Consider the following 115,343-nt stretch of genomic DNA (forward strand, 5'->3'; position numbering starts at 1 on the left):
GTGATCACGTTCGAGAAGGACAGGCCTTCTTCCCGGTGCTGGCGCACCAGCTCAGCGTAAACGCCTACCGGCGTTACGCCGGTTGCCAGGCCCAGTACGGCTGGTTTGCCTGCTGCCTGCCTGCTACGGATCAGGGCGGCTATCCTCCCTGCTACTGCCAGCGAGGCTGTCTTCTGATCGGCATACACCGTTACCGGAAGCTTCTCATATCGCGTCTCTTCTAGTAAATTTAATCGTGCCATAAAATGCTTATATATTGAATGTGTGATACTTGGGGAAAAGTCAGCCTATAAAAAATCCCCACCGGAGTGAGGATTAACAACCAATTAACTATAAAATTTAAATTCCTCAACGAGAATGAATAGAGGCTATGCTTAAATGATTTGAAATGCATCATCTACGCAAACTTAATTAACAACTTCTAATAAACCAAATAACTTATTAAAAAATTTTAAAAAGGTATCATTCGTTTGATGTCGGTGCTGTGCTCTTATTCCGTATACCTAAAAAGTAAATAGCTAACCCTAAAGCATAGGCTATAATACACCATAGTACCGCGAACGGATCGCTCTTGAAGGTTATAAAAATATTTATGGTAACAAACCAATAGGAGAGTACAAACAGTAACGGTATAAGCGGGAAAAGCTTAATTGTATAGATATTGCTGGTATCCATTTGCTTAGTTTTTCTGCGCAGCACAAAAATAGCTGCTGCTGCGATAGATGTTCCTATCGTTTCAAAAAACATTACATAGTTAAGTACCTCACCAAATTTGGCTATAAAGAACAGTATCAGCAGAATGGCAGCTAAGAAAAAGCTCATGCCGAACTCCTGCACCTGTGTTTTGGGGTTTACCTTCTTAAATATCGGCGGGAGCACACCATCCTCTGCCATGGCATAATAAGTACGCGGGTTAGACATGATATTTACGTTTACATATGCCACAACGGAAATAAACATCAGAATAGATGTTATTTTATAACCCATAGGTCCAAATATTACGCCTGCCAGGTAGGCCGCCAGTGTGTGCGTTTGTTGCAGTCCGCCAATACCCAATACCGCGTAATACACATAGTTGATTGCCAGGTAAAGGGTAATTACAACACCCATGCCGATGAAGATCGCTTTTGGTATGTTGCGTTTAGGGTTTACAATATCGCCGCCAAAATTAATGGTTTGAGAATATCCGGTATAGGTAAAGAATACGGCTACAAGGCTCAATCCAAAAGCGGTGATCAAACTTCCGCTATGCGGCACAGCCGCAATGTTTACTGCAGTTTTTGTATCACATTTAAACACAGCGGTACATAACACTACTATCATCCCGGCTTTAAAAATGGTAAGCAGGTTTTGTGCGCGCGCACTTTGCTTTATGCCCAGGAAATTAACAACATACAGTACTAGTACAGTAAGTATAGTAGTGAGCTTTGTGCCAAGGTCGTTTTGCAAACTGGCCGGAAGCACAATTGGGTTGATGTACTCGGCACCCAGGAGAGCAACTGCTGCTACAGATGCCGCATTGCTGATCACCAGCACCCAGTTGATCATGAAAGCAAATGCAGGATGATAGCAATAGGAGAAAACTTTGTAAAAACCGCCGGTTGTAGGGTACCGTGCTCCAATCTCTGCAAAAGTAAGCGCACCGCACAGACTTACTATCCCGCCGAATATCCATGCTCCAAAAAATACCCAGGCGCTGCCAGCAGTCGTGGCCACGTTACTCGGCGTGCCAAATATACCCATGCCTATTACCAGGCTAATCACGATCATGGTGAGGTCGAATCGGTTGAGCCTCGGCTGTACACCCATTGCTTTATTATTTATGTTTATAATTTATATTATAATTATATTGAATTAGTGCCCTATCTAAATTAAATTCGTTTGACTAATTTTGACCACCTGCTTATCTAAACTGTGTTGAAGCAAATTAAACAATTATTACTTACGGGATTGTTGTTGTTTTGTATTGCGCCTGCAATTGCACAGGGTAAAAAGCGTCATTTTAGCAAAAAACAAGTCTCTGCTACTAATGTACAGCCTGTTTACGTAAGCCCACGTCTTAAAGAATTTCAAAATATTATTTCCAGGGCTAATGTAGTATTCTCTTTTCCCAAGGGGTTTAAGGAGATTGAAGCGCCGGATGATGAAGATAATTCTTTCGATTACGCTTTAGAATTGCCTGGAAAGGAATTTCAGATTTGGTTTCAGGTAAAATCCCAGAAACAAAACTATACCGCTTATCAAAGGGTAAAAGGAAATACCGAAACCAGCCTTGCTAACCCCGATTCGTTGTACCTGGGAATGGGTTCCGCACAGGCGCTTGCCCTCGGCGGCACAAAAGGCAGCTATTTTGTGCGCACCATACCACCGCGTTACCTGGCAAAATACAATGCTGATGCAGGTAAATCGTACCTCATCAACTTACTCTATTCGCCTACAACCAATTATTATAAATATGCATTGCTGGTTACCTTGCAAAAAGATCATATAGGTACCATTATGGCTGTTTGCTTTTCTAATGAAAAAGGCCCGGAGTTTTTCAAGAACATCGACCGCGCCAGTACATGTATTAAGTTTAAGGGCGATTGACTTTAATGTTGATAAGTTAGGACATTTAAGTACGGATTTGAATGTCTGCAACGTATTTTTGCATTTTGGGTAGTTTATGCCCGTTCCTCATTGATAACTTATGGCAGAGAATATAAATTATAACGACGATAGTATCCGTTCGCTCGACTGGAAAGAGCACATTCGCCTGCGCCCCGGCATGTACATTGGTAAACTGGGCGATGGCTCAGCCTATGACGACGGCGTATATGTGTTGCTGAAGGAGATTGTTGATAACTCCATAGACGAGTTTGTGATGGGATCCGGTAAGACCATTGAGGTGAACATGAGCGACCACAAAGTTGCCGTGCGCGATTACGGCCGTGGCATACCATTGGGTAAGGTGATAGATTGCGTATCTAAAATAAATACAGGCGGTAAGTACGACAGCAAGGCCTTCCAAAAATCGGTTGGTTTGAATGGTGTAGGTACCAAAGCAGTGAATGCGCTTTCTTCAACTTTCACGGTACAGTCTTATAGAGACGGCCGTACCAAAATTGCCGAATTTGAAAAAGGTGAGCTGGTGCGCGACGAGGCCGAGAAGGAAACCTCTCAACGTAACGGTACTGCTATCAACTTTATTCCTGATGACTCTATTTTCCGCAATTACCGGTTCATACCTGAGTTTGTGGAGAACATGATCTGGAACTACGTGTTCCTGAATTCCGGCCTTACCATTAATTTCAATGGTAAAAAGTACCTGTCAGAACGTGGCCTATACGACCTCCTTTCCCGCAATGCGGATGCGGAGAACTTACGCTACCCTATCATCCACCTGAAAGGTGAAGATATAGAAATAGCTATGACGCACGGCCAGTCGTACGGCGAAGAGTACTACTCTTTTGTAAACGGTCAGCATACTACCCAGGGTGGTACCCACCAGGCAGCGTTCCGCGAGGCGGTAGTTAAAACCATTCGGGAGTTCTACAAAAAAGAGTTCGACGCGTCGGATATCCGAGCATCTATAGTTGCCGCGATCGCAATCAAGGTACAGGAGCCGGTTTTCGAGTCGCAGACCAAAACAAAGCTCGGTTCGCAGAACGTTGGTCCCGAAGGACCATCAGTACGTGGATTTATTAACGACTTCCTTAAAAAAGAACTTGATAACTACCTGCACAAAAATCCCGCAACCGCGGATGCCCTGCTGAAAAGGATATTACAATCTGAACGTGAGCGCAAGGACATTGCCGGCATTAAAAAACTTGCAAACGATCGTGCTAAAAAAGCATCGTTACATAACCGCAAGCTGCGCGATTGCAAGCTGCACTTTGACGACAATCACGAACGCAAACAGGATACTACGCTGTTCATCACAGAAGGTGACTCGGCCAGTGGGTCTATCACTAAGTCACGTGATGTGATGACTCAAGCCGTATTCAGTTTAAAAGGTAAGCCGCTAAATTGCTTTGGGCTAACCAAAAAGGTGGTTTACGAGAACGAAGAATTCAATCTGCTGCAGCATGCGCTGAACATTGAGGACGGTATAGATGGACTTAGGTACAACAATATTGTAATAGCTACCGATGCCGATGTGGATGGTATGCACATCAGGCTGTTGCTTATGACCTTCTTCCTGCAGTTCTTTCCTGACCTGGTGAAGGCGGGACACGTATCAATTTTGCAAACCCCATTGTTTAGGGTGCGTAATAAAAAAGAAACAATTTACTGTTACAGTGATGAAGAGCGCCGCAATGCCATAGCCAAACTAGGCAACAAGCCGGAGATAACCCGCTTTAAAGGTTTGGGCGAGATATCTCCCGAGGAGTTCGGATTGTTCATTGGTAAGGACATGCGCCTGGATCCGGTTTTCCTGAAGGATGCTAACATCAAGAACCTGCTGGAATACTTCATGGGCAAAAATACGCCTACCCGACAGCAGCATATCGTAAACAACCTGAGAGTAGAAAAGGACGACGAAACGGTAAACCCGCTAGTGGCCGAAGTGGTGGATAGCGTTAGCCTGGCTGTAGCTGTGTAATTACTTACACCTTAATAATTACATAGAGGCGCGGATATCCGCGCCTCTATTGTTTTCTATTATTATAAGTCCTATCTTGTATCCCCTTGTTTCAACAGGGGCTGCAAAAAATGACCGAACACGAAATAAAAATAGCCTTCAAAGAATACGATTCACTCGAAGAATTAAGTGCAACTGACCTAAACTTGTGTAACGAAGCAGTAAAAGCTTTGGCTACATCTCATTCCCCTTATTCTAAATTTAAAGTTGGAGCAGCACTACTTCTTAAAAGTGGTAAAGTATTGCACGCCAGCAATCAGGAAAACGTGGCTTATCCTTCGGGGCTTTGTGCTGAACGGGTGGCATTGTTTAACTGGGGAGCCAACCACGCCAATGACCCGGTGGTGAGCATGGCTGTGACTGCCCACACTGAAGAATTTGAATTGGTAAAGCCCGTAACCTCATGCGGCGCGTGCCTGCAGGTAATGGCCGAAGTAGAAAAAAAGCAGAACAGCCCTTTAAAAGTATTGTTGTATTGTATAGAAGGCCCGGTATGGGTTATAGACGGCGTACAAAGTATGATGCCGTTTATGTTTTTTGAAGAACGCCTAACACAAACCGTATGAGACTCCGCCTGCTGATTTTTTTTGTTTTAACCGCAACAGCGCTTACAAGCCGTGCTCAACAAGGCTTCCCGTTTGATAATGAGATAAGGGAGTTTAAACACCAGGATAGCTTAAAGTTTCCGACTAAGAATGGCATCCTGTTCATAGGAAGTTCGTCTATTCGGAAATGGGCAGATCTGGGGCAACGCTTTAGCGATAAACCTATTATACGTCGTGGCGTTGGCGGTTGTACGCTGGAGCAACTGGTAGACTATTACACACCTTATATCCTATTTCCTTATCAACCTAAAAAAGTATTTATTTACGCAGGGGAGAATGACATTGCAGCAGGTAAATCAGGCTCGTTTGTAGCTGCACAATTTGAAAAATTGTGGACTATGCTGGCAAGTAAGCTGCCCAAAGCGGATGTATACTTTATGGCAGTAAAGCCAAGCCCAAGTCGCGCTAAATATTTTGATGAAGTGAAAACGGCTAATGCCCGCATTAAAGCTTTCTTAAACGGCAAAGCAAACGGGCATTATATTGATGTAGCTACGGCGATATTAAATCCAACTACCATGCAGCCCGATTCATCCCTTTTCGAGAACGACCTGTTGCACCTGAATAAAACCGGGTATGACAAATGGCAGGCGGTGCTGCAGCCTTATGTGAAATAATAAAGCCCCCCGTAACCCGGGAGGCCTCACACTTAAACACTAAACTAAACTGCTAAACTTATTTATTAAAAACGCTGTGAACGTTGGTGATCTTCCAACCTGATGGAGTGTTAGCAATAGTTACATAGTTGCTGCGGGTGAAGTTCTCAAACTTCATATCTACTTTTACCACAGCTAAGTCAGCATTGCGTTCAACAACTTCGGTGTTGGTGGTGCAGGCTAATTCTACATTCTTACCTTGTTTCAGGAAGTCAATCATCTGTTTTTTATCAAAACTAAGCATGGTCTTGCCACGCAGCATGCTGAACTTTACCGATTGATCAAGCACATCGTTAAGGCCTTGTATTTTGCCGCGGGTAATTGCATCAACATAAGTATTGATGGCGTGTATGGCGGTTAAATTTTCATTTGACGGAACCGGTTTTGCATTTACTAAGGTGGTAGTTAACAGTAAAGCTAAGCCTAAAAAGATGGTGGTTAATTTTTTCATGATATTAGAAGTTTATGGTTATTAATTGTTTTTGTATAGCTATAAGATGTATGCCCAAGGCAAAGTGTTACACCCTGAAATGTTAAAAAGCCGCATTTAACAAACATTTAACATTTGGGTGCTAAAACCTATATTTGGCTATGGTCGAGTTTGATACCATCATACACCAGTTTGGCGAATTTGGCGACAAAACCGGCTGGACCTACATCGAAATAGCTGCAGACCTGGCCGAACAGATAAAGCCGGGTACCCGCCGCGCTTTCCGGGTAAAAGGTTTACTGGATAATTTTGAGATAACGGGTAAATCACTGCTGCCTTTTGGTGAGGGTAGCTTTATACTGCCGTTTAACCAGGAGATGCGCAAAGGTACCCGCAAAAAGTGCGGTGCCATGCTGCATGTTAAACTGGAGGAGGATAAAGACTTTAAGGTGGAAACACCGCCGGAACTGGAAGAATGTTTTGAATTTGAGCCCGATGCGGCTGAATACTTTTATAGCTTAACCAAATCTCATCAGAGCTATTTTATAAAATGGATAAATGATGCTAAAACACCCGAGACCAGGGCCAGACGTATCGAGCATACTATAAAAGCTACCTTGCGTAAGATGGATTACGGCATGATGCTGAGGGAAATGAAGAAGGAGCGGGAGCTGTAGAGCACTATTTAAAAGGATTGCCCCAGGCCGCAAAGTCGAAATCGATCTCCAAATTAAGGTCACTCAATAGCTTCAAGCAGTCTGAATTGATAAAGGCACTGCCTAATAACTGATTTCCCCTGTGGAAATCCATAATGACATGAATAGTTGAAGTTGCCTCGCCGTAAAGGCGTAACAAACCCGACTTCTCAGTATATAACACCGTCAACAGCTTTTTTAGCTTATCTTCAAATTCATCGGCCTCAGAAACAGGTTCAAACTCGATACCGTTGTTGGCGTGTTTTCTCCTGCCATCTGCAAAAAGATCGCCGTTGTTCCATGTTTTTGTAGGCGTAAACCCAAAGTTTGATCGTATATATCCGGCACTTAAATGATCGGAAACTATCCTTAAGAAAACTAAATTTCTGGATTCAGTTACAATGTTGTGTATCTCCTTTTCAAACTCATTGACGTAAACCGCAAAATAAAACGGTTGCTTTTGCACAGGTAAATAAGCGATAGTTATATTTTCTCTTTCGGCTTTTTCACGATCTATTTTTTCGACTTTAATTTTACCGTTCTCAGTAACCGGCTCATGAATCTCCAGAAGTTGTTCTGTAACCCCTAATGTAGGTGATGCAAATTCATGCGCTATCAAGTCGGCAATTTCACTGTCAGTCATTAATGAATTTAATAAAAAGCATGTTAGTACGCAAATCCTATTGTGCATAAAATCTACACATCTCTAAGGTCCCATATTTACGCTTTATCTTATCTTTACCCATCCAAATTTTTTGCCGACGAATGAGTGACGATTTGCACACTGAGCATACACCCGATAGTAACGAAGATAATACCCTTCACAACATTACCACCCTCGACGGGCTTTACGAAAACTGGTTTCTTGATTACGCGTCTTATGTGATCCTGGACCGTGCCGTACCTCACATTAATGATGGCCTTAAGCCTGTACAGCGCCGTATACTGCACTCTCTTAAAGAGATGGACGATGGGCGCTTTAATAAAGCCGCCAACGTTATTGGTAATACCATGAAGTATCACCCGCACGGTGATGCATCTATAGGTGATGCCATGGTACAAATTGGGCAGAAGAATTTGCTGATAGAATGCCAGGGTAACTGGGGCGACCCGGTTACAGGTGACTCTGCGGCCGCGCCACGTTACATAGAGGCTCGTTTGTCAAAATTTGCGCTGGATGTTGTTTTCAATCCGGATACTACTGACTGGCAGGCAAGTTATGACGGTCGTAACCGCGAGCCGATAACGCTTCCTGTTAAGTTCCCGCTGTTGTTAGCGCAGGGTGCTGAGGGTATTGCTGTTGGTTTGGCTACCAAGATATTGCCGCACAACTTTATAGAGTTACTGGATGCCTCTATAGCATGGCTGCAGGGTGTTCGGCCCAACCTGGTACCTGATTTTCCAACCGGGGGTATGGCAGATACATCTGCCTATAATGAAGGACAACGTGGTGGAAGGGTGCGTGTACGCGCCAAAATACTGGAGCGCGATAAGAAGACGTTGGTTATTACCGAAATACCTTTTACTACCACAACGGGCAGCTTGATAGATAGCGTAATAAGCGCTAATGATAAGGGAAAGATCAAGATCAAGAAGATTGAAGATAATACCGCCAGGGATGTAGAAGTGGTTATACATCTTGCACCGGGTATATCTCCCGACGTTACTATCGACGCGTTGTACGCCTTTACCGATTGTGAGGTATCCATATCGCCGAATACCTGCGTAATACAGGACGACAAGCCGCGCTTTATGAGTGTGAACGACATGCTTGCCGAAAGCACCAATAAAACGCGCGACCTGCTAAAACAGGAACTTGATATCAGGCTGAAGGAGTTGATGGAGAAGATATTCTTCAGCTCCCTGCTCAAGATATTCATTCAGGAGGGCATGTACAAGCACCCCGACTATGAGGGCTCATCTACTTTTGAGTTGGTGGTAGAAGTGCTGAACCGCTTGTTCGAGCCGTTCTTCCCATTGTTTTACCGTGAGATACTCCCTGAAGATTACAAGAGGCTTATTGATAAACCAATGAGCAGCATCACCCGTTTCGACTTTAAGAAAACGGATGAGCAGATCAAGAACCTGGAGACAGAAATAAAACAGGTTAAGCACCACCTGAAATACCTTACTGATTACACAATAGCCTGGTTTGAAAAACTCAAGGAAAAGTATGGTAAAGATCGTGGCCGTAAAACCGAGCTGCGCACGTTTGATAAGGTGGAAGCTACACAGGTAGCGTTAGCCAACATTAAACTGTACATGAACCGCGAAGACGGCTTTATCGGCAGCGGCCTCAAAAAAGATGAGTTTGTTTGTGATTGTTCTGACATCGACGAGATCATCGTGTTCCGTGCCGACGGCAAGTTCATGGTGACCAAGGTGCAGGATAAGGTGTTTGTAGGTAAAGAAATACTACATGCCGCCGTGTTCAAAAAGAATGATGAGCGCACCGTGTATAATATGATCTATAAGGACGGGCAAAGCGGCGTGAGCTACATTAAGCGTTTCTCCGTTACGGGCATCACACGGGACAAGGAATATGACCTTACCAAGGGTACAAAAGGGTCCAAAGTGCTTTACTTTACTGCTAACCCTAACGGCGAGGCAGAAATAGTGAACGTACAGCTCAAGCCACACGCTAAACTTAAAAAGCTGCAGTTTGATGAGGACTTTGCAGTTATTGCAATTAAAGGACGTGGATCCATGGGTAATATGGTAACCAAGTACCCGGTTAAAAAGATATTATTGAAAAGCAAAGGTGTATCTACCCTTGCAGGTCGTAAGATATGGTATGATGAGATACTTAAACGTCTTAACGCCGATGGCAGGGGTAAATACCTGGGTGAATTTGACGGCGACGACCGCATCCTTACCTTGTTGAGCAACGGCTTGTATGAACTTACCAGCTTCGATCTTAATAATCACTTTGATGATAAGATGATACTGATTGAGAAGTATGATCCTGCTAAAGTTTACGCGGTAGTGCATTACGAAGGCAAGGGTAAGAACTACATGGTAAAACGCTTCGTATTCGAAAACACGGTGGTAGGAAAGCAAACCAGCATCATCAGCGACGAAGCCGGCTCCAAACTTATCCTGCTGTCGGGTGCGGCACAGCCGGTAGTTAAGGTAGAGCAACTGAAAGGCAAAGCACTTACACCGGAAACAGTTGAGCTGAACCTGACCGACCTGATAGACGTGAAGGGGATGAAAGCCATGGGCAACCGTTTATCTGTTCACCCCGTAAAAAGTGTTGAATTGATAGCAGAGCACGACGACGAGGATGATGTACCAGACCCGGCTCCAGACTCTGTTGAAGATACCGAAATAGTAATTACGCCGGATGAAAAGCAGGTAGCAGACCCGGAGCCGCCTGCACAACAAACACCCACAGCTTCCGTTAAATCAAACGAACGGGAAAAACCTGCTGCAAAGCCAGCGGAGCAAACAAAACCTGTTCAGCCAAAGAAGATTGATTTTGAGATAACCAATCCCGACGAATTGGACATTGACGACAAAGGTCAACTGGGTTTATTTTAATTGTGAGAGTGATATGCTGAAGAAATTACTACTGTTTTGCGCGGCGTTTTTTAGTATCGAAATTGCAATTGGCCAAAACGTTAACCACACTTTTGCACTTGGCGACAGTACCTTTTTGTTAGATGGTAAGCCGCTGCAGATGATATCTGGCGAAATGCATTACACTCGTATTCCGCGTGAGTACTGGCGCGAACGTATGAAGATGGCAAAAGCAATGGGCCTGAACACCATCGGCACTTACGTTTTCTGGAACGCGCATGAGAATACGCAGGGTAAATACGACTTCACAGGCAACAACGATGTTGCCGAGTTTGTGCGGATAGCTAAAGAAGAAGGCCTCTGGGTAGTAATGCGGCCCAGCCCTTATGTATGTGCCGAGTGGGAGTTTGGCGGTTACCCGTGGTGGTTGCTAAAGGATAAAACGTTAAAGGTGCGCAGCAAAGACCCCCGGTTTATAACAGCATACCGCAATTACATGATAGAGGTGGGTAAACAACTTGCCCCACTACAGGTAAACCATGGCGGTAACATCCTGATGGTGCAGATAGAGAACGAATACGGATCTTACAGCAACGATAAAGAATACCTGGCACAGAACGAAAAGATATTTCGCGATGCCGGCTTTGATGGCTTGCTGTTCACCTGCGATGGTGCCTCACAAATGCCTGCCGGTTACCTGCCAGGCTTTTTGCCTGCCGTTAACGGCGAAGACGATCCTAAGAAGGTGAAGGAGCTTGTTAACAAGTACCATAATGGGAAAGGTCCGTACTACATTGCGGAGTGGTACCCGGGTTGGTTTGACAGTTGGGGAAAGCCACACAGCGGTAGCAATGCAGAAAAAGACGCTAAAAAGTTGGATGAAGTGCTATCCGCAGGGATATCTATCAACATGTACATGTTCCATGGCGGTACCACACGCGATTTCATGAATGGAGCAAACATGAACAGCCGTGAGCCTTACTACCCGCAAACATCAAGTTACGACTATGATGCACCGCTGGACGAAGCGGGTAATCTTACAGATAAGTTCATGAAGTTTAGGCAGATTATTGCCAAACATTTGCCGCCGGGAGAAACACTGCCCGAAATCCCTGAAAAGAAGAAGCGCACCTTCGCGCTGGAAGTTATAAAGTTTACGGGCAAGGCAAACCTGTTTAGCAACCTGCCAAAACCTATAGAGGCCGAGCACCCAATGAGCTTTGAGGATATTGATCAGGGTTACGGCTTTGTATTGTACCGCACTACTCTGGCGAATGCCGTAAGCGGTCTGCTCAAAATAAAAGAGATGCGTGATTACGCTACCGTTTACCTCAACGGCAAACGCATCAGCGTGCTGGACAGGCGCCTCAAACAAGATTCGCTTCAACTGAATAGCCCCACTGCGAATAGTGTATTGGACATTCTGGTAGAGAACAACGGCCGCATTAATTATGGTCCTTTCCTGATAGACAACCGCCAGGGCATAATCGATAAGGTTACACTTAACGGGCAAGAACTGCTCGGCTGGAAAATGTACCAGTTTCCTTTTACCACCCTGGTAGGGACGCGCTATTTACCCCTACAGGCGGCTGACGCCACAGAAATGCCTGCATTGTACCGCGGTACGTTTTCATTAAGAGGTATTGGTGACACTTATTTAGATATGCACGGTTTTGGCAAAGGCTTTGTATTTGTCAACGGGCACAATCTAGGTAAGTACTGGGAAATAGGCCCGCAGCAAACCTTGTATGTGCCTGCAGTATGGCTCAAAAAAGGGATTAACGAAGTGGTGGTGTTTGATGAATTGAAAAGCGGCCACACCGAACTTTCCACCTTTGACCATCCGGTATTAGATGAAATGATCAAGCAATAAAAATGCTGCTATTTGCCGTATTTTTTTATTTTTGAGTAATTATCACATCGCAATGTTTCCCGGGCACGATTATCTTTACTATATACCTATAGGCTTGCAGGCTTTTTGCGTTTTTCATTCACTAAAGAATGGTACGCAGCAGAAGTGGATATGGATCATCGTTTTTCTCCCGGTAATTGGCAGCCTGGTATATATCTACCAGGAAATACTCAATAACCGCCGTATCTCTGCGCCTAAAATAGATGTTGGAGCTGTACTTAATCCCGGTGGTAAACTCAAAAAGCTGGAAGACCAGGTCAGGTTTACAGATACCTTCGCCAATCGCATGCAGTTGGCAGATGCCTATCTAAATTCGGGCTTTACCGACAAAGCCATCGAAATTTACAAGACAAGCTTAACAGGTGCTTTTGCCGAAAACGAGCACGCTTTAATGCAGCTTATGGTTGCTTATAGCAAGCAGGAGAGTTACGCCGAAGTATTACCCTTAGCTAAAAAGGTCTACAAGCTGCCGCAGTTTATCCGCTCGCGGGCGCACATCGCTTACGCCGAAGCTTTAGAGCATACCGGTAACATAAGGCAGGCAGAAGAGGAGTATAAAGCTATGAAAGGCAGGTACTCTTATTTTGAGCAGCGGTACCAATACGGGCTGTTCTTAGTACGGCAGGAACGATATGAAGATGCCGAAAGGATTTTCGAGGCTATGCTTGAAGAACAGCCACATCTAAGCCAGATGGAGCACAAGAGCAGCAGATTGTGGTTCGTGAAAGCTAAAGAGGAACTAAAACGGGTACAATCCGCAATATGAATAAACAAAAATGCCCCGCTTTCGGCGGGGCGTTTTTATAAAGGTTAGCCTGTAATTACAAGATCAGGATCAATACCAGGATGATGATAATGATAGCACCTACTGAAAGGTATACGCCACCGCCACCCATTGCCTGAGCTTCGTGTTTCAAGCTTTTCAGCTCAGCTTTTAATTCTTTTTTGTCTTGTTTGGTCAAAGCAGATTTGTCCATTGCTTTGATCTCGTTAACACGCATTTTAATTTCTTCTACACGTGCCTGACGTTGCTCAGTCGTCATTTTTGCAGCAGCTTCCTTAAATGCTTTTTTGTCGTCATTGAAAGTTGAAGCATTTACATTAAAAGATGCTACCATCAGCATCACTGTCATCGCGATTAGATAAATTTTCTTTTTCATAGTTTTAAATGTTGAGTGTTTTATCTGATAATCGCAAAACCATGCAGAATGTTTTAGTGGAATTAAATTAAATTAAATGTAAACTCTAGATACTTATAAAGTACGACGCTTCGAAAACATGTCCTACTGCAACTTTCTGAATAGCTTCTTTTTGGCTGATATCTTTCGCCTCGCCAACTGAGTCGGCACACCCCAGCCAAGGCTCAATACAAAGGAAATCTGCTCCGGGTTTTGCCCATAAACCCACGTAATTAAAGTGAGGGAATTCTACAGAAAGGGTTCGGTCGTGTTTCTCGCTCTTTATGGTCAGCAGGCGCGATTGCATGTCTTTAAACACCAACGCATCTGCCTGGAACATATCACGTGTAAGCGGCAGCTTTTTGTTGGTTATCTCTACAGGGCGGGTTTCTCCATTGAACAAACCCTCGGCAGATAGCAGATGCGTGCTAAGTGTCTCCTGCGTTTCAAACTCTACATAGTAGTCCTCATAGCTTTCGCCAGGCCCAAACGGAACGTTAAACGCCGGGTGGCCGCCAACAGAAAAGTAAATTGTTTTTTTATCCCGATTGATTAGCTTGTAAGTTACCCTTAGTGAATTTTCAATCAGCGTATAAAGCACCTGGAAGTCAAACTTGTACGGGTACACCTGCAGCGTTTTCTCGCAATTGGGCAGTGAAAAGGCCGCTGAGACACCGTCGCTCTCCAACAATATAAAGTCCGACTGGCGGGCAAAGCCGTGTCTTTTCATGCTGTACTTTTCACCATCTACCAGCAACTCGTCATTTATCAGTTGCCCTACAATCGGGAACAGGTTTGGCGCATGGTAAGCCCAAACACTTGCGTCAGCCTGCCACATGTGCTCTACACCTGTTTCCTTGTTTTTCAGCGAGCTTAGTTGCGCGCCTTTTGTGTCAATAGCTACAGATAAAAATTCATTTTCGATAACCGTCATGATCAGAGATGTTTAAGTGAAGGACAACAGCTTAGTCGTCGTCCTGTTTCTTTTTCTTCTCTAAAATAACAAAAGCACTGCGTTTTGGAGCAGGCATTACCGAATTCTCTCCTTTAATTGATTTCCATACAACCTCGTTCAACTCCAGGTCCGGCGCTGCATCTTCTTCTGCCAGGTTAAACGACTCTGATTTGCGGCTGCTTTCATTGTCCGCTACGTTGCGCTGATCGATATCAACCTGCGCGTCTTTAGCTTTGTATGGTGTAAGATCTGGTTTGGCGGTAAAGCATTCGTATAAAGGTACCGCAGCCGCATCGTACTGGCTCATTGGCGGCAAACCGAGTATCAACTCCATGGTACGGAGTACTCCGGACGTAGAATACATGTTGTGAATTACGGCATTGCGTTTTACGTATGGACTGGCAACAAATACCGGCGAACGATGAGCGTCGATGTGGTCTGGACCGTTTTGGGCATCATCCTCAAGCACAAACACAACTGATTCTTTCCAAATAGGGCTTTCAGATAAATGTTCGATAAACCGGCCCACTGCTAAATCGTTGTCAGCAACGGCTGCGGTGGGCGAGTAAGCGCCTTTGCGCTGGCCGCTGGTGTGGTCGTTACCCAGGCGTACGGTATTAAAGCGCGGTACCGCGTTGGCACGCAACAGCGAATCAAAATCGTGCTCCCATATTTCTTCGCGCTTGATATCTTTAATCGTAAGGTCAAAATCGGGTGATTGCAGGCAGAAGTGGCCCTCCAACGATTTTAGGTTTGCTTTTGGCTTTTCGCCGCCCTCAGCAAACTCGCCGTAAGTTCGGTAGCTTACGCCGGCACGTTTGCAGTAATCCCAAATGAAACCATCGCGTGGGTAAGCGGCCTTGCGGGTACCTTCAAAATCGTAAGTGCCGCCGCGGCCGCCATAGCTGGTAGGCCAGGTCTTTTCTACAAAGTCGGTCGCGTAAGCTGCCATGCTCCAGTTATGGCCATCGGCACTTACTTCGGCATCTACGTAAAAGTTATCCATCAGTACAAACTGATTGGCTAAGGCGTGCAGGTTTGGCGTGGTGCGTTTACCAAAAATACATAACGACGTATCGCCATTACCCTCCGGCATGTCGCCGAGTACCTGGTCATACGTGCGGTTTTCCTTAATGATGTAAAAGACGTACTTAATAGGCGATTTGTCGCCTACTTTACGCGGAATTGGATTACCCGCTTCGCCCGGTGCCATTGCCGCCTTTTTAGCTGTGAATGCCGCGTTGGCGTAAACTTGCTTTGTATAAGCTTTTAGTTTGATCTCGTTTGGCGCATCTATAAACGATAAGGTGCCTTTAAAAAGGCCGCCAATGTATTGCTCTCTGCTGTTAATAGCACCACGCTGGTAGCCGCTGTTGTCAACCTTTAATAATGGCTGCGGGCCTTTAGGATTAGCCATTGATGTGAAGCCTTTACCATTACTTACTAGTATTTTGCTGCCCAGCATCTTTACGTTGGTTGGGTACCAGCCCGTTGGGATAAAGCCACGACTTTGGCTGCTGCCGGGGTTAGATACATCAAATACGGCAAGGCAGTTGTTATCTGCATTAGCAATGTAAAGCATCTTTTCGTTTGCTGACAGTGCAAAGCCATTAGTGGTAGAGCCGGTTAGCTTTGTAGGGTAAAGAGCCGTTGAAACCGTTTCCAGCACCTTACGTGTAGCAGTGTTAATAATGCTTACCGAATTATCATTCGCGTTGGCAACAAATAACAGGGTTCCCTTTTTGTTTAACAGTAACTCGTTGGGGTGGCTGCCCGTACTAAGGGTAGTTAGCTTTTTTGTGGCAATGTTGTAAAATGCTATTTTATCACCGCCCCAAAGTGAAATATAGAGGGTCTTCTCGTCCGGCGAAAGGATACAGCTGTAAGCCTCGGCACCTATTTTTACTTTATCAATAATGCTTTTTGCAGCCGGATCAATAACATATAAACAACTGTCTTCTTTTGTAACGGTGTATAATTGTGTATTTGCCTTGTTCACCGCAATACCTGTTGGGCATATTTTATTTTTCGGCCAGGCTGCACCTAGTTTGATGGTATCCGGTGTACCAAGCTTATTGTCGGCCAGCTTAAATTTTAGGATAGTGTTGTCATTACCTCCGGAGGCGTAAAGGTTCTTTTCATCACGGCTGAAGGCAATGCCGTACCACGATTTACCCAGCACCTTGCTATCGTATTCTTTTTGTCCTTTCGGATCTATCAGCTGCAGCGATTGCGTGCTTTGGCCATTGTTTGTAACTGCCAGGTATTTGCCGGATGATGACAGCTGCATGTTAAGCGGCAGGTCGCCAAGTGGAAGGGATGTACCTGCCGGACTCAGTTTCCAGCCGTTTGGCAGCAGCACCTGGCCGGTCTTTTCTATCTTTCCGGGAGTTTGGGCAGTGGCGTTTATAATGGCCAAAGCACCAAGGCAAATTAGTAAGGTTCTTTTCATCGGGAGCGTGTATATCTCCCAAAATTAAGTATAGAATTCAATAAAGAACCCGGCTTAACAGAAACTTAATACAGGCTTATTGCTTGTCGACTTTCAGTTTACTTCTCATCACCGAATCTTTCTGAATACCGCTTGCGCCGTTCTTATTGTTGAACAGGGCGTTCTCCCAATCGCCATAGGCGGGGTTAGGTATAATAATATACCTGCTGCCAAACTCCTTTCTTAACCTGTTGGTAACATCCTGCCGGCTTTGTTCGGCGGGTTTGTTGTCATATAGCAAATCAAAATCGGGCAGGTTATCACCGCAAAGGAGAACGATATTATAGGTGGACAGCACCGTTTGACGGCGGCTTTCTTTACTGGAGGAGTTTTGCCTTAGCAGTAAATGGGCATCGTCGGCGTTTGGAAAACCGTAAGCCTGCAGGTTTTTAAGTGTGGACGCACGTTCGTTTTCGCTTCTATTGGTTATGTAGAACACGGTAATACCTTTAGACGCCGCATACTTAAAGAAGGATGGCGCACCGGATACCGTATCGGCAACGGCTTTGTCGGTCCATGCCTTCCAGGTATCCTGCGAGTACTCCTGGTTGTTAGCTGCACGCACTGCATCATAAGGGCTGTTATCCAGCACGGTTTCGTCTACGTCTGTAACAATCGCTAGTGGTTTAGCGCCATCGTTACGCACTGCTTCATTTACACGCTGGCGTGCTATGTTGTATGCCTGAAAGCAAAGCGCCCGGTACTCGGCCGAGCGCTGCTGCCATAAGGATGACCACACCTTACCGGCATTGGCCATAGAAATGTTCTCTGTCTTTTTTGGGGCAGAACAGGCGCTTATTAAAATAATGCCTGCTAATAGGGGAGCTGCTATTCTTCTCATATCTGCTTCTATAACGACAAATATGAAGATTTATAGCAGTTCAGGCTTTATTTTTTCTATAAATTCTTTGGCAAACTTGGTAAGCTTCGGCTGGATAACAAAAGAGCAGTAAGGCTTCAGCGGGTTGTCGTTATAGTAATTCTGATGATAGTCCTCGGCTATATAGAACTCGCTGGCAGATGTTACCTCCGTTACAATCGGCTTGTCAAATACTTTCTCGTCGGTAAGCCTTTTTATCATGGCTTCTGCCTCGTTTTTTTGCTCGTCGTTGTAATAGAAAATAGCCGAACGGTATTGTGTTCCAACATCATTTCCCTGGCGGTTGAGCGTGGTTGGGTTGTGTGTTTTAAAGAAAACCAGCAGCAATTCGTCAAAGGAAATGACGTCTGCATCATACTCCAGGTCTATCACTTCTGCATGGCCCGATTCGCCTGTGCAAACCTCCATGTAAGTTGGATTGGCGGTTTTGCCACCCATATAGCCCGACGCTACTTTTGTAACGCCTTTAAGAGATTGAAATATTGCTTCGGTGCACCAAAAGCACCCGTTCCCGAATGTGATTCTTTGAATGTTCATACTACAAGATAACGACTTTTGGCGGTATTTGGTTGTATGTACGTTGATCCGGCCAGTATTATGTCACTGCGATTACCAAATACTTAACTTATACCCACCTGCTTAAAAACTGAGCAAAAGCATCTTTATATAAATCGCCAACAGTGATGTTGATCTTGCCGATATGCAGCGAATTTCGGGTTATTGAGTTGATTTTGTCTAATGAAACAATGTAAGACCGGTGTACCCGCATAAAGCGCTTTGCGGGCAATTTTTCTTCCAGCGCCTTAAGGCTGCTGAGCGTTAATATGGGCTTTTCGGTATTTTGCAGGTAAACCTTCACGTAATCTTTAAGGCTCTCAAGGTAAAGGATATCACTTAAGGCAATACGCACCAATTGGTACTCTACCTTGATGAACAGGTAATCGTCCTCTACCTGTTCTGTTACCGGGGCTAATGCCGGAACCGTCTCTATCGCTGATGGTGTTACAGGAGCGCTTTCATTAGCTTTTTGCAGCAGTTCGGCATACCCAAGCGCCTTGTTTGCCGCATGCAGGAACTCTTCATAATTAAATGGCTTCAGCAGGTAGTCCAACGCGTCAACCCGGTAACCTTCCAGTGCGAACTGGTTATAAGCGGTAGTGAAGATGATGCGGGGTTTGTTAGTCCCCCTGCTGTCCAGCACACGGGCGAGCTCGATGCCGTTAAGATTAGGCATTTGTATGTCCAGAAATATAAGGTCCACTTTGTGCTGCTGTAACGCGCCCAACGCCTCTATGGCGCTGCCGTAGCGCCCAAGCAGGTTAAGAAACGGTGTTTGTTCTATAAAGGCGCAAACCAGCCCAAGGGCAAGCGGCTCATCGTCAACAGCTATGCAGTTTAGTGTCATGCCAGCAAAAGGGTTAAGGTTACGGTGTAAGTATTGGCGTCTTTATCTTCATTCACGTCCAGTGTGTATTTGCCTGGATATAAAAGCTCCAGTCGCCTGATGGTATTGTTCAGCCCAATTCCCTTGTTCTCTTCCAAATCGGCGCCCTGTTTTTTAAAGATACTGTTTTTAACGAATAAAATTACCTGGCTGGCTTGTTGTGAGATGTGTACAGTTATTGTACTCGGCAAGGTGTCGCTTACGCCATGCTTAAAGGCGTTCTCTACAAATGGAAGGAACAGCATTGGCGCTATAGGTTGCTCGCTTACCTGTACCGGGGCTTGATAGTTTACTGTTACTTTATCGGTAAGGCGTAGCTGCATAAGACTGATGTAGTCCTTTACAAAAGCCACTTCCTGGCTCAGCAGGGCGGTACTATTCTGTGTATCGTACAGCACGTAGCGCATCATACGCGATAGCTGGTGTATGGCAGTTCGTGAAGTTTCTACGTTCACCAGGGTAAGCGCATAAATGTTATTGAGCGTATTGAAGAAGAAGTGCGGATTGATCTGTGCTTTAAGAAACGACAGCTCCGAGCTAATCTTTTCCGCCTCCATCTCTTTCTGCCGCTCGTCGTTCTTTTTCCAGTCCTGGGTGGTACGCACACTGGTGCTGATGCCCAGTACAAGTGAGGTAAGCGTAATGGTAAATGTATCAAAGTAGCCTCTTCCGCCACCGCGCCCGCCCCTTGGCGGCCCGTTCCTGTGGAACGCCTGTTCTAAAAGGTGTCTAATCTGCAATGTCCTGTCTAAAAATCCTGCCAGAAAAACAACCGCTACAATAATGGCAATAATGAGTAGGAAGTAAATGCCGGTACGTTTTTTTAGCAAGAACTGCGGTACCAGAACATGGGCGTTAATGTAGTATGCGGTTATCAGCAGTAAGAACACAAAAATCTGCTTTATCCAGAACTGATACGGGACAGAGATGTCTCTAAGGAACGGTTGATAAAATAGCAAAATGTTACCCAGCACTACCCAGATAAGTATTTGGATGAACACATTTATAACATTGCGTTTGGAGCGTTGAAGCATTTGATTTTAATTATCTTCTGAATTTACAATTATACTTACGATAGTAGTATACACTCGTTAAAAATCTGCGGATTACGGGTTATTACCGACAGAGAGACCATCCTGGCCGACGAAGATGTAATTGTGCGCTCTGTTATGTTAAACATCTTTTCAGCGGCTAAAAACGCCTGCCCGTCTGCGTGTGTTACCTGCCTGTCTATTGTGTTTTTTTATCATGTTTGCATAGGGTTGTTTTGCACATCATTCAAATAGATATGAAGCTTACACAACTACTTTTTATAGCCGCGATGCTCAGCAAGTTAAGCACTTTCGCCCAAACCGGGAGGAATGTTAAAGGTGTAGTAAAAGACTCTACCGGCGTTACCTTGCCGGGCACCACTGTAAAAATAATCACTGCGACAGATAGCAGCGCCACCATTACAGATGTAAACGGCTCTTTCGTTTTCCATAGCGTAATGGCCAATCAGTTTAGTATGGTATTTCAATCAATAGGTTATCAGGGACTGAAGCGCCGTTACATACTGGATAACGCCAAAACACCGTTCACACTTCCGGCAGTAATCCTGAAGTCAGATGTGCGGATGCTGAATACCGTTACCATTACAGACGTTAACCCGGTTAAGTTAAAGGAAGATACCGTAGAGTTTAACGCAGCAGCATACCCGGTACGTGCCGGCGCGCCGGTTGAGGATGTAATTAAAAAGTTGCCAGGCGTGGATGTAGATAAAGATGGCAACGTTACCGCGCAAGGTAAAACTGTAAGCAAAGTACGCGTGAATGGTAAAGACTTTTTTGGGGGTGATGTGAAAACTGCTACACAAAACCTACCGGCAGACGCGGTGCAGAACATACAGGTAATTGATGATTACGGCGATCAGGCCAATATCACCGGTGTGAAAACCGGGGAACCTGAAAAAGTGCTGAACATTACCATTAAGGCGAGCCGCAATCATGGCTATTTTGGCCAGGCTACTGTGGGTGATGGCCGCGACATGATCCCGGGCATCCCGAATAGTAAAGAGGGGAACCGCTATGTAGCATCTGGCAATGTATTCAGCTTTAGCGATAATCGCCAACTTGCGGCCTTGGCCAATTTTAACAATACCAATACTAACCTGTTCAGTTTTGGCGGTGGTGGCGGCCCTGGCGGAGGTGGTCAGCGCGGTGGTGGTGGCCCTCCGGGTGGTGCCGGTAACAACCGTACCGGTATTACCACAACACGCAGCGCGGGGTTCAACTACCGCGATTCGTGGGGTAAAAAGATTACTGCATATGGCAGCTACAGCTTCGCCGATAATACAGTGAATACAACCAGTACTACCATACAGCAGAATATCTCGCTAAACAACCCTACAACCAATAACCAGAACAGCGTGCAGCAGACCGAAAATCTGAACCATCGCTTTAACTTTAACATAGAATGGAAGCCGGACACCATCAACTACATTAAATTTACGCCGTCGGTATCTTATGCGGGCATCACCACTAATCAAACCGCGTCGAACACGCTGTTTAATGCTTCACAAAGCATATCCGGGTACGATTTTACCACATACCTGCATTCTACCTCGCCTAACTACGGCGGCAACCTGCTTTATAACCACAGGTTTGCTAAAAAGGGCCGTAACTTTAGTGTGAACATCGGTGCCGGGTCTTACCATATCGACCAGTTTCAAAACCCAGTTTACAGTAACGTAACGGGTGCCGTTAACGCGCCGCTTTACCAGTTCATTAATACCGCCAGCCGTACAGATAGTGTGGGTGCAAACTTCTCTTACCTTGAGCCAATCGCTAAAAAATCTTATATCGAACTTACATATGGCTATAAGCATCAGTACACTACAGCAGATAAGAATACAGATACGTTGAACACCGGCGGCGATCGCGACAATTACGCCTTGCTTACCAACAGTTACAATTATACATTTACAACTAATCGTATCGGCCTAAACTATCGTTTTATCGATAAGAAGTATAATTATACTTTGGGCGTAGTGGCACAGCCAACGGTACTGGAAGGCATGTCAGCCAATGCAGGCGCTAATCGTATCACCTCGTTTAACTTTGCGCCAAATGCACGGTTTATTTACAACTTCAGCAGGAACAAATCTATAAGCCTTAACTATACCGGCACCAGCCAGCAGCCAACCTACACACAACTACAGCCGGTGATAGATTTCTCCAGCGCGTCATACCCGGTACAAGGCAATCCGGATCTTAAGCCCGAGTTCAACAACGTGTTATCGCTCCGATATAATAATTTTGATTTCCAGAGCGGTAACGTCTTTTTCAGCAACCTGTCGTTTACGCAAAGTAACGACAGGATAGTGGCCACCACCATTACCTATCCGCGGGTTTATGCGCCTGACAGTAAGCTAGCTGGTACAATATTGACCACCTACCAAAATGCAGACAGCTATTATGCTGCCAACGGCTTTTATGTGTTTGCCAAACCATGGGAAAAACGCAAGTACACTTTGTTCTTCATCGGCAATGCCAGTTACGCCAATAACGTATCATACATAGGCAGTGTGGACGAGAACTCTTACGCCCTTACTACCGAAAAGAATCTGGCAAAAAACCTGGTATTGTCACAAGGTACAAGGTTCAGGGTAAGCATTACTGATGTGATAGATGCAGAAGCCGGTGCTACTTATGCAATTAACCGTACAAACAACTCGGTGTCGCAAGCCAATATCAATAATAAATTCAGCAGCCTTAACTTACAGCTAACCGGTAAGAACTATTTCTTTAAGGACTGGACTTTTAGCTACGACTTTAGCAAGCAGCTGTATTACGGATACACTGGCGCAACCAATCCCAATATCTTAAATACTTACGTAGAGCGCAGATTTTTAAAGGGAAATGTTGGTACGCTTAGGTTTGCGGTGAACGACGTGTTTAACGAGAACACCGGTTATACTACTACATCAAGCGGAAGTTACATTACGCAAACCAACTCCAATAAGCTTGGCCGCTATTTCATGCTGACGTTTACCTTGCGGCTGCAGAAGTTTGCAGGTTCAAGGCCGTCAGGTCTGGGTGGCATGGGTGGTCCGGGCCCTGGCGGTCCCGGTCCCGGCGGCCCTCCGCCAGGCGGTATGTAGTGCTTTACTTTGCAAGATTTATCTTGGTTATATATTTGATTTGGGCACCGGCAACGGTGCCTTTTTTTAATTTAAGATTGTAGTAATTAATATTCTTATTAGCTATATTTGATTACCACACAAACCTTTACAATCATGAAAACAGCGGTGTCCCTCGCACGCATCCTTTTAGGCCTAACCTTTTTGGTTTTTGGCCTCGATTACTTTTTTCATTTTCTGCACCTGATAGTAACCTTTCCCGGGCTGGAAAGGAGGGCAGACAATTACCTTGCAGCCCTTAACAGAGCCGAATATTTTTTCCCATGCCTTAAAATTATTGAGATACTTTGCGGGTTGGGGCTTTTAATTAACCGGTATACGGCAATTCTTTTGATTATGCTGTTCCCCATTACATTTAACATATTTCTTTTTGATGCTTTTCTTGGTCCGCAGCTGCTGTTGCTCGGAGCGGCGCTCATCCTGCTTAATATATTTTTAATACTGGCCTATCGCAGAAATTACCGCGGCTTATTTGCTTTTAAACCAGCGCTGTAATTGTATATTTGACAGGTAAACCTGTTTGTAATGAAATCTTTCTTAAATACCCGCATAGCAGGGGGGCTAACCCTTGCGCTAAGTTTGATATTGGTACAGTCATTCGCACAATCTGCAAGAACTATTGCTGATTTTGATAAAGGCTGGAAATTCCATTTAGGAGATGTGAAAAATGCCGATAAAGCATCAGCAAACGATAAAAACTGGCGCAACCTTAACCTGCCGCACGACTGGAGCATTGAAGGCACGTTTAGTAAAGATAACCCCGCCAGCCCCGAAGGCGGCGCGCTGCCGGGTGGCATAGGCTGGTACCGCAAAACGTTTACAGTGCCGCTTTCCTCTCAAAGTAAAAAAGTTTATATAGACTTTGATGGTGTTTACCACCATAGCGATGTATGGATAAACGGCCACCATCTTGGCTTTCGGCCAAACGGTTACATATCCTTCAGGTATGATCTTACGCCTTACCTTAACTTTGGTGGGGTGAATGTAGTGGCTGTGAAAGTGGATAACTCGCAGCAGCCTAACTCGCGCTGGTACTCCGGCAGTGGTATTTACCGCAACGTTTGGCTGGTAACTACCAATGCTTCCGCTGCAATTGACCACTGGGGAACCTACATGACCACGCCCGAAGTAACCGATGCGGCTGCCTCGGTAAAAATAGCTGTATCGGTAAAACACAACCTTGCAAAGTTTAAACCTTACACAGTAAGCACTACCATTTACGACGCAGCTAATAAGCCCGTCGCCTTTAGCGGCACAGTGCCATCCAACAAACAACTTATCGACTCGGTAAGTACTTTTAACAATACAATTACTGTTAAAAACCCGCACCTGTGGTCGGTATCGTCGCCTTACCTGTATAAGGTGGTAAGCAAGGTAATAATTGATAAGGTAGTAGTGGACGAGTATACCCAAAAACTCGGCATCCGTTACTTTAACTTTGATGCAGATAAGGGCTTTTCGTTAAATGGCAAGCCAATGAAGATACTGGGCGTGTGCGATCACCACGATCTTGGTTCGCTGGGTTCTGCTATTAACACCCGTGCACTGGAACGCCAGTTAGAGATATTAAAAGGGATGGGTGTTAACGGTATCCGCACATCGCACAACCCGCCTGCACCCGAACTGCTGGACCTTTGCGACCGCATGGGCTTTATTGTGATGGATGAAGCTTTTGATATGTGGAAAGCTCAAAAAAGTAAATACGACTATCACCTGTATTGGGACGAATGGCACAAACGCGACCTGGAAGACCAGGTAAAGCGCGACCGTAATCACCCCTCGGTTTTTATCTGGAGCATTGGTAATGAGATTGTGGAGCAGTACAGCAAAACAGATACTGCCGGCCGTACCATAACGCGCGAACTGGCAGGTATTGTGCGCAACCTGGATACCACCCGGCCCATTACCACCGCCAATAACGACCCAACTACAACCAACCAACTGATATCATCGGGTGCGCTTGACCTTATTGGTTACAATTACCACCACCAGGATTACGCTGGTTTCCATGAACGTTTCCCGGGTAAAAAATTTATTGCGACGGAAACCACGTCGGCACTGGAAACAAGGGGATATTACGATATGCCGTCGGACAGTGTACGCCGCTGGCCGATAGCCTGGGATAAGCCATTTACTACGGGTAATCCTGATAATACGGTTTCGGCTTATGACAACGTTTCTGCACCGTGGGGATCTACCCATGAGGAAACCTGGAAGGTAATGAAGAAATACCCTATGCTATCGGGGATGTTCATCTGGACTGGTTTTGATTACCTGGGCGAACCAACGCCTTACAGCTGGCCATCTCGCAGTTCTTATTTTGGGGTAATAGACCTTGCCGGCTTCCCTAAAGACGTTTACTACCTATATAAAAGCGAGTGGACTGACAAGCCTGTACTGCACATCTTCCCGCACTGGAACTGGCAACCGGGCAAAACGGTAGACGTTTGGGCGTATTACAATAATGCCGACGAGGTGGAATTATACCTCAACGGAAAATCAGTGGGGGTGAAGAAAAAGACTGGTGACGAACTGCACGTGATGTGGCGCCTGAAGTTTGAGCCCGGCACGCTAAAAGCGGTATCGCGCAGGAACGGGAAGGTGGTACTTACCAAGGAAATACATACTGCGGGTGCGCCGGCCAAAATAGAGCTGACCGCCGACCGCAAAGCCATAAAAGCTGATGGAAGGGACCTGTCATTTGTTTCTGTGCGTATACTGGATAAAGCAGGTAACCTGGTACCCGATGCGGACAATCTGGTGAAATTTAAAATAGCTGGACAGGGATCAATAGCCTCTGTAGATAACGGAGACCCGGTAAGCCACGACCCATTTAAAGCGGACTGGCGCAAGGCATTCCATGGGCTGGCACTTGCGATAATACAAGGGAAAGAAACTGCTGGAACAATTACGCTAACTGCAACAGCGGACGGTTTAGCACCGGCAACTGTAGTAATAAAGAGTAAGTAGACCTTTGTCAATTAGAGCTTGTCGTAAACCTGTACGCATTGCTAATTATAAACTTGTCAGTCTGAGCCTGTCGAAGACCTGTACGCTATGCTAATGGTTCGACAGGCTCACCATGACATTGATAAACTCGTCAGTCTGAGCCTGTCGAAAACCTGAATGCTTTACTAATGGTTCAACAGGCCACCATGAAATTATAAACTTGTCAGTCTAAGCTTGTCGAAGACCTGTACGCTTTGCTAATGGTTCGACAGGCTCACCACGACATTAACAAACTTGTCAGTCTGAGCTTGTCGAAGACCTGTACGCCTTACAAATGGTTCGATAAGCTCATTATAGGTCGAACCCTATAACCCCGCTATTCCAAACCTCGTTGCCAACTCATTAAGATCCTTTACAACGGCATCAACCAGCGGTATACCATTGATCCTGCGGTATGTTTCTGCTTCCAGTTCCGGCTCACCGGGGATGATCACTTTTTGTGATTCGTCAACTGTGCTTGCAGATTTAAACCGTTCTATCCAGGTATCCATATCCTTTTTGAACGCCTCCACCGGACGGAAGCCATCCACCCGCATTGCACCAAGAAAGTGACCGATACCCTGGCCAGGCGGATTAACAGGGGGCTCCAGGAAAGCCACAAATGGTGGCACCCACGGCCCAAACCCAGCACCGGAAAGTACACCGGACAATATATCAACTGTTGCGCTTAGGCCAAAGCCCTTGTGGCTGCCATGCTCGCGGTCGCTGCCAAGGGGCAGGAGCGAGCCGCCTGATTTAAGTGCATGCGGGTCAGTTGTGTACTTGCCGTCAGCATCCTGCACCCATCCTTCCGGAACAGGTTTACCGCTGCGCTGAGCAATCTCCAGCTTGCCGTTGGCCGCTGCAGAGGTTGCCATATCAACAATCACCGGCGGGTATTTGCCGGCAGGGAAGGCGTAACACATAGGATTGGTGCCCAGCAAACGTTCGTTAGAGAAGGTGGGCGCTACCAGCGGACTGGCGTTGGTCATGGCAAAGCCGATCATGTCCTGCTCAACGGCCATCAACGCGTGGTAGCCCGCTATGCCGAAATGATTGGAGTTACGTACCGACACCCATCCCGATCCATATTGAGCGGCCTTGTCTATCGCCACCTGCATGGCAAACGGCGCCACCACGAGGCCCAGACCTGCATCACCGTCTATTGTTGCGGTGGTAGCGGTCTCATGAACTATTTTGACATTGGGCGAGGTGTTGATGCGTTTCTTCTCCCAAAGCCTAACGTAACCGCTGAGGCGGGCAACGCCGTGCGAGTCTATCCCCCGCAAGTCCGATTTTAGCAGCACGTCCGCCGCCAGGGTAGCATGCTCATGGCTGCAGCCCATGGCCAGGAAAATATTCTGAGTAAAGTCGCGCAGCTGAGATTCGGTAACCGTCATGCCGGCAAAGATAGCAGATAAGCGCTTATGGTGTAAAAATTGCCGATTGTAGGCTGATCTTACCGTGCGCCTGCAGACCGATTACCAGTCATTTAAAAAAATGTGGTTTTTGAAGGTTTTGGAATATGATTCTAGCTCGTTCAGCAGCACTATTCGGTAAGCACCGTAAACTTAAAATCGAGCGGCTCAAAGTTGCGGATGAGTTCTTCGATAAACAGGTGACCCCATTTTACAAAGCTTAAACCAAAGTTTTCGGTTCGTTCTTGTAAGCTATTTTTTGGAAAAAGGTCTTCCTTGATATGTTCAATTTGCTCTAAACGCGTGTGGTAATTGCGCTTTTCTGCTTTAATCAGCTTTTTCTGGAAGTTGTCCATAGCATGCTTTAAGCGCGCTTGTACAGCTGCGGCAGAAGGCGGTAGGGTAGGATCAACCTTATGCGCATGCAGCTTGATCTTTTCGAAAACACGCTCCAGTTCGCGCATTTCCTCACTTAGGGACAGGTCGTGACTGCTATGCTTTTTAACCCAATTGTTCTTGATCTCGTCGGTACTTTTGAACAGGTCTGCCGGTGAAAGCTCCATACTTTTTATCTTAGCAGCGGCTTCCTTTGGTATTACCAATCCGGAGTTGCGAAGGATGAGTATCGGGAAATCAATTTTGTAGTAGTCGAAGTTAGCTTTTAGTTCCAGCCAATAAACCACTTCTGCACCGCCGCCTATGTAAGCAATATTGGGCAGAATACACTCCTGATACAACGGGCGCATTACCACGTTAGGGCTAAAGCGTTCGGGTTTTGTAGCAATCTCCTGTTTAAGTTCAGCCTCACTAAAACTGATATCTGTATTCATCACTTTATAGCGGCCGTCTTCAAAAACAATGCGCTCGCGGAGCTGATCGCCCAAGTAAAAGAAGTTAATTTCCCGCGGATTAACCTGGATATGTACGCCTAGACTGTGTAGCTTTTCGTTTGCAGCGCTGATGTTTTTAAAGCTATTTTGTTCGATGATATCACGCTCAATGATGGGGGCGAAGGACGCTTTGAGCCTGTGATCGTCAGCGTCGATGATCACCAAACCATATCTGCCAAAAATGGCGTTCACGAGGTAGCGGGTAGCATCGGCAAGCTTATCAAACTGGGTATAGGCGGTCTCTACAATTTCGCCGAGTTCGGTGGAGTGCCCGTCTATCCCTAACACGCCTTTGTACTGATTAATGGCCTGCCGCATAGTGTCCGGATTGATACGGCCGGTAGCGCCAGAAGCCTCGTACCACCAATGAACCTTTTTCCCACCTATGTTGGTGTAGTTGATCTCTGCGAAATCGTGGTCTTCTGATGCCATCCAGTAAACAGGTACAAAATCCTTGTCAGGATATGCCTCTTTTAATTCGCGGCAAAGTTTAATAGCTGTAACTATCTTGTATATGAAATAGAGCGGTCCGGTAAATATGTTCAGTTGGTGACCTGTAGTTACGGTAAACGCATTGGTTGACCGGAGCAGATTTATCTTATTGCGAACCAGTTCTGCGCTGTCCAATAGCGGCAGGCTACTCTTTGCTAATCCGAAGTATTGTTCTGAAAGTACCTCGGCGAGTAGTTGGCGGTCTGCGGTAACTTGCTTCTGTTCAAAAAGCTTTGCAAAACCTTGTAATGTAGGGCGCTGGTTGTAAAAAGACCGTAGTTCGGGTACATCATCAAGATAGTCGATGACAGTTTGGGAAAAATACCCCGTTTCTTTATAGTCGATACAGGCAGCGTCCATGCAATTAAAATTGAAGAAATAGGGTCCTGAATTTGATTTACAAATTCTTCTCCCACGTCTGAATGCCGAAATTAGATTTTAAAAAGCTAATTTGAACACACTATCGCTAAAATTACCTTATTTTACAATTTGTCCATAAAGGTCAAAGTCTTCAGCAGAGTCGATGTTTACGTTCACAAAACTGCCTATGGCGGCGTAATTTACGCTAGCGTCAATCAACACTTCATTATCAACTTCAGGAGAGTCGTATTCTGTACGGCCCACAAAAAAGTCGCCGTCCTTTTTATCTATCAAAACTTTATATGTTTTGCCTATTTTTTGCTGGTTCTTGTCAAACGATATGCCCTGCTGTATTTCCATAATAGCATCGGCACGTTCCTGCTTTACTTCTTCGGGAACGTCGTCAATTAAAGAATGGGCGTGTGTTTTTTCCTCATGTGAGTAAGTAAAACAACCAAGTCGGTCAAATTTGGTATCTTCTACCCATTGCGCCATTTCTTCAAAGTCCAGCTGTGTTTCGCCGGGATAACCGGTTATAAGCGTGGTGCGCATGGCAATTTCGGGTACTTTATCGCGTATCTGGTTCACCACGTCAATTGTTTTTTGCTTGCTTATACCCCGACGCATCGACTTAAGCATGTTATCTGTAATATGCTGAAGCGGCATGTCCAAATACTTGCAAATGTTACTGCGCTCGTTCATTGCATCCAATATCTCCATTGGAAAGCCCGAAGGATAAGCATATTGCAGGCGGATCCACTCTACGCCATTAACGTCACTCAAGCGGCGTAGAAGCTCATCGAGATTACGTTTGCCGTACAGGTCAAGGCCGTAGTAAGTAAGGTCCTGTGCAATCAGTATCAGCTCTCTAGTGCCATTCTTTACCAGGGCCTCTGCATTCTTTACCAGTTGCTCCATTGGCGTACTTACGTGCTTGCCCCGCATCAACGGTATTGCGCAAAACGAGCACGGACGATTACAACCTTCAGCTATTTTAAAGTATGCAAAATGGGATGGCGTGGTAAGTAAGCGTTCGCCTATGAGTTCGTGGCGGTAGTCGGCACCTATGCTCTGTAATACACCCTGTAGATCGTTGGTACCAAAGTAAGCGTCTACGTTGGTTATTTCTGCCTCAAGTTCGGGTTTATACCGTTCTGATAGGCAGCCGGTAACTATAACTTTACCAACCTTACCCTGTTCTTTAAGTTCGCTGTATTGCAGGATAGTGTCTATAGATTCCTGTTTGGCGTTATCAATAAAGCCACAGGTATTTATAACTACAATATCGTTCTTGCCAACTTTATCAGCTTCGTGCACTACATTGTAAGCATTGCCTTTGAGCTGCCCCATCAGCACTTCGCTGTCGTAAATATTTTTTGAACAGCCAAGGGTAACTACGTTTACACGCGGTTTTAACAATTTCTTTGGCTGATAAATTTCTTTAGTCTTCATTCTTTATGAAATAGCAAGTACGGCTATTAACCTTTAAACAAGGTGTCTACAAAGGCTTGCCGGTCAAATAATTGCAGGTGATTCATGCCTTCGCCAACGCCGATGTACTTTACCGGAATTTTAAACTGATCTGATATGCCTATTACAACGCCACCTTTGGCAGTGCCGTCCAGTTTGGTAAGTGCCAGTGCATTAACATTGGTAGCTTCTGTAAACTGCTTACACTGTTCTATAGCATTTTGACCTGTTGAGGCATCCAGCACCAGCAATATCTCATGTGGTGCGCCCGGAACCACCTTCTGCATTACATTTTTTATTTTGGTAAGCTCATTCATGAGCCCAACTTTATTATGTAAACGGCCTGCAGTGTCAATAATTGCCACGTCGTCACCATTAGCCACTGCCGAACGAAGCGTATCATAGGCTACCGATGCTGGATCGCTGCCCATGGCTTGTGCCACAACCTTTACACCCACGCGCTCGCCCCAAAGTTTTATCTGATCTACTGCTGCTGCACGAAAGGTATCTGCAGCGCCAAGCACAACCTGGTTTCCTGCTTGTTTAAGTTTATGGGCAAGTTTACCTATGGTTGTTGTTTTACCTACGCCATTAACACCTACAACCATTATTACGTAGGGCTTGTGGTCGCCGTACTCAAACGTGCGAAAATCGTTGCTATTATTTTCTGCAAGAAGTTTTTGGATCTCATCTTTAAGCAGGCTATTCAGTTCTGAAGTGCCCACATATTTATCGCGGGCAACACGTGCTTGTATGCGCTCAATAATTTTCAGCGTAGTGCTAACACCCACGTCTGACGTAACCAATACTTCTTCCAGGTCGTCAAGTACATCATCATCAACCGTAGAGCGACCGGCAACTACCTTGGTCAGCTTGGAAAAAAAGTTATCCTTTGTTTTTTCCAAACCGGTATCAAGTGCCTGCTGTTCCTGCTGGCTGCTTTCCTTTTTCTTAAAAAAATCAAATAGTCCCATAGGTGATCAGAATTAAACAACCTTCAGAGTTGATTGGGTGAAAGCCTGAATTAGGATTACTCCTGCAGATGAGAAAACCTTTAAATTCAAACTGTGCCTGTAACAAAAAAAGCCCTCTCGTGTGATACAAGACGGCTTTGATATTTTGTAAGCTTATTACCAGATATTATTTACCAGCAATTGCATCCTTAACGTTATCGTTAGGAACGATTTGCTCTTTGAATGAGTAAGCACCTGTAACCGGTGACTTAACCATTGTAATAACTTTTGAATATTCTTTGCCTTTACCTGCTACTTTCAGTGTTGCAACTACTTTCTTTGCCATGTCTCTTTAATTATTGATTTAGCGAATTAGTGATTTAGTAGATGGCAAAAGAGCCACTCCTAAACCGAAGAATTACTTAATTTCTTTATGAACAGTTACTTTACGTAATACCGGGTTAAACTTTTTAAGTTCAAGCCTTTCGGTTGTGTTCTTTTTGTTTTTGGTAGTAATATAGCGAGACATGCCAGGCATACCGCTGGTTTTGTGCTCGGTGCATTCTAATATTACCTGTACCCTGTTACCTTTCTTAGCCATCGTATTTTATTTTATTGGTTGTTTAGCTTACGGCGAGAGTTTAAACCATCACCTCGTGCCAAAAGCAACTATTAAATGGAACCTTTTTTTACAAATTTATTGATGCAGGCAGTAATGCCGTTTTTGCTGATAGTTTTTATCGCAGAAGTAGATACTTTTAAAGTAATCCATTTGTCTTCTTCAGGGATATAAAATTTTTTCAGCTTCAGGTTAGGATAAAACTTGCGTTTGGTTTTAACGTTTGAATTAGAAACGTTGTGACCGTTCATGTAGCCTTTTCCTGTTAGATCGCAAATTCTTGACATGACAAATATTTTTTAATTCTCTTTCCTCTTCCAAAAAGAGTTTGCAAATATCAGGTTTTTAAAAGATATAAGCAACAGTGTTTTAAGAAATTTTTACGATTTTTTTGCTGAACGCAGGAGCTAACTATAAAATAACAATCCAGCAGCAAAATTTGATATCAAAGTAGATCATGATCATCACCGATAAACTTTTTAAAATAATTTAAGAAGCAAGTTGATATTATTACATCCTTAACATAGAAATTATTAATTTACGCCACCATTATACCAGTTATGCAAGTAAAAACCTTTGAAGAATACCAGCAGGCATATACCAAAAGTGTAGAACAGCCGGAGCAGTTTTGGGAAGAGATTGCCAACCACTTCCAATGGAAAAAGAAGTGGGATAAAGTTTTAGAATGGAACTTTAAAGAACCCAACGTTAAATGGTTCCAGGGTGCTACGCTTAATATCTCCGAGAATTGCCTTGACCGTCACCTTGAGAAAAATGGTGACACGCCTGCTATAATATGGGAACCTAATGACCCTACAGAAGATCATCGTGTACTTACCTATAAACAGCTGCACGACAAAGTTTGCCAGTTTGCAAATGTTCTGAAGAACAACGGTGCAAAAAAAGGAGACCGTATTTGCATCTACATGCCTATGGTTCCCGAACTGGCTATTGCTGTACTGGCCTGCGCCAGGATAGGCGCTGTTCATTCCGTAGTTTTTGGTGGTTTCTCGGCACAAAGCATTGCGGACAGGATAAAGGATGCCGAATGCAGCATTGTAATTACGGCCGATGGCAGTCATCGGGGGACTAAAGAAGTCCCACTGAAATCCGTTATTGATGATGCGCTCGTGCAATGCCCAAGTATTAAACGCGTAATTGTACTTACCCGCAGCCGCACGCCTGTATCCATGATTAAAGGCCGCGATGTATGGTGGGAAGACGAGATCAAAAAGGTGGAAACACAGGGCAATGTAGAGTGCCCTGCTGAAGAAATGGATGCAGAGGATATGTTATTCATCCTATATACATCCGGTTCAACAGGGAAGCCCAAGGGTGTTGTGCACACCTGCGGCGGCTATATGGTTTATACCGGTTACACGTTTAGTAACGCGTTTCAATATCAGCCAGGTGAGATCTACTTCTGTACGGCAGATATTGGCTGGATAACAGGACATTCATATATAGCTTATGGTCCGCTTAGCCAGGGTGCTACAGTAGTGATGTTTGAAGGTATACCTACCTGGCCAAATGCAGGTCGTTTTTGGGACATAGTAGAGAAGTTTAAAGTAAATATACTATACACTGCCCCAACTGCCATTCGCTCGCTTATGAGTTTTGGTAACGATGTGCTGAAAGGGAAAGATCTGAGTTCGCTGACTAAGCTTGGTTCGGTAGGGGAACCTATCAACGAGGAAGCCTGGCACTGGTTTGATGAAAAGATTGGACACGGCAATTGCCCGATAGTAGATACCTGGTGGCAAACGGAGACTGGTGGCTTTATGATATCGCCCATAGCTGGAGTTACTAAAACTAAACCGGGTTATGCATCGCTGCCGTTACCGGGTGTTCAGCCAATATTGGTAGACGAAAACGGTAAGGAAATAGAAGGTAACGGCGTAAACGGCAACCTCTGCATTAAGTTCCCTTGGCCAGGGATGCTGCGCACTACCTATGGTGATCATGAACGCTGCCGGACTACTTATTTTGCAGCTTACGAAAATTTGTATTTTACAGGTGATGGTTGCCTGCGCGACGAAGATGGCTATTACCGCATAACTGGTCGTGTAGACGATGTGCTGAATGTATCAGGTCACCGCATTGGTACCGCTGAGGTAGAAAATGCTATTAACATGCACAGCAGTGTTGTAGAGAGTGCAGTTGTTGGCTACCCGCATGATATAAAAGGGCAAGGGGTATACGCCTTTGTGGTTAGCCCCGGAAAGCACGGAAATGAAGAGCTTACCCGTAAGGATATCATTATGACGGTATCGCGCATCATAGGCCCTATAGCAAAGCCCGACAAGATTCAATTTGTAACCGGCTTGCCAAAAACACGCTCCGGAAAAATCATGCGGCGCATACTGCGTAAGATTGCCGAAGGTGATACCGGCAATTTAGGCGATACATCTACATTGCTTGATCCTGCAGTTGTTGAGGAGATAAAGAACGGGGCATTATAAGCAGAAATAGCACTAGGTTATTTAATGAGCATAACCAATTCTGAAAACTAAAGTTATGTACATCTGTTCTCTTATTACAACAAAACAAGGAGACAAACATCATGGATAAGTTAGAATTAAAAGGCGGCTGGAACGAGCTAAAAGGAAAAATAAAACAAGCTTACGGCGATTTAACCGACGACGATCTGGCGCACGAAGAAGGTAAGGACGATGAAACCCTTGGCCGTATTCAGCAAAAGACCGGTAAAACTCGCGAAGAACTGGTAAACTGGATTAATAGCTTGTAAACTGAGCTACTTAACAAAAGGGAGCGCTGCATTAACAGCGCTCCCTTTTTATTTATATGTAACGGCAAAGCTTTTTTGTAGTCATATATCAATAACCTGCTACTTTTGATATTATGTCCGCAACCGAACCCGCAATTGTACCCGAGCATTCAACTAGAAAAATAGTTTACATCGACCGCCTAAAAGTAGTACTTACTGCTTTGGTAATTTTGCATCATACATTCATTACGTATGGCGCTCCAGGAGGCTGGTACTTTACTGAAAAAACAACCCTCGCGGGTGCGCTAATTCCCATGACGCTGTTCGTAGCCGTTAATCAAGCTTTTTTCATGGGCTTTTTCTTTTTTCTTTCCGCGTTGTTTGTGCCATCATCTTACGATAAAAAGGGACCTGCTAAGTTTATTATTGAACGCTTCGTCAGACTCGGGATACCGCTGGCCTTCTATTCTTTTGTACTCTCACCTTTCCTTAGCTTTATGCCGTATAACTATGCTGGTGCATACCCAAGAATAACATACCTGCAATACCTCGGCGGGTTTGATGGCTGGATAAACTTTGGAGTAATGTGGTTTGTAGCAGCGTTGCTTATATTTACAATAACATATTGGCTGTACAGGTTTATTGGTAAAGGTCAACATCATATTTACCCGTTTCCTTCTGCAGGCAAAATACTGTTGACAGCTGTTGGGGTAGGTGTTGTAAGTTATTTCGTCCGCACCGTATATCCCGTAGGGCGTACGCTCGAACCCCTGGGTTTTCAGTTGGGGCATTTTGCACAATATATAGCTATGTTTTGTATTGGTTTGGTTGCATCTCGCAGTAGATGGATTAATAACGCTGATTATTGTACGGGTAAGATGATGGCTACTATAGCGGCTTGCCTGGTGTTTATTGGCTTTCCGTTGTTCTTTGTAGGGGTGAAGGTGCTCAACTTTCCTGTGGAGTATTTCAACGTAGGCGGTCACTGGCAATCGCTATGGTATGCTGTATGGGAACAATTAACAGGTTTTACCATAGTAACTGCGCTGCTATGCATCGGCAAACAACTTTGGAACAGGCCTTCAAAAGTATTAAACACCTTATCTCGCAGTACCTTTGCGGTCTATATATTTCATCCATTAATATTAATTGCTTTATCCGTTTTCCTGCACGGCTGGCACCTGGAGCCTGCTTTAAAATTGCTGATAGTTGCTCCGCTAGCGGTAATAGGCAGCTTTGCTCTTGGTTTACGGTTGGTGAGGGTGCCCGGAGTAAACAAAATTATTTAGTTCAGCAGGGTAAATTAATATTAATTTTGCCCTATGACAAAGCTATCCAAACCCACCATATTAGTTGTAAATGACGATGGCATTACTGCGCCTGGTATTAAAGCGCTGATGCAAGTAATGAAAGAAATTGGACGGGTGGTAGTAGTAGCGCCTGATAGCCCTCAATCAGGAATGGGCCATGCAATTACCATTGGAAAACCGTTACGGTTGGATGAGGTTGATCTTTATGAAGGCATAGAGATGTACCGTTGCAGCGGCACCCCTGTCGACTGTGTAAAGCTGGCGGTCACTAAGGTGTTTAAAGGGAAAAAGCCCGACCTATGTGTGTCTGGTATAAACCATGGGCTCAATAATTCTATTAACGTATTGTACTCGGGTACAATGTCCGCAGCGGTAGAAGGCGCTATCGAGAGCATTCCATCTATTGGCTACTCGCTTGACGACTATAATATGGATGCTAATTTTCAGCATTGCCTTAAATACGTCAAAGAAATAGCCCTGCAGGTATTGCAAAACGGAATGCCAACAGGCACGTTATTAAACGTAAATTTTCCTAATACTGCAAATATCAGAGGCATCAAAATATGTCGCCAGGCAAATGCCAAATGGGCGGAAGAATTTGATCAGCGGGTAGACCCATACAAACGCCCTTATTATTGGCTTACAGGCGTTTTTCAGAATAATGATAATGGTGAAGATACTGATGTGTGGGCACTGGAACATAACTACGCGTCTGTTGTACCGGTGCAGTTTGACATGACGGCACACCATGCCATCCCTGTTCTTCATAGCTGGAAGTTTAATGTTTAATGTCAACAGTATACCAGCAGGTTTGCTGCTCGGCTGTATATTGCCGGGTATTACCTGGGGAGTGTTTGGTTTTATTTTGCACAATGACGCGATTATCCTGAATAAACCGGGTGTGCCTTACCTGGTGGCTATAGCTCTTAACCTGGTTGTATTAAGGTACTTTTTTAAGAAGGAACAGGAAAAGACAGCCGGAGGTATTATGATGGCTACTTTTGCGTTCATGCTGATAGTGTTTGTATTTATAATACGTATAGGCTGATGAAGTACTATCTGGTAGCGGGCGAGGCATCAGGCGACCTGCATGGTGCCAACCTGATTAAAGCTTTAAAGGAGAAAGATCCAGACGCCGGTTTCCGGTACTTTGGGGGCAATCTGATGCAAGCCCAAGGTGGCACCCTCGTTAAGCATTATGAAGACATGGCTTTTATGGGCTTTGCTGAAGTAGTGATGAATCTGCGCACTATTTTAAAAAATCTGAAGATGTGCAAGGCCGATCTCATCAGCTATAAGCCGGATGTATTGGTGTTGATAGACTTCCCCGGGTTTAACCTCAAAATAGCTGAATTTGCCAAAGAAAAAGGATTATTAGTTTGCTACTACATTTCTCCGAAGGTTTGGGCATGGAATCAAAAAAGAGTACTTAAGATCAAGAAAGTAGTTGATCATTTGTTCTGCATATTGCCGTTTGAGGTTGATTTTTATAAAAAGTGGGGGATGGACATAGATTATGTTGGAAACCCTTTGCTAGATGCTGTTGATGCTTTTACACCTGACCCAGATTTTCTTAAGATTAATGAACTTAATACTGATAGAAAAATTGTAGCCCTATTGCCAGGAAGCCGAAAACAGGAAATAAGCCGACTGTTACCAGAGATGGTTAAAGTTGCTGCAGTGTTTAGTGAATACCAATTTGTAATAGCTGGGGCTCCAACATTCACTAGTAATTATTATCAGCAATATGCTAACAACGCCGATATTCCTGTTGTTTTTAACAGCATCTACAACCTGCTGAACAATGCTGAGGCTGCTATAGTAGCTTCGGGCACGGCTACCCTGGAAACTGCGTTGTTTAATGTACCCCAAGTGGTGGTATATAAAGGAAACGCACTCACCATTGGCATTGCCCGTATGTTGATCAAGATTAGGTTTATTTCACTTGTAAACTTAATTATGGATGAACAAGTTGTTAAAGAACTAATACAGGGGGGGTGTAACGCCGTTACGATAGGTGCTGAGTTAGAAAAGCTTTTAGAGGATAATAACTATCGTAACAAAATGCTTTCTAATTACGACAAACTTGATAGCAGAATGGGGGAACCCGGAGCTTCCCGGCATACTTCTGAACTTATTGTTCAATACGCGTTAAAACAGTAAGGCCCTGCATATTATGCCGGGCCTTACTTGTCTCAAAGGGATGTTTAGTAGATATAATATATGTTTATCAGGCAGCCGACAACTGTTGTTGTATGGCCTCCTGTTTGTTGCTTGAAGTGAATTGGTTGCGTTCCCTGAAAGCTTTTAAATCTTCCATTAACAGGTTCTTTAATTCGTTATCGTAACGGGCAACTAATTTGCTGGTGGCTGGTTTGTTATAGCGTTTCATAGGTAAATAGTTAGTGTTGTGAGTTTTACAGTGATGTTTTTTACTATGCAGCGTTTAAATGCTGACCATTTATGTTTAGCATTTTTTGCTTTATCGCTTTAACAGCTTTCAGATCGCTCATTAACAGCGTCATTAATTCTTTGTCGAAACGGTTTACCAATTTAGTTGCTGGAGTTTGTTTAGTAGTTTTCATGATCAATATTTTAAATGTTTAGTTTTTAGTGTCTTCGTTATTGTTTGTTTCTTCCTGATTTTCTTCCAGGTTGTCATGCCTGCGTTTTGCCTCTTTAAATTGCCTTTCCAGTTGTTCCTGGTCCCGGCTGTCAGAGGTCTTTTCAGGAGCCGTTGGGTTGTCCCATTGTTTCTCTTCTCCCGCTGTTTCAGTTGTCTCGTCGATAACCATATTAGTGCGTTTGATAAGTACCTTTCCAATTACATGCCAAAAAATTAAAAATGATCTGGAAATCCGCTGTATTAGTAATCTATCGTCAAGAAATTAATTCGTAAACAATTGATAATTAGATACTTGTTGTTGTAAAAATTTTTCAAAAAATATTTCGCAAGCTACTCAGAAAGCTTAGCAAAGGGCTAGTAGAAGGCTACCTGTTTGATAATGGTGTACGGTGTTCGTTTTCACACAGTGCGTTGCATGGTTTTGCGCGTCATCAAATGAATAATTGTAGCAAGTGAGGATAGCACAATTCCTATGGTGCAAATGCCTGCCCAATGATACGAGCCCCAAATGCGTGTAGCCAAAAACGTTCCCAGAGCGCCGCCCACAAAATAAGACACCATGTAAACCGTATTGATGCGATTACGAGCAGAAGGGTTTAAAGAGAAGATTATAGCTTGGTTAGATATGTGCGTGGCTTGTACTCCTGCGTCCATAACTATAACACCTATTATTAAGCCAATCATGTTGTAAGCAGAAAACCAGAAGATCACAAATGAGATGATTACTAACAATAATGTTGCTGTAGATATCTTGTAAGGGTCTGCCTTGTCGCTAAGCCTTCCCATGGCGCCTGCTGCTATAGCCCCTGCTGCACCTGCAAGACCAAAGGCGCCAGCTACATCACTACCCTGGTCAAAATTTTCTTTCAGCATGAACACAAGGGTGGTCCAGAATGCGCTAAAACAGGCGAAGCATAGAGCGCCACGCAAAGATGCCAGCCGGAGTTTGGGTTCATTTTTTACCAAATTGGCAAGTGAGCGCATCAACGTGCCGTAGTTACCCTTATAATCCGGTTCTACCTCTGGTAGCAAAAAATAGATCAGCACCCACATCAGGAGCATAATACCTGCAGCAATGTAAAACATGGCACGCCAGCCCAAATGTGCACCTACAAAACCGCTTACTGTTCGGGATAGAAGTATGCCAATCAATAGACCACTCATTATGAAACCAATCTTTTTACCTCGTTCTTCGGGTTTGGCAAGGTGCGCTGCCATTGGTACCAATAGTTGAGGGATTATAGAGGTACATCCAATAAGAAAGGCGGAGCCTATTAATACATGTATGCTGCTTGCTGTAGCTGTAAGCAGCAGTGCAGCTACAACAAAAGCAAAGTCTATTATCATTAAACGCTTGCGCTTTACCATATCTGCGAGGGGGACTACAAAGAACATCCCAAGTGCATAACCAACCTGAGTAAGCATTGATACTTGTCCTACTTCTCCGCTACTTACCTTAAAGGTTCGTGCCATATCATCAAGTAGTGGCTGATTGTAATAGAGATTGGCAACAACAAAGCCGGTTGTTAGCGTCATTATCCATAAAGTAGTGGCTGTTAACTCTGGTTTGTGTGTTGTAACGTTCATTGGAGATGTTTATTCACAAAAGTGGATAAGATTTTTTTGGTAAAAGTAACTGTCACGTCAACAAATATTAAAATATTGGTAAGCTTTTTGCGTTATCGTTACTATTAAAGTAATGCTCAAAGTTTATTTATATCAAGCTGACAAAAAAATTACAAAAAAGTTCTTGCACGTTTAAAAACTTAGTGTTACTTTTACACCATTGATTGCAAGCAGCAATCGATACATAAAAAAGTCTTCTCATAATTTAGGTTTATAATTGGTTAGTAAAGGCCCCCTGCCCATCAGGGGGCTTTACTGTTTCTATACCTTTTGTGTGCATCAATCTAAACGAGTCTTTTAAGTATCGATCCATTAAGTGTATTTAATGTGAATGAGCCATTGATTCTCCGGTCTGTCAACAGGTCTAAATACTGTCCGTCTGGTAAGTTGAAAGTGTACTCATGATCTTCGGTATTGAAATAAACCAATATCTCATCTTGATTGTCATATCGACGGTATATAAGTATGCCGCCCGCCGCCGTTAAAAACTCTATAGCACCATTATTAAGTACGGGATTGTTCTTGCGAATAGCAATTAATTTTTTATACCATTCAAAGTGTTCGGCATTAAAGCCTACATCGTCGTACAGTTTGTCGCCTGGTTGTATGTTAGTGCGGGTTTCTGGCTCAAACTGATGATCTGGCCACCACAGCGGCTTGCGTTCATCCGGGTCGTCCGCCCCCCACATACCCATTTCTTCGCCATTCCATATATGTGGCGCTCCAATGCTGGTAAACAGGTGTATCAGGTATAATCTTAATCGTTTATAAGTTTCTTCATCGGGTCTGCCAGTGCGATAGTTAGGTTCTTCCCGGGGATTTGCATGAAACTTGTATTTGTTAGTGTTATAATAATCAGTAAGTAGCCTGGGCGTGTCATGGGTGGAGGAAACGTTCATCATCGCATATCGCTTATCTTCGGCCACCCTATTCCACTCATACTCCAAAGACTCTTTAAATTGCTGTGCATCCAACGGAAAATCGGTATGCGCGAAAAAATACCTTGCCGGCCTGTATGCCTGATAGAACATTACCGCATCAAAAACATCACCCTGGGTATACGGTGTAGGATCCATCAGCTTATCAGGCCACTCGTCCCACCAAACTTCTCCCACTAGGTAAGCATCTTTTTTTATGCTTCTAACTTCACGACGGAAATCGCGCCAAAACCCCAATCCAATCTGATCTGCCACATCCAAACGAAATCCATCTATTCCCTCGTCAGTGTTTCCGTTAGGCGCCAACCAGCGCCGGGTTACCGCGAAGATGTGCTGTTTTGCGCCTTCATTAATATTTCCTTCGTAAGGCTGGCCATTAATGCGGTGGGTTGTTACGTCCACCTTCCTTATTTCGGGGAGGCTGGCTACGCCCACCCAACCGGTATAAGCAAATTCATTGTGAGGTGTGTTTGGGTCATCAAATGATCTTATCTCATACCAATCTTTATAGCGAGATTGTGATTGGTTCTTCAACACATCCTGCCATGCCCAAAACATAACTCCTGTATGATTCCAGCTGTAATCCATTATAATGCGCATGTTGCGCGCACGTACTTCTTTAATTAGTTCAAGAAAAAGCCTGTCTGCCGCGGTCCACTGCCAGGTAGCCGGATCAGCCGGATCTTCTGATGCTATAATACCCAAATCACCTTCGGGATCAGGTCCAAAATTCACATCAATGTGGTGATAATTACGTGCATCATACTTGTGTGACGATGGCGCATCGTTTAGCGGGTTTATATACAATGCTGTAACGCCTAAATCTTGCAGGTAATCTAACTTATCGAGTATACCCTGCAGGTCTCCACCATATCTTCTATAGTAGGTATTGTCGATAAACTCGCGGCCTTCTTCCCATGGGTCCTGGCCGTACCAGTCTCTTCCCCATGAGCTCACCTGCCATCCTTCAGGAGCAATTTGTCCTACAGGTGGTATATTGATGTTCTCTGGCTTCGGGTTGTTGCTTTCCATGCCCTTACGAAAGCGTTCGGGAAAAATCTGGTACCAAATCGCGCTTTTACTCCACTTGGGAGCCTGATCAAAGGGCGTTTCCTCTTGCTGTGGTGATGTAAATTCGGCAGATAAAGAAGTGAACATAGCAGGAGAGGGTTATTATGGAAAGCCAGTTAATAATTGACGTGTGCTAATATAACTACTTAACAGGTGTACCGCCATTAGCCGCAATTACTTTAACGGACAACAACCTTTCTGTTACTTTGGTTTAGGTTTAAGCTCCTGTAACGCTCATTGTCTTAAAAGCTTTTATTTTTTATCTTCGTTCGCCCTCTGTTAACTATTGCGCGGCTATGCTATTCAACTCCTTACACTTTGTTGTATTTTTTCTTGTTGTTACCCCGCTCTATTATATACTGCCGCATAAGTTTAGATGGTTGATATTGCTGGTAGCAAGTTGCTACTTCTATATGGTATTTATACCGGTGTACATCCTTATACTTCTGTTCACCATTATTGTAGATTATTTTGCAGGTATACTGATAGAACAATCCAGCGGTAAGCAACGGAGGCTGTACCTGATCATGTCGTTAGTGGCTAATATTGGCGTACTGGCTTTTTTTAAGTACTACAACTTTATTAATGACAATATATCTCTGTTGTTAAACCAAGTAGGTGTTAACAACCATATACCTTACCTTAGTATACTATTGCCTGTTGGCTTATCCTTTCACACCTTCCAGGCCATGAGCTACACTATTGAGGTGTATCGCGGGAACCAGGCTGCCGAACGCCGTTTTGGTATTTATGCCCTGTATGTAATGTTTTATCCCCAATTGGTAGCAGGCCCTATAGAAAGGCCCCAAAATTTACTGCACCAGTTTTACGAAAAGCATCCTATTACCTACGAGAATGTATCTATTGGCTTACGGCTTATGCTACTTGGCTTTTTTAAAAAGCTTGTTGTAGCAGACAGGTTATCCATTTTTGTATCGGCAGTGTACCAAAGTCCGGGTTCTTACAGTACATCCATGCTCATTACGGCGGTAGTGTTTTTTGCATTTCAGATCTACGCGGATTTCTCCGGGTATTCAGATATTGCCCTGGGTACTGCCCGTATAATGGGTTTCAAACTCATGACCAACTTTAACACGCCTTTCTTCGCCACCAGTGTAACCGAGTACTGGCGCAGGTGGCATATATCTCTTAATACCTGGTTTAACGATTACTTATTTACTCCAATTATAGTCGCGAAACGAGACTGGGGCAAGTTTGCTGTAGTGTTTGGTATAATGGTTACTTTTAGCATTAGCGGCCTTTGGCATGGGGCAGGGTGGACCTATATAATATGGGGCGTGCTACATGGACTGGCTATGAGCTATGAGTTTCTGACAAAGAAGTTTAGAAAGAAGATGTCAAAAAAGGCACCCTCTCTGCTGTACAATGGTGTGAGTATGTTGCTGATGTTTGTTTTTCTATGCTTTACCTGGATATTCTTCCGCGCAAACAATGTACAAGATGCTTTCACTGTAATTAGCCGCATCGCCCACCCAACTGGTAAGTTCTTTTTATTTGATAATAATATGAACGTTATCGTGTACTCCCTCATTGCGATAATCATACTCCTTGTGCACGATGCCGCAACTTACCTAAATCATGGCAACAGCTATTTTCTGTATCATACATCGCCAATAGTACGCATGGCTTCTTATTGTTTCTTGTTGCTCAGTATATTGCTAATTGGTGTATTTGATGGCGGACAGTTTATATACTTTAAGTTTTAACTATGGCTGATAAGAAACGTATAGCTAAGAAACTTTTGATATTGTTGGTGCTGATGTTTGTGCTTGACAGGGGTGTAGGCGCGCTGCTGGAGCATTTTTATTTTACTCAAAAAAGTGGATTTGACGCAAGGGCAAATTACATCATCAATAAAACCACTGCTGATGTGCTTGTGTTCGGATCATCGAAAGCTGCAGAACATTACGACCCTAGCATACTTAGCGACAGCCTTAACATGTCTGTTTATAACTGCGGACGAGATCTTAGTTATATATATTACCATTACGGGTTATTGCAGGCAGTACTTAAGCGGTACACACCCAAGCTGATTATTTTAGATACCCGCCCGAACGAATTCCAGATATTCAAGTACCGCGAAAACCTCGACAGGCTCAATGTGTTACTGCCGTATTATGACTCGCATCCGGAAGTGAGGGAAGTTTGTTTGCTCCGAGATAAGTTTGAACGTTATAAAATGTTATCTAAGATTTATCCTTATAATTCGCTTATCCTGTACGAAATGGTGCAGTTTTTACCCAAGTACCAAAAGGATAATAGTAAGGACGGATTTATTGGTAAAACCGGAGAATGGCACGGCAACAAACCCGCTTACAACGTAAACGATGAGGTAGACACGACAGCTGCTATATACTACAAAAAATTTATTGAAAGTTGTAGAGCCAAAGGCATAAAAGTGGTAATTACCATGTCGCCTATTTACCAAACGATAGACTTGAAAGCCAACAGGAATATTGCTTTGATTTACCAAATAGCCAGGAAAAACAATGTTCCTGTGTTTAATTATCTCACAAGCTTTACTAACCCTAAGTATTTTTACGATGACTTGCACCTGAACCGTAGCGGTGCCGAACTTCTAAGCTCAAAAATTGCTCAGGATGTAAAAAGCGTGTATCGTTTAAAATAGCTATACACTACCTTTTATCATAATTTAATCCAAATACCTAAAGCACTCAGCTAAACAGATTTCTGAAAATAATTTTCTATTTCTAGCAAATTAAATGTTAATTAGACAATTATTGTAAACCAATTATGAATAACGATCAATTTGTGATCGGTGTTGACTACGGAACGGACTCTGTCCGCTCGGTGATAGTTGATACCGCGAATGGCCGTGAAATAGCGTCATCAGTGTTCTATTATCGCCGCTGGCGCGAAGGCTTGTACTGCAAACCTTCCGAAAATCAGTTTAGGCAGCATCCGCTAGATTATATAGAGGGGCTGGAAGCCACTATAAAGGATTGTATAAAGAAGGCTGGCGGGCAACAGGCTGCAAGTGCTGTTAAAGGCATCTCAGTTGATACCACCGGGTCTACCCCTATAGCAATAGACGCAACTGGAACTCCGCTTGCGTTGCTACCCGATTTCGAAGTAAATCCTAACGCGATGTTTGTGCTTTGGAAAGATCATACGGGTATAAAGGAGGCCGAACAAATAAATGATCACGCTTCAAAATTTGACACAAATTATCTTCAGTATGTTGGGGGTATTTATTCTTCGGAATGGTTTTGGGCAAAGCTGCTGCATGTGTTAAGGGTAGATGCTGACGTCCGTCAGGCAATGCATTCCTGGGTGGAGCACTGCGACTGGATACCGTTTTTACTTACGGGCGGGAGTGATGCCGCCGACATCAAACGCGGGCGCTGTTCCGCAGGTCACAAAGCTTTATGGGCTGAAGAGTTTGGCGGACTGCCCCCAGATGATTTTTTTACCTCATTAGACCCGTTGCTGACTGGCATCACTGATAGATTATTTACCGAAACATACACTGCTGACAAGGCTGCAGGTACACTCAGCGGAGAGTGGGCTGCAAGGCTGGGTTTATCTACGGGTGTAGTGGTGGGCACGGGCGCATTTGACGCCCACATGGGCGCAGTAGGCGGACAAATAGAGCCGTACTACTTAAGTAAGGTAATGGGTACGTCTACCTGTGACATATTGGTAGCACCCATGAACGACATGAATGGAATACTGGTAAACGGCATCTGTGGGCAGGTAAATGGTTCTGTGATCCCCGGAATGGCAGGGTTAGAAGCAGGGCAGTCTGCCTTTGGCGACACGTATGCATGGTTTAAAAATCTGCTTTCGTGGCCCATAAACAACCTGCTTTCAGCTTCGAAAATAATCGACGCTGCAACTGCTGAAGCCTTGAAAGAAGAGCTTGCAGAACAAATTATACCTGAGCTGAGCCGGCAGGCTGCATTGTTGCCATTTGACGAAGAAAGCGAGCTGGCGATAGACTGGTTTAACGGTCGCCGTACACCCGATGCCAACCAGGCCCTTAAGGGAGCCATTGGTGGACTCAATTTAGGGAGTGATGCCCCGCGGGTATTTCGCGCGTTGGCAGAAGCGACATGTTTCGGCGCTAAAAGCATCGTGGAACGATTTATAAGTGAAGGTATATCGGTTAAAGGAATCATCGGGATTGGCGGAGTTGCAAAGAAATCTCCATTTATTATGCAAATGATGGCTGATGTGTTGGGCATGCCCATACGCATCCATCAGTTTACGCATACCTGCGCATTAGGTGCGGCAATGTTCGCAGCGGTAGTAGCTGGCATATATCCTAACGTTGAGGCTGCCATGCAGGCAATGGGCGGCGGTTTTGATGTAAGCTATGAGCCGAATGAACAAATGAACGCCGTATACCAAAAGCGTTACAAGATGTACCAGTCACTAGGCGGACATATAGATAGACAAACAGCATCTGTAAACGAAGCTAAACTGCAAACCTTGTAGTATGGATCAGTATCAACACATTAGACAAAAAGCTTACAAAGCTAATATGCAGCTGCCAAAGCTTGGGCTTGTGCTGTTTACCTTCGGCAACGTAAGTGCGGCGGACAGAGAATTAGGCGTGTTCGCAATTAAGCCGAGCGGCGTACCTTATGATGAGCTATCGCCTGACAAAATGGTAATTGTCGACTTCGACGGAAAAACCATCACCGGCGACCACCGCCCATCATCAGATACTCAAACGCATGCAGTGCTATATAAAAACTGGGTAAACATTGGCGGCATTGTGCATACCCATTCCACCTTTGCTACGGCATGGGCGCAATCTCAGCGGTGCATACCTATTTTTGGAACCACACATGCAGACCATCTTACTGTAGATGTTCCCTGCGCTCCGCCAATGCATGATGATATGGTGAGGGGAGATTACGAATATCAAACAGGTTTCCAGATCATAGACCATTTCGCCAAATTGGGGTTAAGTTACGAAGAAGTGGAAATGGTGTTGGTAGGCAACCATGCGCCTTTTACCTGGGGCAAAACGGCCGAAAAGGCGGTATACAACAGCGCAGTTTTGGAAAGTGTTGCTCATATGGCGTATTTAACCGAACAGATAAACAACAACGCTCCACGCCTAAAGGACTCTCTAATTAAAAAACATTACGAACGTAAACATGGTCCTGATTCTTATTATGGTCAGGCCTGAACAAATCATACAAATTCTATCAACATCATGATCGATCTAAAAACCTTTGAAGTTTGGTTTATTACCGGCAGCCAAAATTTATATGGCGAAGAAACACTAAAAAAAGTTGCCGAACACGCTCAGCACATTGCAGAAGGATTAAACAGCTCGGGGACAATACCTGTCCGGGTGATCTATAAGCCGGTGGTAAAATCTACTGAAGAAATATATACTACAATACAAGAGGCAAATGCCGCACCGGGTTGCATCGGCATCATTACCTGGATGCATACGTTTTCACCCGCCAAGATGTGGATTCGAGGTTTGAATATCCTTCAGAAGCCAATGCTTCACCTGCATACCCAGTTTAATCGGGACATACCATGGAGTTCTATTGACATGGATTTCATGAACCTTAATCAGAGCGCCCACGGCGACCGTGAGTTTGGCTTTATGGTTTCGCGTTTGCGTAAGAGCCGTAAAGTTGTTGTAGGACATTGGCAGGATACCGGGGTGTTAAGCCAGATTGATACTTGGGCGCGTGCTGCTGCTGCATGGCATGATTGGCAGGGCGCAAAGTTTGTGCGTTTTGGCGATAACATGCGTTTTGTAGCAGTTACAGACGGAGACAAGGTGGAAGCAGAGACCAAATTCGGGTTTGCTGTAAATAGCTACGGCATTGGCGATCTGGTTGCTGTCATAAACAGCGTAACTGAGGATGAGGTTACCACTTTGACTGACCACTACGAAGATATTTATACGATGGACGCATCTTTAAAGAAAGGTGCAGACCACTACCAGTCGGTTTATGAAGCCGCAAAAATTGAACTTGGCTTGCGCAAGTTTTTAGAAGCAGGTGGATATAAAGGCTTTACCGATACTTTTGAGGATTTACATGGGATGGTGCAGTTGCCGGGTATTGCTGCCCAGCGCCTGATGGCTGACGGATACGGCTTTGCTGGTGAGGGTGACTGGAAAACTACCGCCTTAGTACGCGCCTTTAAAGTTATGGGTAGCGGATTACCGGGTGGTAACGCATTCATGGAAGACTACACTTATCACTTCGATCCTGAGAACGAGTTAGTACTTGGCGCCCATATGCTAGAGATAGATGCTTCTTTAGCAGCAGGTAAACCGGCGCTGGAAGTGCATCCACTGGGTATTGGCGGTAAAGCTGATCCGGCACGGTTGGTATTTAACGTGGCGGGCGGAGAGGCGCTGAATGCGTCGTTAATTGACATGGGAAACCGTTTCCGTTTGCTCATAAACGAAGTGGTAGCAGTAGAGCCTGAACACGAGCTTCCAAATTTACCGGTTGCACGTGTGCTGTGGAAGCCGTTGCCTGATATGAAAACAGGTTGCGCTGCGTGGATATATGCCGGAGGTGCTCATCATACAGCTTACAGCCAGAATCTTACCGCAGAACATTTGCAGGACTTTGCTGATATGGCAGGAATCGAATTTTTGCGTATAGGTAAGAATACGACGATAGAGCAATTCAGGAATGAGTTACGCTGGAATGAAATAGCCTACAAATAATCCTTTATCACATGTGCCATAGATGGGTTATGGTACATGCTTAACTATTGATACTTAACCAATCAATTATGAACAAATTTACTCAGATAGATTACATCATATTCGTTATCTATTTTATTGTGGTATCTGGTTATGGATACTGGGTTTACAGCCGCAAGAAGGTACAAGGTGTGTCCGACAGCAAAGATTTTTTCCTTGCTGAAGGCTCTCTAACCTGGTGGGCCATCGGCGCCTCACTTATAGCTTCTAATATCTCTGCCGAGCAGTTTATTGGTACCAGCGGGCAGGGATTTGCTGTGGGGCTTGCGGTAGCAGCATACGAGTGGGTGGCAGCCATCGCACTAATTATTGTGGCAGTGTGGTTTGTGCCGGTGTATCTTAAGAATAAGATATTTACGATGCCACAGTTCCTTCACACGCGGTATAATGAAACAGTGAGTTTTGTTATGGCCATCTTTTGGCTGTTCCTGTATGTATTTGTAAATCTCACATCGATATTATACCTGGGGGCTTTAGCCATAAATAGTCTTGCAGGCGGCGGGTATCTGCACGAGATAATTATTGCTCTTGCAATTTTCGCGCTGATAATAACATTGGGTGGCATGAAGGTAATAGGCTTTACCGATGTAATACAAGTGTTGGTATTAGTAGTGGGCGGGTTGGCCACAACCTACATAGCGCTAACACTGGTGAGCGAGAAATTTGGATTGGGTAAAGACGCAATGGCTGGTTTAAAAGCTATGCTGGGAGACGCTCCTGAACATTTCAAGATGATACTTCCCAAACCCAAGCCGGGCGCTTCTCAGGCCGAAATAAATAAATACCTGGCTTTGCCGGGCATAGCCATGTATTTTGCCGGGCAATGGATAGTGAACCTTAACTACTGGGGTTGTAACCAGTACATTACCCAGCGAGCACTCGGCGCAGATCTTAAAACTGCTCGTACAGGTATACTTTTTGCCGGCCTAATGAAGCTGGCTATGCCGATAATTGTAGTGTTGCCAGGTATAGCGGCTTACGTTTTATACAAGAATGGTGGCTTACAGCACGAGATGGCATCGGGCGGTAAATTCAATTCTGATAATGCTTATTCCGCTGTCCTGGGTTTCCTGCCTACCGGTTTAAAAGGGCTTTCAGTTGCGGCGCTAACAGCTGCAATTGTAGCATCTCTTGCTGGTAAAGCCAATAGTATCTCAACCATATTTACGCTTGACATCTACAAAAAACACATCAAAAAAGATGCAAGCGAAAAGAAGATGGTTAATGTGGGACGGCTCACCATTTTGGCCGCTATGGTGTTCTCTATTATTCTAACCTGGAAAGACATTCTTGGCATAGGTGGCGAAGGCGGGTTTACTTTCATTCAAAAATATACAGGGTTTATCAGCCCGGGTATATTCGCAATTTTTATCCTGGGTTTCTTTTGGAAACGTACTACCGGTCAGGCGGCTATAGCAGGTATCCTTACAGGCTTTGGAATGTCGGTGTTGTTTAACAATTACGCACCGAGGATTTTTGGTAACGAAACCTTGTTGTACACCGCATTCCCAAATGGCAAAGGCGGGTACGAAATACCGTTTCTTATCTGTATGGGGCTGTCTTTCATGTTCACCATTATTGTTATGGTAGCGGTAAGCTTAGCGGGACCGAAAGTAAACCCTAAAGCTATTAAAATAGATGCAGGAATGTTTAAGGTCGACCGTTCTACACTGGCGCTAATCATTATAACACTCCTGCTGCTAACAGCATTGTATGTTAGATTTTGGTAATAGTGTAAAGCAGCGGGAACAAAGGTATTTAGAAGAATAAAACAAGGTGGCACGTTGTCAAAATAATTATCAATTCAGTATAATGTTATTGGAAGATATAATATATTTGCCACCCGAACGGGGGATTAGCTCAGCTGGCTAGAGCGCTTGCATGGCATGCAAGAGGTCATCGGTTCGACTCCGATATTCTCCACCAAATTGAAGGTCTTACGAAATTTCGTAAGGCCTTTTTCATTTACTGAGTTTACATCTAACAAGCTAACTAGTTAGAAACCATTACCGGTATTTTACTGTTCTAAGAGTATGATTTTTAACAAATCAACAGAAATGCCAGGCAAGTATTCACCCGATGATAGCTTTAAGCAAGGCTATATCGCTCCTGATGTGCTTCTGAAGTGTGGCAATTTCCGCAGCGCGTTTTTAATGTTCAGCCTTATATTTTGGTGTTTTACTTTAATTATCCTTTGCCAGATGGCGTCTCACAGCGTAAACCCACATCTGGCTGCTAAAGCGCGTAGTATAAACGACTTTTTTGGGAACACTAAGGCTTTCATGATAGGGCCTATTACCTTTGTTGCAGCGATAATGTACTTTATCTATGGCCGAAAGACCTTAATGTGGCACAATGGTGTTATAATTGACAACAAGCCAGTCAACATTGTACATTACCAGGTCAAAAAAATCAGCAACCGGGTAAACCTCATCTACCTTCAATCAAAAGGGCGACTTTGGATCATATACCCGGTAACTTCTCAGGAAAACAGAAGGTTTGCGAATCCCGAGATTTTGAAAAGGGAACTAGCTGTGAATGAAACGCAATTGAAGTTATTAGAAGATAAACTGACAAACTCCGCTGCTACCGAAAAGCAATTTTGGTTCTTTACAAAAGGAGTGGTGGCTTCTTTCCTGATTTTTGTGACGATAGTCATAATTGCATTTTCAGATATCTGATTTTTCTATTAGGCTGTCAAATTCGCTTAGCAAGGTATTTAAATGTCTGTACCTGTCTTCTTCCAAATTTCTATGGGCATATACCGATACTGACGAGGACTTTGGGAACTTTCCGCGACTGGCAACAATCTCCTGAATTCTCGGGATAAACACAAACTGAAGCCAGGTAGTAAACGGCATGGTGTTGCTGCCAAATGCACCCATGTTTACGAAAACTTCTTCTCCGGGGCGTTCCTTCCGCCACTCACCAAGTTTTTTTAGTTCAACTTCTATACTGATAATCTTTTGTTCCCCTTGTTGGTAAATATCCATGTTGTTATTGATCAAGTTATCAAGCTCTTTATCCTCTGCCTGTTGTCCAAACTTTAAACCTTGTTCTTATGAAAACGCACATGAGTGAGTAGATGAATAAAGGAACCATCAACCAAAACCAGCGATTATAGGTTTGGCCTCTGATGGAGCTATTGGCAGATAGCACCTTTTTGCCATCTATTTCCAGTCCGTACATCTTTATGCTGGAAGCTTCCTGTGGCCAGGCTATGTTGTTTTGTGTGCGGTATTCAGTTGGTTTTTGCAGGTTTTGTTGGTCAACTGCCATAATCCTGAACGACGCTATATCACCTGTCTTGAAGTCATCACCATCAACCTGCCAGTTCTCAAATACACTTGCATCTTCCAGCAAGAAGTTACGTTTATAGCCTGCAATCTGAAAATGATAGTAACTGCTTTTGCCGCTGTATTTACCACTGCCGCTGCCACCTTTAGCTCCAGTTTTAATATCGGTGATTTTACCGCGTATAGTCTTTTTAGATAGCTGGCCTTGCAGTTGATGATTGCTCCAAATGAACAGAACAACTATAGCAACAATAGCCCCAATGCTCTGGATGTACATCCGCTTGTAGGATATGGGATAGAAAAAGAAAAAAAACTTTGTCCTTACATGTATCAGCCATTGATTTTCACTGTTAATAAGTGTTACTAATAAAGCTCAGTCTTGTACAGTAATTATTGCGCAAGTGTTTCGGTTGAAAGCGAAACACCCGAAACAATGTTTTTTTGTAAATAGTTAATGATCAACAGATTAATAGTTTAAGCCGAAACATTGTGAAACAGTACAAACACTCCAGGTGAAACAAACTAAAGCTCTTTAGATTAATCAATTAAGCTAAAACTGACAAAATCTTGTCATCGGCTTGATATACCGGCTAGTGCCACCAGGGTGAAACACTAGTTAACTTACTATCAACTTGGATATGTCAGGTATATAAAATACCCATATCTGTTAAAATGTTTGGCGCTGCAAAACCTGCTACAATACCACCAATAATGCAAAATACAGATAAGGTAAACAAGGGGATAGCAGCAATAATGTAATAAACAGGCCGGCTTTCTCTTACCTGTATTGAATACGTGCTGTAATCAACAGGTGCATCAGGGAATAAACGAGAAAATAGCTGTTCAAAAAAAGAAGTGCCGTTTCGCTTTTCCAGCGTTAGCCGGTAATCGCCTGGTTCTGCATAAAAACGAAGGGTTTCCAGGCGTGCCGTATCCAGGCCGTTAACATGAGGGCTAAAAAACGAATTGGTTAAGCTAACGCTTTCTCCGCCCGGTTCTTTGGTTAGCTTTATATTAAACTTGTCTATAGGTGTGCGTTTAAACAACTTGCCCTTTTGCCAAACGGCGTATACCCCAGGTTTATCAATATCAAAATTGTATGATTTTTGACTCATCGGGAACTCAGCAACCACCTCGCCGCTAAAAAGCCCTTTTAGCATACCTATGGTTTTTATAAGGATGAACAAGCCGAGGGGAACAAGGCAAAAGAATGCAATTCTAAAGAAGGTTAAGCTCATGTTTTTATGTGTAAGGCAAACCATTATACTTGCCGGATTATTGATAAAGTTTGATCATGGCAAACATCCGTCATCAATAACAATTAAAATCCGTTTTGTTACCTTTAGCCGCCCCTCTAAATCTCTTTTATTAAATGAAGATACTACTTGTTGAAGACGAGCCCGGATTAGTGTCGGTAATTGTTCGCGGGTTAACCGATGCAGGAATGGAGGTTAGCGTAGCCGGGGATGGTGCTACCGGTTTGGAAATGACGGTGGGCCACCAATTTGACCTATTGATTCTGGATGTAATGTTGCCTGGAATAAACGGTATACAACTTTGTAAAGAGATCCGTAAACAGGATGATAACATAGCTATACTGATGCTGACAGCTCTCTCAAGTACAGAGAACGTGGTAACCGGGCTTAACGCCGGTGCCGACGACTACCTTGCCAAACCCTTTAAATTTGCAGAACTGGAGGCACGGATACGTACCCTGGTGCGCCGCAGCAAAAAGGGCGATTCGCCAAAAACTGTGCTTTCTTTAGCCGGGTTGGAGGTTGATACAACATCAAAAACAGCAAAGCGGGACGGCAAAGCCATTAGCCTCACCGCTACGGAGTATCGGTTACTTGAGTATTTTATGCGCCATCAAAATATGGTACTCTCCAGGATACAGATACTGGAAAATGTATGGGATATTGATTTTAACATGGGTACCAACGTGGTGGACGTATACGTGAACTATCTGCGCAAAAAGGTTGATAGTGCCCATCAGGTAAAGCTTTTGCATACCGTATTTGGCATGGGCTACATAATGAAGGAAGAAAGCAATGAAGCTTCAAACTAAAATAACGTTGCTTTTTTTTGGCATTTCTACCATAGGCTTATTGCTGCTTAATGCCTCTATATTCTACTTTGTATCAAAATTTAACTTCGAAGACTTTTTTAAACGATTGGAGGCAAGAGTAAACCTCACTGCCGAGATTAGCATTGATCCCGATAAGTCATCTCTTGCTTACCAGCAGGTAAGGCAACGCTACCTCGAGAAGCTCTTTAACGAGAAGGAGTACGTTGTACGGCTGGATACATCCACGGCAGATAACCACATACCGGCTCTGAAACTTCCCAAATCTTTTTACCGGGAAGTTATAGCATCTAAAGGCAGAAAAGTAAGATATACGCAAAAGAACCGCTTTTACGCCGGTGGTTACTTCAACAGCAAAGGTAGGGGTTATATAGTAGTGGTGACCGCAACAGACCCTTATGGCTTTAAAGAGCTGGAAGAGTTAAAACGGGTGCTCATTGCTATGTTTTTTGTGGCTATTGTACTGGCTTATGTAGCAGGTAAGGTATTTTCTTATTTAACTGTACAGCCTTTAAGGGGTATGATAAAACGGGTTAAAAGCATTACTGCCAATAACCTGCACATGCGACTGGACGAGATAAAAAGCCGGGACGAAATAGCCGAACTGATACTCACCTTTAACAATATGCTTACGCGGCTGGAAACAGCTTTTGAAACGCAGAATAATTTCGTGAGCAACGCCTCGCACGAATTGCGTACACCTTTAACTATCATAACCAGCGAAACCGAACTGCTGCTGACTAATACCCGGCTGGATAATGAACTTAAGCCCGCCGTAAAAGCGATTTTGCTGGAAGCCGAGAAACTTGGGCAAATACTGGCTAGTTTATTAGGACTGGCACAAACCGGTTTTGACGGCAAAAAGCAAGACTGGCAAAAAATACGGATTGATGAACTAATAATTACTGTAGCAGATGCTGCCAAAAAGGTAATTGCGGAAAGTATTATAGACCTGGATTTCTCGTCTCTGCCTGAGGATGAACTTTCGCTGCAAACCGAAGGAAATGTAAACCTGCTGCAACTTGCGCTAAGCAATATTGTGCTAAATGCCTGCAAATACTCCAATAACCGGCCGGTACAAATACAAGTTACATCTACAGGCGGGCGCATCATTGTAAAGGTGATAGACAGGGGTATTGGCATTCCGCAGGAAGAGCAGCAACATATTTTCGAGCCGTTCTTCAGGGCATCAAACACAGGTAATTTTCAGGGGCATGGTATAGGCCTGCCATTAACGTTAAACATCATCAGGTTACATAAAGGATCCATAGGTATACGATCCGAAGAAGACAAGGGTACCGAGATACAAATTTTGCTTCCGGTTGTAAAATAAGCGGCCCGCTTCTTATCATTTTCTAATAACTCGAGTCAATCTCTTAATACCTCTTAAACCGGATGGTTTTAAGGGCTGTAATCCAGTGAATTAGTTATTAGAGCTTTTTCTTAATTCTAATAAGACTTTAATAAGTATCTTATAACTTCTTAATGGGTGCGGGGTAAAATTGTGATGTAAAACAATTTAATCTGTCATCTATGAAAACTATATTAATTCCAACAGACTATCAGCCCGATGCCCTTAAGTGCATCCAGGGCATTACCAACCAGGTGCGGGGAGAGAGTATCAACCTTGTGTTTGTACACATGTTTAAATTATCTGATTCTGAAAACGACCTGCTGATGCTGAGCCGCCGCAGCCGCGAGTATGAAAGAGTAAGCGACGAATTCTATAAGCAGTTAAGAGACATACGAGCGCAAAATCCCCAGATCCACAATGTTAAGCTCGAGTTTTTGTACGGCAGCACGCTAGGCATGTTCAGGAACTTTTTGGACGCTAACGAGGTAGACATGATACTGGAAAGCGAAAGCTGTTCTTTTGGTGCCATCCACAAAAGCAGCATCAACCCGGATGTACTTATTCAAAAAAGCGGATTGCCTGTGCTTAAACTCAATAAAAAGCAGGCGCATGTTCAAGAGCAACTGGCTGCCGAACATGTTTACCAAAACGAAGAAGTTTTAACAGAAGCATAAACCTTAAACATCATCTGCCATGTTATTAAAAGAAAACATCCCTGTCAGCTACATGCTGGGCAAGGTAAAAAAGGAAGTGCTGCTTGTAACCGTTTACTCGGTTTTGATAGCAGTTATGTACAACAACTTTCATGTTACCCGTATATCAATACCTATTGCAGTACCAACCATATTGGGTACCATTATATCGCTGTTGCTTGCCTTTAAATCTAACCAGGCTTACGACCGCTGGTGGGAAGCACGTACCCTTTGGGGAGCGATTGTAAATGATTCCCGCTCATTCACCCGCCAGTTACTGACCTTTGTTGACACTCCATATGCCGAAGAAGAGCAACGCCGGTTTGTAGAAAAGCTAAGTAAACGGCAGATAGCCTGGTGCCACAGCCTCAGCTGCCACCTGCGTAAGCAAGACCCGCGCGCCGGATTAGAAAAGTACCTAAGCGAGGAAGATATGAAGCACATCAGCCGCTATGATAATGTACCTGTAGCCCTATTGGAGTTGCATGGTGCAGACATCCGCAGTGCGTATAAACTGGGCTGGATAAATGAATTCCAACAGGTTGAGCTGGATAAAACGTTAACACGTTTCTCAAACCATATGGGAGGATGCGAGCGTATTAAGAACACGGTGTTCCCGGCAACTTACAGCACGTACATCCACTTTTCGGTTTTGCTGTTCATCCTGCTATTGCCGTTTGGCTTGATAGAATTCTTTGGTGTGGTAGAAGTACCATTGGTAATTGCAATTGCAACATCCTTTTTCCTGATAGAAAGCATGGCTATACACCTGCAGGATCCGTTCGAGAACAAACCTACCGATACGCCTACCACTACCATTTCCCGCACGATAGAGCGCGACGTCATGCAAATGCTTAAAGAAAACTATAAAGCAGAAAGCAAGCCTTCAGTAAGTGCCAGCGAACAGTCTAAGGTATTTTACATATTGTAAACTCGTTCTTATTTACAGCAAAGGGGCTCAACTTTATGGTTGAGCCCCTTCGTGTTTCAGATCGAAGCTGTATCAGAGTTTATCAAGTTTAAAGTAGCCTAAATGAATCACATCTTCTGGCAATCCTTCGGCGGGAGTAATCTGAATGTGGTATTTAGCTTTTTGCTGTTCGCTTAGTATGTCTTCAATGCGGTAAATGTCGTCTACATCTATGCCATATTTTTCATCGATGTGCGAGTTTGCTCCTTTAATCGTGGCTATGGATTGTTTTTTGAAGAACGCAGTCTTTTTAGCATCCTGTACTGCCCGGGCGCGATCGTCCTGTACGCTTAAAACGGTATAGTGCTGTTCTTCTAACTTGCCGGCTGTATATCCCCCAAGGTTAATGAAGAACAGCCGGTTATTGCCAGTTGGGGCAGCGTGCTCCTTCAGCAAAACTTTAACGGCGTAACCGTCCACAGTATTTACCTCGCGCCAGCCATCTATATGTAAACTGTAGCCGGCTTCGGGCCAAAAGGCCTTTATTTCCGGCACAAGTTCTTTAAGGTTAGATGCTATAGCAAAAAAGTAATCGTGCTGTTCTACATTTCGCCTTGGCGTTTTCGATCCCAGCAAGATCATGAATAACTTTAAATTGTCACTTGAACTTTCCATAACTAGGCGTGCAATATAGCTTTTGCGATGCGTTCAGATGCTGCCTCAGAAAAATCTAATCCGGAATAATCGGGATTAAAACCTCCAATATAAGGCACGGCCATAATGTAAATACGATTGTTTAACGCTCCGTAGGCGTCCACCGCCTGGAAGGCATCATTTATGGCTACTCCGGGTACTGTTAAAACGTAATTCCCGTTTCTGTCTTTCTCTACTTTTTTGTTGTGCTCCATTTCGGCAGCGCCTAATTGTGCATCCCGAAACAGAAGTTTTGCAGGAGTAACAGTGAGGTTTTCTCTTAGGCCTGGATAAGGCAGATCATTGTAAGACAAGTGTGGCTGGCCAATGCTGTCAACAAACACGGGATAAGGCTCGGCAACCTTTTTACCATCTTCGTTGGTATAGTGGTAAACGATGCCGCCGGTATTAACAGGCTCTACTTCGCTGTCATCGCCAACACTTACAAGGGTAAGCACACCCGCTTTCCAAAGCGCCAGTAACTCCTCAACAGAACTTTGCGGCACAAATGCTATTACAATAGAGATGAGCGGCATAAGGGTCTTCTGCACCCGCAGCATATCCTCTGCAGAGAAGTACTTAGCCGGATAATTCATGGCGAAGCTTAGTACCGCAAGCATTTCTTTCCAGTAAACTGATTCTTCCGCTTCTATGGACTTTTCAGCTTCCTTGTACTCAGCTTGTAACAACTCAAAAGGATCGGCCTGCTCGCGCATTACCATCATAAAGTTAACGAATTCTTCCATCTGCACATCTTTAATGCGCTTGTAAAAGGCGGGCCGTTTAGTCTTAAAGCCGTCTTTAAAGTTGCGGTCAAAAACAAGGTCGAGCGGGAGGAAACCGTCATTTTTTTCGCGTGCTTCAGCAATTTCCTCATTGCTTAGCACAGTGTCTTTACCCAGGTGCGAATCTTCTAAATGAAAGCGTACCGCAGGCAGCATGCCATTACGCGAGTGCAGCACCAGCCGGAAGCCTTTGCTGGCTTCATCTACTTTATAAGTTAAAACGCCATCTGGATCTTTCTGGTAGCTGCCGTTGTGCCTGCTGAGTGTACGTATGGCATCAATAGCAGTAAGCGACGCGCCCCTGACAGCAACGGGAGTATTTACCTTAAAACCTAGCTTTGATGGGGGGTAAGGGGAGTCGTAGTAGCCGGGAATCTTGCCTTCATGTACTTTTGGCCACCGGTGCCCGGTACACAGCACAATATGGTCGAACTCATACTTATCGCCGGCTTCGGTTATTACCAGGGTAGTCTCCTGTTTTGGCTGGTCGATAACGTCAACTACCGTTGTATTGTAGTAAACCTGTATAGCTATGCTCTTCTCTTTGGCTGCTGCCAGTACAAGTTTAAATTGCGCAGCAAGGTATTGCCCAAACAATAAACGGGGCAGCACCTTGTACTCGTTAAAGTGTTCCCGGCGTATGTTGAACTTATTTAGTGTGTCTTCGGGAACAGTTTTGATCCACTCGGAAATGGTAGTGACAAGCTCCGGTATCTCGTTGTCCGACACGTTGGTTACGTGCTCATCGTTTGCGCCAAGGTGGCTGTAAGGCATCCCTGCACCCAGTTGATTGTTCTTTTCAAAAATGGTTATCTGCAGATCGGTATTTCCGGCATCTACCAGCCGCTTAACCATAAATAAGGCACTTGGGCCTCCGCCAATTATGCCAATGTGTTTAGTACTATTCAAAATGTATTCGTATTAGCAATTACTGCTAGATGAATACTAAAACAAGGCGATTTGTTTGATGCGCGGCTATTCCTTTAAAGAATGTAAAACAAAAAAGCCCCAGATATCCGGGGCTTTAAAATAGGTAGATGATGTTTAATAGTAGAAAACGTTTTTTTGGATTTTGGCTGTTAGCTTTTTAGCGTCTGTAGCGCCGTTCACTCCCTGCAACCAAACAGTGTAGATGGAACCATTATTTAATGGTACGTTAGTTAAGGAAGCTAACACGGTTGTAGTGCCTGTTTGGCGAACCTCGATAGTATAATTGGCTTTTTGATCAACCGGAACAAATGGTGATACGTTTTTGTAACCTTTGTTGGTAACTAAAGTGGCACCGTCTTTTATAACCAGATCTGCTGCCGGTGCATTCTGGCTCAGGTTAACAAAGCGTATGGCAGCTTTGCCATCTGCCGGTCTGCTAATGCTATCGTTAACTAAAATGGTTTCCTGGTGGCCTGCTTCGTTAGCCAAAAACAGGGAATAATATTTATCCTGTTGTAGTTTAATGGTATCTGCCAGGTACAGGGTTTGTGTACCTGCGGTGTAGAATGACGCTTTTCTGTTGCCGGAATAAGCTTGCAGGTAATCTAATCCGCTGCCATAAATGATAGGGTAAACGCTGGCGCGGTTCTGATCAAGGTAGAAGTCGAGATTAGGCGAACCTGGTGACGCGTTGATTACAGATAGTAGGGCAAACGGTGGCTGCACCGTGTTGTCGTTGTTTTTTAAACATGAGCTGAGTGATACGGCCAGCAAACAGATCATCCCGAATATGCCCGCCCGCCTAACTAATTTTTGCTGAATTTGTGTCATTGTTAACATTGGTTTTAGTAAAGTATAATAACAGCATTACGCTACCAATCTTTAAAACGCTACCAGAGCAGACGTTTTTTTCTAAAATCACAAATTCAAAAAACAGAAAATATCTATTCAGCTAGATGTTGAGGGCGTTACGGATGTGATGTAAATGTTCAACCGTGAGTGGTTTAACAATAAAGTCGCTTACGGCAGATATTTTGCGTGCCCGGGCGTAATCCTCTTCGTCAATAGACGAGCTTACTATATAAACAGTTATTTTCTTACCGAACTTTGGTATAAGCTTAACAAATCCGTCCAGGAATTGCCAGCCGTCAAGCACGGGCATGTTTATATCAAGCAAAATAACGTCAGGTAGTTCTTCTACCCGGCTGGCGTTGTCAGTAAAAAAATCAAGGGCTGCTTTGCCGTTGTGAAAAAAGATAGTCTTGTTTGCAATTTCTGCCCGGTTTATAATCCGTTTAACGGTGAAAGTATAAATCTCATCATCATCAATTACACACGCTATATCAATCTTATTATCCATTAAAAAGTTATTTTAAATACCGACCCATTACCCGGGGAACTTGTAACATCAATTTGCCCCCCTTGTGATTCTACCTGTGTTTTTACCAGGAACAATCCTACACCATGTGCATCCTTACGCTCGTGGAATGTTTTATATAAACCAAATATTTTACTGCCGTGCAGTTCCAAATCTATGCCTATTCCGTTGTCGCTACACTCCAGCACAGTGCGCAAATCTTCGTTAACATACGATCTTAGTATTATAGTTGGATTACGTTCCTCACTTCTATATTTTATAGAATTTGATATCAGATTTAAAATAATGCTCTCGAGGTAAATGCGCGGGAAGTATACCTCTGCAACCTGGAAATCTGTTGTCACTGTGCCATGGTTCAACTCCAGATCCGACCGGAATACCTCCAGTACTTTATTGGTTACCGCTTTAAGGTCAACCTGTTCCGAAGCTATTACACTCTCCTTAATTCTTATTGCCTGGGAAAGATCGTCAAGCGTAGCGTTAAGCGAACGAGAAACACTGGTGATTTTACTGAAAAGTTCGGCGTTGTCACTATCTAGCGTTCCTGGGTCAACCAGCGAGGTAATCAGCGTCATGTTGCTGGCGTGATTGCGTATGTTGTGCGACAGGATGTGTGTAAAGGTTTTTAATTGCTTGTTATTTTGGGTGGTAAGTTCCAATGCTCGGTTAAGCGCTATTTCGTTTTGAAGCAGCTTTTCTTCTACAACACGGCGTTTTTCTATTTCTGCTTCGAGCTCTGCAACAGTGCGCAGGCTCAAGATTACCGGTAACACCCTATATAGTGCATAAACAGTGGTAATAGATACCACTGCGGTAATAAACCTTAGCAAAGCGCTAAGCCGGTATGCGGGCCACCAAAATATAGATGCATCAATAAGGTGTGTTAGGCCGCAAAGAAGTATAAAAGCAATAAACAGGAAAAAAATGCGGTGAAAGGGGATGTCCTTCTTTTTTCGGATCATCATCATCAACAGCACCGGGATGGCAAAATAAGCGGCCCAGATGCCTATGTCAGACAAGATATATAACCAGCCATGAAAATCTGACCAAGTGCCGCAATGCCATCTCGGTGGCCAGTCGGCGGTATTAAATAGCTTTACAAAAAATTCTGAAACCTGATCCCAAAGGGACAAAGAAGCGGTTTTTTTTGCTGGGCTGCAGGCAACTCCGCAGAGCCGTGTGGAGCGTAATAGGGTGTCGGCCGGGTTCAATTAAAGCTTGTATTTGCAGGTAAATATAAAATATATACTGAACAGGCAATTAACTTTCGAATTAATTTAATTGAACCATTGTGTCATTTAATTTTTAAGGTTATGAAGATCATCTTGTACTTAACCAGTAATTAAAAAACTACTGTTAATCAGTACTGTACAGCATTCCTTAAAACAGAACCGCCTTCCATATTTTAAGTACAGAAGGCGGCTTCAAAAGTGCAAAAGCAGGATTATATTCCTTCGCTGTAGTTGGCTTTCTCTTTAACGGTTTGCGATGCCTGGTCAACAGCATTCTCGGCATACTTCTTAGCCTTGTCAAACCATTCCGGAGCGTCTTCTGTAATATCGTCCAGTATTGAACGGCCGTTAGGCCCTTTCTTGGTAATATAGTTTATTCCGTAACCAATGGCTGCGCCAACTGCTATAAATCTTAATAAGCCCATGATATTGTTAATTTAAGTAAATGTTATTGAACTGATATTTACAACTTTGATGCCAAGAACTCAGGATTGTTACATTCCTATGGAAGTGGGTTGAATTGGCTTGCCGTTATACAATATCTTCAAAAACCACAGAGATTTACGCTCAGCAATCAATTGGCGTTGTTGTTATATTCTGCCAGCGCTTTTTTGCCGGTTCGTTCTTGCCAGCTGGTAAGCAGCAGCTGTTTCACTTCCTCCGCATCTGCTTTTGGTAGTGAGATGAGCATGTAGTCGTAGTTACGGTAATGGTCGGTTATAAAGTACACATCCGGATTTCTTGCTATCCAGTAATCGCGATTGCTGGTGGCAACCACCAGCGTTTCTCCGTTTTCTTTCAAGCGAACAAACATTTTCTTACCTGCGTAAAAACCCGGTGTACCATAGCATAACTTCTCACTAACTCCGGGTAAGGGAAGAAGCGAGTTACGCAGAAATTGCAGGTAAATAAAAGCATTGTCCATTGATGCAATTTAATAGACAGCTGGCAATTGAAACAATATTCATATTTTAGGAGCACGGTCTGTATCTCACCAGGCTGTCTATTAAATGAAAAAAGTACTGCTGCTTGCCTGCATCTTTTTAATTATATCTGCTGCCTGCAAAGCACAAATAAAATCACCAAAGTTCCGTGTGCTTGCTCTGTATGAGAATGGCGGACACCATCTGGCATTTACTAACGCAGCACGGCCCTGGCTAAATAAGCTGGCTGCCATAAAAGGCTTTCAGATTGATTATATACAGAACACCGACACCATTGACAGTGCCTTACTATCCAAATACAACCTTTTTATTCAATTAGATTATCCGCCTTACGGCTGGAAGGAGAAAGCTGCATCAGCTTTTGAACAGTATATTACCCAAGGTAGGGGTGGATGGATAGGTTTCCATCACGCCACCCTGCTGGGCGAGTTTGATGGCTTTCCTTTGTGGCAGTGGTTTTCTGCTTTCATGGGCGGTATTCAGTATAAAAATTACATTCCTGATTTTGCTTCGGCGACCGTAAATGTAGAGGACCGCCAACATCCGGTAATGAAGGGGGTACCTAAATCATTCGTAGTGGAAAAAGAAGAGTGGTATAGTTATGATAAGAGCCCGCGCCCCAATGTACATGTGCTGGCCAGTGTTGATGAGAAAACTTATGCACCTAATTCTGATGTAAAGATGGGCGACCATCCGGTGGTTTGGACCAATCCTAACATAAAAGCGCGCAACGTGTATATATTTATGGGCCATTCGCCCATATTGTTTAATGATGCTGCATACCGCACCATAGTTACAAATGCTATACTCTGGGCTGCTAAAAAATAGCAATGCGGTACTGTTGTGCTGATAGATCTTGAATATGAATAAATTCTATACTATAATTCTCCTGTTTATTGCATCGTGGGCAAAGTCAACGCCTGTAATCTATGTAAATCAGATAGGCTTTGACAGTAACAGCCCCAAAATGGCGGTGGTGCAGTTTGATAGCAAACTCACCAAACCATTTGCCTTTACCCTGGTGAACGTTGCTACCGGCAAGGTTGCCTTTACTGGTATGCTTAACGAACCGCAGACCATTACCGATTGGGCACCAGGTAAGCTGTTTATGCAGGCGGATTTTACACCCTTTAGCAGTGCCGGCAAATACAAGTTGCGCATTGTTTATGACAAGGTAACATACACATCATATCCCTTCGTAATAGGTGAGAACGCCGTAGCAAGGCAAACGCTGTCCTCTATAATTCATTACTATAATAAACAACGGGCTAATACCCCCGGAGAACTGGCAGCCGATGCTAAGATGCAATTGTTTGGCAGTAACCAACGGGTAGATATGCGGGGCGGATGGTGCGATGCATCAGGTGATGTAAGCAAATACTTTTCTCACCTGGCATACGCCAACTACTTTTCTCCACAGCAGATACCGCTGGTAACGTGGAGCATGGTAAGTGCCTCAGAAGCTATCCCGCGGTTGCTAAGCAAATGGAAGCTAAAGGACTCGCTGGATAATGAAGCGCTATATGGCGCCGACTACATGGTGCGTGCCCTCAGCAAGGATGGATACTTTTACATGATCGTGTTCAGCTATTTTAATAAGGATCCTAACGCCCGCAGGGTTGTGGGGCTGCTAGCCAACAGCGTTACTACCAACCAGTACCAGTGTGCCTTTCGTGAGGGTGGTGGCATGGCTATAGCGGCGCTTGCCCGCATATCACAATGGAAAAAGAGGGGCGAGTTTACATCAGACCAATACCTTGATGCTGCCAAAAGAGGTTTTGCCCACCTGCTGCAAAATAATGCCAAATACGATGACGACGGTAAGGAGAACATTATAGACGATTACTGCGCGCTGATGGCAGCTACCGAACTATGGATAGCCACTAACGAAGATCAGTACCGCGATGAAGCACGTAAGCGGGCAGCAAATTTAAATAAACGTATGACGCCCGACGGCTACTTTCTCTCCAATGATAAAGGGAGGCCGTTCTTCCACGCGTCAGATGCCGGGCTCCCGGTAGTTGCCCTTACGCGCTACCTGGCTAAAGAAAAGGATATAACTTACCGCGAGCCCGCGCTGCGGACAATAAAACAAGCGCTAGATTATAACCTGGCAGTAACCGGCAGGGTAAGCAATCCCTTTGGTTACGCGCGGCAAAGCTTCCTGATTAAAGGAAAAGTAAAAGACGGTTTTTTTATCCCGCATGAAAATGAGACAGGATGGTGGTGGCAGGGCGAAAATGCAAGGCTTGGGTCGTTAGCTGCTGCTGCAATTTTGGGCGGCAGGGTGGCTTACCCTTCACCGGGCAACTGGGGAACTAAGGCAACACTCGCGGCATACGCTTCACAGCAACTATCATGGATAATGGGCTGCAACCCTTACGATATGTGTTTCGTATACGGTTTTGGGAAAAATAATGTGCCGTATATGCAATCTAATTACGGGCATGGCAGCGAGCGAGGGGGCATATCAAACGGTATAACCGGTAAAAACGGTAGTGCAGATGGCTCAGGTATCGATTTTAAGAAAGAAGCAGCTGGTGATGAATGGCGCTGGACCGAGCAATGGATACCACATGCGGCCTGGTTTTTGCAAGCAGTAGCCGTAATGGCACAACCCGCAGATTTAAGTACAACTACCGGGAGTAACTAGGAAAAAGTTTTTTATATTTGAGTAGGCACAGGTGTCGTTACTAATACAATCATAAAAGATACATAAATTAATAAAATATGATCACATCACTGGTGACCGGCGGAGCCGGCTTTATTGGCTCACACGTAGCTAAGCATTGTTTAAACTTAGGCCACAAAGTAATTGTGCTTGATGACCTTAGCGGCGGTTTTGAAGACCACGTGCCCGAAGGTGTAGAGTTTATTAAAGGGTCTATCAACGATTATGAGCTGTTGCAGTCCTTGTTTGACAAGCACCAGTTTGATTATGTATATCACCTTGCTGCCTATGCAGCCGAAGGCCTGTCGCATTTCATCCGTCGGTTTAACTACAATAACAACTTAATAGGATCAGTAAATTTAATTAACCTGTCGGTTTTGCATAAAGTAAAATGCTTTGTGTTTACCTCATCTATTGCGGTTTACGGTGCAGGCCAACTGCCGATGTTGGAAAGCATGGTGCCACAACCTGAGGATCCTTACGGAGTTGCTAAATACGCCGTGGAAATGGACCTTAAAGCCGCTCATCACATGTTCGGCTTAAATTATGTTATCTTCCGTCCGCACAACGTTTATGGCGAGAACCAGAACATTGGCGACAAGTACCGTAACGTGATTGGTATTTTCATGAACCAGATTATGCAGGAAAAACCAATGACCATTTTTGGTGATGGCGAGCAAACACGTGCTTTCAGTTATATTGATGACGTTGCGCCGCATATTGCTAATTGCATAAACGTACCAGCCTCATACAACGAAGTATTTAACGTAGGTGCCGATAGGCCGTATACTGTTAACGAGCTGGTACAGGTAGTTGCCGATGAACTTGGTGTTGAGCCAAAAGTTACTCACCTGGAAGCACGTAAAGAGGTAATGCACGCGCATAGCGACCACTCGAAAGCGGCAGGAGTTTTCGGCAAAAGCCAAAACGTAAGCCTTAAAGAGGGCATCAGTAAAATGGCTGCATGGGCCAAAGTGGTAGGTTCACGTGCCAGTGCTGAGTTCGAGAATATAGAGATTGAAGAAAACCTGCCGCAGGGCTGGACCAAAAAAGAGGTAAAAGCTTAAAAACTTGTCGCTTTTTTCGGTAAACATTTCTATTTTTGCCACAACAAAAAACAGCATACAATGGCATCATCAATAAAAGAAGCAAATTCAGAAAGCCACTACATATTCATCGTGTTAACCGTTGCTCTTGGGCTAGTCGGTTGTTTCTTAAGATTTGCAGAGTTCCCTCATGCAACGCTTATCTCTAACATCATTTTGTTAATAGCGTCGATACTTTGCCTGAGAGCTGTTTTCAGGGTATTGGCATAAGGTAAATTTTACCCCATAGATATTAAAAGCGCTTCCGTTTGGAGGCGCTTTTTTGTTTTTCAGTTGTAACTATTCTTGCACGTTATCCTTAGGCCGGTACTTGGCTTCGTTCAGTATCTTTTGGGCATCATTGTCGGCCATTAGCTGCTGCAGGGTAACGTTCGGATGTTTGTCCATGTAGGTGCGTACAATTTGCCAGCCTGTCCAAACAGCCAACTTAGGTGCCGACTCATTGTTCTCGCCTATCCCCGGGGTAAACGGGGCCTCATTCAGGTACTTCTGTATGCTTTGGTAATCGCTGTTATAAAGCAGGTTTTCCTCCAGAAAGAAGCTCCACATATCGCCCTTAAAGCTTTCGCACCACTTAAGCTGCTTGCCGGTATAACCAATTTTGGTAGAATCGGGTACATCAGGCAGCACCTGGTCCATAAAATACATGATCTTGCCATTATAAATCATTTTAGCCAGTAGTGTTGTATTCTTGTCATCCTCCACAAACATATCTTCACGGGCTAAACCTTCAACCACGCGGGGGGTAATATTATCCGGTGTGAACCTGCGGCTTACGTAATGCGGAAATGCCGTTATAAGTGCAGGATAAAAACGCGAGTTAGCCCCCAGGAACATATCCAATCCAATACCAAAGTAACCCTCGCCAAGTGTAGTTTGCGCCTCAAAGCCGGAGAAGTAGGCGTACACTTTAGGCAGGTTCTTCTTCGGATAGTAATACTTTATGCGCCGGAAGGCGTCGGTAAGTTCCGCTTCCTGTTTATCCAGGTTAGGGTAAACCGAATCTACATCATGCTTCAGGTCCATGTATGATCTATCGGCAAAGATGGCGTGCAGTTTGGTAAAGTAAGCCGTATCACGTGAGGTACCTGCCCGAAGTACCCGTTCTATAAAGTCGGTGTAAAACACCCCGTATTTCTTGTATAACTGTCCCGCCTGTTCATCCATAGGTTTGGTGCGCAACGAATCGAAATCATGATCATACCGTTCTATTTTTACGTCAACCGGTATGTTGCTAACGTCAATTTTTTTATTTTTGTTACAGGCGGAAAATATAAGTACGATAAAACTTAAATAAGCAAGTGTCGTTTTATTTGAAAGCAAGTTCATCCCCGAGGTTTTAGCAAAAATAATTTTTTATTTGCATTACCCCGCAAGCAATCTACCCTGTACATTATGAAGATAGCACTAGCGCAGCTTAACTACCATATAGGCAACTTTGAAGCCAACACTAAAAAGATAATAGACAGCATACACCAGGCCCGAGATAACGGCGCCGATCTGGTGGTGTTCTCCGAGCTTTGTGTATGCGGCTATCCCGCGCGCGACTTTCTGGAATTTAATGAATTTATTGATTTATGTGAGCAGGCTGCTCAAACCATTGCGAAAGAATGCACCGGTATTTCCTGCATTATTGGCGTACCTACACCAAACAACAACCCTGAGGGAAAGGATCTTAACAATTCGGCGTACTTTATTGAGAACGGGATGGTGACCGCGCAGGTAAATAAGGCGCTGCTGCCTAATTATGATGTTTTTGACGAGTACCGTTATTTTGAACCTTCAACCCAGTTTAAGTGTATTAATTTTAAAGGTAAGCGTATCGCACTCACCATTTGCGAAGACTTGTGGAATACCATAGAGAACCCGTTGTATGTTACCCGCCCTATGGATACCCTAATAAAGGAGAACCCGGACGTGATGATAAACATAGCGGCGTCGCCATTCGCCTACAACCACGACGAAGAACGTATTGCCATACTGAAGGATAACGCCAGCCGGTACAGGTTGCCGCTGTTTTACGTGAACCACGTTGGTGCGCAGACAGAACTGATCTTCGACGGCGGGTCGCTTGTGTTTGACAAGGGTGGGAACATAGTTGATGAAATGCCTTATTTTAAAGAGTCGTTATGCTATTACACGCTTGACGATAGCGGCAACATCAGCTACGAACATGAATCTACCATACGGGGTGAACGGCAAACCGATATCGAGCAGATACACCAGGGATTAATATTGGGTATACGCGATTATTTCTCAAAGTCCGGGTTTAAACAGGCGATATTGGGATTGTCTGGCGGTATAGACTCAGCTGTTGTATGCGCGCTTGCTGCTGAGGCATTAGGGCCAGAGAATGTAATGGCGGTGTTGCTACCCTCGCATTTCTCCAGCGACCACTCCATTAAGGATGCTGAAGACCTGGTGAAGAACCTTGGCTGCAAAAGCGAAACCATTATGATAGGCAATGTTACTGACAGTTTTGAAAAGGCGCTGGCGCAACAGTTCAAGAACCTGCCGTTTAACATTGCGGAAGAAAATATACAGGCACGCAGCAGGGCCGTACTGCTAATGGCTATGTGCAATAAATTTGGTTATATATTGCTGAATACATCTAACAAAAGCGAGGCTGCCGTAGGTTACGGAACGCTGTATGGTGATATGTGCGGCGGTATTTCTGTAATTGGCGATGTGTATAAAAGTCAAGTTTTTGACCTTGCCCGCGAAATCAATCGCGACAGGGAGATCATACCGGAGAATACCATTGTTAAACCGCCGTCTGCCGAGCTGAGGCCCGGGCAGAAGGATACGGATTCATTACCTGAATACGATACGCTGGACGCCATACTGGTGCAATACCTGGAGCACCGCAAGTCATCTGCAGGTATTATCAATCAGGGCTTTGATGAGGCTGTGGTACGTAAAGTGATCCGCCTGGTAAACCTCGCGGAGCACAAACGCTACCAAACACCGCCTATCCTGAGGGTGTCGCCAAAAGCATTTGGAATGGGCCGCAGGATGCCTATTGTAGGGAAGTACCTTACCTAGTTGTTACCTGTGTTGTATAAAGTGATAATTAAATAAAAATATTTTTTCTATCATTAAACCTTCAGCTACATTGTTGTCTAAGACTTAAAATAAGAGGTGTGATCATGAGAAAATATATTCACTTAATGCTGGCAGTGGCCTTCGTATCGCTATTATCAGCATGCAGCAGCTATAACTATTACACAGCTGCAGCTAACAAAACCAATCTTACCCAATACCGTACCTTTGCCTGGGCTCCTTTACAAAAGAACCCAAACAAGCAATGGCGCCCGCTTGATGAGATTGGCAATGGCAAATTACAGCAGGCAACTAAAGAGGCGTTGACACAAAAAGGCTTGGCGTACAATAACCAGTCGCCAGACCTGTTGGTAGCTTATGCTACAGTTACCGGACGCGGCACCAAAACTGAGTTTTATTCGCCTTACGCTTATGGCGGATGGGGATATCCTTATGGTTTCGGCTATGGTTTTTACCGCCCATGGGCATATGGCTACGGCTTTGGTTATGGCCCTTACTACGGCCCAACCTTTGCGCAACGTGTGCATTACAAAGAAGGTACGGTTATTATCGACCTGATTGACCCTAAAACCAATACGGTTGTATGGAGAGGTTATGGAGTGGGCGAATTGCACAATCCAAAACAAACCATGAACGATTTGCCTAAGGTGGTTAACGGCATCATTAAACAGCTTGACCTGAATGCGCCGGCAAGAAAGTCGTAAGGTAAAGATTAAGAATTTAAAAGGCCTTTTGCATTAAATGCAAAGGGCCTTTTGTTTTTTGTTAAGGTGGTAAATGCCGTAAATTAATCCAGCTGCCACCAGCGCAATTACCCAGGTATCAAGCGGTACCTGGCAGGCATCATCAGGACTGGTGCCGCAATCGCCATCGCCGGGATCAACAGGCTGTGCAAATGCTGCCAGCGAGAGGGCATTAGCAATAATAAAGGTTGTTATAAAGGCCAGGCCTTTGTTAAGATAGTTACGCAAATCCATTTTCACTACTTCTAACTTCTCTATTTGCAATTATTGTTTTATAAACTTAAGCGTGGTAAGTACTTTGTTGTTTGCATCCCTAAGTTCAACAAAGTAAACCCCTATTTTTAGTTGGCTTACGTCCTGTTTAACGGATTCAAAGGCATTTAGTTGTGTAAACGAGCCTGAAATTTTTATCTCGCTGTTGCTGTTGTATACCCTGAAACTCACCTTGCCCGTATAGCTTTTATCACTCAGGATAGAAAAACCTGTTACAACTGGGTTCGGGTAAAGCTTAAATCCGTTTTTAACATCTACAGGCCCAACGGCGCTGCTTAAGTTAAGCATTACTTTGTTGGAGTATGATTTATTTCCAAAAACATCCGTTTGCACCAGCCTGTAATAATTATTGCCCTGCTGTATGGTGGAGTCCACAAGCTGGTAACTACCCTTGCCTGTAGTATCAACACCTGCCTGGGCAAGGCCTATATCAGTAAAGTTTGTTGTATCCGGCGCGCGTTGTACCTGGTAAGTTGTGCCAAGGCGGTACCTGTTGGTTTGCCAGGTTAGCAAGCCTTTTTTATCAGCATTTAACTTTCCTTTAAACTCAAAAAAGGTAACGGGTGCCGGCAGTTGTTCTATTATCAGTTTAAAACGTTTACCACCAAATGTTTCGGGTTTTGCCCGGTACACGTTAAATGAATAGTCTATATTGGTAATTTCTACCTTATTGTTAAGCAAGCTATCGTAAAGGGTGACCTTGTAATTGCTCATTACCGGGCTTAGATAGGTTTTCTTGAAAGTATAGATGCTGTCTTCGGCGACATTTATAAAAATAGGGATAACGATTTTAGATCCGTAAAAGGGGCGTTTATCAATAGCTAAATAGTTATTGTCTGGTGTAATAGTAGTAACATTCATGTAGTCGCCACTGAGATGAGGTGCGTCGTTAACATCTAAAGAATCTTTGGCTTGCGGTTGTAATACAATACCTACTTCATCTTTTATAAGCGAATTTTTAATAAACTGCAAACGGATTATTGGCAATTCCGCTGCGATTTTTGGGCTGCCTGTGCTTAGCAAACGCACAGCGTTTGTGTTATTGCCCACACTTTTCATTGCCTCTGTTAGTGTAACTGTTTTAGATGCACCGGTTGTATTTGCGTTTCTGATGAAAAAACCCTGACCAGGAACCACATACTGTTTAGCCCCGTGAGTAGATGCGTTGACGCTATTCTTGTCAAACACAGCATAAGCAGCAGAAACGGGATCCCAGGTCCATATAAAAGGTGAGATGTTTGAAGCGCTGATTAATGCTCCTGCATCCAGAGTTGCGGCATACGGGTTAGCTATGAAATAGAAAAACACCCCCCCGGTGGGCAAGGTTGCTGCCGGTACATTGCCCTGATTAGGTATCCCTGAGTATGTATAAACAACATTTTCGGGTACTGCATATGCCCCATTACCATTAGACTTATTTGTTTTTGAGCCAAAAGGATCTGCAGAGGTAACCGTACCCGCAGTGCCCCTGTTCCCACGAAAATACATGTAAAAACCTGTTCCCGAAACTACGGCTGGTGATGTGTTTAAGCTACTTACAGCGGTGTAGTTATTAGTGGTGCTGTTATAAGTTTTAAGCGTGTTCCCGTTGTTGGTAGACTTATCAAAACCGTTCACAGATCCGTTGGCTCCCGTGATAATAAAGCTGTTATTTGGAAGTGAAGTGTTTTTAAGGCTAGATAATGAAAAAGACCCGTTAGACGCGTTGTAAGTAGTGGTATTATTGTACACAGGCGATGCCATGGAGCGGTAATTCCTATAAGCTAACGACCCACCTGTAAAATAAACCTGATAATCGATAGCACCCTGTATTGAGCCTGTTATTTGGTCTATCTGAGCATAGGCAACGCCACTATTAGCCAAAAATTGAAGGTGTGTAGTTGCCGATGGAATTGAGACGGTACTAGAGTTAGTTACCTTCATTATGCCTGTTGGCGAAACGCTGTAGTAACCTCCGGCAGCAAAGGTAGTTGTACCGCCGCCGGTAAAATTTAAATTCATAAAAGTTACCGAGGGCGGTGCCGAGGTATTAGAATTGGTAATGGTACGTGCTGACCCGGATGTAAACGATACAGTGCTGGATAAAGCAGCAAAAGTAGAGGCAGCGCCATTGTTGAAATTACCACCAATGTTCAAAGTTCCGCCTGTAAGCTGCACTGTGGTGCTTTGATTAACTGTTACGTCTCCGGCGACGTTAAGTGTATTTCCAATAGAAAGTGTTGTTGAAGCTGTTGCAGAGCCAAATGTCAAACTTCCTATGGTAGTGTTAGATGATACGGACGGTTGTTGAGTGCCGCTGTATGCTATTACTCCAATACGAACAATATCCGTGTTTACAGACGGCCCGCTGTTGCTTATATCTGTATTGAGGTTTTTTTTCCATATATTGGTTCCGGTAGTCCAGTTGCTTCCCGCTACTCCTCTCCAGTCCCATACATCACCTGCTGTAGTGGTAGTAGAAGAGCTTGATGTTGACCATTGATAAGGGAAGTAGCCGCTTCCATAAAATTGGTGGAAAGTGTCTGCATCGCTATTGCTTACAGAGTAAGTAGACGATGTTGGATACCCTCCATAAAAAGGGTTGCGACCTTGTGCCACCAGGTAGTAGTTTATCACGTTAGTACGCGATCCGTCGGTGCCGCCAGATGAGTAGTAATATTCATTATAATTGTCCAGCGATAGTTGGGAAGTGCCGGTATTGTAAACACTAACATCAGAAATTTTAGATCCGCCAGCTACTGACAATACACTATTGGTTGTTTTGTAAATGGCACCACTTTCAAACAAAGCTTGTGCATTACCCGTAGAGCTAATTGCAAACCTTCCCATAAATATATCGCCACGGATATTAACATTTACGCCATAGGGAATTGCATTAACAATACCCGGATATACAGCAGTAGTAATGCCATTTGCTGAAGATGTAATTGGCGTATAATCTACTCGTTGCTTATAAAAATTAAAGTTGTCAAATTGGAAGTGGTCTGCAACAGATGTGGTTGTTTCCAGGTAGCTAAAGTTATAGGTTGTCATATTAGCATTGCCCTGGGTTGTGCCAACATTTACATAGCCGGATGTTCCATTTGTTAAACTTGTACCTGTTGTAACACCAGTGGTTCTATCCAGTACAAAAACGTGGTATATGCCATTTTGGGCAGCACGTACAATCCTGATCTGGTATGTATCCGTATTGGCGGGAATCGTAAGACCGGTGTTGTAAGTAGCATACTGATTACTGGCGGCATCGTACTTAACTCTGAAAACTAAGCTGGTGCCACTAACGGTGATGTACATTCCGTAGGTGGTTTGGTTATTATAGGCATTAGCAAAAAGCCAATACCTCCACGAATCCTGCCCCGCAACCATACCACTTCCATTATCATTGGGGGCAGCGCCTGTATTTTTGTAATCAAATTCCCACTCCCACGATGCGGTACCTAAGCTAACATTAGCTGCTGTACCAGCAGAGCCAAAAAAGTTCCATTTTAAATAGCCAATAGTACTGGCTGATGCCAGGGTAGAATAACTTTTAGTATTGTTCAGAGATGAGTTAGCTTTCAAATAGAGGCTGGCTGTAGCAGAAGATGTTGAACCTGCACCGGGCATAAAAGTAGCTACATTGCCAACAGTAGCACCCTCCAGATTATTATAATAATATTGGCGTGGCGTATTTGTTCCATCATAGTACTCTTGTCCATAGCTGTTAGAGCAATTTAAAGACAATACTATAATCAATAATATGGTTAAGGTGAGTAAAAGTCTTTCCAAAATAGTTTACTTACTTTCAGGCTCGCGAAAATAACCAAAAATTTAATAATTAAATTCCTAATATGTTACTATATAGCACATTGGAATGCGAAATTAATATTATAGATCATTTACATAGTTCTTTTTCGTAAAGGATTAAAAAGGTTTATGCATAGGTAAAATATCATTTAAAAATTAACTGAAAGCAATAGGTATAACGCTAATTATTGTTGATCAATGGAGTTTACCGTCTTCTGATGGCAGGTATTTATTAGCGTAAGCACATGTGTTAAAATCTTGTACAGTTTCCACAGCTTGCTTTTTCTTCGAAATTACCCAGTAATGATCATAAACGGCGGGGTAAATCCGGCAATTATTGTAAGTTTCTCTGCGCTATAATTTATATATTAGAGCCTTACATTTATAACTTCAACTTATCGCACGTAGTGTCAGATAAGGGTTAATCAATACTATGGGGAAACTTTACACTGCCTTTTTATCTGCTTTTTTAACCTTATGCTGTATTGCCCCAGCAATAGCGCAAAAGCAAATGGTTGATGCCGCCAAAAAGCAGGAACTGGACCGTATTGCCGTTCAGGCAAACCAGGCTTACACCACCGGCAGGCAAAAGGCTTTGTCACTTGCTGCAAGCAAAGGCTGGCCGCTTATTGCCTACACTAAAGGTGGCAACGTGAGGGTGCTGCAGGGTATAAATAAACTTGGTTTCCCGGTTTACCTGGTAACGCACAATAACACCATAGCTGCGGCAACTACAGGCACCAATTTGGTGCAGCCGGGCGGTGCTCTCGGCCTCAATCTTTCCGGGTCAAGCGCGGCTGTGAATAATAAGCTGGCAATATGGGATGGTGGATCTGTTTATACCGCGCACCAGGAATTTGCCGGTAAAACCATCAGTATAAAAGATGGCGCTGCTGTGCTGGACCACTCTACACACGTGGCCGGCACCATGATAGCCAAAGGCGTTTACGGGCCGGCAAAAGGTATGGCTTTTAACACGCCTGTACTTAACTCCTGGGATTTTAACAACGATGTGTCTGAAATGGGTACCGCCGCTAAGGATCTGCTTTTATCTAACCACTCTTACGGTGATGTAGCCGGCTGGGATTACAACTCCAGCCAAAACCGCTGGGAATGGTATGGGCTGCCGGGCGATACCGTAGATTATAACTTCGGGTTTTATGATGCCCGTGTAAAATCGTTTGATGAGGTAGCTTACAATGCACCTTACTACCTTATAGTAGAATCAGCAGGGAACAGCCGAGCTAGCAATGGCCCTGCTGTTGGCGATACTTATTATGGTTTTGCTACCCGCACCAATCCTGCATTAATAAACAAAGGGCCCCGGCCTGCAGGCATCAGCAACAACAACGGGTTTGATGCCATAAGTACTACCGGGAACGCTAAGAATATACTGACAGTAGGGTCGATAGCGCCGCTTCCAAATGGGCCGGTTAACCGTATAGACCTGGTCACCTCTTATTTCAGCAGCTGGGGCCCAACCGATGACGGCCGTATAAAACCCGACCTGGTAGGGGACGGGGAAAACGTAGTATCTACCGGTATTACATCGCCAACAACTTACCTTACGCTTTCGGGCACGTCCATGTCAGCGCCAAACGTAACCGGGTCTTTATACTTGCTTCAGGAGTATTATGCACAGAAGAACAGCAATGCGTTTATGCGTGCTGCTACACTAAAAGGGTTAGCCTGCCATACAGCTTTTGACGGTGGCAGCATAGGCCCCGATTACAAATATGGTTGGGGACTGCTTAACATGCGGGCCGCTGCCCAGGCCATTACTGATAACGGGACTAAAAGCCTGATCAGCGAGCGCACCCTTACACAGGGGCAAACACAAACTTTGTCGGTAACGGCTTCCGGTATCGGTCCGCTGGCAGTAACAATATCCTGGACTGATCCGGCAGGCACACCAACAACCGACGGTATTATAAACAGCCGTACACCAAAGCTTGTAAATGACCTCGACATCCGCATTAGCGATGGTAATACAACTTATAACGCCTGGGTACTCAATCCGGATAATCCCGGCGCTGCTGCTACCACCGGCGACAACATCAGAGACAACGTAGAACAGGTATATATTGCCAATGCTACGCCGGGCAAAACGTACACTGTTACTGTTAGCCATAAAGGAACGTTGTTATCAGGCAGTCAGGCATATTCATTAATTGCAACAGGCATTGGTGGCGCGGCGTACTGCGCATCTGCGCCATCGTCCAATGCAGATTCGCGCATTAATAACTTTACGCTTTCTAATGTAAATAACACACCAGCGCCCGGCTGTACCAGCTATTCGCTGCTAACAACACCACCTATATTGCTGGAGCAGGGGAAAACCTATCCATTCAGCATTACGTTGGGTACTTGCGGTAACAACTTTGCCAAGGCTGCAAAAATATTTGCAGACTGGAACGGTGACGGCACCTTTGATGCGGGCGAACTGATAGCCACAACGCCGGTAATTACAGCAACCGGCACGTATACAGGTAATATCACAGTGCCATTATCGGTAATACCAGGCAATTCGGGCCTGTTGCGTGTAGTGCTTACCGAAACATCTGACCCAACGACCATTGCAGCATGTGGCAGTTATGCTAAAGGCGAGACGCAGGACTATCTTGTACAGTTTGTAAAGCCAACTACCGATGCGGGCGTAACGGTAATTGTTAATGCTGCCGACGGCAGTTCCTGTGCCGGCTCAACCTCGCCTGTAATAAGGCTCAAGAATTATGGCAGCGCCAACATCAGTAATGTACCTGTTACAGTAACGGTTGCATCGCCTAATAACACCACTGTAGTTTTTAATGAGGTATACACCGGTACTATTACCCCGCTTGATGAAGTTGAGTTTGTGCTGGCTGGTAAGTTTAACACTTTGGCAGGTGCAAATTATAATATCACCGCAGAAACCCATCTTAACGGCGACCCGATATCAGGTAACGATAAAGCAACAGGAACCATAGCTATCAGCCTTCCGCCGGCACTGGGTGCACTTAGCGCATATCTTTGTTCTAATACAGGCAACTATTTGCTAAACGGAACAGGTGACGGGCAAATATTATGGTATAAATCTCCTGCTGATGCGCTGCCGGTAGCGTTTGGGCCTATTGCTACCGTTCCAGGCACATCTGGTAACGGTACTTTTTATGCCGGATTAAATGATTTTAGCGGAACAGTTGGACCAGCTACAAAAAATGTATTTAGCGCAGGCGGATACAATCAATTCAGCCCAAGTGTATCGGTTTATACCAATGTGCCTGTTGTGCTGCAAACAGCACGTATGTATTTTGGCAACTCCGGCAAGCTTACTATTACGGCAACCAATAGCAACGGGCAAGCTGTTTCCAGCGTTGTGGTGAATGCTGCCGCAACGCGCGGCACGCCCGGGCCTGGTGCACAAACCAACGACCCGGCAGATCAGGGTGTTGTGGTGCCACTTAATTTAACATTACCAACTGCAGGCACCTACACTATATCGCTGGCTTATGATGCTAACGTTACCGTTTATCGCAACAACGGTGGCGTTACAGGTTACCCGTTTAAAATAGGAGGCATTTTTAGTATTTTGGGTAACGATGCGTTATCGCCTACAAATACTAATGACAGCACCTATTACAAAGGCTTCTATTACTACTTTTACGATCTTAAAGTAAAAAGCCTCGGCTGTCCATCTGCTGCGCGATTACCAACGGTTGTAAATAAACCGGTGATCACACAAAATGGGTTTGACCTGGTATCCAACTTTACTGATGGCAATCAATGGTTTTTAGATGGTAAGGCAATTGAAGGAGCTACCGGCAAAACGTTCACCCCGGTGCAAAGCGGCAGCTATTACGTAGAGGTTGCTTTTAATGGTGGATGCACCAGCCGGTCTGACGAGTACCGCTACGCGCTTGTGGCTAAAAACCCAGACATAAGTACTGATATTGGCCTAACGTTATTTCCGGTACCTGCCATAAACAACCTCAATGTTGTTTTTGTGGCAAAGGCGGCGGGAACTGCTAAGGTGGAGATCATCACAACTTCCGGACAAACCGTTTACACACAATCGCAAAGTATATCTGCAGGCAACTTTAGTACATCAATAAACACCAGCCGGCAACTACCCGGTACTTACGTACTTAAGGTAACATTAGGCAACAAGGTGTATTCCAAAAAAGTGATCATCGTTAGGTAGCAGCCATCTGTGTCTGCTATATAGAATAGCAAAAGCACAAACAGGTAATGCGGGTACTTAATTAATATAAAACAAAAAAGGCGGCAGGTACATCCTGCCGCCTTTTTATTAATCAATTAGCTTATTAAAACGTGTACTTTAAGCCTAAGCCCGGTGCCAGGTCAAAGAAAGGCCCTGTTGCCAGTTCAACCCGCGGGTTAAGGTCCAGGCTTACTGCAATAGGTGCTTCAGGTATTTTATACTCAAGGCCCAGTACGCCATCAGCACCTAAAAGTATGTGATGGTCGGTGTACACCTGGTCGTTTCCAAATGTTTTATAAGTGCCCTTCCCTATCGAGCCAACGTGTGCTCCAAACCCATAATAAAACTTTAGCATGGCAACGTTAAAAGCCGGCTGGTGCAGCTCGTACAAACCGGTAACAACCACACCATGGTTACGGATACCAATAATCCCTTCAAGCGCGGTGCTTTGGTCCAGGAAATATTTTATTGACGGGCCGCTCTCATATCCACCAAATTTAAGGCCGACAGCAGTCTTATAATCCTGCGCATCTACGCGGCTGGAAATGAACATTAACGAGGCAAGTAAAAACGTAAGTAGGGTAAGCTTTTTCATAGTATCAGTTTGCTATACAACGGCATAATTAACAATTTATGCTTGTTTGGCCCGACCCAATGTTACAATTAAGCTGCATTGTGCTGGTTTTCAGCGGTAAAAAACCGTTTTTAATACGTGCTGTTTTAAGTGTAAATAACCTAAATTGGGTCGTTTATAATATTCCCCCGTAAATGTTGAACAAACCTGTTGTTTATAAAAAGTTATTAGGTACGGCAATTTTAGCAGCCGTTTTTACCAGTTGCGTTACCGGCCAGCTTGGGCAAAATGTAAGCGGGCAATACCGCCAGGGCATGGTGGTTTGTGCCTATCCTGATGCGGCCCAAGCCGGGTTGGATGCATTGAAAAAAGGTGGTAACGCGGTAGATGCAGCGGTAGCTGTACATTTTGCGCTGGCAGTTACCCACCCGCAGGCAGGTAATATTGGCGGCGGCGGGTTTATGGTATACCGTTCTGCCTCAGGAGAAACAAACACGCTCGATTTCAGGGAAAAAGCACCGGCAAGTGCCCGGGTGAATATGTATTTGGATAGCGCCGGAAATATAAAGCCCGACATGAGCCTGTATACCCATTACGCCTCCGGTGTGCCCGGCTCGGTAGACGGGATGTACACTGCCCATAAAAAATATGGCAAGTTAAAGTGGGCAGACCTGGTACAGCCGGCGGTTACACTGGCCGAGAACGGTTTTAAAATGACTAAAAGGCTGGCAAACGATATCAATCGTAATCAGCAGGAATTTATAAAGTTGAACCCCGGTAAAGGCTATTTAATTAACGCACAGGGGTGGAAAGAAGGCGACGTACTGGTACAGGCTGACCTTGGCAAAACGCTGGAACTTATAAGAGATAAGGGACGGGATGGCTTTTACACCGGGCAAACCGCCGATCTTATAACTGCCGAGGTAAGTGATGGTAAACCAATAATGACCAGGGAAGACCTCCAAAATTATCATTCGGTTTGGCGCAAGGCACTGGTTGGCAATTACAAGAGCTACAAGGTAATTACTATGCCGCCACCAAGCAGCGGTGGCGTTGCCCTTTTGCAGCTATTAAAATCGGTAGAGAAGTATCCTTTACATAGCTGGGGTTTTAATAAAGACTCTATCGTACAGGTAATGGTAGAAGCAGAGCGAAGGGTATATGCCGACCGGTCTAAATATCTGGGCGATCCGGACTTTTTTAAGGTGCCGGTAGACAGCCTGCTGAACGCAGCCTACATTACGAAGCGCATGGCAAACTTTAGCTGGGATGCCGCTACACCAAGTACCAGCATACAACCAGGTACTTTTGTTGGTTACGAGAGCGACCAAACTACGCATTACTCTATTGTCGATCGGGAAGGCAATGCTGTATCCATCACCACTACGCTGAATGATACATTTGGCTCCCACATCTTTGTGAAAGGCGCGGGTTTCTTGCTGAATAATGAGATGGATGATTTTAGCTCAAAGCCCGGCGTGCCCAACATGTACGGCCTGGTAGGAGGTAAGGCCAACAGCATACAGCCGGGCAAACGCATGCTCTCGTCAATGACGCCTACCATCTTAGAAAAAGACGGTAAATTGTTTATGGTGGTAGGCACACCCGGAGGTGCTACAATTATAACCTCTGTGTTCCAGACCATTCTTAACGTTGTAGAATTTGACAAGAGCATGCAGAGCGCGGTTTCTTCAAAGCGTTTTCATCATCAATGGTTGCCAGACCAGGTAGACCTGGAACCTGAAGCACTTGACAGCACAGTGGTAGAAAAATTATCGCGTAAAGGATATAAATTCAGTAAACGAGGCGCTATCGGGCGGGTAGACGGAATTCTTAAAACCCAATGGGGCTATTACGAAGGCGGTGCCGACCCCAGGGGAGATGATACAAAACTGGGGTTTTAGCTACAGGCTACAGCAGGTGTAACATTTAAAAGTGTTACACCTGTTACACTTTTCTACTTCTAAAAACGGTTAAAGTTCTTATATATAATTGGTTAGCTAAAAACCATGTTACAGTTTTTAGAACCATGTTACAGTTTTTTTGTGATTTTCAGGTCATGATACACGGCCTGTGCCGTGATCTCTATAACCATCATCAACTAAAAACGCTATGTTTGCTTCATATGCGCAACAACGTAAAACATCAGGAAACCATTGATTACTTCCTGAAGATAGTTTGGCAAACCATGGCCAACCGTTACAACCAAATTGTTACCGAGTTTGGCATTACGCAGTCTATTGGTTACCTGCTTATTAATATAGATGATGTTGAAGGTACAACGGTGTCGCAGGCAGCAGCGTTGCTGGGGTTGAAATCGACGAGTTTGTCGCGCATGCTCAACCAGCTGGAGCAAACCGGCCTTATCTACCGTAAATCAAACGACGGAGACAAACGATCTGTAAAGATCTTCCTGACCGACCTTGGTAAAGAAAAGCGGAATATGGCCAAGGATGTTGTACGGCAGTTTAACGGCTACCTTAATGCCCACATCAGCGAGGCGGACAAGCAATACCTTACCGAGATGCTGAAGAAAATAAATCAGCTTACACTCAACTATAAGCCATAATAACAAGCCTGTTTGCTGCTCCGCAATTGTTAAAAAGTGTTAAGCTGCTGTTTTTGAATTATAAAACAATAAATTTGCCGTTATTAAAGGGATGAAGAGGGCACTGCTTTTTATAATTGTAGCTATTACTGCTTTATTTTCATGCAGCAAAGGTTATGATGCAATTGCAGAAGCGAGAGCACAGGCCGAGGTTGATGACAAGATTGTGCAGGACTATATAACTGAAAACGGGCTCACCGCAAGTGCTAAAAGGATAGATACAACAGGTGTATATTATATAATAGTTGCCCCAGGCAGTGGTAATGACCTGTTCACAAACTCTACAAGGGTTACCGTAGCTTATACCGGTAGGGTACTTACAACAGGGCAGGAGTTTACTAAAAGCAACAACTTTCCGCCTTCATTTGCCCTTGGTGAGGTAATAAGAGGCTGGCAGTTGGGCATCCCCCAAATTAAAAAAGGTGGCACCGTACGATTGCTGATACCATCGCGTTATGCTTACGGACCTTACGACCAGCCTGAGATTGGCCTGAAGAAAAACTCCATTTTGGATTTTGACATACGACTTTTAGATGTAACGAATTGATTTAGATGAAACAAAAGATCTTTACTATTTTACTGATAGCCGCAGCGGGCTTAAGCGCATGCAAAAAGGATACTGTTGACCAGAATATAAAAGAATACGACGAAACCCAAATTCAGAATTATATTGCAGCCAATAGCTTAACCGGCTTTAGCCGGGATACTGAGGGCGGTGACACTACCGGGATGTATTACAAAATTATTAACAAGGGAACAGGACCGGCACTGGAGTATTCTGATAAGATTTCTTTTGTTTACACGCTTAAAAGCTTTGACGGGAAGTATACATCTTCTGATACTATCCTTAATCACTTCAACGAGTATGTAGGCCATATTGAGCAGGCCAACCTGCCGAAGGGCCTGCAAATAGCTATTCATAATTTGTTGAAATATCGCGACGGTAGTATGCGTGTATTAATACCATCTCGCCTTGCTTACGGGCAAAGGGGCTTTGGTACGGGTAGTATTAGCAATGCTAACAGCCGTATTGCCGGCAATCAAAGTTTGGACTACTACATACATGTAATAAATGACCAGCAAGTGTATGATGATCTGGTGATACGCAATTACATGACAGCTAACAACCTTACTGGCTACACCAAAACAGCCTCGGGGTTGTATTATAAAGTAATAACACCAGGTACTGGTACTATAGGTGAAATCGGTCCATTATCTACTGTCACAACTACTTACACAGGAGCATTATTAAACGGAACTTTCTTTGACAAAAGCGCGGAAACAACGGCGGCGACATTTTCTCCCACAGGATCTAATTTACAAAATTCGTTCGGAACAGGGGTATATGAGGGCCTTACCGGACATGCAGCAAAGGGCACATCAATATCTTTACTCGTACCCTCCCGTTTGGCGTATGGTGCAGCCGGTTTGTCAACAGCAGGAATACCGGTGTATGCTCCTGTTAGATTCGAGTTTCAGATCACTGACGTAACCAACTGATGACTATTTGCTCAGCGCCAGTTTAAAGGCTTTTAAGCAGCGGTCGCGGGCAAATGCATGATCTACAATGGGTGCCCGGTACTTGCTGAAATCAGCATATTCTGGCACCCATTTTTTTACGTACTCCAGCTTTGGGTCAAACTTTTTTAATTGACTTTCGGGGTTAAATATCCTGAAGTAAGGTGCAGCATCGGTACCACTGCCGGCAGCCCATTGCCAGCCGCCAACATTACTGGCCATTTCGTAGTCCAGCAATTTCCGGGCAAAGTAACGCTCTCCCCAGCGCCAGTCTATCAACAGGTCCTTGCTTAGGAAACTTGCAACTACCATCCGTACACGGTTATGCATATAGCCGGTGGCATTCATTTCGCGCATGCCTGCATCTACCAGCGGGAAGCCGGTTTTGCCCTCGCACCAGGCCTTAAACTGTTCTTCGTTGTTAATCCACGCTATATTGTCGTATTCCGGCCGGAAGGCATGATCCATCGTTTGAGGAAAATGGTACAGCACCATCATGTAAAACTCCCGCCAGATCAATTCGCTAAACCAGGTTTTTTCACGCGCATTGTTAGCATCAGCAGCGCACTGCCTTATGCTGATGGTTCCAAAACGCAGGTGCAGGCCAATATGCGTAGTACCCTTTACAGCTGGGAAATCACGCGTTTTAGCATAGTCGGCAATGTGCTTCTGGTAACTCTGGTCCGGGAAGCTGGCGCTGCTTTCCACAAACCCCATGTCCTTAAGTGAGGGAAGCGTGGGAGCCTTAAACTGATGTAAGTTTTTTAGATATTTTCTTACGGGGTAGGGCTTCAGGTAAAATGGCGTTAGTTTTTGCAGCCATTTGTTTTTGTAAGGAGTAAATACTGTATACGGCTTGCCATCATCCTTAAGTACCTCGTTATGGTCAAATATTACCTGGTCTTTGAAGGTTTTAAATTCAGCTTTGTGTTCCGCTAACAAATCAGATATAGCCTTATCGCGGTGCGCGGCATAAGGCTCATAATCTTGATTGGTGTAAACAGCACTAACGGTATATTCTTTTACGAGTTGCTTAAAAACGCTTAGTGGAGTGCCGTAAGCTACATAAAGGTCGCTTTCACTTTGATTAAGCTTTTCTTTCAGGCTTTCTATAGCCTTGTAAATAAACGTAACCCGCGCATCATCCTTGTCTTCAAGGTCGTCCAAAATTTCTTTATCAAAAATAAAAAGCGGTAGTACAAGATTGCCACTTTTAAGTGCACGGTATAATCCGGCGTTGTCTTCTAACCGCAGGTCTCGCCTAAACCAAAAAATGGTAAGCGGGGTACTTTTATCCATAAATTTCTTTCAGTGCCGATTGAACGTCGGGATATTTAAATTGATAACCAGCTTGTATTATCTTCTGCGCCGAAACTTTTGTACTGCCCAATACCAGCGTAGCCAGTTCACCAAAAAGTAACTTAATAACACCCGCAGGTACCTTTGGTGCCCACAATGGGCGGTGCAGCTGTTTAGCAACAGCTTTGGTCAGCTCTTCGTTGGTGACAGGCTGGGGTGCAGCCATGTTATAAGATCCTGTAAGTTCCTCGTTCTCTATAGCCATCATATACATGCCAATCACGTCGGCAGGATGAATCCATGGCACCCACTGTTTACCAGTGCCCAGAGGCGAACCAATGCCTAGTTTAACCGGCAAAGCTAATTGTGGCAGTGCGCCGCCTTTTTTATCCAATACAACGCCGGTGCGAAATTTAACCGTTCGTAAACCCAGCTCCACCCCGCGGTCTACAGCATCTTCCCATTCTATGCAGCAAGCACCCATAAAGTCATGAGCGGCCGCGCTTTCCTCAGTAAGCAACTCATCACCACGATCACTGTAATACCCTACTCCCGAGGCAGAAATAACAGAGTGTACTCTGTGAGCCTTTTTACGTAGCAGCTCGTAAATCATACTGATAGACCTTGTGCGGCTTTGTATTATTTCGCGCTTACGTTCATCTGTCCAGCGTTTATCGGCTATGCCGGTTCCTGCCAGGTGAATGATGGTGTCAATACCGTCTATGCAGTGCTCATCAATTTGGTTGGTTGCAACATCCCATAAAAAGGTCTTTACTTTCGGGTTTTTCCCGCGGCCCCGGCTAAGGTGGCTAACATAGTAGCCCTTACTTAGAAGTTCTGCAGTAAGCTGTTTGCCTAAAAGACCGGATCCACCGGTAATTAGTATATTTTTATTCATATGGTTTAAGGGCTGATAGGCATCAATTGGTGTTATTAGCACGACAGCCAACTGTAATATTGAACAAAGCTTTGCCGCTTTTGTGTACTTTGTTCCCATACAATAATGACAAAAGGGGGAATTTTTCCCACTATTATCAAAACCTCCGTGTTTATTAAAGCCTGGTAATAAACCGGCAGGCTATAAATACCGTAATTTTTGGTGTTGGTAGAGTTTTTGTTTTAACAGCTAATATCAGTTGTATCCAAATTTATTATCCTGCGTATAAATCAATTTTACGTTTTTATGTTATCTCACGATTTTCAGCAGTTACTTTTATCTGCCTTTTTAATCCTAATAATTTGTATCGGCGCTTTCGGCGTGTACTGTTATCGCAGGTCTAAATCTTACGTCGGTACCGGTAGGGTTTCTGATATAGAACGCTGGGCCGGAAGCGCTACCCTTAGCTGGATTATAAGTTTTTGCCTGTCCTTATTTGCACTTGTTAGCTTTATTTAAGCGGTGGCTACCACGTGCGGTTTATAGGTATCTGTTTTTACCCTCGCCTTTAATTCATGCAGTATATTGTACAGCCCAAAGTTGGTACGGTTCACATAAATAAAGTGCTTAACGCCGCGTGCCTGTTTAAACTCGGGCATACGTGATACCTTTTCGCCGAAACCAAATAGTTCGTCAAAGAAGCTCTTATCGCTAAAGTCGAAGCTGTCCGTTATGTAAGGTTTGGCAAAAAGGCTGATCATTTGGCGGAACATCCCGTAGTAAAAGTCAACCTGCGCCGGGGTATCATTAGGTAAGATCATTTCCAGTTTGCGGAATGCGGCAATCGTATCTTCTTTACTGTCGAACAGATTTGTTGATGTAAGCGAAAAGAAAGGATAGTAGAAATCATCAGGCATCACTTTAATACAACCAAAATCAATCACACCCAGTTTGCCATCAGGCGTTATCATGAAATTGCCCGGGTGCGGGTCGGCGTGTACGGCGCGAAGTTCGTGCTGCTGGAAGTTATAGAAATCCCACAACGCCTGGCCAATAGTATCCCGCAGTTCCTGCGACGGATTAGTGGCCAGGAACTCTCTCAGGTGCTTACCTTCCAGCCAGTCCATTGTGATAATGCGTTTACTGGATAGTTCAGGATAATATTTAGGAAAAACAATATTATCAAGTACGCTGCACGCTTCGCTAAACTGTATGGAACGCCGCACCTCCAGCTCGTAGTCAGTCTCTTCAAGCAAGCGTTCTTCTACCTCACGCATGTAAATGTCAAGTTCCTTTTCACTCATGCCCAGCATCCTAAAAGCGAAGGGTTTGATAAGCTTCAGGTCGGATGAGATAGAATCGCCAACACCGGGGTACTGTATTTTAATAGCCAGTTTCTTACCATTTAGTTCTGCCTCATGCACCTGGCCAATTGATGCAGCATTGGTAGAACGGATATTGAATTTATCATATATCTGATCAGGTGTTTTGCCAAAGTATTTTTTAAATGTCTGTACAATCAGCGGGCCTGATAACGGTGGGGCATTGTATTGCGATTGAGTGAACTTATCTACATACGCCTGCGGCAGCAGGTTTTTGTCCATACTCAGCATCTGGGCAACTTTAAGCGCACTGCCTTTCAACTCACTTAATGATTGATAGATATCGGTGGCATTGTCTTCGTTCAGTTCGCTACGATCAAGGTCTGGGTTAAAAAGCTTTTTAGAATAATGCTTTATATAGTTACCGCCAATTTTAAAACCGGTCTTAACAAACTTGGCGCTTCTTTCAACCTTGGTGGTTGGAATGCTGTTCTGTTCTTTTGATGTGTTATCGCTCATTACTTATCGTCAAATAATACCGCCAGCTCTTGCAGCTTAAGACCGGCATAGTCGTTTATAACCAGGTTTGCCACCTGTTTTATCTTTTCGGCAGCGTGTGCGGTAGTAATACCAACCACTTTCATGCCTGCATCATGGCCAGCTTTAAGGCCCGCGGTAGAATCTTCAAACACCAGGCACTTCTCAGGGCGCACTTGCAGCTGTTCAGCAGCTTTATAAAATATTTGCGGGTTTGGTTTAGGTTTGCTCACCATACTACCGGTTACAATCACATCAAAGTATTGCCTGATGGCTATACCGTTAAATATAAAATCTACGTCGGCCATGCTGGAAGAAGTAGCCAGCGCTATTTTCATGCCTGAGTCCTTCAGCTCTGCCAAAAAGTTTTCCAGTCCGTTTATTGGTTGTAAATAGGGCTTAAATGCTACCTGGTAAAGGTGTTGCTTTTCTTCTGCTATCAGGTTGGAGTCGGCACCTGGTACCTGGGCAAAAAACTTTTCCACCGTATTAGGTATCGGCACCCCGCTTATCTCACCCTGGTAAGTTTCCTTGGAAAGTGCCGGTAAACCATACTTTTCAAACACCTGCTGCCAGGCTTTAAAGTGAAAAGGCGTATTATCTATAAGGGTGCCATCCATATCAAAAATGGCGGCTACTCCTTTCAGGTTTTCTTCTGTTGCAGGTGTGTTGTAATGCAGGGCGTGATTATCGCTCAAGTGTATCTATTTAGGTGATAAATGCAGGGGCTTATTAAAGCCCCATCTTTTCTTTGAACCCGCCGTTTTTGGCCAGGAACTTACCGTATTCAAAAAGGTTGTCAATAGGCGATCGTTGAAACAGGTCGAACGTTACATTTACGCCTTTCTCAATTGCTTCGTCTGTTTTCTCGAAACCGGCAGAATCATCATTTACCCAAAAATTAAGCACAAAGCCAAACTGTACCCAAAGCCCGTCTTTGTAGCGTTTGCTGAAGAACTTACGGTCGCTAAGTTCTTTGGTCTCCAGGCCTTCGTTTAGTATCCCGCCCGCAAATTCCTCAAATGCATCTTTTGCTTGCGCCAATACTTTTGGTGTACCAATGCTGCGGTTCTTTTTAAGGCTGTAAACTGCAAAGCTTCTGCTGCTTTTTAATAGTTCGAAAAAGCTGTAGAAAAATGATAATGCCCTTTCACGTGCCGAATATTGCGGCCATATTTCCTGAGCCTGAATTTCGGTGATTGTTTTCTTCACCAGGTCGGCCCAAATGCTTTGTTCCACCGCATCAAACGAGCCGAAGTAGCGATAAAATTCCTCTTCGGGCATTTCGTTTTTCTTTGCAAAAATGTAGACAGACTTAGGTTGTTCGCCTTCGGTGAGTACAAAGTCAATGTATGCGTTCTGGATGCTTTCTGTTGTAGCCATAATAAATTAATTACTCTAAATATACGGTATTATTGCTACAGCAATTATCATGCTTATGTTAAAAGAAAGTAATTAGCCGTAAGGCTGTTACCGACTATTATGAAATTGTAAAATCGATGGTCGGGCAATTACCGGCATTTACACCCTGATCTTATCCTGTTGAATAAAATGTTAGCACGTTGTCATATATAGTTCAGCTTATTCTTTCCTCCATAAATTATTCGCATTTTTGTTATCGATCTAAATAAGTTTAGATTATTGTTCATATGAGTGAAAAGACAATACTGGTTTGGTTTAGAAACGACTTGCGCATTCATGATAATGAGATATTATCTGAAGCAGTGCGCAAGGCGGATACTATCCTGCCGGTGTATGTTTTTGACCCATATTACTTTACTACTTCCGACGCCGGCAGTTTGAAGACAGGTAGCTTTCGCGCCCGTTTTCTTTTGGAATCTGTTGCCGACCTACGCCGCAATCTTGTAAAACTTGGCGGCGATCTCATTATCCGTATCGGGGACCCCGCGGAGATCATTCCGCAGCTTGCCGAAGAATACCACGTTAGCGAAGTATATCATCATCGTGAGGTAGCCCCTGAGGAAACCGAAGTATCTGAAAGGGTAGAGGCGGCTTTGTGGAAAATGAAGCTGAACCTCAAGCATTTTATTGGACATACCATGTACCATAAGGAGGACCTGCCCTTTCCAATAAAAGACATTCCCGATAGCTTTGTCACCTTCAAGAAAAAAGTAGAACGCGACAGCAATGTGCGGCAGGTTACCGCATCGCCTGAAATCGTCTCTACTCCAATAATTGCCGACGCTGGGGAACTGCCTGCACTTGCAGACCTTGGGGTGCCGGAGCCGGTTGATGATGCACGAGCCACGCAAAAATATACCGGGGGCGAAACGGTAGCGTTGGAGCAATTGCAACAGTATTTTGCTTGTAAGCAAAGCGGCAAAGTGGAGGGATATGCTGCATCGCGCTTGTCACCGTGGCTTGCCGTAGGATGCTTGTCTCCCCGGGAAGTTTATTGGGAAGTTGTAAAACAGCAACGGGAGAACCATTTCCAGAACGGCGATCAACTGATGCTTGATCTGCTTTGGCGGGATTATTTCAGGTTTATGTTCAAAAAACATGGTCAGAAATTTTTCCGTGCAGAAGGTTTTAACAGCGGCGCACCGGAAGCTGCAAGCAACCAGGATGAGCTTTTTGAACAATGGAAGAAAGGCGAAACCGGTGTGGCAACTATTGACGCCGCCATGCATGAGCTTAACGCTACAGGTTACATCAGCAATTACAACAGGCAGGCATTAGCCGCATACCTAACCAATGAGCTTAAAGTAGACTGGACAAAGGGTGCACTTTATTTCGAAGAAAAACTTATCGACTACTCGCCAGCCAGCAACTGGGGCAATTGGGCGTTTATAGCCGGCGTAGGCAGCGATAGCAAAAGCACGCGCTACTTTAACGCAAGTAAACCCTTAGCGCAGCAGGAATCCGTTAACTATTGGCTTCCGGTTACTCCAAGCAAAGTATCTGCTTAAATAAATAATAAAACCTCCGCAGAAGCGTATATATTTGTACATGAACTCTTTTGAACAATATACAATTATTATCGGCTTGCTTGCCGTGCTGTTCGAAGGTGTCTCCCGCGCTTGTGCATATCTGCACAAAGTTTTGCATTAAACCATCCAGGTTGATAATGCCAATTATATAACATTTAAAGTTGCTGTGAAGCATACGGAGTTGTTTGCGCTTTAATAGATTTGCCATATGAGTATAAAAAATCCCTGGCTTTTCGTATTAATGTTTTTAAGTTTTAATAGTGTTGCTCAGAAGCAGGGAACAAACTTTATGGTTGTAGGCTACACCCGTAATAACATCAATTTACTTGAGCAGGTAAAGCATATTAAGTTGAAGAACATTACGCATCTGAATATAGCCTTTGTCAATCCGGACAGCACGGGGAACTTCATTACGCCAGCAGATCTTAAGAAAGTTGTTAAGCTTGCGCACAGGAAGCATGTACTTGTTCTATTATCCTTTGGCGGCGGTTCTCCACCCAAATATTTGCCGGCATTGCTTGCTGCTGACAAGCAGGCCATGCTTATTGATGCATTGCTTAAACTGGCGGTAGACAACGATGCCGACGGCATAGATGTGGATCTGGAAGGGCGCATGATTAACCAGGATTACGAAAGCTTTGTAAGCGGACTATCTACCGCTCTTAAAACGCAGGGCAAGCTCATGACCGCAGCTATAGCCGGTTACTATGCCGAACGTTACACTGATAAAGTACTTGCCCGGTTCGATTTTGTAAACGTTATGAGCTATGATAAAACCGGGCCATGGAACCAGGCCAAGCCCGGACAGCATGCACCGTATGACATGGCCGTTCAGGACATTGCCTACTGGATAAGTCGCGGTATACCCAAAGAAAAGCTGAACCTAGGGGTGCCTTTTTACGCTTATGGCTTTGGGCAGGGTGCACCCGGCGATATGACGTATAAAGATGTGGTAGATCAGTTCCAAGGAGCTGAGGCTAAGGATGAAGTGGTATTACCAGCAGGCGGTACAATGTATTACAACGGCATGCCCACCATCAAGGCAAAAACCAAGCTTGCACTGGATAAAGCTGCCGGTATAATGATATGGCAACTTATGCAGGATGCAAATGGCAAGAAATCGTTACTACGTGCTATAAACGAAGAAATAAAGAACTATAAAATTACCGCGGGTAAGAAGTTCGATTGAATTTTTAATAATTGAAGAAGTTGCGCAACACCCTCACGTCATTTTCGTTGAAATAACTTTAAACCTAAACGGCAGTCGAAAGTTATAACATATAATGTTCGGCATATTGTACTATTATGTTTAATTTTGTGCCGTTTTACAAGATTGGTTTCTCATGGATCGCCTCAATTATATAGATAGCGGAAACGCAGCCTACATCGACTCTTTATACGAAGCTTACAAACAACACCCTGAATCCGTAGATTACGGCTGGCAGAAATTTTTTGAAGGCTTTGACTTCGGTAAGGCATCACAGCCTGCCGGCAGTGCTAAAGCAGCAACCGCAGCACCCGAAAACTTGCTGAAGGAAATAAACGTGATGAACATGATAAATGGTTACCGTACCCGCGGTCACCTGTTCACCAAAACAAACCCTGTACGCGAACGCCGCAAGTATTTTCCAGGAAAAGAACTGGAGACCTTCGGTCTGAGCGATGCGGATCTTGATACTGTTTTTAACGCCGGGCATGAGGTTGGTATGGGTCCTGCTAAACTGCGCGATATCCGCCAGATGCTGGAAGATACCTATTGCCAAACCATTGGTGCCGAATACCGCTACCTGCGCAATCCTATAAAATTAAAGTGGTTTGAAGACCGCATGGAAAGCCGCCGCAATACGCCAAAGTTCTCGGTTGAAGAGAAAAAGGCAATGCTGGCCAAGCTGAATGAGGCCGTCACTTTTGAAAACTTCTTGGGTACCAAATTCCTGGGTCAAAAACGTTTCTCTCTTGAAGGTGCTGAGGCGTTGATACCCGCATTAGATTCTGTAATTCATCAGGGAGCTGAACTGGGTATAGAGGAGTTTATCATCGGTATGGCGCACCGTGGCCGTTTAAACGTGCTTACCAATATTATGGAGAAAACCTACAAAGAGGTGTTCTCTGAATTTGAAGGGAAGAACTACGACTCTGAATCGGCCTTTGGTGGAGACGTTAAATATCACCTGGGTTACTCTACTGATGTAGAGACCAAGAATGGCAAGAAAGTTCACCTGAGCCTTTGCCCTAACCCGTCGCACCTGGAAGCGGTAGATCCTGTTGTAGAAGGTATTACGCGAGCAAAAATCGATTTCAAATACAATGGCGACAATAAAAAGATTGCGCCAATATTGATACATGGCGATGCATCTGTTGCAGGACAGGGCATTGTTTACGAAGTGCTTCAGATGGAAAAGCTTGACGGTTACCAAACCGGCGGCACCATACACCTTGTTATTAACAACCAAATTGGTTTTACTACCAATTATAAAGACGCACGCTCGAGCACTTACTGTACCGACGTTGCTAAGACCGTACTTTCGCCGGTTTTCCACGTGAACGGTGACGATGTAGAAGCGCTTGCATACGTGGTGAACCTCGCAATGGAATACCGCCAGGTATTTAATGAGGATGTTTTTATTGATATCCTTTGTTATCGCCGTTATGGACACAACGAGTCGGATGAACCCAAGTTCACCCAGCCGGTGTTATATAAAGCTATAGAGGCGCACCCTAACCCATTGCTGATCTACAACAAAAAGCTGATTGAAGAAGGCAGCATAGATGCCAATTACGCAAAAGAACTGGAGAAAACCTTCCGCGCCGAATTGCAACAGATGCTGGATGAGTCTAAAGCTGAAGATAGGTTTACAGACACCATCCCGATGTTTGAAGGTGCATGGACAGGCCTGCACCTTGCCAATCATAAAGAACTAATAAGTTCTATTGATACATCTGTACCTGAACAGGACATAACAGAAATAGGAAACAAATTAACCACCCTGCCGGAGGGAAAAGAGTTTTTCAAGAAAATAGAAAAGCTATTTGAAGACCGCAGAGCTATGGTAAACACTACCAAAGTGTTTGACTGGGCTATGGGCGAGTTGCTTGCTTACGGCACCTTGTTGAAAGAAGGGTTCCCTGTCAGGTTAAGTGGAGAGGACGTTAAACGCGGCACCTTCTCGCACCGCCACGCAGTACTTACCCTTGCAGATTCTGAGAATGAATATACCCCACTGGCAACTATCGAGACAGAAGCTAAACTGAGCATATATAACTCTTTACTGTCCGAGTACGGTGTACTTGGCTTTGAATATGGCTATGCTTTGGCTAACCCCAATGCGCTTACGATTTGGGAAGCACAGTTTGGCGACTTCTTTAACGGGGCACAAATTATAGTAGACCAGTACATTGCCAGTGCCGAAACAAAATGGCAGCGTGGTAATGGTTTGGTAATGCTGCTGCCACATGGTTATGAAGGCCAAGGCCCGGAGCACTCATCGGCACGTGTAGAGCGCTTTTTAGAGCTTTGCGCAGATGACAACATACAGGTTGCTAATTGCAGCACACCAGCTAACTTCTTCCATATATTAAGGAGACAGATGCACCGCGATTTCCGCAAGCCGCTTATTATTTTTACACCAAAGAGCTTGTTGCGTAGTCCTAAATGCGTATCACCAATAAGCGACTTTACCAGCGGTAAGTTTTACGAACTGATAGATGACAGCTACGTTGATGCTAAGAAGGTTAAACGTGTGCTGCTTTGTACCGGTAAGATATACTATGACTTGCTTGAGAAACAACAGGTTGACAAACGTAAGGATGTTGCTATAGTCCGTGTTGAACAATTGTATCCAACGCCTATACAGCAGATACTAAAAATGAAAGCCCGCTACGAAAAAGCAACCGAATTTATTTGGGTGCAGGAAGAGCCGGAAAACATGGGCGCATGGCCATACATTTGCCGTAAGTTCCATAACGATACACACCTTAACCTGCAGGTAATATCCCGCCTGGAAGGTGCGAGTACAGCTACCGGCTTTGCCAAGCAGCACGCAGCACAGCAAACGCATATTGTAGCCAAAGCTTTTGAAGCACCTGCCGGAAAAGCGGTAAAAGAAACTATAAAGAAGACTACTGAAAAGATGGCAAACGCAGGAGCGGATTGATTAATAGATGGTGATTGGCGAATAGTAAATTAGTTGCTAATTGCCAATCACCAGGCTATTTACTACTCACCTGTTATCATTTACTACTCACTAATAAACCTACAACTACTACAAAATGAGTTTAGAAATAAAAGTTCCGCCGGTAGGCGAATCCATAACCGAAGTAACACTGGCATCCTGGAAGAAAAAGGATGGCGACCATGTGGAAATGGACGAAGTGATAGCTGAGCTGGAATCAGATAAAGCTACTTTCGAGCTTACTGCCGAAAAGGCGGGTACTTTGAGCACTAAGGCTGCCGAAGGCGATGTATTACCTATTGGCGCTGTGGTTGCAAGTATAGAAGAAGGTGGTGCCGGTGCTGCTGCACCAGCTCCTGCTACCGAAAAAACAACTGCTTCTCCTGCGGAAGCTGTTGCACCTGCAACGGCGGTTAGCCCGGAGGTGCCTGCAAATGGCTACGCTCCTGCGCCTGACCAAAGCGGTACGCCTGCTTCAGGTCCATCAACTTTAGAGATAAAAGTGCCAGCTGTTGGCGAGTCTATAACTGAAGTTACTTTATCCCGCTGGATAAAGAAAGATGGTGACAGTGTAGAAATGGACGAAGCCATTGCGGAACTGGAGTCAGATAAAGCAACCTTTGAGCTTACTGCAGAGAAGGCAGGTACGTTAAAAACCATAGCCAACGAAGGTGACACCCTGCCAATTGGCGCGGTTGTTTGTACCATAGAGGGTGGTGGTGTTTCTGGCGGTAAAGTTGCTACCCAGGTAACGCCTGATGTTGCAGCTGCCATCAGCGAATCGCCACAAGGTGCTGCATCAGCAAAACAAGCTACTTATGCATCTGGCACCCCATCGCCTGCTGCTGCAAAAATATTGGCCGAAAAAGGTGTAGAATCATCATCTGTAAATGGTACCGGTGTTGATGGCCGCATTACCAAAGGCGACGCCCTTGGCGCACAAAAACCTGCTGCTGCTGCCGCACCGGCTGCTAAGCCAACTGCGGCTGCAACAGCGCCGGCTGCTCCTGCTGCGCCGGGTTCCAGAACAGATAAGCGCGAAAAAATGTCCTCGTTGCGTAAAACGGTAGCAAAACGTTTGGTTGCTGTTAAGAATGAGACCGCCATGCTAACCACTTTTAACGAAGTGGATATGTCGCCGATAATGGAGGTGCGCAGCAAATACAAAGATAAGTTTAAAGAAAAGCATGGTGTTGGCCTTGGCTTTATGTCGTTCTTCACCAAGGCGGTTACTGAAGCCCTGAAAGAATGGCCCGCAGTAAACGCCCGTATAGAAGGCGAAGAAATTGTATACAGCAATTTTGCTGATATCTCTATCGCTGTATCTGCGCCTAAAGGCTTGGTGGTTCCGGTAATTCGCAATGCGGAGAGCATGAGCCTTGCTGAGATTGAGAAAGCCATTGTGGTACTTGCAGGAAAGGCTCGCGAAAGCAAGCTGACCATCGAAGAAATGAGCGGTGGTACCTTCACTATCACCAACGGTGGTGTATTCGGTTCCATGATGTCTACGCCTATCATCAACTCGCCGCAGTCTGCTATATTAGGTATGCACAATATTATCGAGCGCCCTGTTGCGGTAAACGGACAAGTAGTTATCCGCCCGATGATGTACCTGGCATTATCTTATGATCACCGCATCATCGATGGTCGTGAGTCGGTTAGTTTCCTGGTAAGAGTTAAACAGTTACTGGAAGACCCTACGAGGTTACTATTAGGCGTGTAAAGAAGTCTATCCAAATAACGAAGCCCGGTTTATCCGGGCTTTTTTTATACTTTCAATTTTAGGGTTCTCAATGTTTCAGTGAAAGCTTTCCAATGCAATGGACACTTTGGCAAAATCAAGTTGAACTTGATACAAAAGACTTTGGAGGTCTACACCAATTTCCTCATAGCCATTATGTAACCAATGTGCAATCCTTCATGAAAGGGTAGAAAGGCTACTGCATCATCAATACTGGATATTTCTACACCGTAGCGGGTTGTCCAGGCAGGGTAGTTGGTAAATATGCCATTCTTATAATCGCGTTCTAATTGATGCAGGCTGGTTAGCAGTAAACCTTTTATTTTCTCCAAATCTTCTTCTGTGTAAAAACGTTCAGGTTTACTTTCCGGTTTATATGTGTTGACAAACGGCTCGTCTATCCATAGCGGCAGGCCGGCGCGTTTGTAGCATACGCCCTGCTGGGCAGCAACCATGTGCCCAAGGTTCCAGATGATGTTATTACTAAAGCCGGCAGGTATGGTATTCAACTGCTTTATGGTGAAGGTACTTAGCGTCTCAATTATCTTGAGGCGGGGCTGCCTCATAATATCAATCTGTTTTTCTATCATGCTCCAAATATTCAACTTTTTGGCTGATTTAGGAGTGCGGTCCTTAAAATATTGTTAATGTAACATACAGTTGTGCTTGCACCTTTTATTTTACCTTTGCGCCATAGCACGTTAAATGACAAGTACCATTATTAATAATAACCGGTCCGACAAACCTGTATGGTATTTTATCCTGTGCTGGACGGCATTCAACCTACTGCAGGCGGGCACAATAGAATTGCACCCGGATGAAGCCTATTACTGGCTTTACGCGCAAAAGCTGGACTGGGGATATTTTTACCACCCGCCCATGATGGCGCTCTTCATCAAAATAGGCGACACTTTTTTTCACAACGAGTTTGGCACCCGGCTGGTTGCTGTATTAACCAACGGGCTGGCCATTTACCTGCTCTGGCTTATCGTAAAAAGGTATTCAGTAAGTGCAAAGTGGTTCATGTTGCTGGTATCTGGCATTTTGGTTATACACGTGTATGCCTTCACTACAACGCCGGATAATCCATTGTTCTTTTTCGCCGTGTTATTCTACTATGCTTATCAAAAGTATCTCGAAAAGGATAGCTGGCTGACAGCACTTATTATTGGTGTTATTGCTGCATGCCTGCTTTACAGTAAGTATCACGGCGTATTGCTAATGGGGTTTACGGTTATTTCAAACCCCAAGTTGTTTATCCGCCGTACGTTTTACCTGGCCATTGTAGTGGGATTGCTTTGCTTTATACCACACATAATATGGCAGGCTCACCGGGACTTCCCGGCAGTAAACTATCAATTATTTGAGCGTGCTACCGAGAAGTCCTACAAGCTTGAAGTCTCGTTGGTGTTTATAGCAGGGCAGCTTTTACTTGGCGGTATAGTAAGCAGCTGGTACCTATTTTACCAAAGCGCTTCTGCCCGTATCACTGATCAATTTACCCGCACCCTAAAGTTCAATTTAATAGGAGTTTTTGGCTTTTTTCTTGTAAATACCTTTTATGCCAACGTGCAGCCGCATTATACCTTGATTGGCTTTATCCCGCTACTAGTTTTAGCGCTCATTCACTTGCAGAAAGCCAATGGTTTTCCTCGCTGGTTCGTTAGCTTGTCGGTCATTAATATCATTCTTATTCTCGTCTTACGCATATCCTTAATGTTAGGACTTCCTTACTTAAAGCAAATACAGGTACTGCAAACTTATTATGGTTTTAAAGACTGGGCTAAAGCAGTGCATAAGAAAGCCGGCAACGCCTACATGATAATGGATGATGGGTTTCAAAACCCATCTAAGTATGATTTCTACAACCGTACTTTCAAAGGGTTTGCCTACGACTCGCGTTACTACGGCCGCACAATGTTCGACATTTGGCCAATGGAAGATAGCCTGCAGCACCAGCGTGTTTATCTGCTTTTAAGCGATCCGCTGGCGGGTGTTTCAACAGACACTATCAAGAGCGAGGGTGGCGATTGGTACGGTGGCTGGGTAAATGATGCCCGCACTTACCAGAAAATTGCTATAGAACCTCATAAGAAGAAGATTACCGCGCACCCGGGTCAATCTTTACAATTTGACCTTACGCTAACTAACCCATATCCTTTTGATGTTAGCTTTGCCGACAGTGGCTATACACACCCGGCTTTTCTGGAGGCCTGCTTCTTTAAAGGACGGATGGATATTGTAGACGTGCAGCAAGCGCCGTTAAGCTTTAAAAGCATTATCATAAAAAAAGGAGCAAGCGTAAACTACCGCATGACAATTAAGGCGCCTGTGCAAAATGGAAAGTACGCACTGTTCTTTTCTTTACGGACGGAACCGTTTAGAGGGGCTAAGAATAGCCCGCTATTGACTTTTAATGTAGAATAACCCATTTACTATGGCTAAAAAGATATACCTTTTACTAATACTTACTATTGTAATAAGCCGCAGCGGCATAGCGCAAACATTGGACGTTCATTTTAACGGATCGGTGTTTTTTGACAACCGCGAGTATAAAGAGTTTTTAAAACGTTCCCGTACCTACTCGGGTACGCGCCTTGCACTTGACTTGGGGTTGAATCTGGATAGCGCAAACCGCTTTGTGGTAGGTGCTAACGGCCTGCATGAGTTTGGTGGTAAACCCTACTTTTTGCATGTAGATCCGGTAGCTTATTACGAGCACAACGGTAAGAACTGGTTCTTTAACGGTGGGGAGTTCCCGAGGGAAGGTTTGCTAACGGATTACCCAAGATCAATGCTGAATGATACGCTGCGGTACTTTCGCCCAAATATAGAAGGCTTGTACACCAGCTACCATACCGATAACTTTCGTGAGAACCTGTGGATAGACTGGGTAAGCCGCCAAACAGATACAGATAGGGAACAGTTCCTCTTCGGCCTGTCCGGTAAGTACCAGGCTTTGGGCCCATTTTACATTGCACATTATCTATTTATACTGCATGATGCCGGGCCGGCGATTGATATTCCCAATGATCACATACGCGATAATGGTGCTTTGCAAATAAAGCTTGGGGCTGATTTGAGCCACAAAACCGTGTTCGACTCTCTGACGGTAGAAGCAGGCGGTATGATGTCTTTCGAAAGAGAGCGTAATGTAAGCGGCTTTAAAAAGCCAAAAGGCTTTGTTGCTAATGTGTACCTCAGCTACAAGCGCTTTGCACTATATGACGAGTTTTACAAAGGCCAGGGCCACAACATCACCTACGGCGACGCGTACTATCAATTTAAGACCTACAACCGTATCGACCTTATTTATACGCCATTTCTTTACAAAGGATTAAAGGGTCAGTTTATAGCCAGTTTCCATCAAACACTACAAAGCAGCGGCAGCAATCAGGAAGCGTTCAGGCTTTCTTATGATCTTGGTCGTAAGAAAATTGCGAAATTTAAGGACTGACCATTATAAAATTGATAAATTTGACCGTCCTGCCGCTCTAACGTGTGCCCCCCACTCGTGCAGCAGTACATTTTCTAACACATTTATCAATCATTTATGAACAAAAAGGTCATCAGGCTTTTGCTGCTTATTATTGTTTTATTGCCTGTAAAGTTATTAGCGCAGGACAACCAATTCACCGGCTGGGGGGCCATATTCCATACTCAAAAGTTTTCAGATAAGTGGGGCATGTCGTTTGATGGGCAGTTCCGTTCTGCAGATCAATACGATTACCTGCGAAACATCCTGTTGCGCCCGGCTGTGAACTACTATTTTAGCAGCAACAAAATAGGTGCCTTGGGCTATGCTTACGTGACCGCCAATGGCCGTAGCGGCGATGTTGAAACCTTTCGCCCCGAAAGCCGCATATTCGAACAGTTCATCATTAATCAAAAGCTGGGTAAAGGTGCCATGCTACAGCACCGTTTTCGGTTGGAGCAACGCTTTTTGGGCAATACATCGGTAGGAGGGGTTGACAGGAATGATAGCTTCTTCTCGCAACGCCTGAGGTACTTTGCCCGTGCTGTAATACCTTTTAAAAGTACACCCACCTTTACCGAGGGGCCGTTCTTTGCCTTGCAGGACGAAATATTTTTTAACGTGCAGAACAAGGACAAGGTAAATACCCATTTCTTTGACCAAAACCGTGCTTACGGTGCATTTGGATACCGCTTCAGCAAAAAGTTTGACACAGAAGTTGGTTACCTTAACCAATATACCAAGGCAGCTACAAGTTATACACTTAACCATGTTATTCAACTTGCTTTTTACACCAGGTTGTAACCGGGAAATAAGGTTGGTACGCTGACGTTAGCATAATAACAAATTTACTACCTTGGCATATGCCCCAGTTAAACACCAACCAGGAACTACGCCAGCTGGCCAACCTCGAGCTGCTTGCCCGGCAAGTGGTTGAAGGATTCATCACCGGGTTACACCAGAGCCCTTTTCATGGTTTTTCTGTTGAATTTGCCGAGCACCGCTTGTACAATAGCGGCGAGTCTGTAAAGAACATTGACTGGAAACTGCTGGCCCGCACCGATAAGCTTTTTGTAAAGCAGTTTGAAGAAGAGACCAATCTGCGCTGCTACCTGCTGTTGGATACCTCATCATCCATGAACTACCCTGAAGAGGGTTTGAGCAAGCTGCAATTTTCGGTGTATGCCATTGCCTCGCTGATGTATTTGTTTAAAAAGCAGCGGGATGCATTTGGTTTGTGTTTGTTCTCAGATCAGATGGATTGGATGAGCCCTGCGCGCTCTACATCGGCGCACCTGTTTTACCTGTACGCGCAACTGGAGCGTGCCTTTAACGAACCGCGAAAGAACGCACAAACAGGCATAGCTAAAGTACTGCACCATCTTGCGGGAGAGATCCACCAGCGATCAATGGTGATCTTGTTTAGCGATATGCTCGAGAATAGCCTGGATCCTAAGAAAATGCAGGATCTGTTTGCCGCCATTCAGCATCTTAAATACAAAAAGCACGAGGTAGTTATTTTCAACGTAACCAGCCGCAAACGCGAAGTTGACTTTGAATTTGACAATCGTCCGCATCACTTCGTGGACATAGAAACCGGCGAAGAAGTGCGGGTTCATCCTAATAATATACGCGACAGCTATAAGGCGCAATTACAGGAATACCGCCACCAGTTGCAGCTTAAATGTGCACAATACCATATTGATATTGTAGATGCTGATATTGAAGATGATTACACGCACATCCTGAAAACCTACCTGATAAAACGTAACCGCATGTTGTAACACTGCGCTGCCAATAAAAGTTTAAACACTTTTATTTGCTATTTATACTTAAATGTTAAAATTTGCCTGATTATTGCACATTGCTTTGAGCTGTTGCAAGTATTGTAAATTGCTCAAATCAATTTAGAAGAGCAGGTGTTATCAAATAAACTTTTTTTGCCGAATGAGACTTTCCATTGAACGAAAACCAGTACGAGTAAATCCGGATCCGAAGCGAGTAATAGCAAGGTTCTTTTTTAACGGTAACGACCGGGCCAAAGAGGTTTTGCAAAGGGTAATGAGTATTACAGAAGAGGTTGCATTCGGTATTGTATCGCCATTATTGCAGGAGTACTCTAAGCGCCATCGTAACATTACACGTGTTTTAAACAGGCATTGCAGTAAGTTAAAGCCTCTGTTTGAAGAGTTGGGTATCGATTTCGACACACTTTCTGTGAACCGTAAACTGCTCATCGGTTCTTATTTTACCCATGAGTACTCTATAGAATCTGCCGCGTTCTTTAATCCGTCCATTATAGAAGACCCTGACCAAACCGAATTAGAAGACGGGCAACGCCGTGTGATTATCAGCTTCAGGGCCGTAGGCGAGGGCCACATATCGTCCATTACCTTCCGTAGGGCGATGATTGATAAGTTTAATAACATTACGGTACAACCTGCTGGTAGCTATATAGACGAGGCCGAAATTGTGCGTAACGCGGTATATAACAAAAAACTATTTTTTGATAAGGCAGCTATCACCCGTATCGACATCGATATAATAAAAGAGCTGGAAGGCAAGCTCGACCACCATTTCGAATATTCAAACCTGCGCCGTATCATTCTCGATTCGCAAAAGCTGCAGGAGAATGATATGAAAAGGCTGGAATATGATAAGGTGCTTTGGTTGGCCGACTCTTATTACGAGATTGTATTCTCTCTCGATACCGACATTTCCGACCGCGTTATTTTCCCAATATCTGAGTACGAGCGTAAAGGTATAGAAGATGCCCGCTTTGTGCAGTTTGTGGATGACGACGGCGCTTCTGTTTACTATGCCACCTATACTGCTTACGACGGCGCGCTAATAATGCCAAAGTTGTTACAGACTACCGATTTCTACAACTTTAAAATAATGCCGCTTTATGGTGCAGGTGCGCAAAACAAAAACCTGGCGCTGTTCCCGCGTAAGGTGAACGGCAAGTACGTGATGATCTCGCGTATAGATGGTTGCAACAATTACATCATGTATTCCGACAAGATCAACATCTGGGAAAAGCCTGTACTGCTGCAGCAGCCAAAGTTTACCTGGGAGTTTGTACAGATAGGTAATTGCGGATCGCCGATTGAGACCAAGGACGGTTGGTTGGTAATTACCCATGGTGTGGGCCCTATGCGCCGCTATGTGCTGGGTGCCAGTTTGCTTAAACTGGATGATCCGGGTGTGGAGATAGGTCGTTTGAAAGAGCCTTTATTGATCCCTAATAGCGACGAGCGCGAAGGTTATGTGCCCAACGTTTTATACTCTTGCGGTGCTATTATCCATAACGATAAGCTGATTGTTCCTTACGGCGTATCCGATTCTTCTACCGCTTTTGCAGAGGTGGATCTCGATGAGTTGTTGAATAAGCTTAAATCAGACGGAATAGACTAGTAGAGCGTCTACTTTCTTTATACTCATATTCCTCAACCCTCTTTGCGCGCAGTGTAGAGAGGGTTGAGGAGCGATAGCGATGTCGGGGTGAGTCAGTTTGGCCAAAGAAAATCGCGAGAGCCTATAACAGGTTCACCGTAGTAACCGTCTTTTTTAACGGTATCACATACGCGGCGCGTTCTGTAGCATTGTTTAACTTGTATCGCTTGCCTTTTGCATCCTGGTGTATGCGCAGGTAGCCTTTGGGTGTATATACATCGGCAGCGTTAAGCGTTAGCGAAACTTTGCCGGTTGCCGGGTTAAAGCTTACGGCCTTAAAGGTGCCCGCGTCCAGCGTGAGCCAAAGCGTAAGCGGTGCTATAAACACGCGCTGGGCCGAAGCAGTGGTAATTTCCGTAACGATCATGCCGCCCTCCTTCTTTAGGTTACCGCCAAAAGCCAGCCAACCCAGGTTGTTATCGTTAGTGATGTACGTTGCCGAGTTTACCGCGTAGCCAAAGAAGTTTGGTCCGTAATCTCCCGACAGCCCGTCAATCTTTAGTGTAGACGGAAAGGAGTGGAACGCTGCCGGGCCAAAACCATCTTGTGTAATGTTAGATATTGACCCCATTAGTCCGCCATAGCCAACACGCAGCAGGTACAGATTATCCGGGTGTTTGCGATAGTCGCTTAACACCGGTATAGCGTTCAGACCCGAGCCGTAATGATGCAGTTGCCGCTCTATACGCGATAGCTTTCCCCCGTATAAAAAATCCCAGTAGCGGCGGGCCGAGCCGTTGTATCCCCAATGCGGCAAGGTAGGCATGTACCCCAGTATGGCGTTAATGGTCACCTGCGCCTTATCGTCAAACCCGAAGTATTGCGACCATAAGTAAACCTCTTCCTGCCCGGTAGAATCCCATGGCATTTCGCTGCCGAAAGGATACTTTAAAGTATGCCAATGGTCTGCGCGGGCACGCATCTCCTTTTCAAGCAACGCTGCCTTATCATCCCACTTCTCTGCTTTCAGGTCCATCAGCAATAAATAGAAAATCGTTCCTTCCATTTGGCCGAACTGAGCATAATAGGGCGCCTGTTTTACCATGGCCATCGCAGTTTCGTAGGAATTATTAAGGTACCATTGCCAATTCTGCTGCGTAACCAGGTTGGTGTGGTTTCGGGCCAGGCGGTACATAACCCAATGTGCCGCCGTAACATGCGGGTAATTGTACGACCGGCCTACATCATTAGCATCTTTATGGCTCCATGCTGCCCAGGTTTTCCAATTCAGGCTGTCGCTGTAAGTTCCTTTCGGTAACGAGTCCGGCTGATAGTAGAACACGCTTTTCTTAACTCCGTATTTTTGCGGACCGTCCGCATGCTGTATGTTGCCAAACAAGGTTTTATTTACAAACTCCTGTAGTTTGTCTATCTCGGTTTTGTCGGGCTGTACCAATTGTTTCATCATAGCGCCCAGCCAGCTGCCTGCGCCGCCTTCATCGCTTAGGCCTGCTATCCACACCCTGCTGTCCTGTGCCACCTGTTGCTTTTTATCATAGTCGTAAGTAATAGCCGACGGCACCCGGCCAAAAAGATCGTCCTTTTTATCAAACCACTGCTTGGTTGTTAAAAAGTGTCCGTAATCTTTCACCAGCTCGGCTTCAGGCTTTATTACTTTGTAGTTGATGGTTTGGCTTAGCCCATCGATATAGGTAATGGTTAGCCTTGCCCGTCCCCATTGCTTGCCACTAATTAAGTAGGCCTGGTACGCTGCATTTGCGGCCGTGTTAGGTGTGACTGCTAATGCACCTGCAGGTTCTACCTGCATCGACTTTACTTTTTTAACGTAATTTAAAAACAGCTTTGCCTCCGTATTTTGCGGAAGCACGTACCCCGGTATACCTACAGCAACCGGCCGATTGTTTGCAGCTAAAGTTTGTTCAATCGCCTTTATCGAGGGGGACAGCGTGAACTGCACGCCATATTCGCGGCTTTGCCCTGGCTTTAATATCACCGAGGTCGGCTTGTTCCATTGCTCGGCAGCTTTCCACTCGTTTTCCGCATAAGCTTTGCTGAACACCATCCACTCATGGAAACCTTCAAAATCTATCCCCTTCGGTGTAGGGTCATCCAGCAAGGGGTTATAAGCCTCAAATGGCGACTTACCCAAAGGGGTAACCAGCAACACCGGCCCGTTCCCGCTTAATCGGGTAACCTGCAGGTAGCCGGCATCTTTACCAATATAAGGATCGTAAAACACGTTTTTAGCGTGCGCCTGTTCCAGTTCTTCACCCTGTAAAATATTGTTGAATATCATGGGCATACCCAGTGCGCCGATTTCCACGTTCTGCTTGCCCGTATTTGTAAGTACAAACCGTAGCATGATATTGCCATTTACGACGTCCCAATAGCGTTTAATATTCACGGGGATATTGACTGGCAGGGTAGGTGAGAGGTCTGCTGCGGCAATAGTCTTAGGATCTTTTTTTGCAATCAGCAACACATCCGCCCGGTTGGCAGCGGTTGAATATCTTGTCCACACGGTATCTCCTTCTGCCTTAAGGCGCAGATTTATATCACCCAGATGGTACATGCCATTGCTGCTACGTTGCTTAAGGCGCCCGGACGGGGTATAATCGAAATCCTTTTCACCAACAGGTTCCAGAGCGGCTACGGTCTGAGACGCTTTTACCAGCTTTAAACGGAACTTAGAGGTATTAAAAGTTAGCTGCCCTTTGTCCAGGTTTAGGGTAGATGGCCTTTTCTCCAGGTTCTTCCACGGATCCTGCGCATGGCCTTGGTTGCTAAAGCTTAATAGCAGTGCAACGCTTAACAGGACGCATGTCCGTTTACAGGTGAAATAATATGGGGATAAAAAATTGTGCATCATACAGTCGCTGGTTGGCAACAGTAAATGTAAAGCATAAACAGGGCAAGAATTGATGTTTATTTCCCCGATTGTACCTATATATTATCCCTAAAAAATAAGTGAGTGGCTTTAAGCCCGGTAAGTTTGTCTTAACCCAATATCTGCTGATAAAGCTTAAAGTAATCTTCTGCCATTTTCTCTTTTGAAAATTTTGACTTCGCCCATTCAGCGCATTCTTGCCGGTTAATTGTGTCAAGCTGACCTATCACCTCTACCGCTTCATCTACATTATTTACCAAAAAGCCGGTTTTTTCATGTTTGATCAATTCCGGCATCGACCCTTTGTTGAACGCTATTACAGGTGTGCCGCAAAGCATGGATTCGGCTACGCTCATGCCAAATGGTTCTGCGAAGTTTATAGGGTGCAGCAATGCGAGGGCGTTTCCTAAAAGCTCGTTGCGTTTGTCAGGCCCTGCAGGGCCAATATATTGTATCTGGTCGCCAAAGTGGGGTTCTACGCGCTCTTTAAAATAATTCTCATCTTGTATGATGCCCGCAATAATTAATTTTTTGTTGGCTTTTTTTGCAATTTCTATAGCCTCCACCGGGCCTTTATCATGATGCAGGCGACCAAAGTAAAGCAGGTAATCTTCTGATTTCGGGCTAAACTTGAAATCTGCGGTATCCAAACCGTTATAAACAGTTGCTATGTACTCCAGTTCGGGGCTGCGGTCGGCATCACTAATGGATACATAGTGCCCGCGCTTGTTGTACTTTTTGTAAACCGGCACAATGCGCGGTGAAGAAAAACCGTGAATAGTGGTAATTACCGGTGTATCTATTAAGCCGGTGTAGGTAAGCGGCAGAAAGTCGAAATTGTTGTGGATAATGTCGAATTCGCCCGCTCTTTCCATTAGGTTGCTGATGTGCAGGCACTCTAGTACCTTGGCATCCTGCGTTCGGTCTTCCTCGTAACCCTTTTCACATACGGCTTCAAGCTTACCAGCGGTTATAGAATTACCGGTGGCAAAAAGCGTGACATCTACCCCAAGCTTAATTAAACCTTCGGCAATGTTTGATGCCACCTGTTCCCATGGCCCGTAATGCCTTGGCGGTGTACGCCAGGCAACGGGTGCTAGTATTGCAGCCTTCATAAGGTTATTAGCCCTTTGTTTGCTGAGTCGGCCTTGTTGTACTCGTACTCCAGTTCAAAAGCCTTAAGTACGGTAAGGTGCGATATTAAATAAGCCAATGTGCTCTCTGCACCCTGGTTACGGTTTATACCATCTGGCAGCAAGCCGTCGCAGCACCCTTTCGTTTCGTGGTCATAAAGTGGCGCGCGCAGTGTATTCTCGCCCAGGAACCATTTGTAGCTCAGGAACATCTTTTCTATGTACTGCGGCTTACGGAATATTCGGTAAGCCTGGAAATGCATCAGCACCATAGCCATGGTTTCTATCGCCTGCTGGTCAAACGTCGGGAAAGTACCGCCACGGTAGTACCAGCCATCATTACCAACCGGACTAAGATAGCCGTTAGATAAAGTAAGTTTATCAAGGAACGCCATAGTGGTGAGCGCCACTTTACGTACATTTTCGTCACCTGTTATCTCGCAGGAGTGCAGCAATGCAAGCGGCAGTATGGCATTATCATAGGTCATGCTTTCTTCAAACCATTCCCAATCATCAGAGCGGGTATTGTTATAAGCATCTATCATTGGTTGGGTTAAACGTTTTAGTTCAAAGATCATACCTTCATCTGAAGGATATACCTGCAGGTAAAGCGCTATACCAATAATGGTGTTAGCCATGCCCCTTATATAACGCAGTGCTTTAAAGTGCGGATAAGAGCGGTGGAACAGCTCTAGCGCAAATTCACGGTACGAGTTACTCGCCGGCGAACTGATCAAATGACCCAGCGCCCAAATGGTACGGCCAAAAGAGTCCTCGGTGCCAACTTCATCCAGGTAGCGCCTGTCAAAGCTCAGGAAGTTTCGGAAATTACCATCTTCCGTTTGCATGTAGTGTATATAGCTGAGGTAAATAGGTAGCAAGCGGTACGCTTCCTGGCTGCCGTTGCGCTGGTACGCCATAAGGGCCATTATAAGCGCACGGGCATTGTCATCAACGCAATAGCCCTCTTTAAGGTTAGGAATACCATATTTAGCATGTTGTACTATACCCGTATCATCTGTAAGGCGCAGAACGTGCGCCAGGTTAAATTTCGGCAGCACCTCTGGGTCAACAATACTGTTCTTCAATATTTTATCGCTGAAATCGTGGGTAGATGCAGCTTCTTCCGCTACTTTAATGTACTCAGACCCAATTACCGGGTAGCGCAGGTGCAGGCCATAGTCGTAAGCATTCTGCTTTAGTTCGGCCAGTGCCTCGTCGTCATCAAGCAACTCATTTACTATTGATGCCAGCGCTTCAGAGTTTTTGAAGTCAAATAAACGGCCGCGGTTCTCGTCAAGAAGTTCTGTTGCATGCCAGTATGGTGTAGACACTACTGCAGCGCCTGCTCCAACGGCATAAGATAATGTTCCGCTGGTTATCTGCGCTTCGTTGAGATACGGTGTTACGTAAACCTCACATGCGGTAAGGTAATCCATCAGCTCATCTTCACTCACAAATTTGTTTATAAAACTAAGGTGCTGAGATACCTTTAACTGTGCAGCAAGGTTTTTAAGATAGTCGCGGTATTCTTCACCTGAGTTCTTGATAACGCCTGGATGCGTGTTACCCAATATCACGTACATCACATCCGGGTGCTTAGCTACTATCTGCGGAAGTGCTTTTACAACCGTTTCCAATCCTTTATTGCGGCTTAATAAGCCAAAAGTGAGCAATACACGGTGGTTTTTAAAAGGAGTGAGATTTTTAACCGGATTGTTTGACTGTGCTTCCAGATCGGGAACGCCATGTTCTATGATCTGAATCTTCTCGGCAGGAATATCATAAATGGTGGTCAGGAACTCAACCGCCCGCTTGCTCATCACTACTATCTTAGACGACTGCTCGGCTATCTCGCGTATGATAATGCGTTGCACATAGCTGGGATCTTTAAGAACAGTATGCAGGATAGATATTAGCGGTTTTTCTAAACGGTTGATAAGCGGCAATACATATATACCGCTTTCGCCGCCATAAATGCCAAACTCGTGCTCCAGTATAACCGCGTCGACTGTGCTGGTGTTAATGTAGTTTGCCGCGCGGATATAATCTTTTTGGTGGTTTTGGCGGATAACGTACTTCACGTCTTCCGGATACTCGTACGCCTGAACATCTTCGGAATCGTTAAGGGCTACAACATAGCCGCCTTCCAGTAGCGATTTACGCTCGGGAAAGTTGGCGTTTATAGCACCCATTAAGTTCTGGTTAAATGTGGCAAGACCGCATTCGCGGGGAGGATAGGTTGATATATAAGCAATTTTCATAGGTAGCTGTAGAGGCAATAAATATGTTAATGTGATAAAGAGAACAACGCTGACCGGAAAACTATGCACCAGTGCACTTTAAACAGGTATTTTAAGGCTCAGTAAGCATGGTTTACCACGGATGCTACACCTAGTGCATAAACTATACCAACTTAGCTGCTGTAAGTTAGGCGTTAGGTTAATTTACGCTGAGGTTACTATTGCAAATGCAAAGAATATTGCCGTTGCGATTCAGGCTTTCGTAGTGGTATGATAATCAATAGCTTCTACTATAATGCTGCACGCAAAAGTTATTTGCTCTTCAGTAATAATAAGAGGCGGCGCTATGCGCATAGAATTGCTGCAATGCAGGAACCAGTCAGTTATTACACCATTTTCTATACAGCGGTCGATTATTTTTTTGTTCAGTTCAAAGCTTTCAAACTCGGCGGCCAGCATTAGTCCCTTGCCCCGAACGCCTTTTATAGCCGGATGCACCAGCAACTCGCGAAACAGCGCTTCTTTTGCGGGTACCTGCTCCATCAATTGTTCGTTGAGTAATACTTCCAGAGCAGCCAAACCTGCTGCGCAGCATACTGGGTGACCGCCGAAGGTGGTGATATGCCCAAGAATAGGGTTCTCCTTAAAGGCTGACATTACACTGTTATCTGCCGCAAACGCACCTACCGGCATGCCGCCGCCAAGTGCTTTAGCCAGCAGCAGTATATCCGGTTGAATACCAAAGTGCTCAAAGGCGAACAGCTTACCTGTACGGCCGAACGCGGCTTGTATCTCATCCAATATCAGCAGCGTGCCGGTTTCGGTACAGCGTTGGCGCAGCGCCTGCATATAGGTTATGTCCGGTACGCGGACACCCGCTTCGCCCTGTATGGTCTCCAGGATCACACACGCTGTTTGCGTGGTGATTAGCTCAAGGTCAGCGGGTTCGTTGAAGCGAATGAATGACACGCCCGGCAATAGCGGACGGTATGCCTGTTTAAATTCCTCGTTACCCATTACACTTAGCGCAGCGTGTGTGCTGCCGTGGTAAGAGTTATGGCAGGCGACTATTTGTTGCCTGCCTGTATAGCGTTTGGCCAGCTTTAACGCGCCTTCCACAGCTTCCGATCCGGAGTTGGTGAAGTAGACAGAATTTAGGCTCTCCGGCAGTATGGATACCAGCTTTTCCGCAAAGCGTACCTGCGGTGTTTGTACATATTCGCCGTACACCATCAGGTGCATGTATTTATCTACCTGATCCTTTATCGCGCTGATAACATGCGGGTTGCTGTGCCCGAGATTGCTTACGCCTATGCCGGAGATCAGATCGGTAAAGGGCTTGCCTGCCGTATCGTACATGTACACGCCTTCCGCGCGTTCAAACTCCAAAAGGAGTGGGAAGTGCGTTGTTTGCGCGTTGTTGTTGAGGAATAGCTGGCGAAGAGTAAGCATGCTGCAAAGGTACTAAAGTTTACTCACCCCCTGCCCCCTCTCTGCTACGCAAGAGGGGATAATGGACATGATATTATTTATTGCCCTCTATGCACTCAGCTGAGAGATGGTCGACGAGCGATAGCGATGTCGGGGTGAGCCGGCCGCGTTAGGGATGGCAGCGGATACCGGCCTGTGGCTAAGGCCTGCAGGCATATGAGCGAACAGCCCGGGCCAAAGGCAACGCCCAGTCTGAATCGGGATTTTCAGAATTAAAGAATTAACAGGATTTCAAAAACGGTCTGTACAGTTTTAACTTCCCTGCAACTGCTCGTACAACTCCACTCACCACTCCCTCAATTAACTACCAAATTAATCGTCGTTTTTCGTATTTTCGCCCCCTCATACGCGTAAACACAATTATGGATTATCAATTTAAGGATATAGAAAAAAAGTGGCAAAAGTTTTGGGCCGATAACAACACCTTCCGTGCCGAGAACAAAACCAACAAACCCAAGTACTACGTGCTGGATATGTTCCCTTACCCAAGCGGGGCAGGGCTGCATGTGGGCCACCCGCTGGGCTATATCGCTTCTGATATTTTTGCGCGTTACAAACGCCTGCGAGGGTACAACGTGCTGCACCCAATGGGTTACGATAGCTTTGGCTTGCCGGCCGAGCAATATGCTATACAAACCGGGCAGCACCCTGCTGTAACTACCGAGGCTAATATTGCTACTTACCGCCGCCAGCTGGACCAGATAGGTTTTTCCTTCGACTGGAGCCGCGAGGTGCGCACCAGTTCGCCAGACTATTACAAGTGGACGCAGTGGATCTTCATGCAGCTGTTTAACAGCTGGTATAATAAGGATGCAGACAAAGCCGAAAGCATTGCCAAACTGGTAGAGCATTTCGAAGCCAACGGATCCAAAGGTGTGAACGCCGTGTGTGATGATGATGTAGCAATCTTTACTGCTGATGAGTGGAAAGCACTTAGCAGCCGTAAGCAGCAGGAAGAATTGTTAAAATACCGCCTTACTTACCTGCGCGAAAGCACTGTTAACTGGTGCGCCGCCCTGGGTACGGTATTGGCTAATGACGAAGTGAAGGATGGCTTTAGCGAGCGCGGCGGTTACCCTGTTGAGCAAAAGAAAATGATGCAGTGGAGCATGCGCATTACCGCTTATGCGCAACGCCTGCTGGATGGTTTGGATACTATTGACTGGCCAGAACCGCTGAAAGAAATGCAGCGGAACTGGATAGGCCGCAGCGTAGGGGCCAGCGTAAAGTTCCCGCTGGAAAAAGAACTGCCTGAAGCAAAGTATATAGAGGTTTTCACTACCCGTGTAGACACCATTTTTGGTGTGACCTGCATGGTGGTAGCGCCCGAAAACGAATTGGTCCCCGCATTAACCACTGCTGAACAAAAAGCTAATATTGACGCTTACATCGCTCAGACCAAAAAGAAAAGCGAGCTGGACCGCATGGCCGACACCAAAACGGTAAGCGGCGCATTTACAGGTAGCTATGTACTAAATCCGCTTAATGGCGACAGGATACCGGTTTGGATAGCCGATTACGTGTTAGCGGGCTATGGTACAGGTGCGGTGATGGCTGTACCAAGTGGCGACCAGCGCGACTACCTTTTTGCCAAACATTTCAATTTGCCCATAATCCCGATCATCGACATACAAAATATTGAGACTGAGGCTGACCCAACCAAGGAAGGTAAATACATCAACAGCGACTTTATTAATGGTATGGGCTACAAAGATGCTACTGCCGCTGTAGTGGCGCGTCTGGAAGAGTTGGGGTTGGGTAAAGCCAAGATAAACTACCGTATGCGCGACGCCATATTTGGCCGCCAGCGCTACTGGGGCGAACCGGTACCGGTTTATTTTAAAGACGGTTTGCCTTACCTCATCAGCGAAAATGAATTGCCTTTATTGCTGCCTGAGATAGACAAGTACCTGCCAACAGAAACCGGTGAACCACCGCTAGGACGGGCTACCGGTTGGAAGCACCCTCAGGGGGAATACGAGCTTTCTACTATGCCAGGCTGGGCGGGCAGCAGCTGGTACTGGTACCGTTATATGGATGCCGACAATCAAAAAGAGTTTGCTTCTAAAGAAGCTATTGAATACTGGAAAGCAGTGGATTTATATATTGGCGGCAGCGAACACGCTACCGGACACCTGTTGTACAGCCGTTTTTGGAACAAGTTCCTGAAAGACCTTGGTTTGGTGGTTGAAGAAGAGCCTTTTAAAAAGCTTATTAACCAGGGTATGATACAGGGCAGGAGTAACTTTGTGTACCGAATAGTTCTTGTCGGTGAAGACTTAAAGACAACTGTATATTTCTTGTCAAAAAAACAAGCAGATCGTTTCCAACAGCAACTTACCAATCCTTACGCACTTCTTGATGAATGGAAGATTGATTATGAGGATAATTATGGTCAGAAAAAGAAAGTCACCTTCGGTTCTCAACATGTAGACGTTAATTTCGTAAACAATGATGTTTTAAACATTGAGAGGTTTAGAAACTGGAGAGACGAGTTCAACAACGCTGTCTTGATTCTCGAGGATGGCTCTATATCCTATCCGTACAATAAAGTCTCTCCTACCGGGGGAGATTTAGAGGGGACTAAAGGGGTTTATGTTTGCGGCGTAGAGATCGAGAAGATGTCTAAATCTAAGTTCAACGTGGTAAATCCGGATGACCTGATAGAACGTTACGGTGCTGATACCCTGCGTATGTACGAAATGTTCCTGGGCCCGCTGGAGCAGAGCAAGCCATGGAACACCAACGGTATAGAAGGTGTATTTAAGTTCTTGCGTAAGTTCTGGAGGTTGTTCCACGATAACGACTGGAACTTTAACGTAAGCAATGCCGAACCTACCAAAGCCGAGCTAAAGACATTGCATAAGATCATCAGGAAGGTAGAGGAAGATATAGAACGCTTCTCGTTCAATACTTCGGTTTCCAGCTTTATGATCGCGGTAAACGAATTGACCGACCTTAAGTGTAACAAACGCGCCATACTGCAAAACCTCGTTATCATACTGGAGCCTTATGCACCGCACATCTGCGAAGAACTTTGGGTGTTGCTGGGCAACCCTGCCGGCAGCATATCTTACGCGGCTTACCCGGAATTTAAAGCTGAGTACCTGGTAGAGGACGAGTTTAGCTATCCTATATCTATCAACGGAAAG

95 protein-coding genes, 1 tRNA gene and 1 pseudogene (1 of these 97 running past the window's edge) are annotated in these 115,343 nt (G+C 44.7%); 50 read left to right on the forward strand and 47 right to left on the reverse strand.

Annotated features, from left to right (window positions below):
• Window positions 1-242: pseudogene (locus tag AC59GT_RS18785) on the reverse strand (glucosamine-6-phosphate deaminase); the annotation flags it as partial.
• 220 nt (window positions 243-462) lie between these two features.
• Window positions 463-1,809 carry an APC family permease gene (locus tag AC59GT_RS18790; protein ID WP_497239082.1) on the reverse strand — a complete coding sequence of 449 codons (1,347 nt, stop codon included), beginning with the start codon at window positions 1,807-1,809 and terminating at the stop codon, window positions 463-465.
• Window positions 1,810-1,917: 108 nt separating this feature from the next.
• Between AC59GT_RS18790 and AC59GT_RS18795 the strand changes: the two genes are divergently transcribed.
• The 4 genes from AC59GT_RS18795 (at window position 1,918) to AC59GT_RS18810 (ending at window position 5,846) form a co-directional block, all read left to right on the forward strand.
• Window positions 1,918-2,589: a hypothetical protein gene (locus tag AC59GT_RS18795; protein WP_497239083.1), complete on the forward strand. Its 672-nt coding sequence runs from the start codon at window positions 1,918-1,920 to the stop codon at window positions 2,587-2,589.
• A 100-nt stretch (window positions 2,590-2,689) separates the two neighbouring features.
• A complete protein-coding gene (locus AC59GT_RS18800) occupies window positions 2,690-4,585 on the forward strand; it encodes a DNA topoisomerase IV subunit B (RefSeq protein ID WP_497239084.1) in 1,896 nt (631 codons plus the stop codon).
• A 110-nt stretch (window positions 4,586-4,695) separates the two neighbouring features.
• Window positions 4,696-5,190, forward strand: coding sequence for a cytidine deaminase (locus AC59GT_RS18805; protein WP_497239085.1), 495 nt, complete (start codon window positions 4,696-4,698; stop codon window positions 5,188-5,190).
• Window positions 5,187-5,846 carry a GDSL-type esterase/lipase family protein gene (locus AC59GT_RS18810; RefSeq protein ID WP_497239086.1) on the forward strand — a complete coding sequence of 220 codons (660 nt, stop codon included), beginning with the start codon at window positions 5,187-5,189 and terminating at the stop codon, window positions 5,844-5,846. The genes AC59GT_RS18805 and AC59GT_RS18810 overlap by 4 nt, the downstream gene beginning before the upstream one ends.
• Window positions 5,847-5,904: 58 nt before the next feature.
• On the opposite strand, the gene AC59GT_RS18815 is transcribed toward AC59GT_RS18810, so the two are convergent.
• Complete coding sequence (locus AC59GT_RS18815; RefSeq protein ID WP_497239087.1) at window positions 5,905-6,336, reverse strand: nuclear transport factor 2 family protein; 432 nt, start codon at window positions 6,334-6,336, stop codon at window positions 5,905-5,907.
• A 140-nt stretch (window positions 6,337-6,476) separates the two neighbouring features.
• Between AC59GT_RS18815 and AC59GT_RS18820 the strand changes: the two genes are divergently transcribed.
• Entirely contained in the window at window positions 6,477-6,992 is a 516-nt protein-coding gene (locus AC59GT_RS18820) for a YdeI/OmpD-associated family protein (protein ID WP_497239088.1), read from the forward strand.
• 4 nt (window positions 6,993-6,996) lie between these two features.
• On the opposite strand, the gene AC59GT_RS18825 is transcribed toward AC59GT_RS18820, so the two are convergent.
• Window positions 6,997-7,653, reverse strand: a complete 657-nt coding sequence (locus tag AC59GT_RS18825) for a DUF4279 domain-containing protein (RefSeq protein ID WP_497239089.1) — start codon at window positions 7,651-7,653, stop codon at window positions 6,997-6,999.
• A gap of 122 nt (window positions 7,654-7,775) precedes the next feature.
• Between AC59GT_RS18825 and AC59GT_RS18830 the strand changes: the two genes are divergently transcribed.
• From AC59GT_RS18830 to AC59GT_RS18840, 3 genes are read left to right on the forward strand one after another with little or no spacing between them, the layout of a single operon-like run.
• Window positions 7,776-10,553: a DNA gyrase/topoisomerase IV subunit A gene (locus tag AC59GT_RS18830; protein ID WP_497239090.1), complete on the forward strand. Its 2,778-nt coding sequence runs from the start codon at window positions 7,776-7,778 to the stop codon at window positions 10,551-10,553.
• 13 nt (window positions 10,554-10,566) lie between these two features.
• Window positions 10,567-12,405 carry a glycoside hydrolase family 35 protein gene (locus AC59GT_RS18835; RefSeq protein ID WP_497239091.1) on the forward strand — a complete coding sequence of 613 codons (1,839 nt, stop codon included), beginning with the start codon at window positions 10,567-10,569 and terminating at the stop codon, window positions 12,403-12,405.
• Window positions 12,406-12,457: 52 nt separating this feature from the next.
• Window positions 12,458-13,210 (forward strand): PLDc N-terminal domain-containing protein, encoded by a 753-nt coding sequence (locus AC59GT_RS18840; protein WP_497239092.1) that lies wholly within the window; start codon window positions 12,458-12,460, stop codon window positions 13,208-13,210.
• Window positions 13,211-13,265: 55 nt separating this feature from the next.
• On the opposite strand, the gene AC59GT_RS18845 is transcribed toward AC59GT_RS18840, so the two are convergent.
• The 7 genes from AC59GT_RS18845 to AC59GT_RS18875 all read right to left on the reverse strand — a co-directional run bounded on the left by AC59GT_RS18845 (window position 13,266) and on the right by AC59GT_RS18875 (window position 20,426).
• Entirely contained in the window at window positions 13,266-13,604 is a 339-nt protein-coding gene (locus AC59GT_RS18845) for a hypothetical protein (protein ID WP_117382877.1), read from the reverse strand.
• An 85-nt stretch (window positions 13,605-13,689) separates the two neighbouring features.
• Complete coding sequence (locus AC59GT_RS18850) at window positions 13,690-14,556, reverse strand: aldose 1-epimerase family protein (RefSeq protein ID WP_497239093.1); 867 nt, start codon at window positions 14,554-14,556, stop codon at window positions 13,690-13,692.
• Between the two features lie 31 nt (window positions 14,557-14,587).
• On the reverse strand, window positions 14,588-17,029 hold the full coding sequence (locus AC59GT_RS18855) for a bifunctional YncE family protein/alkaline phosphatase family protein (RefSeq protein ID WP_497239094.1): 2,442 nt from the start codon (window positions 17,027-17,029) through the stop codon (window positions 14,588-14,590).
• 76 nt (window positions 17,030-17,105) lie between these two features.
• Window positions 17,106-17,909 carry a 5'-nucleotidase, lipoprotein e(P4) family gene (locus AC59GT_RS18860; RefSeq protein WP_497239095.1) on the reverse strand — a complete coding sequence of 268 codons (804 nt, stop codon included), beginning with the start codon at window positions 17,907-17,909 and terminating at the stop codon, window positions 17,106-17,108.
• 30 nt (window positions 17,910-17,939) lie between these two features.
• A complete protein-coding gene (gene msrA / locus AC59GT_RS18865; protein ID WP_497239096.1) occupies window positions 17,940-18,485 on the reverse strand; it encodes a peptide-methionine (S)-S-oxide reductase MsrA in 546 nt (181 codons plus the stop codon).
• A gap of 88 nt (window positions 18,486-18,573) precedes the next feature.
• Window positions 18,574-19,353 (reverse strand): LytR/AlgR family response regulator transcription factor, encoded by a 780-nt coding sequence (locus AC59GT_RS18870; RefSeq protein WP_497239097.1) that lies wholly within the window; start codon window positions 19,351-19,353, stop codon window positions 18,574-18,576.
• On the reverse strand, window positions 19,350-20,426 hold the full coding sequence (locus tag AC59GT_RS18875; protein ID WP_497239098.1) for a sensor histidine kinase: 1,077 nt from the start codon (window positions 20,424-20,426) through the stop codon (window positions 19,350-19,352). Before AC59GT_RS18875 ends, AC59GT_RS18870 begins: the two co-directional genes overlap by 4 nt.
• Window positions 20,427-20,680: 254 nt before the next feature.
• On the opposite strand from AC59GT_RS18875, the gene AC59GT_RS18880 reads away from it, so the two are divergent.
• The 3 genes from AC59GT_RS18880 to galB all read left to right on the forward strand — a co-directional run bounded on the left by AC59GT_RS18880 (window position 20,681) and on the right by galB (window position 26,542).
• On the forward strand, window positions 20,681-23,533 hold the full coding sequence (locus AC59GT_RS18880) for an outer membrane beta-barrel protein (protein WP_497239099.1): 2,853 nt from the start codon (window positions 20,681-20,683) through the stop codon (window positions 23,531-23,533).
• A 135-nt stretch (window positions 23,534-23,668) separates the two neighbouring features.
• Window positions 23,669-24,067 (forward strand): DoxX family membrane protein, encoded by a 399-nt coding sequence (locus AC59GT_RS18885; protein WP_497239100.1) that lies wholly within the window; start codon window positions 23,669-23,671, stop codon window positions 24,065-24,067.
• 30 nt (window positions 24,068-24,097) lie between these two features.
• Complete coding sequence (gene galB, locus AC59GT_RS18890; RefSeq protein ID WP_497239101.1) at window positions 24,098-26,542, forward strand: beta-galactosidase GalB; 2,445 nt, start codon at window positions 24,098-24,100, stop codon at window positions 26,540-26,542.
• Window positions 26,543-26,886: 344 nt separating this feature from the next.
• Here galB and AC59GT_RS18895 read toward each other — a convergent pair whose 3' ends face one another.
• From AC59GT_RS18895 to rpmB, 7 genes are all read right to left on the reverse strand, one after another.
• Complete coding sequence (locus AC59GT_RS18895) at window positions 26,887-27,960, reverse strand: Ldh family oxidoreductase (protein WP_497239102.1); 1,074 nt, start codon at window positions 27,958-27,960, stop codon at window positions 26,887-26,889.
• Between the two features lie 149 nt (window positions 27,961-28,109).
• Window positions 28,110-29,720, reverse strand: coding sequence for a bacillithiol biosynthesis cysteine-adding enzyme BshC (gene bshC, locus AC59GT_RS18900; RefSeq protein ID WP_497239103.1), 1,611 nt, complete (start codon window positions 29,718-29,720; stop codon window positions 28,110-28,112).
• Between the two features lie 117 nt (window positions 29,721-29,837).
• Window positions 29,838-31,172 carry a 30S ribosomal protein S12 methylthiotransferase RimO gene (gene rimO / locus AC59GT_RS18905; protein ID WP_497239104.1) on the reverse strand — a complete coding sequence of 445 codons (1,335 nt, stop codon included), beginning with the start codon at window positions 31,170-31,172 and terminating at the stop codon, window positions 29,838-29,840.
• A 26-nt stretch (window positions 31,173-31,198) separates the two neighbouring features.
• Entirely contained in the window at window positions 31,199-32,164 is a 966-nt protein-coding gene (ftsY, locus tag AC59GT_RS18910) for a signal recognition particle-docking protein FtsY (protein ID WP_497239105.1), read from the reverse strand.
• A 166-nt stretch (window positions 32,165-32,330) separates the two neighbouring features.
• Entirely contained in the window at window positions 32,331-32,489 is a 159-nt protein-coding gene (locus tag AC59GT_RS18915) for a DUF4295 domain-containing protein (RefSeq protein ID WP_117382863.1), read from the reverse strand.
• A gap of 72 nt (window positions 32,490-32,561) precedes the next feature.
• Window positions 32,562-32,744, reverse strand: coding sequence for a 50S ribosomal protein L33 (gene rpmG / locus AC59GT_RS18920; protein ID WP_022830075.1), 183 nt, complete (start codon window positions 32,742-32,744; stop codon window positions 32,562-32,564).
• A gap of 71 nt (window positions 32,745-32,815) precedes the next feature.
• Window positions 32,816-33,049 (reverse strand): 50S ribosomal protein L28, encoded by a 234-nt coding sequence (rpmB, locus tag AC59GT_RS18925; protein ID WP_095705630.1) that lies wholly within the window; start codon window positions 33,047-33,049, stop codon window positions 32,816-32,818.
• Window positions 33,050-33,322: 273 nt separating this feature from the next.
• Between rpmB and acs the strand changes: the two genes are divergently transcribed.
• From acs to lpxB, 6 genes are all read left to right on the forward strand, one after another.
• Window positions 33,323-35,224, forward strand: coding sequence for an acetate--CoA ligase (gene acs, locus AC59GT_RS18930; protein WP_497239106.1), 1,902 nt, complete (start codon window positions 33,323-33,325; stop codon window positions 35,222-35,224).
• A gap of 101 nt (window positions 35,225-35,325) precedes the next feature.
• Entirely contained in the window at window positions 35,326-35,511 is a 186-nt protein-coding gene (locus AC59GT_RS18935; RefSeq protein WP_117382861.1) for a CsbD family protein, read from the forward strand.
• Between the two features lie 113 nt (window positions 35,512-35,624).
• Window positions 35,625-36,779 (forward strand): acyltransferase family protein, encoded by a 1,155-nt coding sequence (locus AC59GT_RS18940; RefSeq protein ID WP_497239107.1) that lies wholly within the window; start codon window positions 35,625-35,627, stop codon window positions 36,777-36,779.
• A gap of 33 nt (window positions 36,780-36,812) precedes the next feature.
• Window positions 36,813-37,589: a 5'/3'-nucleotidase SurE gene (gene surE, locus AC59GT_RS18945; protein WP_497239108.1), complete on the forward strand. Its 777-nt coding sequence runs from the start codon at window positions 36,813-36,815 to the stop codon at window positions 37,587-37,589.
• Complete coding sequence (locus AC59GT_RS18950) at window positions 37,582-37,848, forward strand: hypothetical protein (RefSeq protein WP_497239109.1); 267 nt, start codon at window positions 37,582-37,584, stop codon at window positions 37,846-37,848. Before surE ends, AC59GT_RS18950 begins: the two co-directional genes overlap by 8 nt.
• On the forward strand, window positions 37,848-38,963 hold the full coding sequence (lpxB, locus tag AC59GT_RS18955; RefSeq protein WP_497239110.1) for a lipid-A-disaccharide synthase: 1,116 nt from the start codon (window positions 37,848-37,850) through the stop codon (window positions 38,961-38,963). The genes AC59GT_RS18950 and lpxB overlap by 1 nt, the downstream gene beginning before the upstream one ends.
• Window positions 38,964-39,030: 67 nt before the next feature.
• On the opposite strand, the gene AC59GT_RS18960 is transcribed toward lpxB, so the two are convergent.
• The 5 genes from AC59GT_RS18960 to AC59GT_RS18980 all read right to left on the reverse strand — a co-directional run bounded on the left by AC59GT_RS18960 (window position 39,031) and on the right by AC59GT_RS18980 (window position 43,148).
• Complete coding sequence (locus AC59GT_RS18960) at window positions 39,031-39,192, reverse strand: hypothetical protein (RefSeq protein WP_165852044.1); 162 nt, start codon at window positions 39,190-39,192, stop codon at window positions 39,031-39,033.
• 43 nt (window positions 39,193-39,235) lie between these two features.
• Window positions 39,236-39,385 (reverse strand): hypothetical protein, encoded by a 150-nt coding sequence (locus AC59GT_RS18965; RefSeq protein ID WP_165852043.1) that lies wholly within the window; start codon window positions 39,383-39,385, stop codon window positions 39,236-39,238.
• A gap of 18 nt (window positions 39,386-39,403) precedes the next feature.
• The gene (locus tag AC59GT_RS18970; protein ID WP_117382856.1) at window positions 39,404-39,595 is read right to left on the reverse strand and encodes a hypothetical protein; all 192 of its coding nucleotides are present in this window, start codon (window positions 39,593-39,595) and stop codon (window positions 39,404-39,406) included.
• 230 nt (window positions 39,596-39,825) lie between these two features.
• Complete coding sequence (locus AC59GT_RS18975) at window positions 39,826-41,013, reverse strand: MFS transporter (RefSeq protein WP_497239111.1); 1,188 nt, start codon at window positions 41,011-41,013, stop codon at window positions 39,826-39,828.
• A 323-nt stretch (window positions 41,014-41,336) separates the two neighbouring features.
• Window positions 41,337-43,148 (reverse strand): glycoside hydrolase family 13 protein, encoded by a 1,812-nt coding sequence (locus AC59GT_RS18980; RefSeq protein ID WP_497239112.1) that lies wholly within the window; start codon window positions 43,146-43,148, stop codon window positions 41,337-41,339.
• A gap of 209 nt (window positions 43,149-43,357) precedes the next feature.
• Between AC59GT_RS18980 and AC59GT_RS18985 the strand changes: the two genes are divergently transcribed.
• The 8 genes from AC59GT_RS18985 to AC59GT_RS19020 all read left to right on the forward strand — a co-directional run bounded on the left by AC59GT_RS18985 (window position 43,358) and on the right by AC59GT_RS19020 (window position 52,484).
• The gene (locus AC59GT_RS18985) at window positions 43,358-44,788 is read left to right on the forward strand and encodes an MBOAT family O-acyltransferase (protein ID WP_497239113.1); all 1,431 of its coding nucleotides are present in this window, start codon (window positions 43,358-43,360) and stop codon (window positions 44,786-44,788) included.
• A gap of 2 nt (window positions 44,789-44,790) precedes the next feature.
• A complete protein-coding gene (locus tag AC59GT_RS18990) occupies window positions 44,791-45,711 on the forward strand; it encodes an SGNH/GDSL hydrolase family protein (protein WP_497239114.1) in 921 nt (306 codons plus the stop codon).
• 125 nt (window positions 45,712-45,836) lie between these two features.
• Window positions 45,837-47,543, forward strand: a complete 1,707-nt coding sequence (locus AC59GT_RS18995; RefSeq protein ID WP_497239115.1) for a ribulokinase — start codon at window positions 45,837-45,839, stop codon at window positions 47,541-47,543.
• Window position 47,544: 1 nt separating this feature from the next.
• The gene (locus AC59GT_RS19000; RefSeq protein ID WP_497239116.1) at window positions 47,545-48,246 is read left to right on the forward strand and encodes an L-ribulose-5-phosphate 4-epimerase; all 702 of its coding nucleotides are present in this window, start codon (window positions 47,545-47,547) and stop codon (window positions 48,244-48,246) included.
• Window positions 48,247-48,273: 27 nt separating this feature from the next.
• Window positions 48,274-49,764 (forward strand): L-arabinose isomerase, encoded by a 1,491-nt coding sequence (araA, locus tag AC59GT_RS19005; protein ID WP_497239117.1) that lies wholly within the window; start codon window positions 48,274-48,276, stop codon window positions 49,762-49,764.
• A gap of 68 nt (window positions 49,765-49,832) precedes the next feature.
• Window positions 49,833-51,533: a sodium:solute symporter family transporter gene (locus tag AC59GT_RS19010; RefSeq protein WP_497239118.1), complete on the forward strand. Its 1,701-nt coding sequence runs from the start codon at window positions 49,833-49,835 to the stop codon at window positions 51,531-51,533.
• Window positions 51,534-51,652: 119 nt separating this feature from the next.
• Window positions 51,653-51,729 (forward strand) — tRNA-Ala (locus tag AC59GT_RS19015).
• Window positions 51,730-51,836: 107 nt separating this feature from the next.
• Window positions 51,837-52,484, forward strand: coding sequence for a hypothetical protein (locus AC59GT_RS19020; protein ID WP_497239119.1), 648 nt, complete (start codon window positions 51,837-51,839; stop codon window positions 52,482-52,484).
• Here the strand turns inward: AC59GT_RS19020 and AC59GT_RS19025 are convergent.
• From AC59GT_RS19025 to AC59GT_RS19035, 3 genes are all read right to left on the reverse strand, one after another.
• Complete coding sequence (locus AC59GT_RS19025; protein WP_497239120.1) at window positions 52,473-52,796, reverse strand: YqcC family protein; 324 nt, start codon at window positions 52,794-52,796, stop codon at window positions 52,473-52,475. The genes AC59GT_RS19020 and AC59GT_RS19025 overlap by 12 nt on opposite strands.
• A gap of 28 nt (window positions 52,797-52,824) precedes the next feature.
• Window positions 52,825-53,376 (reverse strand): hypothetical protein, encoded by a 552-nt coding sequence (locus AC59GT_RS19030; RefSeq protein WP_497239121.1) that lies wholly within the window; start codon window positions 53,374-53,376, stop codon window positions 52,825-52,827.
• A gap of 364 nt (window positions 53,377-53,740) precedes the next feature.
• Window positions 53,741-54,337 carry a hypothetical protein gene (locus AC59GT_RS19035; protein ID WP_497239122.1) on the reverse strand — a complete coding sequence of 199 codons (597 nt, stop codon included), beginning with the start codon at window positions 54,335-54,337 and terminating at the stop codon, window positions 53,741-53,743.
• Window positions 54,338-54,471: 134 nt separating this feature from the next.
• On the opposite strand from AC59GT_RS19035, the gene AC59GT_RS19040 reads away from it, so the two are divergent.
• The 4 genes from AC59GT_RS19040 (at window position 54,472) to AC59GT_RS19055 (ending at window position 58,162) form a co-directional block, all read left to right on the forward strand.
• Window positions 54,472-55,167 carry a response regulator transcription factor gene (locus AC59GT_RS19040; protein ID WP_497239123.1) on the forward strand — a complete coding sequence of 232 codons (696 nt, stop codon included), beginning with the start codon at window positions 54,472-54,474 and terminating at the stop codon, window positions 55,165-55,167.
• Window positions 55,151-56,518, forward strand: a complete 1,368-nt coding sequence (locus AC59GT_RS19045) for a HAMP domain-containing sensor histidine kinase (protein WP_497239124.1) — start codon at window positions 55,151-55,153, stop codon at window positions 56,516-56,518. Before AC59GT_RS19040 ends, AC59GT_RS19045 begins: the two co-directional genes overlap by 17 nt.
• A gap of 200 nt (window positions 56,519-56,718) precedes the next feature.
• On the forward strand, window positions 56,719-57,213 hold the full coding sequence (locus AC59GT_RS19050; RefSeq protein WP_497239125.1) for a hypothetical protein: 495 nt from the start codon (window positions 56,719-56,721) through the stop codon (window positions 57,211-57,213).
• A 19-nt stretch (window positions 57,214-57,232) separates the two neighbouring features.
• Window positions 57,233-58,162, forward strand: coding sequence for a bestrophin family protein (locus AC59GT_RS19055; RefSeq protein ID WP_497239126.1), 930 nt, complete (start codon window positions 57,233-57,235; stop codon window positions 58,160-58,162).
• A gap of 72 nt (window positions 58,163-58,234) precedes the next feature.
• On the opposite strand, the gene AC59GT_RS19060 is transcribed toward AC59GT_RS19055, so the two are convergent.
• The 7 genes from AC59GT_RS19060 to AC59GT_RS19090 all read right to left on the reverse strand — a co-directional run bounded on the left by AC59GT_RS19060 (window position 58,235) and on the right by AC59GT_RS19090 (window position 64,084).
• Window positions 58,235-58,816 carry a DUF1543 domain-containing protein gene (locus AC59GT_RS19060; protein WP_497239127.1) on the reverse strand — a complete coding sequence of 194 codons (582 nt, stop codon included), beginning with the start codon at window positions 58,814-58,816 and terminating at the stop codon, window positions 58,235-58,237.
• 2 nt (window positions 58,817-58,818) lie between these two features.
• The gene (locus AC59GT_RS19065; RefSeq protein ID WP_497239128.1) at window positions 58,819-60,528 is read right to left on the reverse strand and encodes an FAD/NAD(P)-binding protein; all 1,710 of its coding nucleotides are present in this window, start codon (window positions 60,526-60,528) and stop codon (window positions 58,819-58,821) included.
• Between the two features lie 135 nt (window positions 60,529-60,663).
• A complete protein-coding gene (locus AC59GT_RS19070) occupies window positions 60,664-61,380 on the reverse strand; it encodes a DUF4397 domain-containing protein (protein ID WP_497239129.1) in 717 nt (238 codons plus the stop codon).
• 121 nt (window positions 61,381-61,501) lie between these two features.
• The gene (locus tag AC59GT_RS19075; RefSeq protein WP_497239130.1) at window positions 61,502-61,909 is read right to left on the reverse strand and encodes a response regulator; all 408 of its coding nucleotides are present in this window, start codon (window positions 61,907-61,909) and stop codon (window positions 61,502-61,504) included.
• A complete protein-coding gene (locus AC59GT_RS19080) occupies window positions 61,909-62,946 on the reverse strand; it encodes a sensor histidine kinase (protein ID WP_497239131.1) in 1,038 nt (345 codons plus the stop codon). The genes AC59GT_RS19075 and AC59GT_RS19080 overlap by 1 nt, the downstream gene beginning before the upstream one ends.
• 425 nt (window positions 62,947-63,371) lie before the next feature.
• Window positions 63,372-63,584: a YtxH domain-containing protein gene (locus AC59GT_RS19085; protein WP_497239132.1), complete on the reverse strand. Its 213-nt coding sequence runs from the start codon at window positions 63,582-63,584 to the stop codon at window positions 63,372-63,374.
• Window positions 63,585-63,733: 149 nt separating this feature from the next.
• Window positions 63,734-64,084 carry an MmcQ/YjbR family DNA-binding protein gene (locus AC59GT_RS19090; RefSeq protein ID WP_497239133.1) on the reverse strand — a complete coding sequence of 117 codons (351 nt, stop codon included), beginning with the start codon at window positions 64,082-64,084 and terminating at the stop codon, window positions 63,734-63,736.
• A gap of 85 nt (window positions 64,085-64,169) precedes the next feature.
• On the opposite strand from AC59GT_RS19090, the gene AC59GT_RS19095 reads away from it, so the two are divergent.
• The 4 genes from AC59GT_RS19095 to AC59GT_RS19110 all read left to right on the forward strand — a co-directional run bounded on the left by AC59GT_RS19095 (window position 64,170) and on the right by AC59GT_RS19110 (window position 68,090).
• Window positions 64,170-64,931, forward strand: coding sequence for a ThuA domain-containing protein (locus tag AC59GT_RS19095; RefSeq protein WP_497239134.1), 762 nt, complete (start codon window positions 64,170-64,172; stop codon window positions 64,929-64,931).
• Window positions 64,932-64,965: 34 nt separating this feature from the next.
• Window positions 64,966-66,756 (forward strand): glycoside hydrolase family 9 protein, encoded by a 1,791-nt coding sequence (locus AC59GT_RS19100; RefSeq protein ID WP_497239135.1) that lies wholly within the window; start codon window positions 64,966-64,968, stop codon window positions 66,754-66,756.
• Between the two features lie 77 nt (window positions 66,757-66,833).
• Window positions 66,834-67,841, forward strand: coding sequence for an NAD-dependent epimerase/dehydratase family protein (locus AC59GT_RS19105; protein ID WP_117382835.1), 1,008 nt, complete (start codon window positions 66,834-66,836; stop codon window positions 67,839-67,841).
• A gap of 60 nt (window positions 67,842-67,901) precedes the next feature.
• Window positions 67,902-68,090, forward strand: a complete 189-nt coding sequence (locus AC59GT_RS19110; RefSeq protein ID WP_497239136.1) for a hypothetical protein — start codon at window positions 67,902-67,904, stop codon at window positions 68,088-68,090.
• Between the two features lie 69 nt (window positions 68,091-68,159).
• Here the strand turns inward: AC59GT_RS19110 and gldB are convergent, their stop codons facing one another.
• Window positions 68,160-69,209 carry a gliding motility lipoprotein GldB gene (gldB, locus tag AC59GT_RS19115; protein WP_497239137.1) on the reverse strand — a complete coding sequence of 350 codons (1,050 nt, stop codon included), beginning with the start codon at window positions 69,207-69,209 and terminating at the stop codon, window positions 68,160-68,162.
• Between the two features lie 66 nt (window positions 69,210-69,275).
• On the opposite strand from gldB, the gene AC59GT_RS19120 reads away from it, so the two are divergent.
• Entirely contained in the window at window positions 69,276-70,925 is a 1,650-nt protein-coding gene (locus AC59GT_RS19120; RefSeq protein WP_497239138.1) for an NAD+ synthase, read from the forward strand.
• A 104-nt stretch (window positions 70,926-71,029) separates the two neighbouring features.
• Window positions 71,030-71,647, forward strand: a complete 618-nt coding sequence (locus tag AC59GT_RS19125; protein ID WP_497239139.1) for a DUF4136 domain-containing protein — start codon at window positions 71,030-71,032, stop codon at window positions 71,645-71,647.
• A 33-nt stretch (window positions 71,648-71,680) separates the two neighbouring features.
• On the opposite strand, the gene AC59GT_RS19130 is transcribed toward AC59GT_RS19125, so the two are convergent.
• Entirely contained in the window at window positions 71,681-71,950 is a 270-nt protein-coding gene (locus tag AC59GT_RS19130) for a hypothetical protein (protein WP_497239140.1), read from the reverse strand.
• The gene (locus tag AC59GT_RS19135) at window positions 71,951-75,727 is read right to left on the reverse strand and encodes a T9SS type A sorting domain-containing protein (protein WP_497239141.1); all 3,777 of its coding nucleotides are present in this window, start codon (window positions 75,725-75,727) and stop codon (window positions 71,951-71,953) included.
• A gap of 451 nt (window positions 75,728-76,178) precedes the next feature.
• Between AC59GT_RS19135 and AC59GT_RS19140 the strand changes: the two genes are divergently transcribed.
• Complete coding sequence (locus AC59GT_RS19140) at window positions 76,179-79,925, forward strand: S8 family serine peptidase (RefSeq protein ID WP_497239142.1); 3,747 nt, start codon at window positions 76,179-76,181, stop codon at window positions 79,923-79,925.
• A gap of 124 nt (window positions 79,926-80,049) precedes the next feature.
• On the opposite strand, the gene AC59GT_RS19145 is transcribed toward AC59GT_RS19140, so the two are convergent.
• Complete coding sequence (locus tag AC59GT_RS19145; protein ID WP_117382827.1) at window positions 80,050-80,541, reverse strand: hypothetical protein; 492 nt, start codon at window positions 80,539-80,541, stop codon at window positions 80,050-80,052.
• Window positions 80,542-80,714: 173 nt separating this feature from the next.
• On the opposite strand from AC59GT_RS19145, the gene ggt reads away from it, so the two are divergent.
• The 4 genes from ggt (at window position 80,715) to AC59GT_RS19165 (ending at window position 84,628) form a co-directional block, all read left to right on the forward strand.
• Window positions 80,715-82,424 (forward strand): gamma-glutamyltransferase, encoded by a 1,710-nt coding sequence (gene ggt / locus AC59GT_RS19150; protein ID WP_497239143.1) that lies wholly within the window; start codon window positions 80,715-80,717, stop codon window positions 82,422-82,424.
• 221 nt (window positions 82,425-82,645) lie between these two features.
• Window positions 82,646-83,089 carry a MarR family winged helix-turn-helix transcriptional regulator gene (locus tag AC59GT_RS19155; protein WP_497239144.1) on the forward strand — a complete coding sequence of 148 codons (444 nt, stop codon included), beginning with the start codon at window positions 82,646-82,648 and terminating at the stop codon, window positions 83,087-83,089.
• Window positions 83,090-83,180: 91 nt separating this feature from the next.
• Window positions 83,181-83,675 (forward strand): FKBP-type peptidyl-prolyl cis-trans isomerase, encoded by a 495-nt coding sequence (locus AC59GT_RS19160; RefSeq protein ID WP_497239145.1) that lies wholly within the window; start codon window positions 83,181-83,183, stop codon window positions 83,673-83,675.
• Between the two features lie 5 nt (window positions 83,676-83,680).
• Window positions 83,681-84,628, forward strand: coding sequence for an FKBP-type peptidyl-prolyl cis-trans isomerase (locus AC59GT_RS19165; protein ID WP_497239146.1), 948 nt, complete (start codon window positions 83,681-83,683; stop codon window positions 84,626-84,628).
• A gap of 3 nt (window positions 84,629-84,631) precedes the next feature.
• On the opposite strand, the gene AC59GT_RS19170 is transcribed toward AC59GT_RS19165, so the two are convergent.
• The 5 genes from AC59GT_RS19170 to AC59GT_RS19190 all read right to left on the reverse strand — a co-directional run bounded on the left by AC59GT_RS19170 (window position 84,632) and on the right by AC59GT_RS19190 (window position 90,064).
• Window positions 84,632-85,945, reverse strand: coding sequence for a cryptochrome/photolyase family protein (locus AC59GT_RS19170; protein ID WP_497239147.1), 1,314 nt, complete (start codon window positions 85,943-85,945; stop codon window positions 84,632-84,634).
• Entirely contained in the window at window positions 85,938-86,843 is a 906-nt protein-coding gene (locus tag AC59GT_RS19175) for a TIGR01777 family oxidoreductase (RefSeq protein WP_497239148.1), read from the reverse strand. The genes AC59GT_RS19170 and AC59GT_RS19175 overlap by 8 nt, the downstream gene beginning before the upstream one ends.
• Window positions 86,844-87,337: 494 nt before the next feature.
• Window positions 87,338-88,663, reverse strand: coding sequence for an ABC1 kinase family protein (locus AC59GT_RS19180; RefSeq protein WP_497239149.1), 1,326 nt, complete (start codon window positions 88,661-88,663; stop codon window positions 87,338-87,340).
• On the reverse strand, window positions 88,663-89,379 hold the full coding sequence (locus tag AC59GT_RS19185; protein WP_497239150.1) for an HAD family hydrolase: 717 nt from the start codon (window positions 89,377-89,379) through the stop codon (window positions 88,663-88,665). The genes AC59GT_RS19180 and AC59GT_RS19185 overlap by 1 nt, the downstream gene beginning before the upstream one ends.
• Window positions 89,380-89,413: 34 nt before the next feature.
• Window positions 89,414-90,064 (reverse strand): TetR family transcriptional regulator C-terminal domain-containing protein, encoded by a 651-nt coding sequence (locus AC59GT_RS19190; protein ID WP_497239151.1) that lies wholly within the window; start codon window positions 90,062-90,064, stop codon window positions 89,414-89,416.
• A 266-nt stretch (window positions 90,065-90,330) separates the two neighbouring features.
• Between AC59GT_RS19190 and AC59GT_RS19195 the strand changes: the two genes are divergently transcribed.
• The 4 genes from AC59GT_RS19195 (at window position 90,331) to odhB (ending at window position 97,527) form a co-directional block, all read left to right on the forward strand.
• Window positions 90,331-91,611 carry a DASH family cryptochrome gene (locus tag AC59GT_RS19195; RefSeq protein WP_497239152.1) on the forward strand — a complete coding sequence of 427 codons (1,281 nt, stop codon included), beginning with the start codon at window positions 90,331-90,333 and terminating at the stop codon, window positions 91,609-91,611.
• Window positions 91,612-91,840: 229 nt separating this feature from the next.
• Window positions 91,841-92,821 carry a glycosyl hydrolase family 18 protein gene (locus AC59GT_RS19200; RefSeq protein ID WP_497239153.1) on the forward strand — a complete coding sequence of 327 codons (981 nt, stop codon included), beginning with the start codon at window positions 91,841-91,843 and terminating at the stop codon, window positions 92,819-92,821.
• A gap of 154 nt (window positions 92,822-92,975) precedes the next feature.
• Window positions 92,976-95,786, forward strand: a complete 2,811-nt coding sequence (locus tag AC59GT_RS19205) for a 2-oxoglutarate dehydrogenase E1 component (protein WP_497239154.1) — start codon at window positions 92,976-92,978, stop codon at window positions 95,784-95,786.
• A 115-nt stretch (window positions 95,787-95,901) separates the two neighbouring features.
• Entirely contained in the window at window positions 95,902-97,527 is a 1,626-nt protein-coding gene (odhB, locus tag AC59GT_RS19210) for a 2-oxoglutarate dehydrogenase complex dihydrolipoyllysine-residue succinyltransferase (protein WP_497239155.1), read from the forward strand.
• A 149-nt stretch (window positions 97,528-97,676) separates the two neighbouring features.
• Here odhB and AC59GT_RS19215 read toward each other — a convergent pair whose 3' ends face one another.
• A complete protein-coding gene (locus AC59GT_RS19215; RefSeq protein ID WP_497239156.1) occupies window positions 97,677-98,135 on the reverse strand; it encodes a DinB family protein in 459 nt (152 codons plus the stop codon).
• 115 nt (window positions 98,136-98,250) lie between these two features.
• Between AC59GT_RS19215 and AC59GT_RS19220 the strand changes: the two genes are divergently transcribed.
• The 5 genes from AC59GT_RS19220 to AC59GT_RS19240 all read left to right on the forward strand — a co-directional run bounded on the left by AC59GT_RS19220 (window position 98,251) and on the right by AC59GT_RS19240 (window position 104,437).
• Window positions 98,251-99,972: an ArnT family glycosyltransferase gene (locus AC59GT_RS19220; RefSeq protein ID WP_497239157.1), complete on the forward strand. Its 1,722-nt coding sequence runs from the start codon at window positions 98,251-98,253 to the stop codon at window positions 99,970-99,972.
• 10 nt (window positions 99,973-99,982) lie between these two features.
• Window positions 99,983-101,002 (forward strand): lipid A deacylase, encoded by a 1,020-nt coding sequence (locus AC59GT_RS19225; protein WP_497239158.1) that lies wholly within the window; start codon window positions 99,983-99,985, stop codon window positions 101,000-101,002.
• Between the two features lie 96 nt (window positions 101,003-101,098).
• A complete protein-coding gene (locus AC59GT_RS19230; RefSeq protein WP_497239159.1) occupies window positions 101,099-101,824 on the forward strand; it encodes a DUF2490 domain-containing protein in 726 nt (241 codons plus the stop codon).
• 59 nt (window positions 101,825-101,883) lie between these two features.
• Window positions 101,884-102,804 (forward strand): DUF58 domain-containing protein, encoded by a 921-nt coding sequence (locus AC59GT_RS19235; RefSeq protein WP_497239160.1) that lies wholly within the window; start codon window positions 101,884-101,886, stop codon window positions 102,802-102,804.
• A 163-nt stretch (window positions 102,805-102,967) separates the two neighbouring features.
• Window positions 102,968-104,437 carry a glycoside hydrolase family 130 protein gene (locus AC59GT_RS19240; protein ID WP_497239161.1) on the forward strand — a complete coding sequence of 490 codons (1,470 nt, stop codon included), beginning with the start codon at window positions 102,968-102,970 and terminating at the stop codon, window positions 104,435-104,437.
• Between the two features lie 121 nt (window positions 104,438-104,558).
• On the opposite strand, the gene AC59GT_RS19245 is transcribed toward AC59GT_RS19240, so the two are convergent.
• The 4 genes from AC59GT_RS19245 to AC59GT_RS19260 form a co-directional block, all read right to left on the reverse strand.
• Window positions 104,559-107,306 (reverse strand): DUF5695 domain-containing protein, encoded by a 2,748-nt coding sequence (locus AC59GT_RS19245; RefSeq protein WP_497239162.1) that lies wholly within the window; start codon window positions 107,304-107,306, stop codon window positions 104,559-104,561.
• A 128-nt stretch (window positions 107,307-107,434) separates the two neighbouring features.
• On the reverse strand, window positions 107,435-108,439 hold the full coding sequence (locus AC59GT_RS19250) for a glycosyltransferase family 4 protein (RefSeq protein WP_497239163.1): 1,005 nt from the start codon (window positions 108,437-108,439) through the stop codon (window positions 107,435-107,437).
• The gene (locus AC59GT_RS19255; RefSeq protein ID WP_497239164.1) at window positions 108,436-110,721 is read right to left on the reverse strand and encodes a glycosyltransferase family 4 protein; all 2,286 of its coding nucleotides are present in this window, start codon (window positions 110,719-110,721) and stop codon (window positions 108,436-108,438) included. Before AC59GT_RS19255 ends, AC59GT_RS19250 begins: the two co-directional genes overlap by 4 nt.
• A gap of 231 nt (window positions 110,722-110,952) precedes the next feature.
• Window positions 110,953-112,152 (reverse strand): aspartate aminotransferase family protein, encoded by a 1,200-nt coding sequence (locus tag AC59GT_RS19260; RefSeq protein ID WP_497239165.1) that lies wholly within the window; start codon window positions 112,150-112,152, stop codon window positions 110,953-110,955.
• A gap of 401 nt (window positions 112,153-112,553) precedes the next feature.
• On the opposite strand from AC59GT_RS19260, the gene AC59GT_RS19265 reads away from it, so the two are divergent.
• Window positions 112,554-115,343 carry the 5' portion of a leucine--tRNA ligase gene (locus AC59GT_RS19265; protein WP_497239166.1) on the forward strand. 153 nt of this gene lie beyond the right edge of the window, so 2,790 of the gene's 2,943 nt are visible here — the first part of the coding sequence; the start codon lies at window positions 112,554-112,556; its stop codon lies beyond the right edge, outside the window.

The organism is Mucilaginibacter sp. 320_HR, assembly GCF_059691875.1.

What these genes read in the sequence shown, in the direction of transcription:
- AC59GT_RS18790 (WP_497239082.1), bottom strand. Translation starts at nt 1,809, where the DNA reads ATGGGTGTACAGCCGAGGCTCAACCGATTCGACCTCACCATGATCGTG.
- AC59GT_RS18800 (WP_497239084.1), top strand. Translation starts at nt 2,690, where the DNA reads ATGGCAGAGAATATAAATTATAACGACGATAGTATCCGTTCGCTCGAC.
- AC59GT_RS18805 (WP_497239085.1), top strand. Translation starts at nt 4,696, where the DNA reads ATGACCGAACACGAAATAAAAATAGCCTTCAAAGAATACGATTCACTC.
- AC59GT_RS18810 (WP_497239086.1), top strand. Translation starts at nt 5,187, where the DNA reads ATGAGACTCCGCCTGCTGATTTTTTTTGTTTTAACCGCAACAGCGCTT.
- AC59GT_RS18815 (WP_497239087.1), bottom strand. Translation starts at nt 6,336, where the DNA reads ATGAAAAAATTAACCACCATCTTTTTAGGCTTAGCTTTACTGTTAACT.
- AC59GT_RS18820 (WP_497239088.1), top strand. Translation starts at nt 6,477, where the DNA reads ATGGTCGAGTTTGATACCATCATACACCAGTTTGGCGAATTTGGCGAC.
- AC59GT_RS18825 (WP_497239089.1), bottom strand. Translation starts at nt 7,653, where the DNA reads ATGACTGACAGTGAAATTGCCGACTTGATAGCGCATGAATTTGCATCA.
- AC59GT_RS18830 (WP_497239090.1), top strand. Translation starts at nt 7,776, where the DNA reads ATGAGTGACGATTTGCACACTGAGCATACACCCGATAGTAACGAAGAT.
- AC59GT_RS18835 (WP_497239091.1), top strand. Translation starts at nt 10,567, where the DNA reads ATGCTGAAGAAATTACTACTGTTTTGCGCGGCGTTTTTTAGTATCGAA.
- AC59GT_RS18840 (WP_497239092.1), top strand. Translation starts at nt 12,458, where the DNA reads ATGTTTCCCGGGCACGATTATCTTTACTATATACCTATAGGCTTGCAG.
- AC59GT_RS18845 (WP_117382877.1), bottom strand. Translation starts at nt 13,604, where the DNA reads ATGAAAAAGAAAATTTATCTAATCGCGATGACAGTGATGCTGATGGTA.
- AC59GT_RS18850 (WP_497239093.1), bottom strand. Translation starts at nt 14,556, where the DNA reads ATGACGGTTATCGAAAATGAATTTTTATCTGTAGCTATTGACACAAAA.
- AC59GT_RS18855 (WP_497239094.1), bottom strand. Translation starts at nt 17,029, where the DNA reads ATGAAAAGAACCTTACTAATTTGCCTTGGTGCTTTGGCCATTATAAAC.
- AC59GT_RS18860 (WP_497239095.1), bottom strand. Translation starts at nt 17,909, where the DNA reads ATGAGAAGAATAGCAGCTCCCCTATTAGCAGGCATTATTTTAATAAGC.
- msrA (WP_497239096.1), bottom strand. Translation starts at nt 18,485, where the DNA reads ATGAACATTCAAAGAATCACATTCGGGAACGGGTGCTTTTGGTGCACC.
- AC59GT_RS18870 (WP_497239097.1), bottom strand. Translation starts at nt 19,353, where the DNA reads ATGACACTAAACTGCATAGCTGTTGACGATGAGCCGCTTGCCCTTGGG.
- AC59GT_RS18875 (WP_497239098.1), bottom strand. Translation starts at nt 20,426, where the DNA reads ATGCTTCAACGCTCCAAACGCAATGTTATAAATGTGTTCATCCAAATA.
- AC59GT_RS18880 (WP_497239099.1), top strand. Translation starts at nt 20,681, where the DNA reads ATGAAGCTTACACAACTACTTTTTATAGCCGCGATGCTCAGCAAGTTA.
- AC59GT_RS18885 (WP_497239100.1), top strand. Translation starts at nt 23,669, where the DNA reads ATGAAAACAGCGGTGTCCCTCGCACGCATCCTTTTAGGCCTAACCTTT.
- galB (WP_497239101.1), top strand. Translation starts at nt 24,098, where the DNA reads ATGAAATCTTTCTTAAATACCCGCATAGCAGGGGGGCTAACCCTTGCG.
- AC59GT_RS18895 (WP_497239102.1), bottom strand. Translation starts at nt 27,960, where the DNA reads ATGACGGTTACCGAATCTCAGCTGCGCGACTTTACTCAGAATATTTTC.
- bshC (WP_497239103.1), bottom strand. Translation starts at nt 29,720, where the DNA reads ATGGACGCTGCCTGTATCGACTATAAAGAAACGGGGTATTTTTCCCAA.
- rimO (WP_497239104.1), bottom strand. Translation starts at nt 31,172, where the DNA reads ATGAAGACTAAAGAAATTTATCAGCCAAAGAAATTGTTAAAACCGCGT.
- ftsY (WP_497239105.1), bottom strand. Translation starts at nt 32,164, where the DNA reads ATGGGACTATTTGATTTTTTTAAGAAAAAGGAAAGCAGCCAGCAGGAA.
- AC59GT_RS18915 (WP_117382863.1), bottom strand. Translation starts at nt 32,489, where the DNA reads ATGGCAAAGAAAGTAGTTGCAACACTGAAAGTAGCAGGTAAAGGCAAA.
- rpmG (WP_022830075.1), bottom strand. Translation starts at nt 32,744, where the DNA reads ATGGCTAAGAAAGGTAACAGGGTACAGGTAATATTAGAATGCACCGAG.
- rpmB (WP_095705630.1), bottom strand. Translation starts at nt 33,049, where the DNA reads ATGTCAAGAATTTGCGATCTAACAGGAAAAGGCTACATGAACGGTCAC.
- acs (WP_497239106.1), top strand. Translation starts at nt 33,323, where the DNA reads ATGCAAGTAAAAACCTTTGAAGAATACCAGCAGGCATATACCAAAAGT.
- AC59GT_RS18935 (WP_117382861.1), top strand. Translation starts at nt 35,326, where the DNA reads ATGGATAAGTTAGAATTAAAAGGCGGCTGGAACGAGCTAAAAGGAAAA.
- AC59GT_RS18940 (WP_497239107.1), top strand. Translation starts at nt 35,625, where the DNA reads ATGTCCGCAACCGAACCCGCAATTGTACCCGAGCATTCAACTAGAAAA.
- surE (WP_497239108.1), top strand. Translation starts at nt 36,813, where the DNA reads ATGACAAAGCTATCCAAACCCACCATATTAGTTGTAAATGACGATGGC.
- AC59GT_RS18950 (WP_497239109.1), top strand. Translation starts at nt 37,582, where the DNA reads ATGTTTAATGTCAACAGTATACCAGCAGGTTTGCTGCTCGGCTGTATA.
- lpxB (WP_497239110.1), top strand. Translation starts at nt 37,848, where the DNA reads ATGAAGTACTATCTGGTAGCGGGCGAGGCATCAGGCGACCTGCATGGT.
- AC59GT_RS18960 (WP_165852044.1), bottom strand. Translation starts at nt 39,192, where the DNA reads ATGAAACGCTATAACAAACCAGCCACCAGCAAATTAGTTGCCCGTTAC.
- AC59GT_RS18965 (WP_165852043.1), bottom strand. Translation starts at nt 39,385, where the DNA reads ATGAAAACTACTAAACAAACTCCAGCAACTAAATTGGTAAACCGTTTC.
- AC59GT_RS18970 (WP_117382856.1), bottom strand. Translation starts at nt 39,595, where the DNA reads ATGGTTATCGACGAGACAACTGAAACAGCGGGAGAAGAGAAACAATGG.
- AC59GT_RS18975 (WP_497239111.1), bottom strand. Translation starts at nt 41,013, where the DNA reads ATGAACGTTACAACACACAAACCAGAGTTAACAGCCACTACTTTATGG.
- AC59GT_RS18980 (WP_497239112.1), bottom strand. Translation starts at nt 43,148, where the DNA reads ATGTTCACTTCTTTATCTGCCGAATTTACATCACCACAGCAAGAGGAA.
- AC59GT_RS18985 (WP_497239113.1), top strand. Translation starts at nt 43,358, where the DNA reads ATGCTATTCAACTCCTTACACTTTGTTGTATTTTTTCTTGTTGTTACC.
- AC59GT_RS18990 (WP_497239114.1), top strand. Translation starts at nt 44,791, where the DNA reads ATGGCTGATAAGAAACGTATAGCTAAGAAACTTTTGATATTGTTGGTG.
- AC59GT_RS18995 (WP_497239115.1), top strand. Translation starts at nt 45,837, where the DNA reads ATGAATAACGATCAATTTGTGATCGGTGTTGACTACGGAACGGACTCT.
- AC59GT_RS19000 (WP_497239116.1), top strand. Translation starts at nt 47,545, where the DNA reads ATGGATCAGTATCAACACATTAGACAAAAAGCTTACAAAGCTAATATG.
- araA (WP_497239117.1), top strand. Translation starts at nt 48,274, where the DNA reads ATGATCGATCTAAAAACCTTTGAAGTTTGGTTTATTACCGGCAGCCAA.
- AC59GT_RS19010 (WP_497239118.1), top strand. Translation starts at nt 49,833, where the DNA reads ATGAACAAATTTACTCAGATAGATTACATCATATTCGTTATCTATTTT.
- AC59GT_RS19020 (WP_497239119.1), top strand. Translation starts at nt 51,837, where the DNA reads ATGATTTTTAACAAATCAACAGAAATGCCAGGCAAGTATTCACCCGAT.
- AC59GT_RS19025 (WP_497239120.1), bottom strand. Translation starts at nt 52,796, where the DNA reads ATGGATATTTACCAACAAGGGGAACAAAAGATTATCAGTATAGAAGTT.
- AC59GT_RS19030 (WP_497239121.1), bottom strand. Translation starts at nt 53,376, where the DNA reads ATGTACATCCAGAGCATTGGGGCTATTGTTGCTATAGTTGTTCTGTTC.
- AC59GT_RS19035 (WP_497239122.1), bottom strand. Translation starts at nt 54,337, where the DNA reads ATGAGCTTAACCTTCTTTAGAATTGCATTCTTTTGCCTTGTTCCCCTC.
- AC59GT_RS19040 (WP_497239123.1), top strand. Translation starts at nt 54,472, where the DNA reads ATGAAGATACTACTTGTTGAAGACGAGCCCGGATTAGTGTCGGTAATT.
- AC59GT_RS19045 (WP_497239124.1), top strand. Translation starts at nt 55,151, where the DNA reads ATGAAGCTTCAAACTAAAATAACGTTGCTTTTTTTTGGCATTTCTACC.
- AC59GT_RS19050 (WP_497239125.1), top strand. Translation starts at nt 56,719, where the DNA reads ATGAAAACTATATTAATTCCAACAGACTATCAGCCCGATGCCCTTAAG.
- AC59GT_RS19055 (WP_497239126.1), top strand. Translation starts at nt 57,233, where the DNA reads ATGTTATTAAAAGAAAACATCCCTGTCAGCTACATGCTGGGCAAGGTA.
- AC59GT_RS19060 (WP_497239127.1), bottom strand. Translation starts at nt 58,816, where the DNA reads ATGGAAAGTTCAAGTGACAATTTAAAGTTATTCATGATCTTGCTGGGA.
- AC59GT_RS19070 (WP_497239129.1), bottom strand. Translation starts at nt 61,380, where the DNA reads ATGACACAAATTCAGCAAAAATTAGTTAGGCGGGCGGGCATATTCGGG.
- AC59GT_RS19075 (WP_497239130.1), bottom strand. Translation starts at nt 61,909, where the DNA reads ATGGATAATAAGATTGATATAGCGTGTGTAATTGATGATGATGAGATT.
- AC59GT_RS19085 (WP_497239132.1), bottom strand. Translation starts at nt 63,584, where the DNA reads ATGGGCTTATTAAGATTTATAGCAGTTGGCGCAGCCATTGGTTACGGA.
- AC59GT_RS19090 (WP_497239133.1), bottom strand. Translation starts at nt 64,084, where the DNA reads ATGGACAATGCTTTTATTTACCTGCAATTTCTGCGTAACTCGCTTCTT.
- AC59GT_RS19095 (WP_497239134.1), top strand. Translation starts at nt 64,170, where the DNA reads ATGAAAAAAGTACTGCTGCTTGCCTGCATCTTTTTAATTATATCTGCT.
- AC59GT_RS19100 (WP_497239135.1), top strand. Translation starts at nt 64,966, where the DNA reads ATGAATAAATTCTATACTATAATTCTCCTGTTTATTGCATCGTGGGCA.
- AC59GT_RS19105 (WP_117382835.1), top strand. Translation starts at nt 66,834, where the DNA reads ATGATCACATCACTGGTGACCGGCGGAGCCGGCTTTATTGGCTCACAC.
- AC59GT_RS19110 (WP_497239136.1), top strand. Translation starts at nt 67,902, where the DNA reads ATGGCATCATCAATAAAAGAAGCAAATTCAGAAAGCCACTACATATTC.
- gldB (WP_497239137.1), bottom strand. Translation starts at nt 69,209, where the DNA reads ATGAACTTGCTTTCAAATAAAACGACACTTGCTTATTTAAGTTTTATC.
- AC59GT_RS19120 (WP_497239138.1), top strand. Translation starts at nt 69,276, where the DNA reads ATGAAGATAGCACTAGCGCAGCTTAACTACCATATAGGCAACTTTGAA.
- AC59GT_RS19125 (WP_497239139.1), top strand. Translation starts at nt 71,030, where the DNA reads ATGAGAAAATATATTCACTTAATGCTGGCAGTGGCCTTCGTATCGCTA.
- AC59GT_RS19140 (WP_497239142.1), top strand. Translation starts at nt 76,179, where the DNA reads ATGGGGAAACTTTACACTGCCTTTTTATCTGCTTTTTTAACCTTATGC.
- AC59GT_RS19145 (WP_117382827.1), bottom strand. Translation starts at nt 80,541, where the DNA reads ATGAAAAAGCTTACCCTACTTACGTTTTTACTTGCCTCGTTAATGTTC.
- ggt (WP_497239143.1), top strand. Translation starts at nt 80,715, where the DNA reads ATGTTGAACAAACCTGTTGTTTATAAAAAGTTATTAGGTACGGCAATT.
- AC59GT_RS19155 (WP_497239144.1), top strand. Translation starts at nt 82,646, where the DNA reads ATGCGCAACAACGTAAAACATCAGGAAACCATTGATTACTTCCTGAAG.
- AC59GT_RS19160 (WP_497239145.1), top strand. Translation starts at nt 83,181, where the DNA reads ATGAAGAGGGCACTGCTTTTTATAATTGTAGCTATTACTGCTTTATTT.
- AC59GT_RS19165 (WP_497239146.1), top strand. Translation starts at nt 83,681, where the DNA reads ATGAAACAAAAGATCTTTACTATTTTACTGATAGCCGCAGCGGGCTTA.
- AC59GT_RS19170 (WP_497239147.1), bottom strand. Translation starts at nt 85,945, where the DNA reads ATGGATAAAAGTACCCCGCTTACCATTTTTTGGTTTAGGCGAGACCTG.
- AC59GT_RS19175 (WP_497239148.1), bottom strand. Translation starts at nt 86,843, where the DNA reads ATGAATAAAAATATACTAATTACCGGTGGATCCGGTCTTTTAGGCAAA.
- AC59GT_RS19180 (WP_497239149.1), bottom strand. Translation starts at nt 88,663, where the DNA reads ATGAGCGATAACACATCAAAAGAACAGAACAGCATTCCAACCACCAAG.
- AC59GT_RS19190 (WP_497239151.1), bottom strand. Translation starts at nt 90,064, where the DNA reads ATGGCTACAACAGAAAGCATCCAGAACGCATACATTGACTTTGTACTC.
- AC59GT_RS19195 (WP_497239152.1), top strand. Translation starts at nt 90,331, where the DNA reads ATGAGTGAAAAGACAATACTGGTTTGGTTTAGAAACGACTTGCGCATT.
- AC59GT_RS19200 (WP_497239153.1), top strand. Translation starts at nt 91,841, where the DNA reads ATGAGTATAAAAAATCCCTGGCTTTTCGTATTAATGTTTTTAAGTTTT.
- AC59GT_RS19205 (WP_497239154.1), top strand. Translation starts at nt 92,976, where the DNA reads ATGGATCGCCTCAATTATATAGATAGCGGAAACGCAGCCTACATCGAC.
- odhB (WP_497239155.1), top strand. Translation starts at nt 95,902, where the DNA reads ATGAGTTTAGAAATAAAAGTTCCGCCGGTAGGCGAATCCATAACCGAA.
- AC59GT_RS19215 (WP_497239156.1), bottom strand. Translation starts at nt 98,135, where the DNA reads ATGATAGAAAAACAGATTGATATTATGAGGCAGCCCCGCCTCAAGATA.
- AC59GT_RS19220 (WP_497239157.1), top strand. Translation starts at nt 98,251, where the DNA reads ATGACAAGTACCATTATTAATAATAACCGGTCCGACAAACCTGTATGG.
- AC59GT_RS19225 (WP_497239158.1), top strand. Translation starts at nt 99,983, where the DNA reads ATGGCTAAAAAGATATACCTTTTACTAATACTTACTATTGTAATAAGC.
- AC59GT_RS19230 (WP_497239159.1), top strand. Translation starts at nt 101,099, where the DNA reads ATGAACAAAAAGGTCATCAGGCTTTTGCTGCTTATTATTGTTTTATTG.
- AC59GT_RS19235 (WP_497239160.1), top strand. Translation starts at nt 101,884, where the DNA reads ATGCCCCAGTTAAACACCAACCAGGAACTACGCCAGCTGGCCAACCTC.
- AC59GT_RS19240 (WP_497239161.1), top strand. Translation starts at nt 102,968, where the DNA reads ATGAGACTTTCCATTGAACGAAAACCAGTACGAGTAAATCCGGATCCG.
- AC59GT_RS19245 (WP_497239162.1), bottom strand. Translation starts at nt 107,306, where the DNA reads ATGATGCACAATTTTTTATCCCCATATTATTTCACCTGTAAACGGACA.
- AC59GT_RS19250 (WP_497239163.1), bottom strand. Translation starts at nt 108,439, where the DNA reads ATGAAGGCTGCAATACTAGCACCCGTTGCCTGGCGTACACCGCCAAGG.
- AC59GT_RS19255 (WP_497239164.1), bottom strand. Translation starts at nt 110,721, where the DNA reads ATGAAAATTGCTTATATATCAACCTATCCTCCCCGCGAATGCGGTCTT.
- AC59GT_RS19260 (WP_497239165.1), bottom strand. Translation starts at nt 112,152, where the DNA reads ATGCTTACTCTTCGCCAGCTATTCCTCAACAACAACGCGCAAACAACG.